At 62.9% G+C, this 112882-nt stretch carries 115 protein-coding genes and 3 tRNA genes (1 of these 118 cut by a window edge); 55 read left to right on the forward strand and 63 right to left on the reverse strand.

Annotated features, from left to right (window positions below; all coding sequences use genetic code 11):
• Positions 1–659 (forward strand): site-specific integrase (locus RQH62_RS15970; protein WP_311269725.1); only part of this gene is annotated, 659 nt, incomplete at its 5' end.
• Here RQH62_RS15970 and RQH62_RS15975 read toward each other — a convergent pair.
• Genes RQH62_RS15975 through RQH62_RS16005 form a run of 7 tightly spaced genes read right to left on the reverse strand, consistent with a single transcriptional unit; the run spans position 656 to position 3268 of the window.
• Positions 656–844 (reverse strand): AlpA family phage regulatory protein, encoded by a 189-nt coding sequence (locus RQH62_RS15975; RefSeq protein ID WP_311269726.1) that lies wholly within the window; start codon positions 842–844, stop codon positions 656–658. The genes RQH62_RS15970 and RQH62_RS15975 overlap by 4 nt on opposite strands.
• The gene (locus tag RQH62_RS15980) at positions 834–1097 is read right to left on the reverse strand and encodes a hypothetical protein (protein ID WP_311269727.1); all 264 of its coding nucleotides are present in this window, start codon (positions 1095–1097) and stop codon (positions 834–836) included. The genes RQH62_RS15975 and RQH62_RS15980 overlap by 11 nt, the downstream gene beginning before the upstream one ends.
• Positions 1090–2280: a hypothetical protein gene (locus tag RQH62_RS15985; RefSeq protein ID WP_311269728.1), complete on the reverse strand. Its 1191-nt coding sequence runs from the start codon at positions 2278–2280 to the stop codon at positions 1090–1092. Before RQH62_RS15985 ends, RQH62_RS15980 begins: the two co-directional genes overlap by 8 nt.
• Positions 2277–2528: a hypothetical protein gene (locus RQH62_RS15990; RefSeq protein WP_311269729.1), complete on the reverse strand. Its 252-nt coding sequence runs from the start codon at positions 2526–2528 to the stop codon at positions 2277–2279. The genes RQH62_RS15985 and RQH62_RS15990 overlap by 4 nt, the downstream gene beginning before the upstream one ends.
• Positions 2525–2731, reverse strand: coding sequence for a hypothetical protein (locus RQH62_RS15995; RefSeq protein ID WP_311269730.1), 207 nt, complete (start codon positions 2729–2731; stop codon positions 2525–2527). Before RQH62_RS15995 ends, RQH62_RS15990 begins: the two co-directional genes overlap by 4 nt.
• A gap of 10 nt (positions 2732–2741) precedes the next feature.
• Complete coding sequence (locus tag RQH62_RS16000) at positions 2742–3059, reverse strand: hypothetical protein (protein ID WP_311269731.1); 318 nt, start codon at positions 3057–3059, stop codon at positions 2742–2744.
• Entirely contained in the window at positions 3056–3268 is a 213-nt protein-coding gene (locus RQH62_RS16005) for a hypothetical protein (RefSeq protein ID WP_311269732.1), read from the reverse strand. The genes RQH62_RS16000 and RQH62_RS16005 overlap by 4 nt, the downstream gene beginning before the upstream one ends.
• A gap of 38 nt (positions 3269–3306) precedes the next feature.
• Between RQH62_RS16005 and RQH62_RS16010 the strand changes: the two genes are divergently transcribed.
• From RQH62_RS16010 to RQH62_RS16035, 6 genes are all read left to right on the forward strand, one after another.
• On the forward strand, positions 3307–4419 hold the full coding sequence (locus RQH62_RS16010; protein ID WP_311269733.1) for an AAA family ATPase: 1113 nt from the start codon (positions 3307–3309) through the stop codon (positions 4417–4419).
• Positions 4416–5402 carry a CHC2 zinc finger domain-containing protein gene (locus tag RQH62_RS16015; protein WP_311269734.1) on the forward strand — a complete coding sequence of 329 codons (987 nt, stop codon included), beginning with the start codon at positions 4416–4418 and terminating at the stop codon, positions 5400–5402. The genes RQH62_RS16010 and RQH62_RS16015 overlap by 4 nt, the downstream gene beginning before the upstream one ends.
• Complete coding sequence (locus tag RQH62_RS16020) at positions 5399–6991, forward strand: hypothetical protein (protein WP_311269735.1); 1593 nt, start codon at positions 5399–5401, stop codon at positions 6989–6991. Before RQH62_RS16015 ends, RQH62_RS16020 begins: the two co-directional genes overlap by 4 nt.
• A gap of 215 nt (positions 6992–7206) precedes the next feature.
• Positions 7207–7377, forward strand: a complete 171-nt coding sequence (locus RQH62_RS16025) for a hypothetical protein (RefSeq protein ID WP_311269736.1) — start codon at positions 7207–7209, stop codon at positions 7375–7377.
• A 2-nt stretch (positions 7378–7379) separates the two neighbouring features.
• Positions 7380–8348: a hypothetical protein gene (locus RQH62_RS16030; protein ID WP_311269737.1), complete on the forward strand. Its 969-nt coding sequence runs from the start codon at positions 7380–7382 to the stop codon at positions 8346–8348.
• A complete protein-coding gene (locus RQH62_RS16035; RefSeq protein WP_311269738.1) occupies positions 8348–8752 on the forward strand; it encodes a hypothetical protein in 405 nt (134 codons plus the stop codon). The genes RQH62_RS16030 and RQH62_RS16035 overlap by 1 nt, the downstream gene beginning before the upstream one ends.
• 447 nt (positions 8753–9199) lie before the next feature.
• On the opposite strand, the gene RQH62_RS16040 is transcribed toward RQH62_RS16035, so the two are convergent.
• Complete coding sequence (locus RQH62_RS16040; RefSeq protein ID WP_311269739.1) at positions 9200–9403, reverse strand: hypothetical protein; 204 nt, start codon at positions 9401–9403, stop codon at positions 9200–9202.
• 73 nt (positions 9404–9476) lie between these two features.
• Here RQH62_RS16040 and RQH62_RS16045 point away from each other — a divergent pair.
• Positions 9477–9553, forward strand: a tRNA-Met gene (locus RQH62_RS16045).
• 1 nt (position 9554) lies between these two features.
• Here RQH62_RS16045 and RQH62_RS16050 read toward each other — a convergent pair.
• A complete protein-coding gene (locus RQH62_RS16050) occupies positions 9555–9731 on the reverse strand; it encodes a hypothetical protein (protein WP_311269740.1) in 177 nt (58 codons plus the stop codon).
• Between the two features lie 17 nt (positions 9732–9748).
• On the opposite strand from RQH62_RS16050, the gene RQH62_RS16055 reads away from it, so the two are divergent.
• The 16 genes from RQH62_RS16055 to RQH62_RS16130 all read left to right on the forward strand — a co-directional run bounded on the left by RQH62_RS16055 (position 9749) and on the right by RQH62_RS16130 (position 24894).
• Positions 9749–9827 (forward strand) — tRNA-Trp (locus RQH62_RS16055).
• Positions 9828–9842: 15 nt separating this feature from the next.
• On the forward strand, positions 9843–10187 hold the full coding sequence (locus RQH62_RS16060) for an HNH endonuclease signature motif containing protein (RefSeq protein WP_311269741.1): 345 nt from the start codon (positions 9843–9845) through the stop codon (positions 10185–10187).
• Positions 10188–10319: 132 nt separating this feature from the next.
• A complete protein-coding gene (locus tag RQH62_RS16065; protein ID WP_311269742.1) occupies positions 10320–10748 on the forward strand; it encodes a P27 family phage terminase small subunit in 429 nt (142 codons plus the stop codon).
• Positions 10741–11943, forward strand: a complete 1203-nt coding sequence (locus RQH62_RS16070) for a terminase large subunit domain-containing protein (protein ID WP_311269743.1) — start codon at positions 10741–10743, stop codon at positions 11941–11943. Before RQH62_RS16065 ends, RQH62_RS16070 begins: the two co-directional genes overlap by 8 nt.
• A gap of 209 nt (positions 11944–12152) precedes the next feature.
• Complete coding sequence (locus tag RQH62_RS16075; protein WP_311269744.1) at positions 12153–14537, forward strand: phage tail tape measure C-terminal domain-containing protein; 2385 nt, start codon at positions 12153–12155, stop codon at positions 14535–14537.
• The gene (locus RQH62_RS16080) at positions 14537–15226 is read left to right on the forward strand and encodes a hypothetical protein (protein WP_311269745.1); all 690 of its coding nucleotides are present in this window, start codon (positions 14537–14539) and stop codon (positions 15224–15226) included. The genes RQH62_RS16075 and RQH62_RS16080 overlap by 1 nt, the downstream gene beginning before the upstream one ends.
• Positions 15223–15798 (forward strand): hypothetical protein, encoded by a 576-nt coding sequence (locus RQH62_RS16085; RefSeq protein ID WP_311269746.1) that lies wholly within the window; start codon positions 15223–15225, stop codon positions 15796–15798. Before RQH62_RS16080 ends, RQH62_RS16085 begins: the two co-directional genes overlap by 4 nt.
• Positions 15799–16200 (forward strand): DUF6950 family protein, encoded by a 402-nt coding sequence (locus tag RQH62_RS16090; protein WP_311269747.1) that lies wholly within the window; start codon positions 15799–15801, stop codon positions 16198–16200.
• The gene (locus RQH62_RS16095; RefSeq protein WP_311269748.1) at positions 16193–19255 is read left to right on the forward strand and encodes a phage tail protein; all 3063 of its coding nucleotides are present in this window, start codon (positions 16193–16195) and stop codon (positions 19253–19255) included. Before RQH62_RS16090 ends, RQH62_RS16095 begins: the two co-directional genes overlap by 8 nt.
• Entirely contained in the window at positions 19255–19881 is a 627-nt protein-coding gene (locus tag RQH62_RS16100) for a hypothetical protein (RefSeq protein ID WP_311269749.1), read from the forward strand. The genes RQH62_RS16095 and RQH62_RS16100 overlap by 1 nt, the downstream gene beginning before the upstream one ends.
• Before the next feature lie 31 nt (positions 19882–19912).
• Positions 19913–22333, forward strand: coding sequence for a sialidase family protein (locus RQH62_RS16105; protein WP_311269750.1), 2421 nt, complete (start codon positions 19913–19915; stop codon positions 22331–22333).
• A 1-nt stretch (position 22334) separates the two neighbouring features.
• Entirely contained in the window at positions 22335–23447 is a 1113-nt protein-coding gene (locus RQH62_RS16110) for a hypothetical protein (protein ID WP_311269751.1), read from the forward strand.
• A gap of 29 nt (positions 23448–23476) precedes the next feature.
• Complete coding sequence (locus tag RQH62_RS16115) at positions 23477–23890, forward strand: hypothetical protein (RefSeq protein WP_311269752.1); 414 nt, start codon at positions 23477–23479, stop codon at positions 23888–23890.
• Between the two features lies 1 nt (position 23891).
• Positions 23892–24476, forward strand: coding sequence for a lysozyme (locus RQH62_RS16120; RefSeq protein ID WP_311269753.1), 585 nt, complete (start codon positions 23892–23894; stop codon positions 24474–24476).
• On the forward strand, positions 24473–24739 hold the full coding sequence (locus RQH62_RS16125) for a hypothetical protein (RefSeq protein ID WP_311269754.1): 267 nt from the start codon (positions 24473–24475) through the stop codon (positions 24737–24739). Before RQH62_RS16120 ends, RQH62_RS16125 begins: the two co-directional genes overlap by 4 nt.
• Positions 24739–24894, forward strand: a complete 156-nt coding sequence (locus tag RQH62_RS16130; RefSeq protein WP_311269755.1) for a hypothetical protein — start codon at positions 24739–24741, stop codon at positions 24892–24894. The genes RQH62_RS16125 and RQH62_RS16130 overlap by 1 nt, the downstream gene beginning before the upstream one ends.
• A 35-nt stretch (positions 24895–24929) precedes the next feature.
• Here the strand turns inward: RQH62_RS16130 and RQH62_RS16135 are convergent, their stop codons facing one another.
• Complete coding sequence (locus tag RQH62_RS16135) at positions 24930–25124, reverse strand: hypothetical protein (RefSeq protein WP_311269756.1); 195 nt, start codon at positions 25122–25124, stop codon at positions 24930–24932.
• Between the two features lie 126 nt (positions 25125–25250).
• Here RQH62_RS16135 and RQH62_RS16140 point away from each other — a divergent pair, with 126 nt between their 5' ends.
• Positions 25251–25976, forward strand: a complete 726-nt coding sequence (locus tag RQH62_RS16140) for a CatB-related O-acetyltransferase (protein ID WP_311269757.1) — start codon at positions 25251–25253, stop codon at positions 25974–25976.
• Positions 25977–26161: 185 nt separating this feature from the next.
• Here the strand turns inward: RQH62_RS16140 and RQH62_RS16145 are convergent, their stop codons facing one another.
• The 3 genes from RQH62_RS16145 to RQH62_RS16155 all read right to left on the reverse strand — a co-directional run bounded on the left by RQH62_RS16145 (position 26162) and on the right by RQH62_RS16155 (position 27213).
• A complete protein-coding gene (locus tag RQH62_RS16145) occupies positions 26162–26416 on the reverse strand; it encodes a hypothetical protein (RefSeq protein ID WP_311269758.1) in 255 nt (84 codons plus the stop codon).
• 296 nt (positions 26417–26712) lie between these two features.
• Positions 26713–26955 carry a hypothetical protein gene (locus tag RQH62_RS16150; protein ID WP_311269759.1) on the reverse strand — a complete coding sequence of 81 codons (243 nt, stop codon included), beginning with the start codon at positions 26953–26955 and terminating at the stop codon, positions 26713–26715.
• A gap of 33 nt (positions 26956–26988) precedes the next feature.
• Positions 26989–27213 carry a hypothetical protein gene (locus tag RQH62_RS16155; RefSeq protein WP_311269760.1) on the reverse strand — a complete coding sequence of 75 codons (225 nt, stop codon included), beginning with the start codon at positions 27211–27213 and terminating at the stop codon, positions 26989–26991.
• A 418-nt stretch (positions 27214–27631) separates the two neighbouring features.
• Here RQH62_RS16155 and RQH62_RS16160 point away from each other — a divergent pair, with 418 nt between their 5' ends.
• Entirely contained in the window at positions 27632–27952 is a 321-nt protein-coding gene (locus tag RQH62_RS16160) for a hypothetical protein (protein WP_311269761.1), read from the forward strand.
• Here the strand turns inward: RQH62_RS16160 and RQH62_RS16165 are convergent.
• Together RQH62_RS16165 and RQH62_RS16170 are read right to left on the reverse strand one after the other, a co-directional pair.
• On the reverse strand, positions 27939–28346 hold the full coding sequence (locus RQH62_RS16165; protein ID WP_311269762.1) for a hypothetical protein: 408 nt from the start codon (positions 28344–28346) through the stop codon (positions 27939–27941). The two genes, RQH62_RS16160 and RQH62_RS16165, sit on opposite strands and share 14 nt — an antisense overlap.
• 161 nt (positions 28347–28507) lie before the next feature.
• Positions 28508–29434, reverse strand: a complete 927-nt coding sequence (locus RQH62_RS16170) for a polysaccharide pyruvyl transferase family protein (RefSeq protein ID WP_311269763.1) — start codon at positions 29432–29434, stop codon at positions 28508–28510.
• A 279-nt stretch (positions 29435–29713) separates the two neighbouring features.
• Here RQH62_RS16170 and RQH62_RS16175 point away from each other — a divergent pair, with 279 nt between their 5' ends.
• Positions 29714–29977 (forward strand): hypothetical protein, encoded by a 264-nt coding sequence (locus tag RQH62_RS16175; protein ID WP_405053561.1) that lies wholly within the window; start codon positions 29714–29716, stop codon positions 29975–29977.
• A 19-nt stretch (positions 29978–29996) separates the two neighbouring features.
• Here the strand turns inward: RQH62_RS16175 and RQH62_RS16180 are convergent, their stop codons facing one another.
• From RQH62_RS16180 to RQH62_RS16200, 5 genes are all read right to left on the reverse strand, one after another.
• A complete protein-coding gene (locus RQH62_RS16180) occupies positions 29997–30206 on the reverse strand; it encodes a DUF6961 family protein (protein ID WP_311269765.1) in 210 nt (69 codons plus the stop codon).
• 4 nt (positions 30207–30210) lie between these two features.
• Complete coding sequence (locus tag RQH62_RS16185; RefSeq protein ID WP_311269766.1) at positions 30211–30432, reverse strand: hypothetical protein; 222 nt, start codon at positions 30430–30432, stop codon at positions 30211–30213.
• A gap of 212 nt (positions 30433–30644) precedes the next feature.
• A complete protein-coding gene (locus RQH62_RS16190; protein ID WP_311269767.1) occupies positions 30645–31001 on the reverse strand; it encodes a PilZ domain-containing protein in 357 nt (118 codons plus the stop codon).
• A gap of 133 nt (positions 31002–31134) precedes the next feature.
• Positions 31135–33870 (reverse strand): preprotein translocase subunit SecA, encoded by a 2736-nt coding sequence (gene secA, locus RQH62_RS16195; RefSeq protein WP_311269768.1) that lies wholly within the window; start codon positions 33868–33870, stop codon positions 31135–31137.
• 135 nt (positions 33871–34005) lie between these two features.
• Positions 34006–35067: a hypothetical protein gene (locus RQH62_RS16200; protein ID WP_311269769.1), complete on the reverse strand. Its 1062-nt coding sequence runs from the start codon at positions 35065–35067 to the stop codon at positions 34006–34008.
• 130 nt (positions 35068–35197) lie between these two features.
• Between RQH62_RS16200 and argJ the strand changes: the two genes are divergently transcribed.
• Genes argJ through RQH62_RS16215 form a run of 3 tightly spaced genes read left to right on the forward strand, consistent with a single transcriptional unit; the run spans position 35198 to position 37848 of the window.
• Complete coding sequence (gene argJ / locus RQH62_RS16205; protein ID WP_311269770.1) at positions 35198–36421, forward strand: bifunctional glutamate N-acetyltransferase/amino-acid acetyltransferase ArgJ; 1224 nt, start codon at positions 35198–35200, stop codon at positions 36419–36421.
• Between the two features lie 13 nt (positions 36422–36434).
• Entirely contained in the window at positions 36435–37229 is a 795-nt protein-coding gene (locus RQH62_RS16210) for an inositol monophosphatase family protein (RefSeq protein WP_311269771.1), read from the forward strand.
• 10 nt (positions 37230–37239) lie between these two features.
• The gene (locus RQH62_RS16215; protein WP_311269772.1) at positions 37240–37848 is read left to right on the forward strand and encodes a glutathione S-transferase family protein; all 609 of its coding nucleotides are present in this window, start codon (positions 37240–37242) and stop codon (positions 37846–37848) included.
• A 54-nt stretch (positions 37849–37902) separates the two neighbouring features.
• On the opposite strand, the gene trxA is transcribed toward RQH62_RS16215, so the two are convergent.
• From trxA to RQH62_RS16260, 9 genes are all read right to left on the reverse strand, one after another.
• Entirely contained in the window at positions 37903–38223 is a 321-nt protein-coding gene (trxA, locus tag RQH62_RS16220) for a thioredoxin (RefSeq protein WP_311269773.1), read from the reverse strand.
• A gap of 59 nt (positions 38224–38282) precedes the next feature.
• Positions 38283–41690, reverse strand: a complete 3408-nt coding sequence (addA, locus tag RQH62_RS16225) for a double-strand break repair helicase AddA (RefSeq protein WP_311269774.1) — start codon at positions 41688–41690, stop codon at positions 38283–38285.
• Positions 41671–44640, reverse strand: coding sequence for a double-strand break repair protein AddB (addB, locus tag RQH62_RS16230; protein WP_311269775.1), 2970 nt, complete (start codon positions 44638–44640; stop codon positions 41671–41673). The genes addA and addB overlap by 20 nt, the downstream gene beginning before the upstream one ends.
• Positions 44633–45343 (reverse strand): nucleotidyltransferase family protein, encoded by a 711-nt coding sequence (locus RQH62_RS16235; protein ID WP_311269776.1) that lies wholly within the window; start codon positions 45341–45343, stop codon positions 44633–44635. The genes addB and RQH62_RS16235 overlap by 8 nt, the downstream gene beginning before the upstream one ends.
• Entirely contained in the window at positions 45340–46326 is a 987-nt protein-coding gene (locus tag RQH62_RS16240) for a phosphotransferase (RefSeq protein ID WP_311269840.1), read from the reverse strand. The genes RQH62_RS16235 and RQH62_RS16240 overlap by 4 nt, the downstream gene beginning before the upstream one ends.
• Positions 46323–46766 carry a tRNA (adenosine(37)-N6)-threonylcarbamoyltransferase complex ATPase subunit type 1 TsaE gene (gene tsaE / locus RQH62_RS16245; protein WP_405053563.1) on the reverse strand — a complete coding sequence of 148 codons (444 nt, stop codon included), beginning with the start codon at positions 46764–46766 and terminating at the stop codon, positions 46323–46325. The genes RQH62_RS16240 and tsaE overlap by 4 nt, the downstream gene beginning before the upstream one ends.
• Positions 46767–46773: 7 nt before the next feature.
• Positions 46774–49122, reverse strand: coding sequence for a PAS-domain containing protein (locus tag RQH62_RS16250; RefSeq protein ID WP_311269778.1), 2349 nt, complete (start codon positions 49120–49122; stop codon positions 46774–46776).
• A 149-nt stretch (positions 49123–49271) separates the two neighbouring features.
• Positions 49272–50690, reverse strand: coding sequence for an adenosylhomocysteinase (gene ahcY, locus RQH62_RS16255; protein ID WP_311269779.1), 1419 nt, complete (start codon positions 50688–50690; stop codon positions 49272–49274).
• A gap of 123 nt (positions 50691–50813) precedes the next feature.
• Positions 50814–51374, reverse strand: coding sequence for a YqgE/AlgH family protein (locus RQH62_RS16260; protein ID WP_311269780.1), 561 nt, complete (start codon positions 51372–51374; stop codon positions 50814–50816).
• A gap of 144 nt (positions 51375–51518) precedes the next feature.
• On the opposite strand from RQH62_RS16260, the gene RQH62_RS16265 reads away from it, so the two are divergent.
• Together RQH62_RS16265 and RQH62_RS16270 are read left to right on the forward strand one after the other, a co-directional pair.
• A complete protein-coding gene (locus RQH62_RS16265; protein WP_311269781.1) occupies positions 51519–52001 on the forward strand; it encodes a peroxiredoxin in 483 nt (160 codons plus the stop codon).
• Positions 52002–52093: 92 nt separating this feature from the next.
• Positions 52094–53548: an AMP nucleosidase gene (locus RQH62_RS16270; protein WP_311269782.1), complete on the forward strand. Its 1455-nt coding sequence runs from the start codon at positions 52094–52096 to the stop codon at positions 53546–53548.
• 98 nt (positions 53549–53646) lie between these two features.
• Here the strand turns inward: RQH62_RS16270 and RQH62_RS16275 are convergent, their stop codons facing one another.
• Genes RQH62_RS16275 through RQH62_RS16295 form a run of 5 tightly spaced genes read right to left on the reverse strand, consistent with a single transcriptional unit; the run spans position 53647 to position 59197 of the window.
• On the reverse strand, positions 53647–54795 hold the full coding sequence (locus tag RQH62_RS16275; protein WP_311269783.1) for a diguanylate cyclase: 1149 nt from the start codon (positions 54793–54795) through the stop codon (positions 53647–53649).
• A 31-nt stretch (positions 54796–54826) separates the two neighbouring features.
• Positions 54827–56659 (reverse strand): M2 family metallopeptidase, encoded by a 1833-nt coding sequence (locus RQH62_RS16280; protein WP_311269784.1) that lies wholly within the window; start codon positions 56657–56659, stop codon positions 54827–54829.
• Positions 56660–56711: 52 nt separating this feature from the next.
• Complete coding sequence (locus RQH62_RS16285; protein WP_311269785.1) at positions 56712–57485, reverse strand: alpha/beta fold hydrolase; 774 nt, start codon at positions 57483–57485, stop codon at positions 56712–56714.
• Between the two features lie 44 nt (positions 57486–57529).
• Positions 57530–58162 (reverse strand): DUF2238 domain-containing protein, encoded by a 633-nt coding sequence (locus RQH62_RS16290; RefSeq protein WP_311269786.1) that lies wholly within the window; start codon positions 58160–58162, stop codon positions 57530–57532.
• Positions 58163–58171: 9 nt separating this feature from the next.
• A complete protein-coding gene (locus tag RQH62_RS16295; protein WP_311269787.1) occupies positions 58172–59197 on the reverse strand; it encodes an aspartate-semialdehyde dehydrogenase in 1026 nt (341 codons plus the stop codon).
• Positions 59198–59370: 173 nt separating this feature from the next.
• On the opposite strand from RQH62_RS16295, the gene RQH62_RS16300 reads away from it, so the two are divergent.
• Entirely contained in the window at positions 59371–60081 is a 711-nt protein-coding gene (locus RQH62_RS16300; protein WP_311269788.1) for a methyltransferase domain-containing protein, read from the forward strand.
• 9 nt (positions 60082–60090) lie between these two features.
• On the opposite strand, the gene RQH62_RS16305 is transcribed toward RQH62_RS16300, so the two are convergent.
• Positions 60091–62313 (reverse strand): S9 family peptidase, encoded by a 2223-nt coding sequence (locus tag RQH62_RS16305; RefSeq protein WP_311269789.1) that lies wholly within the window; start codon positions 62311–62313, stop codon positions 60091–60093.
• Between the two features lie 116 nt (positions 62314–62429).
• Positions 62430–62504, reverse strand: a tRNA-Val gene (locus RQH62_RS16310).
• Positions 62505–62640: 136 nt separating this feature from the next.
• Here RQH62_RS16310 and RQH62_RS16315 point away from each other — a divergent pair.
• On the forward strand, positions 62641–62769 hold the full coding sequence (locus tag RQH62_RS16315) for an entericidin A/B family lipoprotein (RefSeq protein WP_184264898.1): 129 nt from the start codon (positions 62641–62643) through the stop codon (positions 62767–62769).
• A gap of 27 nt (positions 62770–62796) precedes the next feature.
• Here the strand turns inward: RQH62_RS16315 and RQH62_RS16320 are convergent, their stop codons facing one another.
• Complete coding sequence (locus tag RQH62_RS16320; protein WP_311269790.1) at positions 62797–62985, reverse strand: hypothetical protein; 189 nt, start codon at positions 62983–62985, stop codon at positions 62797–62799.
• A 175-nt stretch (positions 62986–63160) separates the two neighbouring features.
• Between RQH62_RS16320 and hslV the strand changes: the two genes are divergently transcribed.
• Together hslV and hslU are read left to right on the forward strand one after the other, a co-directional pair.
• Entirely contained in the window at positions 63161–63727 is a 567-nt protein-coding gene (gene hslV, locus RQH62_RS16325) for an ATP-dependent protease subunit HslV (protein ID WP_120250112.1), read from the forward strand.
• A 17-nt stretch (positions 63728–63744) separates the two neighbouring features.
• A complete protein-coding gene (gene hslU / locus RQH62_RS16330) occupies positions 63745–65046 on the forward strand; it encodes an ATP-dependent protease ATPase subunit HslU (RefSeq protein WP_311269791.1) in 1302 nt (433 codons plus the stop codon).
• 80 nt (positions 65047–65126) lie between these two features.
• Here the strand turns inward: hslU and proS are convergent, their stop codons facing one another.
• The 3 genes from proS to phaR all read right to left on the reverse strand — a co-directional run bounded on the left by proS (position 65127) and on the right by phaR (position 67682).
• On the reverse strand, positions 65127–66653 hold the full coding sequence (proS, locus tag RQH62_RS16335) for a proline--tRNA ligase (RefSeq protein WP_311269792.1): 1527 nt from the start codon (positions 66651–66653) through the stop codon (positions 65127–65129).
• Positions 66654–66751: 98 nt separating this feature from the next.
• Complete coding sequence (locus RQH62_RS16340) at positions 66752–67093, reverse strand: hypothetical protein (RefSeq protein WP_311269793.1); 342 nt, start codon at positions 67091–67093, stop codon at positions 66752–66754.
• 4 nt (positions 67094–67097) lie between these two features.
• Positions 67098–67682, reverse strand: a complete 585-nt coding sequence (gene phaR, locus RQH62_RS16345) for a polyhydroxyalkanoate synthesis repressor PhaR (RefSeq protein ID WP_311269794.1) — start codon at positions 67680–67682, stop codon at positions 67098–67100.
• On the opposite strand from phaR, the gene RQH62_RS16350 reads away from it, so the two are divergent.
• A complete protein-coding gene (locus RQH62_RS16350; protein WP_311269795.1) occupies positions 67681–68769 on the forward strand; it encodes an alpha/beta fold hydrolase in 1089 nt (362 codons plus the stop codon). The genes phaR and RQH62_RS16350 overlap by 2 nt on opposite strands.
• Positions 68770–68817: 48 nt before the next feature.
• Complete coding sequence (locus RQH62_RS16355; RefSeq protein WP_311269796.1) at positions 68818–69990, forward strand: acetyl-CoA C-acetyltransferase; 1173 nt, start codon at positions 68818–68820, stop codon at positions 69988–69990.
• Between the two features lie 60 nt (positions 69991–70050).
• Here RQH62_RS16355 and RQH62_RS16360 read toward each other — a convergent pair whose 3' ends face one another.
• The 9 genes from RQH62_RS16360 to RQH62_RS16400 form a co-directional block, all read right to left on the reverse strand.
• A complete protein-coding gene (locus tag RQH62_RS16360; protein WP_311269797.1) occupies positions 70051–71640 on the reverse strand; it encodes an MFS transporter in 1590 nt (529 codons plus the stop codon).
• A 135-nt stretch (positions 71641–71775) separates the two neighbouring features.
• Complete coding sequence (locus RQH62_RS16365) at positions 71776–72147, reverse strand: tRNA-binding protein (protein WP_311269798.1); 372 nt, start codon at positions 72145–72147, stop codon at positions 71776–71778.
• A 10-nt stretch (positions 72148–72157) separates the two neighbouring features.
• The gene (locus RQH62_RS16370) at positions 72158–73021 is read right to left on the reverse strand and encodes a class I SAM-dependent methyltransferase (protein WP_311269799.1); all 864 of its coding nucleotides are present in this window, start codon (positions 73019–73021) and stop codon (positions 72158–72160) included.
• A 98-nt stretch (positions 73022–73119) separates the two neighbouring features.
• Positions 73120–75120, reverse strand: a complete 2001-nt coding sequence (locus RQH62_RS16375) for an acetyl/propionyl/methylcrotonyl-CoA carboxylase subunit alpha (RefSeq protein WP_311269800.1) — start codon at positions 75118–75120, stop codon at positions 73120–73122.
• Complete coding sequence (locus RQH62_RS16380) at positions 75120–75341, reverse strand: hypothetical protein (protein ID WP_010338810.1); 222 nt, start codon at positions 75339–75341, stop codon at positions 75120–75122. The genes RQH62_RS16375 and RQH62_RS16380 overlap by 1 nt, the downstream gene beginning before the upstream one ends.
• Before the next feature lie 125 nt (positions 75342–75466).
• The gene (gene bioB, locus RQH62_RS16385) at positions 75467–76471 is read right to left on the reverse strand and encodes a biotin synthase BioB (protein WP_405053562.1); all 1005 of its coding nucleotides are present in this window, start codon (positions 76469–76471) and stop codon (positions 75467–75469) included.
• A gap of 63 nt (positions 76472–76534) precedes the next feature.
• A complete protein-coding gene (gene scpA, locus RQH62_RS16390) occupies positions 76535–78688 on the reverse strand; it encodes a methylmalonyl-CoA mutase (RefSeq protein WP_311269802.1) in 2154 nt (717 codons plus the stop codon).
• Positions 78689–78857: 169 nt separating this feature from the next.
• Positions 78858–79295, reverse strand: a complete 438-nt coding sequence (gene mce / locus RQH62_RS16395; RefSeq protein WP_311269803.1) for a methylmalonyl-CoA epimerase — start codon at positions 79293–79295, stop codon at positions 78858–78860.
• A gap of 109 nt (positions 79296–79404) precedes the next feature.
• Positions 79405–80937, reverse strand: a complete 1533-nt coding sequence (locus tag RQH62_RS16400; protein WP_311269804.1) for an acyl-CoA carboxylase subunit beta — start codon at positions 80935–80937, stop codon at positions 79405–79407.
• A 180-nt stretch (positions 80938–81117) separates the two neighbouring features.
• Here RQH62_RS16400 and RQH62_RS16405 point away from each other — a divergent pair, with 180 nt between their 5' ends.
• A complete protein-coding gene (locus tag RQH62_RS16405; protein WP_311269805.1) occupies positions 81118–82533 on the forward strand; it encodes a short-chain fatty acyl-CoA regulator family protein in 1416 nt (471 codons plus the stop codon).
• Between the two features lie 6 nt (positions 82534–82539).
• Here RQH62_RS16405 and RQH62_RS16410 read toward each other — a convergent pair whose 3' ends face one another.
• Together RQH62_RS16410 and RQH62_RS16415 are read right to left on the reverse strand one after the other, a co-directional pair.
• Entirely contained in the window at positions 82540–83574 is a 1035-nt protein-coding gene (locus RQH62_RS16410; protein WP_311269806.1) for a nucleoside hydrolase, read from the reverse strand.
• Between the two features lie 85 nt (positions 83575–83659).
• Positions 83660–84571, reverse strand: coding sequence for a LysR substrate-binding domain-containing protein (locus RQH62_RS16415; RefSeq protein ID WP_311269807.1), 912 nt, complete (start codon positions 84569–84571; stop codon positions 83660–83662).
• A 103-nt stretch (positions 84572–84674) separates the two neighbouring features.
• Here RQH62_RS16415 and RQH62_RS16420 point away from each other — a divergent pair, with 103 nt between their 5' ends.
• Together RQH62_RS16420 and RQH62_RS16425 are read left to right on the forward strand one after the other, a co-directional pair.
• Positions 84675–85454, forward strand: coding sequence for an SDR family oxidoreductase (locus tag RQH62_RS16420; RefSeq protein ID WP_311269808.1), 780 nt, complete (start codon positions 84675–84677; stop codon positions 85452–85454).
• A 185-nt stretch (positions 85455–85639) separates the two neighbouring features.
• Entirely contained in the window at positions 85640–86353 is a 714-nt protein-coding gene (locus RQH62_RS16425; protein WP_311269841.1) for a 2OG-Fe dioxygenase family protein, read from the forward strand.
• A gap of 70 nt (positions 86354–86423) precedes the next feature.
• Here RQH62_RS16425 and gor read toward each other — a convergent pair whose 3' ends face one another.
• Complete coding sequence (gene gor, locus RQH62_RS16430) at positions 86424–87770, reverse strand: glutathione-disulfide reductase (protein WP_311269809.1); 1347 nt, start codon at positions 87768–87770, stop codon at positions 86424–86426.
• Positions 87771–87944: 174 nt separating this feature from the next.
• Positions 87945–89462: a glucose-6-phosphate isomerase gene (gene pgi, locus RQH62_RS16435; protein ID WP_311269810.1), complete on the reverse strand. Its 1518-nt coding sequence runs from the start codon at positions 89460–89462 to the stop codon at positions 87945–87947.
• Positions 89463–89637: 175 nt separating this feature from the next.
• On the opposite strand from pgi, the gene lepB reads away from it, so the two are divergent.
• The 4 genes from lepB (at position 89638) to RQH62_RS16455 (ending at position 93030) form a co-directional block, all read left to right on the forward strand.
• Positions 89638–90462: a signal peptidase I gene (lepB, locus tag RQH62_RS16440; RefSeq protein WP_311269811.1), complete on the forward strand. Its 825-nt coding sequence runs from the start codon at positions 89638–89640 to the stop codon at positions 90460–90462.
• Positions 90463–90464: 2 nt separating this feature from the next.
• Complete coding sequence (gene rnc, locus RQH62_RS16445; RefSeq protein ID WP_311269842.1) at positions 90465–91142, forward strand: ribonuclease III; 678 nt, start codon at positions 90465–90467, stop codon at positions 91140–91142.
• A gap of 190 nt (positions 91143–91332) precedes the next feature.
• On the forward strand, positions 91333–92241 hold the full coding sequence (gene era, locus RQH62_RS16450; protein ID WP_311269812.1) for a GTPase Era: 909 nt from the start codon (positions 91333–91335) through the stop codon (positions 92239–92241).
• Between the two features lie 72 nt (positions 92242–92313).
• Entirely contained in the window at positions 92314–93030 is a 717-nt protein-coding gene (locus RQH62_RS16455) for a GGDEF domain-containing protein (protein ID WP_311269813.1), read from the forward strand.
• A 9-nt stretch (positions 93031–93039) separates the two neighbouring features.
• Here RQH62_RS16455 and topA read toward each other — a convergent pair whose 3' ends face one another.
• The 5 genes from topA to RQH62_RS16480 all read right to left on the reverse strand — a co-directional run bounded on the left by topA (position 93040) and on the right by RQH62_RS16480 (position 98691).
• Positions 93040–95628, reverse strand: coding sequence for a type I DNA topoisomerase (gene topA, locus RQH62_RS16460; RefSeq protein ID WP_311269814.1), 2589 nt, complete (start codon positions 95626–95628; stop codon positions 93040–93042).
• Positions 95629–95718: 90 nt separating this feature from the next.
• A complete protein-coding gene (locus tag RQH62_RS16465; protein WP_311269815.1) occupies positions 95719–96390 on the reverse strand; it encodes a glycerophosphoryl diester phosphodiesterase membrane domain-containing protein in 672 nt (223 codons plus the stop codon).
• Positions 96387–97469 (reverse strand): DNA-processing protein DprA, encoded by a 1083-nt coding sequence (dprA, locus tag RQH62_RS16470; protein WP_311269816.1) that lies wholly within the window; start codon positions 97467–97469, stop codon positions 96387–96389. Before dprA ends, RQH62_RS16465 begins: the two co-directional genes overlap by 4 nt.
• Positions 97466–98077 carry a glycerol-3-phosphate 1-O-acyltransferase PlsY gene (plsY, locus tag RQH62_RS16475; protein WP_311269817.1) on the reverse strand — a complete coding sequence of 204 codons (612 nt, stop codon included), beginning with the start codon at positions 98075–98077 and terminating at the stop codon, positions 97466–97468. Before plsY ends, dprA begins: the two co-directional genes overlap by 4 nt.
• Before the next feature lie 71 nt (positions 98078–98148).
• Positions 98149–98691, reverse strand: coding sequence for a sugar O-acetyltransferase (locus tag RQH62_RS16480; RefSeq protein ID WP_311269818.1), 543 nt, complete (start codon positions 98689–98691; stop codon positions 98149–98151).
• 100 nt (positions 98692–98791) lie between these two features.
• On the opposite strand from RQH62_RS16480, the gene murI reads away from it, so the two are divergent.
• Positions 98792–99595, forward strand: a complete 804-nt coding sequence (murI, locus tag RQH62_RS16485; protein ID WP_311269819.1) for a glutamate racemase — start codon at positions 98792–98794, stop codon at positions 99593–99595.
• A gap of 179 nt (positions 99596–99774) precedes the next feature.
• Positions 99775–101001: a 5-aminolevulinate synthase gene (gene hemA, locus RQH62_RS16490; protein ID WP_311269820.1), complete on the forward strand. Its 1227-nt coding sequence runs from the start codon at positions 99775–99777 to the stop codon at positions 100999–101001.
• 82 nt (positions 101002–101083) lie between these two features.
• Here hemA and RQH62_RS16495 read toward each other — a convergent pair whose 3' ends face one another.
• Positions 101084–101368 (reverse strand): GIY-YIG nuclease family protein, encoded by a 285-nt coding sequence (locus tag RQH62_RS16495; protein ID WP_311269821.1) that lies wholly within the window; start codon positions 101366–101368, stop codon positions 101084–101086.
• A gap of 102 nt (positions 101369–101470) precedes the next feature.
• Between RQH62_RS16495 and RQH62_RS16500 the strand changes: the two genes are divergently transcribed.
• Entirely contained in the window at positions 101471–101716 is a 246-nt protein-coding gene (locus RQH62_RS16500; RefSeq protein WP_311269822.1) for a hypothetical protein, read from the forward strand.
• Between the two features lie 23 nt (positions 101717–101739).
• Here RQH62_RS16500 and RQH62_RS16505 read toward each other — a convergent pair whose 3' ends face one another.
• Both RQH62_RS16505 and RQH62_RS16510 read right to left on the reverse strand, forming a co-directional pair.
• The gene (locus RQH62_RS16505) at positions 101740–102384 is read right to left on the reverse strand and encodes a class I SAM-dependent methyltransferase (protein WP_311269823.1); all 645 of its coding nucleotides are present in this window, start codon (positions 102382–102384) and stop codon (positions 101740–101742) included.
• Positions 102384–103601: a DUF3419 family protein gene (locus RQH62_RS16510; RefSeq protein WP_311269824.1), complete on the reverse strand. Its 1218-nt coding sequence runs from the start codon at positions 103599–103601 to the stop codon at positions 102384–102386. The genes RQH62_RS16505 and RQH62_RS16510 overlap by 1 nt, the downstream gene beginning before the upstream one ends.
• A 129-nt stretch (positions 103602–103730) precedes the next feature.
• Here RQH62_RS16510 and RQH62_RS16515 point away from each other — a divergent pair, with 129 nt between their 5' ends.
• From RQH62_RS16515 to RQH62_RS16530, 4 genes are all read left to right on the forward strand, one after another.
• A complete protein-coding gene (locus RQH62_RS16515) occupies positions 103731–104723 on the forward strand; it encodes a ligase-associated DNA damage response exonuclease (protein WP_311269825.1) in 993 nt (330 codons plus the stop codon).
• A 94-nt stretch (positions 104724–104817) separates the two neighbouring features.
• Complete coding sequence (locus tag RQH62_RS16520; protein WP_311269826.1) at positions 104818–106401, forward strand: cisplatin damage response ATP-dependent DNA ligase; 1584 nt, start codon at positions 104818–104820, stop codon at positions 106399–106401.
• Between the two features lie 61 nt (positions 106402–106462).
• Positions 106463–106894: a hypothetical protein gene (locus RQH62_RS16525; RefSeq protein WP_311269827.1), complete on the forward strand. Its 432-nt coding sequence runs from the start codon at positions 106463–106465 to the stop codon at positions 106892–106894.
• 20 nt (positions 106895–106914) lie between these two features.
• Positions 106915–107262 carry a GFA family protein gene (locus tag RQH62_RS16530; protein WP_311269828.1) on the forward strand — a complete coding sequence of 116 codons (348 nt, stop codon included), beginning with the start codon at positions 106915–106917 and terminating at the stop codon, positions 107260–107262.
• 150 nt (positions 107263–107412) lie between these two features.
• On the opposite strand, the gene RQH62_RS16535 is transcribed toward RQH62_RS16530, so the two are convergent.
• Positions 107413–108423 (reverse strand): hypothetical protein, encoded by a 1011-nt coding sequence (locus tag RQH62_RS16535; RefSeq protein ID WP_311269829.1) that lies wholly within the window; start codon positions 108421–108423, stop codon positions 107413–107415.
• Positions 108424–108485: 62 nt separating this feature from the next.
• Here RQH62_RS16535 and RQH62_RS16540 point away from each other — a divergent pair, with 62 nt between their 5' ends.
• The 3 genes from RQH62_RS16540 to RQH62_RS16550 all read left to right on the forward strand — a co-directional run bounded on the left by RQH62_RS16540 (position 108486) and on the right by RQH62_RS16550 (position 112422).
• Complete coding sequence (locus RQH62_RS16540) at positions 108486–109691, forward strand: saccharopine dehydrogenase family protein (protein ID WP_311269830.1); 1206 nt, start codon at positions 108486–108488, stop codon at positions 109689–109691.
• Between the two features lie 111 nt (positions 109692–109802).
• Complete coding sequence (locus tag RQH62_RS16545; RefSeq protein ID WP_311269831.1) at positions 109803–110975, forward strand: carboxynorspermidine decarboxylase; 1173 nt, start codon at positions 109803–109805, stop codon at positions 110973–110975.
• A 247-nt stretch (positions 110976–111222) separates the two neighbouring features.
• A complete protein-coding gene (locus RQH62_RS16550) occupies positions 111223–112422 on the forward strand; it encodes a type III PLP-dependent enzyme (protein ID WP_311269832.1) in 1200 nt (399 codons plus the stop codon).
• Between the two features lie 60 nt (positions 112423–112482).
• On the opposite strand, the gene RQH62_RS16555 is transcribed toward RQH62_RS16550, so the two are convergent.
• On the reverse strand, positions 112483–112882 hold the final stretch of the coding sequence (locus RQH62_RS16555) for a class I SAM-dependent RNA methyltransferase (RefSeq protein ID WP_311269833.1). 806 nt of this gene lie beyond the right edge of the window; only the last 400 of its 1206 coding nucleotides appear in the window; the start codon falls outside the window, past its right edge; its stop codon occupies positions 112483–112485.

A 112882-nucleotide genomic window follows, 5' to 3' on the forward strand; every position in this document is an offset into this window, starting at 1 on the left:
ATGCGGAGGCGGAGCGCTGCCGCGCGATTACCAAGTTCGCGCTGAGGCTTCTCGCCCTGACCGCAACGCGGCCGGGCGAGATTCGGTTTGCGGCATGGGATGAAATAAGCGGGATCGACTGGCAGAATAGGACAGCGAAGGATCCTCTGTGGCGCATCCCTGCATCGCGCATGAAGGGAGACGAGGACAGGAAGGCAGAGGTCGAAGGCGACCATCTGGTTCCACTCTCCTCTCAGGCGGTCGAGGTGCTGCTTGAATTGCGCCGACTATCGGGCGACCTGTCGCTGATGTTCCCCGGCGAGCGCCATGTGCATCGCCCCATTTCCGAAAACACGTTGCGCGCGCTCCTGATCCGCGCCGGCTATTATCAGCGGCACGTGCCCCACGGCTTCCGCGCGGCTTTTTCTACGATAATGAACGAGCGAGCCAAGCTGCTGAAGAACCCGGACGATCGCGCCGTCATCGACCTGATGCTGGCCCACGTCCCACAAGGCACGTCCGGGTCAGAAGGCAGCTATAACCGGGCCTCCTACATGCCGCGCCGCCGCGAGCTGGCGCAGGAATGGGCTGACATTCTCGTCGGAGACATGTGGCCGCCTGCGATCCATCTGGGCCAGCCGATACGGTATGCGCCGAACGGACCGGGCCGGGTTCGCTAAGCGGCCCGCTGTTGGTCGCGCCACGCGCGCACTTCCGTTTCGTCCCAGCGGCTAGCGAAGCCCCCCGGTTTGTACTGTTTGGGGAACTTTCCGCGCTGGATAAGGCGGTAGATCATCGCGCGCTTCAGCCCGACGATCTCTTCCACCTCGTTTATCCGAAGAAGGCGGTCGGGATTACTGGCCATGGAACGCCTCCGCGCTGGACGGGCCGCACACCTGCTTGCCGTCCGGGGCGAGACGCGGCGTGATCGCGCCGCGCTTCGTTTCCAGATACTGGCAGCCGGTTCCGTTGCTCCCACCCCATCTGCCGGTGCCGATCTCAGCGCGGCGATTGCATTGGCCGTGGCCCTGCGGGTCAAGCGTCGCCTTCACGATCTGGCGAGCTTGGATGAGGCTTGGGTCGAGTTCGATCCTTCCCATTTTAGCAGCCTCAGTCATAGGGTTGCTCCTCAAAAAGGTAGTCGAAAGCCGCTAAAGCGCTAGGATCTTCAATCATTTCCAGAAACGTTGCGCTGCTCTGCGAATCCAGAGGCTCATTAAGGGAATGCGAACCGAATTTGTCGAATGACTGGCGAACTTCGACATTGGCAATTCGTCGAACTATTTCTGGCGTTAATGCATATTCTTCTATCTCGCCTGTCAAAATTTTAAGGTAAATCTCACTAATGACATCATCACGTCGATGATGTTCCAACCATTTCGGGAGCAGGTTGTTGATACGCAACCATACTGGATCGGAGCGTGGACGGAACTCGATAGAGCCCTCGCGCGTCTTTGCGCCTGATCGTACGGAATTTTTCCGCGCCTTCGCTAGGTGATCAGTTGTATACTTCCGATAATATCTTGCACTATTTTTAGGGATATCAAGTTTATTGACAATCTCTTCAAATGTAACGCCCTCCTTCACCAGCTCTTTTACCGAATTCACTGTTCCCACATCGACAGGAAAGCTTGCGGCATCCTGAACGCGTCCTACGCATAATTTAGGATGAAATCTGGGCCTTCCGCATGAGCAAGGCGGCAGGCACCCCTCATCGATAAAAGGTTGAGCAATTTTCTTGACTGTCGGATGGCTTATACCGGTGATCGCCGCAATGATCCGGAGGCTACATTTAATATATAAAAATGAAATTACTTCATTTCTTTTTTGAATATTTATTGTGCTAGAATTAATCTTCACCATACCATTGCATAATCTATAATTTCTAGATTGTTCTCTTTTTTGTAATTTATCTTCACTCAATTGCAGCAGGTATGACCCTGATATCTTATTTTTGAGATTTAATTCATCAGAAATCTCACTATAACTCCAACCTCTTTCGAGCAAATCTACTATTTTTTCTCTGCGATCGGAGCTCCGTTTATGTAATTTTAGTTTCTGACCGGCACATATGCCTCGATGAAACCTCTTCTTGCCGCACGAACAGGGGGGAAGCGCGCCGTCCTCGATCATTAGCGGTATGAACATACTTGCGCGCTTTACCGTAGCTGCGCGGCCATGCCCAATCATCGCGCTGATGATATGAAGCCGGTCTATTCGCGGAAGCAAATCCTTAAGTCTCTGATCTTCCTCTAGCGTCCAGCCCCGCTTAGAATTTTGCACACCTTTGCTTTTATTCATGGTAATTTGTGTCCTTCGAACCCGCCGGCTATACTGGGCAAGGCTTCGACTTTCGCACGAAATACCTCTTGAAATACGATAATGACCTTACCCGGATTCGCGGCGGCCATAGTTTCCGCCTGCGCCACCGCTTCGTCCAGCGTCTGATAGCGCAGGCGCGGCAGCGTCGAGCCGGGGCGCATGGTGCGGCCCTTGCGCGCCACCATGAAGGTGTGCGCGTTGGGCACGGTGAGGCGGACGTCGGTCATTCACCGTCTGCCATCGGCTTGGCGTTGGTGGTCAGGAAATCCTGAAACGCCTTGTGGACGGCCATTGCAGCGTCGAAGCGCTGGCTCTCCGTGGTCAGAGGATCGGCGCAGAGCAGTTCGCGCTTCCGCGCCAGCGCGGCATATCGATCATAAGCGGATACAAGCGCGGCATCGTGGCGCGCAGCGGGTTCGGTGGCGGGCATGGCGATGCTCCTATGCGGCTACAGGCCGGGGCGGCGGGTTCGGGAAGAGGCGGCGGACCTTCTCGCGGTCCGGCTCTGGCGAGGGGTTCGGCTGGGGGTCATCGCTGCCGCCGTCGTCGCCATCCAGCGGGAACCATTGCGAGCAGCAACGGCTGGCGTGGGTGACTGGCTGGACGAAGACTGGCGCGCCGTCGATGACGAGGGTTTCCGGCAATGCCAATTCGCAGACGCCGATATCGCTGACGCTATCGTCGGGTGCGGCGGCGTCGGTCATGCCGGGCGCGCCACGGCGCCAGAAAGCGCACTCGGCACATGACTGGCCCATCATAGCGTCACCCCTTCCAGAAGGTCGGGTATCTGCTTCATCAGCTTGTCGCCGCGTAACAGCGCCGTATCCATGAGGGTCAAGCCCTCCTGAAAAATCGCTCGCTGGTCGATGCCGACAAGTTCGCCCTCGTCGGATAGGCCGGACAGGTCCAGCTTGTAGAAGCTGTCCGGCACATGTCGGGCCGGCAGCCGGAGACTCTGATCGCCCATTTGCGTGCGGCTGGCGCTCCGATCGCGGAGGCGCGGGCATGACGCCGTCGCTTCAGCAGGACACTGCGCTGCGCACTGCTGCCGCATGGCTGGCGGACCCCAATGCCGATCAGGTATTCCGGCTGTTCGGTTATGCTGGGACTGGTAAAACCACACTCGCCAAGAAGCTGGCCGCGTCGAGCTACTATGCTCTCTATGCCGCGTTCACCGGCAAGGCCGCGCTTCAGTTGCGCAAGAAGGGCTGCGCAGACGCCAGCACTATCCATAGCCTGATCTACAAGCCGGAGGTGTGCGAGCGGACCGGCGAGGCGACTTTCGTCCTGAACCCCGACTGCGATCTGGCCAACGCTGGGCTGCTGGTCGTGGACGAGGTGTCCATGGTCGATGACGCGACCGCCAAGGATCTGCTGAGCTTCAAAAAGAAGATACTCGTCCTGGGCGACCCGGCCCAGCTTCCCCCGGTCAAGGGCGAAGGCTTTTTCATCAACGCCAAACCTGATGTGATGCTGACGGACGTACACCGCCAGGCGGAAGACAATCCGATCGTGCGCATGAGCATGGACGTCCGCGAAGGTCGCGGTCTTCGCCCCGGCCAATATGGCGATAGCGTCGTGCTGGAGCGCAGGACTGTCGACCAAGATCATCTTCGCGAATTGGTGCTGGAATCGGACCAGCTTCTTTGCGGGCTGAACAAAACGCGGGCGTCATTCAACCGCCGGGTGCGCGAGCTTAAGGGCTTGTCCGGGCGCCAGCGCGACTGGCATCCGACGTCCGGCGACCGCCTGATTTGCTTGCGCAACAATCGCAAGAAAAGCCTATTTAACGGCGGCATCTGGGAGGTCGCGCAAGTCCGCAACATGGGTCGCCGGCATGAAATGTCGGTTTTCTCCGAAGATGAGGACCGTCCTGCCGTCTCGATCAATGTCTTCGAGGAATTTTTCAACGGGACTGAGCAGACGCTTGAATGGCGTAAGCGCCGGGATAGCGACGAGTTCACCTTTGGCTGGGCCATCACCTGCCATAAGTCCCAAGGATCGGAATGGGACAATGTCGTCATATTCGATGAAAGCCGCGCCTTCCGCGAGGCTCAGCGCAACTGGCTCTACACGGCAGTAACGCGGGCCGCCCAGCGCGTGACGGTGGTGGTATGAAGGCCCGCCGCAAACCGCGCGATGACATGGTGCTGCCCGACGCCAAGGCCCGGCATAATATCTCGGACCTGATCGCCCGGCATGTGAAGCTGCGCAAGCGTGGGACGCAGATGGTCGGACTGTGCCCTTTCCATCCCGACCGAACGCCCAGCTTCGAGGTCAGCGATGCCAAGGGCGTCTACCACTGTTTCGGCTGTGGCGCGCATGGGGATCATGTCAGCTTCCTCATGGAAAAGGAGGGCATGACGTTCCGCCAAGCTTATGAGGCTCTGACGGGCGACAACTTCCCCGTGGTGCCTCCCGAAGAGCAGGTAAGGCGCAGAGAGGCGGACGCGGCTGATGTTGCCCGTCGCGTAGAACTGGCCCGCGCCATCTGGAAGGGTGCCGGTCCGCTGGCAGGCTCGATCGGTGAGCGGTACGTTCGAGCGCGGGGCATCCGTGTGCCCTTACCCGGCTCAATCCGGTTCACCCGGACGCCGCGATGGTACGACCATGACACCGGGCGGGTCGGCCCCGACCACCCCGCCGTCGTCTGCGCGCTCCAGAACGGCGCGGGCGCTGTTGTTGGTGTGCAGTGCATTTTCCTCGGACCCGATGGCCGGGGGAAATACGAAAGGCCGCCGCGGAACGGGAAGAAGGTCAGGGCCAAGCTATCCTTCGGAACTGTGGTCGGTTCAGCAATCCGGCTGGGACCGATCGCGGATGACATTATCATCTGCGAGGGGCCTGAAGATGGCTGGACGCTGATGCAGGAACTGCCCGGCCGCTCCGTGTGGGTCGCTTGTGGCACCGCCATGATGCCCCGCATGGAAATGCCGCCCGGCGTCAACTCGATCACGCTGGCAGGGGACAATGGCCATGCGGGGCAGCTCGCCGTCATCAATGCCCGAACCGCCTATGCCGCCCAAGGTCTGGGCGTCTCCGAGATATTTCCAGAACCGCCGTTCAAAGACTGGAACGACCAATTGCAGAGGATTTCATGATGTCCGATGATGACACGGTCATCAGCATCCGGGACCATTTCGAGAAGGCCCGGAAACCGCAAAAGGATGAACGCGGTCGGACAATCGAAATCCGACCTGACGCCCTTCACGCCATCGCGAGCGAGGCCGAAGCCGCGCTGATCGATGCCGGCGCTCCCTTCTACGTCCGTGGAGCAGGAGGCATCGTCAGGCCGGTCATAGACGAGGTTGCCGCGGCGGATGGCAAGCGGACCAAGGTCGCCCGGCTGACGCAAGTATCGGCGATCGGGATGGTCGATTATATGTCGCGGTCGGCGCATTGGGTGAAATACAACCAGCGCAAAAAGGATCTGGTGCCCACTGATCCGACTGCGGAAATCGCCAGCATCATCTTGAACCGGGAAGGCGAGTGGCTGTTCCCTGTCATCGCAGGCGTCATCACGACACCGACATTGAAGCCGGACGGCACAATCCTCTCAACACCGGGATATGATCCTCAAACCAGGCTGCTGTTGGTCGAACCGCCAAAGCTGCCGCCGATCCCCAGCAAGCCCAGCCGCGACGACGCTCTGGCGGCGCTACGGACGCTGAATGACCTGTTGGTCGATTTCCCGTTCGTGGACCAGACAAGCCATTCCGTGGCCCTGTCAGCGCTAATTACGCCGGTGGCGCGCGGTGCCATGGCAGTCGCCCCTATGCACGTCACATCGGCCCCTACGCCGGGTTCAGGCAAGTCTTACATTATCGATCTGGCGTCCTGCATCAGCACTGGCGAGCCTGCCCCGGTGATAGCCGCGGCGCCTAAAGAGGATGAAACCGAAAAACGCCTCGTCGCGGCCTTGATCGGCGGACAAGCAATTATCTCGATCGACAACGTCAACGGCCAGCTCGGCGGCGACCTGCTTTGCCAAATGATCGAGCGCCCGGTGGTTCAGCCTCGCATCCTCGGCTCGTCCAAACTGGTGAAGATCGAAAGCCGAGCGACTTGCTTCGCTACGGGCAATAATATCCACCTCGTTGGCGACATGACGCGGCGCGCTGTTGTCTGCATGTTGGACCCTGGGGTGGAGCGCCCGGAGCTTCGTCGCTTCAAGTCAAACCCGCGTCAGACGGTGATGGCAAACCGCGGCAAGTATATCGCCGCCGCACTGACCGTCGTGCGCGCCTACGCCGCCGCAGGGCATCCCGATCCGGCTCCGGCGCTGGCGTCTTTCGAGGAGTGGAGCAAGGTCGTTCGCTCCGCCCTGATCTGGCTGGGATGCGAAGACCCTTGCGCGTCAATGGAGGCCGCTCGGGGCGATGACCCGGTGACGTCTTCACTGAGACTTGTGTTTGGAACATGGCACAGCGCGGTCGGCGACAGTTGGAAAACCTCAGCGGAAATCAAACAGGTAGCGGAATCGCGAATGTTCGACGCCTTGGCGCATCCGCATCTCAATGAGGCGTTGAAAGAGATCGCCGAAGACAAGCGGGGGGACATAGGGACACGTCAGCTCGGCAAGTTTCTGATCAAATACAAGGACCGCGTCGTCAACGGCATGAAGCTGCAATCCAAGGATGACGGGCACGCAAACGTGAAGTTGTGGTCGGTCCGGAAATTACAAGAATGAGACATTGTTCATTCGGGTTTGCGAGGTTTTGCGAGGTTGTTTCAAGCGCAATTAAAATATTGGCGGGCGAGGTTTGCGAGTTTTGAAGGTTATGTTTCAGCCTACGCGGGAGAATTAGCAGTGCTAAATTATATAGGGAGGGTGAAACAGACCCGCCAAACCATGCAAACCTCGCGGGCTGCGCCTCGTTCGTTTCAGAGGCACTGTTGCGCACCATGAAGCACCACCGCCCTGCCCCCGAAGACATCACCGCCGCGCTGATGGCGGTGAAGCTGCTGGTCAAGGGCATGAACGGCGCGATGCCGACGCTGGCGGCGGAAATGCGCCGGGAGGCCTGCGAGCGCATCGATGACGTGATTGATGATATTGGAAGGATGAAGCGGTGAGCATGATGACCAGGGCAGAACGGATCGCTAAGGCTCGCGCTGATCTGGCGGCGGCCTATGCGGCGGACCCGTCCGCCGTCGAGCGGTTCAATGCCCGTATGGCGCGGCTGGCGTCGGCCCGGAAGCGCGAGCAGCAGCGCATCGATCATCTGGTGCTGGGCCGCCCGCGCCCCGTTGAGAAGGTGACCGAAGGGAAGCGCAAGGGCCGGAAAAAGCCCCGGCTGGTCGAGCAGCCCGTTACGTTGGAGCCGGGCATCGAGGAGGCCGTGCAGGTCCGCGAGATATGGTCGCACAAGGCCTATGGCACGCCCGAGACGTGGGACCGGTCGCTTCGCACCCATGACGACGCGCTGATCCAGCTTCATCGCAACGGCACGCTCGACAAGGATCAGCTCGAATGGGCTGCCCAGATCGCCAACGTCTATCGCAGCCTGGAGGCGGACGTCGGTATCAAGGTCGCCAGCTTGGAGGCGCGCGTTGACCAGTCGCGCGGCGGCGGCCGGGCGGCGGAAGGGGTGCTGCGCGTCCGGATGCACCTCGCATATGGATATTGGCGCGACATGCTGCCGATGCCGAAGCAGTTGGTGCTGGACATGATCGTGGGCGACGCCATCGGGTTCACGGTCGCTGCCAAGCGCTACCGGGTCCACAATCGAAAAGCTCGGCGCGAACTCATCGCTGCCATCGATCGGTGGCCGCGGTGCGTAGCCGCCGCGTTCTCATTGGTCGGGCGCGAGGCGGTCGATGCAATGAACCACGGCCAGGCGGTCGAGCCGACATGGCTTAAGCCTTCGATCCAGATCGGTCGCGACGAGGCTGAGGAACGGCTGGAAAAACGAGCGGAGAACGACACAGAGGTTGCTCTGCCGCTGCCGCCAATCGATGATGCATTTTTGGACGATCGTGGCATGTTGCGGGAATGGAGCGATATTGCCGAAATCATCCGGTCCAGAATGAATGAGGCAGCCTGATGTCGCTAATCTGTTTGCGTAATGAGCCGGGCGTCGGTCCCTTGGAATGGGAAGTCGAGCAACATGGCTGGCGAGATGATCTGATCGAATCAGCTCATGACCTTGCAGATGATTTGTTCGGGATATGTGAGTTGGACATCGAACTCGTGATGGATCTGGCCGATCCCCGGTTTGAGTTTCAAAGGCTTATGCGGGACGAGGCGGACGTATATTGGGCGCAACTCGGCTGGGACGTTACCGATGGTGAGGGAAAGCAGCTTCGTGTGATGGAATATCTTTCGGGGCCGCTGCTCTGCGCTGTGAAGCGTCTTCACCCGGCCGCGAGGTTCACCAGGGCGGATGAAGCATGGGGCGCCAAGCTGGAAGCGGACGCTAAGCAGTTCAACGCTGGCCACCGCCGATAAATTTGTGCTTGCAAGTGGCCACGAAAACGGTCAAAAAAGCCGCAAGGCGCATTGCGTTTAACGAAGGCCCGGCGGCAACGCTCGGGCCTTTCCCGTTCCCGCTCTGGCTGGTTTGTCCCCGTCTCCGGACGGTTCCAGTTATCGGGCTTGGTGACGCGGTTGCGGTAAATAGGGAACGGGCCGCGTCACATCTCGTCTGGGTGTCGGTCCCTGCCGGATCTCGCTAGGTGGGTGCATTAGCCGGTCCATTGCCAGGGACGCCCGTTCGGCATAGGCGTCCGCCAGCGTTTGATAAATCTCAGCAGCCTTGGGCGAGGCCGCCCGCTTCGCCATCAACGCCTGTTGCCGGCACCGTTGCGAGCAATAATAAAATTCCGGTCCTGGCACGCGGTTTTCCTCAAGGCTCACGCCGACGTCTGCTCTACCAGTTGACAGATTGCAATCTCGTTACGCATCAGACTCGATTTTAGGACTATTTCCTCGACGCTTGAAGGCGAACCGCCCGGCTGCGTCGCGAAAATAGGTCGCACGAGCACGGTGGGCTTCGATTAAAAGGGGATCGTCATGCCGCGCTTCAGCAGCAGCGGCAGATGCCTCCTCTTCGGCGGCTAAGTGCAGTAGCCGGCTATATTCGGTTTTGCGGTCGATCATGGCGTGGCAAACTTGCAAATGCCGCTTTGGTTTCCTTGATCGCGGGCACTTACGCTGGCCCGCGACACGACACAGCCGCATAGAGCAGTCCGGTAGCTCGTCAGCCTCATAAGCTGAAGGTCTCGGGTTCAAATCCCGATGTGGCAACCAGTCATCCGTCGCCTTCGAGAAGTAGGAGCTTGGCCTGCTGGCGAAAATAGGCGGCCCGTTTGCGGTACTGAGAAATCACAAGGCCGTCATCGCGTACGCGCAGAGCGGCATCTGCGGCAGCATCTTCCTTCGCGGCTAGATCAAGCAGCCGAGCATGTTCGGCTTCGCGGTTTTGCATGGCTCAAACATCTCCCTGAGTCGGTGTAGCTCAATTCGGTAGAGCATCGGTCTCCAAAACCGAAGGCTGTAGGTTCGAGCCCTACCACCCTCGCCATTATGCGGAGGCACCATGCCCAGCCGCCCGCCATCTGACCGCGCCCGCCCTCGCGAGCGCACCGAGCGCCTGAGAGGCCGAGCCGGGCAAGAGCAGCGTGCCCGCCGCCTCGCCCGCACCGATGGCCTATGCGAACGGTGCGACGAGCGTGGCCTGACCATGTTCGCCACGGTGGTCGATCACGTCACGCCGCTGGCGTTGGGCGGGTCGGACGAGGACAGCAACACCCGCAACCTCTGTACTCCGTGCCACCTTGAGGTCACCGCCGAGCAGTTCGGTCATTCCCAGCCCGTCGGCGGCAAGGGCGTCGGACGAGATGGCCGACCGACCGCCGAGGATCACCCATGGAACAGGGCATGAACGCGCAACAATATGTCCCCCCGGGGGTCGAAAGTTTCAAAGCGCCGACCCCGGACACCGACGCCCTCCTCCGTGCGCACTGAGATCAGTTTTTGAGGGGGGAGGGTTTCGGCCGGTCGCCCGGAGATCGTGATGGTTGACCTCGTTGAACTGCCGGGCGGCGACGGCGTCCCGCCTGAGCCGAACTGGCGATCCATCTTTGGCCGGGCACCGGACCGGGCCGCTGCTTCGGAATATTGGAAGTCGATCATCAGCGATCTGCGCGGGGCCGAAAAGCTGGCCGTCGCGAACGCCCATTCGATCAAGCGGCTGGTCGTGGCTTATGTGACCTATGACATTTCGGCGCGCGAAGTGCTGAAAATGGGGCCGGTCATCAAGGCCAAGAAGACAGGCGTTCCCACCTATAACCCATGGTGGACCACGATGAGCAACGCGGCCAGTCACGCGCAAGCGCTCGAAAAGGAACTGTGCGTCTCGCCGCGCGATCGGGGCAACGGCACGAAGGTTGAGAAGAAGGCGCGGCGGCAGACTGGCGGCGGCTACCTGAGGAACCGTGGTTAACCGCTTTCTCTCCGATCCTGATCCGACCACCGCATGGGCAAAGGCGGCGGTTGAAGGGAAGATGTTCTCCTGCGGCGAGCTGGTGCGCCATGCGGCAGAGCGGCACCTTCGCGATATCCGCGACGGCGAGAAGCGCGGCATCTACTGGCGGCCGGAAGCGGCGGCGCATTTTCTGAACTTCCTTCCGTCGGTATTTCAGGTGACGGACGGCCCGGCAGCGGGTGAACCATTCTATCCGCTGGAGTATCATAGCTTCGTCGGCGGCAGCCTGTTCGGCTGGCGGACCAACACCAATCGCTGGCGCTTCCGCACCGGCTGGATCGAAACCGGAAAGGGGCAAGCAAAGTCGCCGCTGATGGGCGCGATCGGCGTCTACATCATGGGCTGGTGCGACATTCCGCGCGCGCAGTGCTATGCAATCGGCGAAGACAAGGCCACCGCGAACGTCCTCTTTCGCGATGCCGTCGCCATGTGCCGCGCTGACGAGGCCATTGAAAACCTCAAGGCCAGCCTGCGTGAGAATTATGCCGGTGCCGATGCGCAGGATGATTGGCTGGTGCTGGAAGAAGGCCTCAAGGCTAAACTGTTCGCTTCGACCGCGCGCGACAGCCAGTTGCGTGAATTGATGCAGGGCGAAGCGGAAGAGGTCGCACGGTTCAGCGGTGTGCCTCGCCCTCTTCTGATGTTCGATGAGACAAGCTGGGGCAGCGGCATCGAACAGCTCGGGCTGTTCTTCGTCACCTATTGCCTGATGATGTGGTTCGTCATCTGGGAAGAGGCCGTCTGGATGTGCTTGCTAAGCCCCGCGGAGCAAGATGTGATGTACGCGAAATTCAACGAGGGCGCGCTTTTGCGCGGCTCGCTGAAAGATCAGGCAGACTTCTTTGCCAAGGCGCTCGGATCGGGCGGCGGGTTCGGCTGGATGAAGCAGAACGAAGTGCGCGGCAATTTCGACCTGAACCCGGAAGACGGCGGCAATGACCTTCCACGGCCAAGCGAGGCAGATAAAGTCGCCCGCAAGTATGAGAATGCAAAGTCGGCCGGGGCTTCTGCTGCGGCCCTCTGTGATCGCGCAAATGATACGATCCGCGCGTATCTCGATGAGGGAAACAAGGAAAAAGTGGACATTTGGGCAGCAAAAGCCCGCGATGACTGTCTCATGTCCCGCCTGTCTCGGTACGCGCCGACGCGCTGATCGGTCGCATACCAGCGACAACAAAGATGTCTTTCACTTATCAATAGGCGGTCCGCTCTCGCAGGCCGCCCTTTCGCCGTGAGGTTTCTATGGCTGCTGCTGACGTCCAGAGCCTGTTCTTGCAGGTTGATGCCTCTGTAGAGCTTCTTCGTCGCAATTTGGCGCAGGGTGAGCAGCCGCTTGGGCGTTTTGAGCAACGCGCCGCGAAGATGTCTCAGTCTGTGGAAAAGTCGATCGGTGACATGGGCAAGCGATTCGGTGCGTTTGCTCAAATGGCGGAAAGCGCGGCTGATAAAGCGCAGCGCTCGTTCGAGAGCAGCTTCAACGATATCCAGCGGATGGCAGCGAAGGCGATTACTGCCCCCACGGTCAGCGGCGGCGGCCTGAACCTGGGTGCCGCCGACGCGCGGGCGGCTGCGGAGCAGGCGCGCCAGGAGGCGGTCGCCCTTGGCATGATCGAGCAGGCCGCGCGCAGGGCCGCTGCTGGCCAGGGTGAAATGACGCGCGAAACGCGCCTGTATCTTCAGGCTGCCCAAGCAGCGCGCATCGAAGGCGAACAGCGCGCGGCTGAGTTGCTGCGGGAGGCCGGCGCGCTGGAGCGTCTGGAAATCGAGACGCTGGGCGCAGCCTCGGCCCTCCGTGTCATGGACGCATCCAATCGTCAAAATACCGTCAGCGCCGGTCAGCTACGTGCTGGCCAGCAACAGTTGGGCTTCCAGTTTCAAGATTTGGGCGTGCAACTGGCGATGGCTGCTGGAAGCGGGAATGCGCTGAAAGGCAGCATGACCGCGATTGCGATGCAGGGGCCGCAAATCATATCGGCAATTGCACTCATGCGCGGCGAAGCCAGCTTCTTTTCTCGCGTGCTGGCAGGCCCCACCGTTTCGGCTGTGTTGGCGGTCGTCTCGGTTCTGGCGATTGTAGGATCTGAATTTCTATCATCCGGCGATAAGGCTGAGGCATCGGCCAATAAGGTCGATCGCTACACATCTGCGCTACTACGGTTGGCATCAGTCCAGGGCCAAGTGAAAGCGCAGGATCTGGCGGATGCCCGCCTCGGGGCAGAGCGTGCGCGGGGCAGGTTGGCCGCCCTCGACGCGCAGATTGCGGCTAGCACCGGTACGCGCGCGGCGATGCAGCGCCGGGGGCAGTTGCAGGCGCAGCGACCGGCGCTGGAAAAGGAATTGTGGAACTTCGAGGCGACGGCAGCCGGTGCGCAGATTGCATGGGATAATCGGCTAAAGCTGGACGCCATGGGTGAGAAGCCTGCCGGCAAGAAAGGCCCTTCCGCCGAAACCCTCGCCCGGCGAGCTGAAGCCGCGCAAAACGCGATCCTCTCCGACCAGATGGCCTATGCCCAACAGGAACGGCAGGCCCGCAAGCGGCTGCTGGACGCCATGGGCAAGACGGCAGCGACGGAGGAAGAGCGCGATCGTCTCGCCCGCGAGGAGATCGAGGCGGACTATCAGGCCGAAAAGACCCGGATCGCCGCACAGGACAAGAAAACGAAGGGTGGCTTGAGCGCGGCCGAGGCGGCCCGGCTCAACGACCTCAACGAGCAGACGCGCAAGCAGCGGCTGGAAAATGTCAAGATCGACCGCGCCCGCGAAAAGATCATTGCGGGCTATGAGGCCGAGGCGCAGTCGCTGGATGCCAAGATCGCCATGAAGCGCATCGAGGGCGACATGGCCACGACCATGGCCGAGCGCCGCAAGGTCGCGCTGGAGCTTCTGGCGCTGGAGCAGGAACAGCGCCGCCGCGCGCTGGAGCGCGCCCGCGACACGTCGAACGACCCGAACGAAGTCCAGCGGGCGAAGGACGCTCTGGGCCGTCTGCCCGCCCAGGAGGCCGCCGAGCGGGGTCAGGTGTATCAGCAGACGGCCACGCCGATGGAGGAATATCGCCAGCGCATCCTGACCGCGACGGGCGACATGCAGACGGCGCTGGAGAGTGTGCAGGTTCGCGGCCTCGAAAATCTGGAGGATGGCCTTGTCGCCATCATCAGCGGCACCGAAAGCGTTGGCCGCGCCTTCAAGCGGATGGCCGCCAGCATCATCGCGGATTTGGCGCGCATCGCGATCCAGAAGCTGATTGTCAGCGCCATCGGCGGCAGCATTGGTGGCTTTGCGGAGGGCGGCAAGGTGCAGGGCTTTGCCGGTGGCGGCCGGATCAGTGGACCGGGCACCGGCACGTCCGACAGCATCCTTGCGATGCTGGGCACGAAGCCGATCATGCTGTCCAACGGGGAATCAATCGTGACGGCCGAGGCAACCCGCAAATTTTGGCCGATCATCGACGCCATGAACAAGGGCAACATCAAGGGGCTAGCCGGCGGCGGCATGGTGACGCCGTCGCTGACGGCCCCGCGCTTGCCAGCTATCGGCGGCAGCTCGTGGCGCGGCAGCATGCAGCAGTCCTTCCACTATGACCTGCGCGGCGCGCTGGTCGACCGGGACGTCTATGCGGACATGCAGGCGATGGCCGATCGCGCCCGCGATGACGGCGCTGCCATGGGGGCGCGGCAGGGCGTCATCGCGGCGATCGACGTTAACGACCGCAATTATGGCCGTGCGTTCGGGCAGAGGGGGCGCTGATGGCCGACTTTCCTCAGCTTCCCGAGATCGGGCAGATTGAATGTGAGTTCGAGATCAAGCGGGTCCAGTATCTCTGGTCGGAAACCAGTGGGCGCATGGGCGCGGTAGAGGCAGGCGAGCCGCGCTGGACGCTGGCCATCAGCCATAATTCCATGAGCTTCGAAAAGGCCGATATCCTGCGAGCATGGGTCCGTCGGCGCCGCCTGTCGCAGCGGACCTTCTATGGTCGCGACACCTGGCGCAAATTCCCGCTGAGCTATCCGGGTGGCTTCGCAGGGATGACGCGCGCAGGCGGCGGCGCGTTCGCCGGTGCCGCGAGCAGCTGGACGCAGGCGATCGATGCGGATGGCGATTGTACCGTCACCCTGAATGGCCTGCCCGCCGGTTTCGTGCTGAAGACGGGCGACTATATCGGCTTCAAATGGGACGATGCGACGCTGGCTGCCGGCAATTACCGGCGCCGCGCCATCGTGTCAGCGGTGGCGGATGCAGTGGCCAGCGGTGCCGGCGTGCTGGCGGCGATAGTCGAGCCTGTCGTGCCGCGCGTCGTTCCGGCGGGCGCAGTGGCGCATCTCGACAATCCCTGCTGCCTGATGAAGCTGACGAGCGAGACGAAGCTGGCCGGTAATGAACCGGGCAACGCCAAATCCGGCATGATCATTTCCGCCGCGCAGCTGCTGCTCGCATGAAGGTCTATCCTGCCCCCGCTCTGGCGGCGCTCGCAAGCGGTTCGGCGATCGTGTCTGGGGCGCTGGCCATCTATGCCACCGATCCCGCTTTCATCTGGGGCGGGACCGGCACGCTGGTCATTGATGGCGAAACCTATCTTGGTATCGATGACAGGGCGATCGGCCAGATCACGGGCGGCGGGATCGGCGGGTCGCAGCAGAGCGTGGAGATCACGCTGTCTGGCGTCGATCCGGAGGCGCTGGAACTGTTGAACGAGGCTGGGCTGCAACAGGCCCCCGCCAAGCTTTATCGGATCATCGCCGATGGCAGTGGCCGCACGATCCTGGACTGCCGGATCTACAAGCGCGGGCGCCTCGACAAGGTGGAAGTGATCGAGGAAATCGGCGGCCTCGCGAAGGTGTCGATCTCGATCGAGACGGCGGCGCGCGGCGCAGGGCGGTCCGGGAAACGGATGCGCAGCGATGCCGACCAACGCATGATCGACCCGCTCGACGGCTTCTTCAAGCATACCAGCTACGCCGCTTCGAAGGTCATCTACAACGGCGGCAAGAAATCGTCAGCGACAGGGTGAATGATGCGCGATTTCGAGGCCCTTGACCGCTTCCTGGCGGAGCGCGCCCGCATGCCTTTCGCATGGGGCAGCGCCGCTAATGACTGCATCAGCTTCTACGCCGCTGCCGCGCGAGCGATGGCGGATCATGACCCGATCGAGGGACTGAAATGGAGTAGCGAAATCGGGGCAGCGCGTGTCATCCGGCGGCTGGGCGGTTTCGAGGCGGCGGTATCATCGCGGATGACGCCCGTCGCGCCGGCCTTCGCCATGCGCGGCGACGCTGCGGCGGTCGAGCATCCGGAGCATGGGCTGTCGCTGATGTTGGTCGAAGGGGAAACGCTGGTGGCACCGGGTGAGCGCGGACTGGAGCGCCATCCCCGTGCCGCCATGATCATCGCATGGACGCTGCCCCATGGGTAAATTCGTGGGCGCCGTCGTCGGCGCGGTGATGATCGGTGTCGGAATCGTGACCGGTCAGGGCTGGCTGGTGGCGATCGGCGCCAGCGTGATGATGGGCTCCGTCAACGCGCTGCTGGCGCCCAGCATGAAGGCGCGTACCAATGCCTCGCAGTCGCTCCAGCTGGGCGAAGTCGCGCGGTCGGGTATGGCCGGGCAAGGATCGACGGCGGGCAGTCTGGTTGACGGTTTCAACTATGGCGGGAAGTACGGCACAGATTGGACGGTGCTTGTCATCGCCCTGGCCGATCATCTCTGCGAAGGGCTGGTTGGCCTCTATGCCAATGACAAATATGCGGCGTTCACCGGTGACGGCTATGTCGCCGGTTTCAAGAACCAGTTGCAAGTTTATTGGCGGCCGGGTTCCTGGGATCAGACGGTTCCGGCGATCCTGACCGGCAACTGCCCGGTCGTCGGCGGCGTCCCGACATGGACCGCGAACGACCGTGGGCGCGGCGTCTGTTATGTCGTCGTCGCCTATAAGGCGGACAAAGCGGACGCGAAAAATCCGGTCTGGGCGGGTGGCACGCCACGCTTCGAATTCATCCTGAAGGGCGCACGCTGTTATTCGGCGCGCAAGGATAGCACGGTCGGCGGCTCTGGGCTCCATCGCTGGAATGATCCGACGACCCGCGAATGGTCGGATAACCCGATCGACTTCCGGCACACCTGGCAGCGCGGCTTCTATGCCGGTGACAAGGTGACGCAGCCGGAAATGCTGTTGCTTGGCCGTGGCCTGTCGGCGATCGAGGCGCCGCCCGCCAATGTCTTCGCCCCGGCCAATGTCTGTGACGAGATGGTGGCGCTGAAGGCGGGCGGATCGGAAAAACGATACCGGTTGAACGGCGCGTTCGGCGGCGACGATCGCTATATCGAGACGGAAGAGGATATCGCCGCCGCCGTGGGTGGCATCATCGTGGAGCGCGAAGGCGCGGTGGAGATCATCCCCGGCGCTGCGCAGCCCGTCGTCTGGGATATTACCGACGACGATATGCTGATCGGATCGACGGTGAAACGCACCGATTTCTTTTCCCAGACCGATGAGGAATGGGTGAACGGCGTCGCCGCCAAATATATTGAGCCGACGCAGCGCTGGAAGGATCATAGCGCGCCGATCCGCCGCAACGTGGCGGATATGACCGCCGATGGCGAGCCGCGCATCAGCCAGCCCACGCTGCCGCTGGTGACGTCGGGGACGCAAGCCCAGCGGATAGCCGAACAGGTACGCCGTATGGGCCGCATGCCGCTCAAGCGGGAACTGAAGCTGGGTCCGCGCTTCATCGGTGCGGAGCATGGCGACTGGCTGCGCTGGACGTCGAAGCGCTACCGGCGGCCCGGCGACGATCCGGCGAACCCAACCCCCATCGTGTTCCGCATCCAGAGCGATTCGCAGGATGAAAGCTGGCAGAACAGCCTGACCCTGCGCGAGATTTCCGCGTCGGTCTATCCGTGGACTACCGCTGATGAGATCACGCCCGGTGCGGTGGCCCAGGAGGCGGAGGCGCCCGATTTCAGCGAGGGGCCTGATGCTGGAGATTGGACACTTGCCGCCTTGGCCGTGGGCGCCACGGTCACCCTGCGCTTCGCGGGCGAAGCAGAGGACGGTGTCGACGGTGTCGTCTTCGAATATGCGACCGGCGCGACTGCGCCCGACCCGGATGACGATAGCCTCTGGACGCTCGGCGGCATGGGCGGATCGAACGCTACCGGCTTTGATGTGACCGGCAAGGCGCTCGACACGCAATATTGGGGCGCGGTGTCCTACATATCGGGCGCAGCGCGGAGTGACAGGCTTGTCATTGGCCCTCGATCGGTCACTACCGCCAGCCTGAAGCCGGGAAGCCCGACGCTGCTGACGAAGGTCGGCCAGACAGACGACACGGCGACGATATCGGCGCGCGCGCCGGAATATGCGCCGTTCGAATATCTGCGCTTCTACGCCGGGTCGACGGCGGTCTTTGCCGATGCGGTGGCGATATCGGGCGAGGTGGTTTGCGGTACCGGCGAGGTCGTCCAGATAACGGAAACGGCCATTCAGGCGGGGCAGCGCTATTATTGGGCTGTCGCCTATTCGAGCAGCGATGTGGCATCCGACCCAACAGGCCCGCTGGCGCTCAACATCGGCGGCGTCGATTTCTCCGGCGGCACCATGCCGGCGAATGTCAGCTTCAGCCGGTCGTCGGCAGGCAACCGCACTAACGCGGCTGGCTCGCTGGTGAGTGAGGCGGCCAACGTCCTGCGGTTCGATTATGACCCGATCACCCATGCACTGCTGGGCGTCCTGATAGAGCCTTCCAGCGCCAATGAGATCGCGAACAATCTCAACAGCGGCGCGGTGATGGGCGTGATCGGCAGCGGCGGCGCGCTGCCGACCAACTGGACCTATTCGTCAGGCGACGGGCTGACGCGCCAGATTGTGGGCATCAGCACGGTCGGCGGGATGGAATATATCGACCTTCGCGTGTTCGGCACCGTGTCGTCCAACATGTCGGTCACGCTTCGGCCTGAAGGTTCTGTCTCGGCGGCGGCTGGGTCGACATGGGCCAACAGCATCCATGCCGCGCTTATTGCCGGCAGCATGGCCAATGTCACCGGCTTCCAGTTGCGCGCCGGCAGCGACGCCGGCGGCACCAGCCTGACATCAGTGCTCGACGCAAACCTGACGCGCTACTCCAATATCCGCACGCTCACGGGCACGATCGCGTCGAACACGCTGCGCTGGATATACACGGCGGCGGGTGTCGCGGTCGACTTCACCCTTCGTCTGGCCATCCCGCAGCGCGAGAGCGGCGGGCGAATGACATCGCCGATCAAAACTGGCAGCGGATCCGTTACGCGCTCGGCCGACGTGCTGACGGTCAACTGGGCTGCCCGGCATGTCCCGGATGGCTCGATCACCGTTCGCTACACCTTTGACGACATGTCGACGCAGGACGTCGCCACCACGGTCGCAAGCGGGCTGGCGGTGGTGCCGACCAATCTGAACAGGACACGCATCCGCAAGCTGGAGCGCATCTGATGAGCGTGAAGGTCGATCCGGTCTATGGCGCGCTGCGCGCCGGTCCGGGGCGAGCTGTGCCCTTCGCCGCTGCACCGCTGGACGATCTGGCGGCTTTGAAGGCTGCGATGCCGGTGCCCTCGGCAGAGACGCCCATGCCCGAAGCTGTCGGCGGCGCGGCTGGCATCGAAGGGACTAAGGTGTCAGGCGCGGGCCATCAGCATCCGCGCCTGACCAGCACTACCGGACCGAAGAGCGCCGACCCTACCAGCCATGTCATCGCAGCTAGCGGGCTGGCGACGGTGACCTTCACGCGCACGTTCGATCTGCCGCCCGGCCTGGTCTTTTGCGAAGTGCCTCCGGCGACTGGATCGATGCCCGCGCAGCCGGCCACGTTTCGGGTGGAAAGCTGGGTCAGGGAGGTGATGACCCCGACGCCCAGCGGGAAATATATCGGTTGCGTCGTGCGCGGCTGGCGGTCGCAGGCCTTGCCGACCCTCAATGCCCTGTCGCTCACCGCCATTCTCACCGCCGTCGTTTCTGGCGTGAACGGCATCGTCTCCGCCCTGACGGGCTACAATGTGTTCGGAGCCTCGGCGTCCGGAACCGCCTTCACCTGCATCGCCGTCGCGCGCAGCGACGCCTGATTTTCCGCAACTCCAGAACAAGGCAAACGGAATGACGATCTTCCGCACCAGTGCCACACCGGCGCTGACGATTTTCAGCGACGACCCGCGCGTCATCTACTTCCCGTTCACGCTGCCGGACGGAACGACGCAGGATCTGTCGGGTCGCGCTTTCCGCTTCGCGGTGCGCCGGACCCGCTTCGCGTCGCCGCTGATCGCGGATGTGGTGATGACCCTGTCTCTCGATGCCAAATATGCGGTCGCCGCTTTGACGAAGGCGCAGTGCCGCGCGATCTATGACATCTCGCAGGAACAGGCAGTCAGCTATGATGTGCTGGACGTGACGTCCGGCGCTTCGCAGATCATCTGGACCGGACGGATAGACGCGCAGGTAAGCGCTGCGCTGCCCAATGACGCAGAGCCTATCTGGATCGACCTCCCCGTCGCTGAGGTGATCGCGAGCGCCGATGTGGTACATATCAGTGAACGCGGTGCGCAGGGCTGGGGTGCGCCCAAGCTGCTCAAAGACCTCGACTTGATCGATGATCCGACGATCGAGGCGATGGACGCCCGATACATGGCGGCCGGGGTTGCTGGCGCCAAGCCATTCGCGGATTCTGCGCGTATCGATGCGCTGGCGACCGCAGACAATAGCGCGAAGGCGCAGGCTGCCGCAGGGTCGGCTGCATCCTCGGCTGCGACCGCTATGGCGGGCGGCACGATCCATCCCAGCATCGCCGCCGGTCTGGCTGCGACGGAGGATGGCAAAACGTTCAACGTCGGTGGCACGGCCCTCGGCCTCGTAAGCGTCTATGCGGTTACCTATCGCCGCGTGGGCAATGCCGCTGTCTTTGTCGACAACATCGCCAACAAGGCCGCTTACGACGCTGTCTATCCCAGCGCGACGCGCGGCGGCGAAGCCGCCTATCGCGGGCGCGTGGCTGCCCGCACCAACTTTCTCGACAGGATGGGCGGCACGGCGCTGGAATATATCCAGCATGATCTGGCAGAGGCACTCGTCCGCGCAACGATCTATGGCGAGATCGACCGGATTGACACGCTTCTGGGGCTGGTGACGCAGGCCTATGGGCAGCGCTTTCTCTCGGCGGTCACCATGGATGCCGAAGCACGCATGCGCGGCCTGATGGAGGTCGGCGGTGTGTCGCCGCAGCAGGTGACGCTCGCTACCGCCCAGTTCCATGAAGTGCGCGAGCTGCTCAACTATCGCAGCCGTCGCGGCACGCTGCTGGAGATCGACGGCCAGAATGATTGGTTGCGTGTCGGTGATCGCGGCCCGGTGCCCCAGATCGACGGCGGTGTCTGGCGGCATGCGGATGGCACGTTGCGCGTCAATGAGATCGTGCCCTGGTACACCGGCAAGCGCCGCTACCTGTCCGAAACCGCGCCGGTGCCGCAGATGACCGCGCGGCCGATCGTGCGCTATTATGACGAGGCGCCCGAACTCCACCATCCCGTCTATACGCTCATTCCCTCGATCGCCGTCATCAAGGGGCGTATCTGGGTCGCCTATTGCGTGGACGTTGTGCATGCGGAGGAAGGCGCCGGCAATTTCCTTGTCCTGACCTTCAGCGACGATCGCGGCGCGTCATGGACCGAGCATAGCTATATCCTGCACCCCGATGCGAGCGGTCGCACGGTCTGCCCGACGCTCTTCATCGACCTGCAAGGCCGGCTGCAATTCGCCTTCGCGGTCAACTATAACGATCAGGACAATCGCAACGGGGCATGGTGCGTCCCGATCAACAATCCCAATGGTCAGAAGCCGCGCATCGGCCGCCCGTGGCGGATTTCGACCTATGGCATTCCCGGCATCCCGTTCATTGCGGACGATAGCCTGCTGATGAATCTCGATCAGCACGAAACCCCGTCGATCGGCCCAAACCCGATACCGCAGTGGCGCGGCAAATCGATTTTCGAGATCGATACGACCCGCCGTGCGGCCGAGAAGGTCGGCTTCATCCCCAACAGCGCCAGTTTCGCCAGCTTTCAGGAGTGCGCATCCGTCCAGTTGCGCGACGCATCGCTGATGACGATCTTCCGCACGCGGCAAAGCTTGTGGGTTGCGCGATCGCCCGATGGCGATCCGAACAACTACGGGCCGATCGAGCAGTTCACAGCGATACCGACGCCCAACCCGACCAGCCGCGCAGCGCTGGTCATGAGTGCCAATGGCCGTCCGCTGATCGCCTGGAATAACCACGCCTCCCAGCGCACGAACATGACGCTCGGTCTTCTCAACGATGCCGGTGACACGTTGCTGCAAACGCTGCTGATCGACCAGCTCGGGGTGTCGACTTCCTACCCGCAAATCTGGTGCGACGGCGACGATATCTTCGTCGTCTATGATCGCGGCCGAACGAGCGAGTTGCAGATCATCATGGTCCGCGTGTCCGAAGCCGCGCTGATCGCCGGCACTGCCATCCCCGAATATTTCATCGTGAAGGATAACTAATATGCAGCGCGTCGAGAATTATAGCGCGGGCACGACCAGCTTCGGGCCGCATCAATATCAAATGCAGAAGGTGATCAAAGCGCAGACTGGCGTGGTCACGCCGTCCTATGTGGATGGACCGGCACATGGCGTGAATGTCACCAACGGCGGTGCCTTTTTCGGCGGCTGCCTGATGCGCAATGGTAAAGTTCTGCTATCGCCTTCGTCCAATAACTCCATCTTCATCTTCGACCCGACGACGGATACTCTGATTCAGGGCCCGGTGCATGGCGAAACCAATCCCGCGTTCAACGGTGCCATATCGGTGAGCGAGACGCTGGTAGTCCTGCCGCCCGATTTCGGCAGCTATATCGGCCTCTACAACCCGATCACCAATGCTTACACGCGCGGCCCGGCCAAGCTGAACAGCGCCGACCGCTTTGCCGGCGGCACGGTGCTGCCCGATGGCAAGGTGCTGCTTGCTCCTACCGCCGCCCCCAATGCCCTGATCTATGATCCAATCACCAATGCGGCGGCACAAGGCCCGGCCATGACCAACCGGGGTGGCGCGCAATTGATGGCCGATGGCCGGGTGCTGTTGCCGGATTCGACGGATGTCGGCGGGCCGCTGCTGGTCTATGACCATGAGACGGGATCGGTCACGCCGACCATCAACAGCTATGTCGAAACTCGGGATCTGGTGGTGATAGCAGATGGGCGTATCGCCGCCGTCGCGACCGATCTTGCCCGCGTGTTCCTTTTCGACTTCCGTTACAGCACGGCGGACCCTATCCGCATTTCGACCGATACTTGGCCGAGCAATGTCACCAATAAGTTCCGTAGCGGTGCGCTTGCGGCGAATGGCGACGTAGTTTTCGCGCCCTTTCAACGTCAGTCGATCGGCTATTATCGTCCGCCGTCGCCAGGCTTTCCGTTGGGCCAGATTTTTGACGGCCCGGCAATGCCGTCGGACGGCATCCTTGAGCGCTTCACGGGCTGCGTTCCGATGCCCGACGGCCGGTTCCTGATGATCCCGCGCAAGCACCCGAGGGTGGGCATCTACACCCATCTGTCAGGCGGGCAGCCGTTGCCGCCGGAGGTGCTGATGTCACCCTTCCACAGCAACAGTTTCTGAAAATGCACACTCAACAGGGAGCTGCGGGGATGACGCCATGGGGCGAGGCGTTGATCGCCAAATATGGTTGGATTTGGGTTGGCCTGTCGTTCGGCTTTCTCGCGAAATATGCGCTGCTCATCAAGAAGGGGGTAAAGATCAAGCCAGCGCTGGTGCTGGCGGACATCCTCATCCTGCCGATGGTAGCGCTGATTTCCTACTGGCTCATCAGCCGCGCCGGCGTCGATGGCGAGGGCGCTGCCCTGATCACTGCCGGTGCGACCGTGGGCGCCGACCGCGTGGTCAAACTCTACACCGATCGCTTCGTCCGACAGGTGAGCGACGGCATCGTGGATGAGGTCGCCCGGCGGAAAGCGGCGATCCGCGAAGAGGTGCAGACAGAACTGAGTGCCGAACGCACGCTACAGGACATCGCGACGGGCAAGCGCCCGCTGGGAGGATGACATGACCGACAAGGGACTTTTCGACCTGATCCGCGAGCGCAAAGGCGCTGCGCTGACGCAGGCTGACGTGGATGCGATCAATGCGGTGATCGGCGCGCCGGCAGTAGCCAAATCGGACTGGCAGATCGGCGCGGCGGGCGTGGCGCTGATCCACAGTTTCGAGAGCCTGCGCCTGACCGCATACCCCGACCCCGACAGCAAAAATGGCCTGCCCGTCACCAATGGCTGGGGCACGACCGTCGATGAGGATGGCAAGCCTATCAGGCTGGGCGCTGTCTGGACGCGCGACAAGGCCGATCGCCTCTGGCTTCGCGATCAGAAGCGGTTCGTGGCAGCGGTCAACAAGCTGGTGGCGAGTTGTCCCACCACGCAGGCGCAATTCGATGCGCTGGTGTCGTTCGCCTATAATGTGGGCGAGGGTGCCGATGGGCTGGGCGGCAGCACCCTGTTGCGCAAGCACCGCGCGGGCGACTTCGCAGGCGCACAGGCTGAGTTCGCCCGCTGGAACAAGAACGACGGCAAGGTGTCCAACGGCCTGATCCGCCGTCGAGCTGCCGAAGCTGAACTGTATGCGGGGCGGGTATGAAACTGCCCTGCATCAAATTGACCGACCATAGCAGCGAGATCGCTCTGCTGGCCGCCATCGCGATCGGCGTCGTGCTGCTGCTCTGGCGCGCGATCGAGCGGAAGCTGATTGGCACCGGCTTTGATGTCGCTGCTTTCCTGCTCGTCCTTCAGCGCATCATTGAGGCGGTGCAAGGGCGCTGGACCCAGCGCAGCGTTGATCGCATGGGGCAGAGCCTGGCGAATGCGCCGGCGTCTGACCCGCCCGCACCGGAGCCGAAATAATGGGCGCCCTATCATCGATCCTGCGATCCGGCGCTATCGCCTTCCTCCTGCTCAGCGGTTGCGCGCACAACCCCGCCACCTGCGACAATGCCCGTGCCGCCGCCCAGATTGCCACACTGGCAATGGCGCGTATCTGTCCGATCGATAAGCGATAGGTAGTTATTGTCGCGCCACCGGTCTTCAGGTCGCGTCAGATTTTTACGTGAGAATCACCAAAAATGCGCGTGTAGGCGAAGTGCTGCACCAAGTCGCAATCATCCATTTCGCCAGCAGGTATCAGCGTGCGAGCATAATAAACAGAAGCGGCGGGATTTTTCAGAACCACCTGTAACGCCTTCTGCCGATCCTCAGTGGTTGCCGGCAAAAGCTTCTGGGTATTCGACATTGGCAGCATCCTCGCTAAAGGGACTTGCTCGATAACGGACGCACCAGCAGTGTGCAACCTGCTCGCACGACATGGAGATGGCTATTGGCCGCGGCATACCCAATGAAGATCAGATGGAACGCTGCCATGAATCGCTTCTGTCAACGGCACCACATCTTTCTGAAGCATCCCACGAAAATCGCACGGGTCTATCGCGAAGGCGACGTGATCGACATCAGACGGCCAACCTTGGTCGAGCCATACGCAACCATGCCCTACGGCCGGTTCCTGAATATGCAGGCTTTCTCTTACAGTATATCTGCTTTTGACGAGAACGTGACGATAGGGCGATATTGCTCAATTGCGAAGAACTGTGGGATCATGGGCATCGCTCATCCGACGGAATTTCTCAGCACACATCTGATAGGCTTCAGGCAATATTACATAGATGCGATCGCGGAATCCCGCGGCGAGCTGGACCCTGCGCTACCGTTCCCTGCAGATAAGGGGGCTGTCACGATCGGGAATGATGTTTGGATAGGTCAAAACGTCCTTCTCCAGCGCGGCGTCACACTAGGTGACGGCTGCGTTGTTGCGTCAGGAAGTGTCGTGACCAAAGATGTGCCGGCATTTACGATCGTTGGCGGCACGCCTGCTACCTTCATCCGCCACAGACTTTCCAGCAGCGTCCAAGAGCGGATCGCTCAGATCAAATGGTGGCGGTATGCGCCCGATCAATTCAAGGGGCTGGGCATGGATCGGCCGGAACAATTCATAGACGGCCTCGCGCAGAGAATTGCGGACGGCCTGCTACCATACGAACCAACGCCGATTGACGTTGGGCAAAGATTGAGCAGATTACAAGGCCGGTAGGCCATGTTGTGACCCTACCGACAAGCCGTGAGGACATGCGGTAGGGTCTGGCCCCGGCGCGACCAAATTTGGAGGGTACCCAAAACACGCCGGAGTCAGGCTGGCTCGTATCAGGTGAAAATTGACTTTGCGAGGGAATTTCTCCCCCGCTGCGGGAACTTATCGCAGCAAATAACCGACTCGCCTCACGTAAATAACGCCTCGGTTTTCGAATCAGTCGTGTCAACAAGGCCTACGATCGCTTCGTCGTGTAGGGATGCGTGCTGAATTGGAATGCTGCGATAACTACGGGCGACAACGATTTCATCTTCGAGTTGAACCCCTTTAAGCCTGGCAATCATTTCCAGCCAATCCGGTTCACGAATGACCCAATGCTTCGGTTGTCGACCAGCCGCGAGCGCCTCGCTCAATAGCTGATCCATCGCATGCAAAATCCTCATCGGCTCATTGTTACTCCAATTGCCAGACATGGAAAACCCCGCCTCTGTCGGGGGGAAAGAGACGGGGTAATCGCAAGGTCGCGCGCTTAAAGTTCGCCAACGCTAGACGAACGGGTGGTCCACTGGTTCCACACGTAGATATCAATATTTTATGCTTTTGTGAGAGGGCCGTCAGCCTCCGCTGAACGAGACAAAAAAGGCGATTTGCTGACGGTTGCCCCGCGCAATTGGATGAGGCTGAAAGCCGCGCGGGGCACGTCGATACTGTGTTACAATCGTTAATTTCCGATGACCTCCTACGATGGGCGGCGCCGCTGCTCATCTTGGGCTATGTCCGCCTGCCGCTGCAATTCATGAGCTAAGACATCGGTACAGTCGGGAAATGCATTCTCTAGCGATACAACCAAACAAGCCAGAGCTGGGCCGATCAGCCCGGCTTGGACGACAGGTTCACCGCTCAAGCTCTTAAGCGAGTTTGCAAAATCATTGGCCATATTGTCGAAGGCGGCATCCAACAGCGTTCGATGATTTTCGGTCATACTTTTCCCTCCGGGCAGTCTTGTCAGCAAATGTCATTGCGCGCTCAGCCACGCCACCTCAGCATCATCTAGCGCCTCGAAGATGTCGCCCTCCGCGCCAGCCTCCTGAAGCCGCTTTCGCAGTTCGTTCGGCGTCGTCGCTGCCCGGAACCAGGGATCGCTCTTTGCCTGCTTCGCCAGCGTGCCGATCCAGTCTTCCCGCTTCGCGTGCCTCAACAGCCAGGCACCGAACGCTTCGCCCTGTTCATTCGTCTGCACGAGAACCTCCTATGGCTCAAATATGGGCTATCCTGACATCAGTGTCGGCGTGTCGTCGACGCCCTGTTGTCGCGCCGCGACGTTCAGCAGCTTTTCGAGGTCATCGGCGGGGATGGTGACGGGCTTGCTCTGCATGAGAACGTAGTGAGAATAACCGGCAGAGTCGGTCAAGCCAGCAGTTTAGATCGAAGCACTAAGCTGTTGATCGGAAACGGGCAGAATTTTCGCCGTTTTACACCGGAGCGCCCGGAAACGTTGGGTTATGCAGAGCTTGGAAGGCTAGTGCTCTACCATTGAGCTATACCCGCCCGGCAGGAGAGCGCCCTGCCATTATCGGATAGCGCTCGTCAACCATGATTGCGCCATAAAGCGCAGATCGCCCCTTAACCCCCTGCATCATTTGCTCTACATCCCGGACATGAACAGTCCTTCCCTGCGCCAGTTGGATATATTCGCGCAGATGGTGGCAGCCGGCGGTGTGACCCGATGCGCGGCTAATATGGGCCTCGGCAAGATTGCGCGCGGCCTCGGCAAGGTCGGATTGGCTATCGAGGGGCTGGGCTACATCGTTGCTGCCGGCCGGGCGCTGGTGAGGGCGGTAAAGGGTGACCCCAGCGACACAGAGGGTCGTCAAAATCGCTGGGATCAAACGCCTGCTACCGACCTTAGAGAGGATTCGCAAGTTGGCCCCGACGCCCCAACCAGAGCAAACGAAACGCCAGGACCTATGTCGCAATAATCGATTTGCAATGGACCATCAATGTGCCAGAAAATTGATGCCAATGAACTGCATGGCGGGCGACGTGATGCGACGGTGTCAGGTCGCCCTTACGCTGCGCTAAAGTTCGAATGCGTGCCTTCAGGATCGCGCGATCACTTCGTCCATGGTTTTGAAACCAGCGGAGAATCCGATCCACGCTACGCCCAGGATCATCGCCCAAATCAAGAGGCAAAGGAACATCACACCCAATAGCGATCTTGTCATATCCAGGCACCCGCAGTTCGTTTCGACGCCAACCGTTATGCAAAAGGTGCCCCGCGCTCTTGGTTCTGGCTGAAAGCCGCGCGGGACCGCTTAAATACGCTGGCGGAACGATCTTGTTCCGGGTGACCCTGCCGCGCGCCGCGATCATGGTGTGCGGCAGGGTCTGACTTCGACGCGACCAAATTTGGAGGGCACCAAAAAACGTCGAAACCGCAGACGCTTTATCGCAAAGAGCGCCGCACCCGAAGACATTTAGTGGTTAACAAAGAGTGGAAATCGTCATCATGCCCACTCCGAACGAGAGGATGATTAACGAAAAATCGTCCCTCGCCGTCCGCTGGCTTTCCCGCTTTCGAGGTTCTTGATCCAGCTTCGCTTGCGGCTAATTGACATGAAAGGGCAGGATTTGATCAGTTTCGTCCCGCTAATAAGGCTTTCCATAGGAGCGGTTTCCGTTCCCATCTCGAGCCGATTTTCCTCGTCTATGATGGTTGGCACGACATCGTGACAGCCTATAGATTCGAAATAGTCCAGAAATTTGAAGCCGTCGCCCAATGGAAGGTCCGATGCCTTAAGCCAATAGGCAGGGATACCATAGGCATGCGCGCAAATGATGCCGTGAAGCGAGCTGGAGATGATAGTCCGGCATGTCAAAATCGCGCGAACGACTTCTTGAATATCACCATTAATATCAATGTCGATCGTGCTAGGTGGAAGCTGCGGATATGGAATGACGTTGCGCTCACGGCAATGTAGGATAATGCCGAAATCATTGACTTTTTCAATTTCAGGACTGTAAAGCAACGGGTATAGAACCGCCGGATCGCCATAAACCTCCGGGCAGGGTATTCCCAGACTAAGCAGCCGCTCTCTGGATTTCGGACCCCGCACAGCAAATATTCGTGCCGGAGCACGGCTCGGCCTTGAGCCTCCGTTGAGGAAGCCCATGCCCCAGATCATTTCGTTCACTGCCATCTTGCCCAGCCCGCTACCGATCACGCGGTAAACGGGACGGTCCTCCCATCCGCTAACATCGCTAAGGTTAGCAACCGGCAGCCCAGAAAGCTTGTTGATCAGTTCGGGGTTCAATTTGTCACCCCAATTTTGCTTCACGGCGCCGTCATTTGGCCAGCTTGCAACAATGATATTGCTGTCGTTAAACATCTCGGTCCTTCGCGTACGGTCATCGACCATAACCAGTTCCGCCGCCGTCGCAAACCAAGGAAATTGTCCCATTGCAAAGACTTGCGACCATCAAAGGGTTGTCAAAAGAACGAGCGGGACGATCTTCCGGTCCAATCCCAGCATGAACTTCATCGCTGCGGCATCCATATGAAAACCCCGCCTCTGTCGGGGGGAAAGAGGCGGGGCTATCGAAGGGGGCGAACTGAAAGGTCACCGCCGTCCATACGCGCTGGAAGGCCTGTGGTTCCTTCCGATCGAATATAGATTCGTTAGAACCCGAACGCCTGCGGCAGCGTTCAACACGCCATGATCTATATTCGGCACGCCATAATGGCTCTGATCGCCCAAGCGGCGATCGGTTTCCCGACCGGCAACTGGTGGGCCGGCGCGATGCTTGGGTCAGCCTATTTTATCGGACGTGAAGTCGCGCAGGCGGAATATCGCTGGATCGAATGGTTTGGCGGCGGCCTACGCGCCAACATGCCGCACTGGGGTCGCTTCGATCCAAGGGTCTGGCCTAAGCTTGATCAGTGGCTGGACTGGATTGCACCGACAGTGGCCACATGCGCCGTTGCGGCCTGTATGACGCAATGATCACTGCCGCGCGTCCAGCCTACTGCCGACTAAGCGGCCTTCCCGTCCGGTAATCCATTAGCTGCTCGACCCGCTCCGCGATAGCCTGCCAGGTCGCAATGCCGTCCTCGTTCGCTGCCACGACCATGCGACCGATCATCGTGGCGACATGCTCAGGGGCATCAGCGCCATGCTCCTTGATGACGCGCTGGGCACAGGCCCATAATTCCCAATCAGTCAGCGCGGCCACGGCACTACGCGCTCAGCCACGCGACCTCGGCGTCATCCAGCGCCTCGAAGCTGTCACCTTCCGCGCCTGCCTCCTGAAGCCGCTTGCGCAGTTCATCTGGCGTCGACGCTGCCCGGAACCGGGGATCGCTCTTCGCCTGCTTCGCCAGCGTGCCTATCCAGTCGTCCCGGCCGGTCTGCTTTAGCAGCCAGCCGCCGAACGGTTCGCCCTGTTCATTCGTCGTCATGATGACCCCTGATTCGGCGGAAGACAGCGGCAAGCATATGGTATCGCCCAAGCCGGTGCGATTCCCATTTTGGACCATCGAACGGGCAAATTTTTTGGCCATGGTATAATCCATGGTATGGCATCAAATGCGTGAGAATATCGCCTTTAATATCATGATATTGGCGGCATGATATGACGGGCACCGCTTCCGCCATTTCTCGAAATGCGTGCTCAGGCGTAGCTGCTGGGACCGGTGCCGTGGAGGATAACGGGCGGCAGGTCCATCTTGTGAACGCTGGCTTCCGCAATGATCGCCAGCGGATCGACCGGATGGCTGAGCAGCAGGCCGCAGCGATCCGGGCCATCCCAGATGACTGTTCCGCACACTTCCAGCCCTTGGGTGATCAACGTCACCCATTCGCCCACCGCTGGCAGCCAGTTGCCGGTCAGCAGCGCGCCGTACATGGAAATATTGCGAATGGTGACGGGCTGGCTGATGCCATCCCAGTTGAGCGTCGCCTCGACATCGGCGTCATAACGGCTCTCGCGGCGACGTTCTGCGCGCGCGCGATAGGTCATGCTGTCCATAGCCTCTCTCCCGGTTGCCCCCCGGGATTAGACCAAAGTCTATGCAGAAGGTTGCGGAAGCATGAAAGTCGTTGGTTAACGACGTGCTGAAACGAAAAAGGCCGGGCATATTGCCCGGCCTCTTATGCTGTCGTCAGGCCAGCGCGCCGTGGCAATGCTTGTATTTCTGGCCGGAACCGCAGGGGCATGGCGCATTGCGGCTGATATCCAGATTGGCGAACTCACCGGCCGGCGCATTGCCGACGGGCGTGCGCGGAATGGTGGTCGTCACGCCGCCGAAGCTGCCGGCATCGATATCCGCGCTGTTATCCTCGCCCGAGAAGGGGTCGATATGGGTGGTGATGAAGTCCGGCAGGACCGGCAGGCCATAATCTTCCAGCGGCGGCTGTTCCATGCGGAACTGCACGCGGGCGATGGAGCCGGTCACATCCTCACGGATATTCTCCAACATCCGCTCGAACAAAGCGAAGGCCTCCTGCTTATACTCGTTGATCGGCGTCTTCTGCGCATAGGCGCGCAGGTGCACGACCTGACGCAGGGCGTCGAGCGTCGAAAGATGCTCCTTCCAGTGATGATCCAGGCTCTGGAGCAGGATCGACTTTTCGATCATGTGCCAGTCGGACGCCTCGACCTCCTTGGTCTTCTCAGCGACGGCTTCGTGCGCCAGCGCCGACAGACGTTCCTCGATCATTTCCGGATCGACCGAATCCTCGGCCAGCCATGCGTCGAAATCAGGCTCAAGCCCCAATATTTCGGCGGTACGGGCCTTCAGCCGTTCCATATCCCACTGCTCAGGATAGGTGCCCGGCGGGCAGGATGCACCGACCAGATCGTTCACCGTTTCATGGCGCATGTCGACCACGACATCGTCGACAGTTTCGCTGTCCATGATGTCGCTGCGCTGTTCGTAGATGACCTTGCGCTGATCGTTCATCACATCGTCATACTCGACGACCTGCTTGCGGATGTCGTAGTTGCGGGCCTCGACCTTCTTCTGCGCGGTCTCTATGGCCTTGCTCAGCCACTTGGAAGGCGGCAACGCCTCACCATCTTCCAGGTTAGACCGGATCATCTTGGCGAACATCGTGTCCGGGCCGAAGATGCGCATCAGATCGTCGTCGAGGCTGAGGTAGAAGCGCGACAGGCCGGGGTCGCCCTGACGGCCCGAACGCCCGCGCAACTGGTTGTCGATGCGGCGGCTTTCATGCCGCTCGGTCGCCAGCACGAACAGGCCGCCGGCGGCCAGCACTTCCTGCTTCTCGACTTCGATCTCGGCTTCGATCCGGGCGATCGCGGCGTCGCGCTCCGGGCCTTCCGGCATGTCGCGCAGTTCGTCCTCGACCCGCATTTCGAGATTGCCGCCCAGCTTGATGTCGGTACCGCGACCGGCCATGTTGGTGGCGATCGTCACCGCGCCCTTGCGGCCCGCCTGCGCCACGATATGCGCTTCGCTATCATGGAAACGGGCGTTGAGGACGGCGTGGGGCACGCCTTCCTGTGTCAGGAAGTCCGACAGCATTTCAGACTTTTCGATCGACACGGTGCCGACCAGAACCGGCTGGCCCTGTTCCGCATGGACCTTGATGGTCTTGGCGATGCCGCGGAACTTGTCGTCCAGATTTTTATAGAAGCTGTCTTCTTCGTCGATGCGCTGTACCGCCCGGTTGGTCGGGATGGTAACGACGTTCATCTTGTAGATTTCGAAGAATTCGGCCGCTTCGGTCGCGGCGGTCCCGGTCATACCGCCCAGCTTGGGGTACATCCGGAAATAATTCTGGAAGGTGATGGATGCGAGCGTCTGGTTTTCCGGCTCGATCTGGACGCCTTCCTTGGCTTCCACCGCCTGATGCAGGCCGTCCGACCAGCGGCGACCGTCCATCATGCGGCCGGTAAATTCGTCGATGATGACGACCTTCCCATCCTTGACGATATAGTCGATGTCGCGGCGGAACATCACGACCGCGCGCAGCGCCTGGTTCACATGATGGACGACGGCGGTATTTTCGAAATCATAGAGGTTCGCGCCCTGCAACAGGCCGGCATCCTCCAGCAGGCGCTCGATCTTCTCTGTGCCATCCTCGGTCAGCGTGACGGTGCGCTGCTTTTCGTCCTTCTCATAATCGGCTTCGGTCACCTGCTTCACGATCGCGTCGACCGCGACGTAAAGTTCCGACTTGTCGTCGGTCGGGCCGGAGATGATGAGCGGCGTGCGCGCCTCGTCGATCAGGATCGAATCGACCTCGTCGACGATGGCGTAATTGAAGGGACGCTGGACCATCGACGCGCGGTCATATTTCATATTGTCGCGCAGATAGTCGAAGCCGAGTTCGTTGTTCGTCGCGTAGGTGATGTCGGCGGCATAGGCCTCGCGCCGCTGATCCTCGCTGATGTTCGGCACGATGACGCCGGTGGTGAGGCCCAGGAAACGATAGACCTGGCCCATCCATTCGCAATCGCGGCTGGCCAGATAGTCGTTCACGGTAACGACGTGAACGCCCTTCCCCTCCAGCGCGTTGAGATAGGTGGCCAGCGTCGCGACCAGTGTCTTGCCTTCACCCGTGCGCATTTCGGCGATTTCGCCGCGATGCAGGACGATGCCGCCCACCATCTGCACGTCGAAATGGCGCATACCCAGCACGCGGACGGCCGCTTCACGGACCGTGGCAAAGGCTTCGGGCAACAGAGCGTCCAGCGTTTCGCCATTGGCCAGCCGTTCGCGAAACCGGGCGGTCTGGCCGACCAGATCCTCATCGCTCATCGCCTGAACAGCGCCTTCGAACGACGCGATCTGGTCGACGATCTTGCCCAGCGATTTCACATAACGTTCGTTGGACGAACCGAAGATGGACTTGGCGAGTGCGCCGAACATGAGCTCTCCCTGAGCGAAAAAAACGAACGACCCATGCATGGGCGCCGGAATAATGTTGTGCGGCAAATAGGCATCGGTCGGGCGAACGTCAATTCAGCGTTCGTGCTCTGATGCAGGGAAACGCGTGGCGAAGGCTCAATCTTGAGTCCGGGACCGGTGTAATTCGTTCAAAACCTCTTCCCAGCGCTCAGCCACGCGTTGCCGGCCATAATGCCGGTCCAGATGCGCGCGGGCTTCGGAAAGCCGGTTTTGTTCACCCTCCCAGTCGAACGCATAGCGCGAAAGCCCGCCCTGCCAGTCATCCAGAACAATGAAAGGACGCAGTTCTTCATAGGACTCGATCGAATCCGCGATCACGCCCAACCCGGCCATGATCGCGGTCGCGGGCCTGTTGATCGACTTGCCGGCGGTATAATCGTTGCGGGACACCGGGATGATCGCCACGCGATGCTCTTGCAGGGCGATGGGAAAGCTGACCAGCGACCAGGGCATGAAGACGCTGGGCAGGCCCCAATGCGGCGCGGCTTCGCGATAGATGGCGGGCTTATTGCTGATGATGGTCAGGGTGACGGGATGCTGCCCGGCAAAGGTGCGCAAATGCGCCACCGCTTCGTCCAACTGTCCCACGCCGGACATGCCCGCCATATTATTGCCGAACCAGACCACATGCAGCGCGCCGGCATGGTTCGCCAGAAAGCGGCGGAGGCGCCGCAGCCGGAGCCGCTCCCGCAGCGAGAGAGAGAGGGTCGACAGGCTGGAAATATCCTCCAGCATGTCCGGCACGACCCGGATGCGATCCCTGATTTCCGGTGTGGAGGATGAAAGCAATGCGCCCATGGTCTGCGTCGGCACGGTCACCAGATCGGCCTGCGACAATAATTGCGACGTTCGGATTCCATGGCGGGGGGATCCCTTCGACCGATTATTGGCGAAGCGATTATCGCAAATGTCGAAAATCAGGCCGCATCCCGCCTTCTGGGCTGCGCTGACCGCCTTCACCGCGCCGCGACCGAATGCCTTGGAAATGATGATGGCGTCATAGCCGGCCGGCCCCTTGATCTTGGGATAGCGCCGGATGTCGATCCCCGCGTCGCGCATCGCTGCCATCGGCTCCAGCACGCGCAGGCGGATACTGGCTTTGGATCGGGCATAGCGCTTCGCATAGAAAGCGAAGCGGCCATTCGCTGATATCGTCATGACTGGGCGACCTCGATTATTGCGGGACTTATGCGCATGACGGCGAACCCAGCGCAAGTCCGCCCAAATTTCACCCAGAACAAGCGCGCGAAGGCTGGCAATCGCGTACGGCTCATCCTATGGCGGCGACATGGAAAAATCGCCCCTCGCTCCCGCCGCCTTTCCAATCCTGCCCGCGATCAAGGGTGTGACGCTGCGTACCGCCCGCGCCGGATATAAGGCGTGGACGCGCTGCGACCTTACCTATGTGGAACTGGAAGCCGGCACAGCCGTCGCTGGGGTGACGACGCAGAGCAAATGCCCCTCGCCCGAGGTGGAATGGTGCCGCGATGCCATTCCGCTGGGCTCGGCCCGCGCGCTGGTGGTCAACGCCGGCAACGCCAACGCCTTCACCGGCCATCGCGGCCGCGCGGCGGTGGAGGCGATCGCGGCCAAAGTTGCCAATCACCTGTCCTGCCAGCCGTCAGATATCTTCGTCTCCTCGACCGGAGTGATCGGCGTGCCTTTGCCGATCGACAAGGCGGAGGCGGGCCTGGAAGTCGCCTTCACCGCCGCGCCCTGCGGCTGGGAAGAGGCGGCGACCACCATCGGCACGACCGACACCTTTGCCAAGGGCGCGCATGTGTCCGCGCTGATCGGCGACAAGCGGGTCGAACTGGTCGGCATCATAAAGGGGTCTGGCATGATCGCGCCCGACATGGCGACGATGCTGGGCTATATCTTCACCGATGCGGCCATCGACCCGGCCCTGCTGCAACAGATGTTGTCGACCGCCAATCGCAAGACCTTCTCCTGCATTACCGTCGACAGCGACACCTCCACCAGCGACACGGTGCTTGCCTTCGCCACCGGCAAGGCGGGCAACGCGCCGCTCGCGTCCATGGACGATGCCGGCGCCGATGCTTTCCATGCCGCGCTCAGCGATCTCTGCCGCCAACTCGCCCATCTGGTGGTGCGCGACGGTGAAGGCGCGACCAAGTTCATCGACATCAGTGTCGAAGGGGCGGAAAGCGACGCCAGCGCCCATCGTATTGCCCTGTCGATCGCCAACTCCCCGCTGGTCAAGACCGCCATCGCCGGCGAAGATGCCAATTGGGGCCGTGTCGTCATGGCCGTGGGCAAGGCAGGCGAACCGGCCGATCGCGACAAGCTGTCGATCCGTTTCGGTGCGACGCAGGTGGCGACCGGCGGCCTTGCGGTCGAGGGCTATGACGAGGCGCCCGTCGCCGCCCATCTCAAGGGCCAGCACATCGTGATCGGCGTCGACATCGGCCTGGGCGAAGGCCGGGCGCAGGTTTGGACCTGTGACCTGACCCACGGCTATATCTCGATCAACGCCGACTATCGCAGCTGAAGGGGCTTCACCGATGCTGGAACTGCATGAACCCGTCGTCGCCCTGATGCGCGATGTGGGGCGTGATATCGTCATGCCTCGCTACCGCAATCTGTCCAGTGACCAGATCAGCGAGAAGGCGGCGAATGATTTCGTCACCATCGCCGACAAGGAAAGCGAAATTCGTCTGGCCGAAGGGCTGGCCGCGATCCTGCCCGAAGCCGGCGTCATCGGCGAGGAAGCCTGTGCCGCCGATCCGGCGATACTGGATCGGGCGGGTAACGGGCTGAACTGGATCATCGACCCGATCGACGGCACCGGTAATTTCGCATCGGGCAATCCGCCCTTCGGCATCATGGTGGCGCTGGCCGATGGCGGGACGGTGCTGGCGGGCTGGATCCTCGATCCGCTCACCGGACGGCTCTGCCATGCGATGCTCGGCGGCGGCAGTCATGTCGATGGCCAGCAGGTGCAGGCCCGCGAAACCGAAAGCGACCTGCCGGTCGCGGCCATCTCTACTATCTTCATGGACCGGCAGGAGCGCGCCGACATGGTGCGCCGTTCGCAGGCCATCTTCACGTTGGTGGACATTCCCCGCTGCGCCGCCGAACAATATCCCCGACTGGTGCTGGGGCAGAATGATGTGACGGTTTTTGCGCGCGTCCTGCCCTGGGATCATGCGGCGGGCACCCTGTTCGTCAATGAAGCGGGCGGCTGCTGCCAGCGCCTTGACGGCACGCCTTACAAGGTGGGTGACTTGCGGCGCGGGCTGATGGGCGCATCCTCGCCTCGCTTGTGGGACAAGGCAGCGGCGACGCTGTTCGATTGAAGGATAAAATATGCTGACGATCTGGGGCCGATTGAACTCGCACAATGTGAAGAAGGTCGCCTGGTTCGCCGACGAAATCGGCCTGCCCTATGTCCGCCATGACGTCGGCGGCAAATTCGGCATGAGCGCCGATTATCTGGCGAAGAACCCCAACAGGCTGATCCCCACGATCGAGGATGGCGATGTCACTCTATGGGAATCCAACGCCATCCTGCGCTATCTGGCGGCGCGCTACGCCCCTGCCCTCTGGCCGATCGACCCGGCGGAACGGGCGCAGGGTGACAAGTGGATGGACTGGCAGTTCAGCTTTGCCGATGCCCAGCGTGACGCTTTCCTGCAACTGGTGCGTATTACAGCCGAACAACGAGATGGACAGCTTCTGGCGGCATCGGCGACAGCGTCCGGCGCAGCGATGCGGATATTGGACCGTACGCTTGCGGTACAGCCATGGCTTTCAGGTGTCTCTTTCGGTGTCGCAGACGTGCCGATGGGCGTCTACGCCCACACCTTCTTCACGCTCGACATGGAACGGCCCGATGTGCCGCATGTGCGCGCCTGGTACGACCGGCTGCGCGCCCGGCCGGCCTATGCCCAGTCGGTGATGATCCCGCTGACATAGGCCCGGTCCGGCAGGGTGGCGCCGGGCGATGTAGCCCGGCGCGCGCCACAGATATTACAGGACGCTTTCGATCCAGCCCTTGAGCGCGCTCTTCGGCGCGGCGCCGATTTTCCTCGCGGCCTCTTCGCCATTCTTGAACAGGACCATCGTCGGGATACCGCGCACACCATATTGGCCCGGCGCATCCGGGTTCTCGTCGATGTTGATCTTGGCGATGATGACCGTATCCGCCAGTTCCTCGGAGATTTCCTCCAGGGCCGGGCCGATCATCTTGCACGGGCCGCACCATTCGGCCCAGAAGTCGACAAGCACGGGCTTGTCGCTGTTGATGACGTCGTCCTTGAAGCTGAGGTCGGTAACTGCCTTGGTGGCCATTGCAATAAACTCCTTTGGTTGGTCGATATCTAGGATGGGCGCGCTTGCGGCTCAACGGGTCAGAGCGGCAAATTCTCCTGCGCGGGGGCAAAGCCGGGCTTGTGCGCCGCCAGCAGGCTGGCCGGCAGGGGAATGAAGCGCGGTACGCTGGTGTAAAGCAGTCCCGCCTCGATCGCGCGGTCGGGGAAGATCACGGCCAGAGCCGCGGCATAGGCGGCCATCTGCCGGATATGCGGCGTCGGCACATCCGTCAGCGTCAGCGGCGCGACCCGCCCGGTCTTGAAATCGACCAGTTGGATGCGATCGGGACCGATGCAGAGTCGGTCGACCGTCCCGGCGATCACCGCCTCCCCCACCACGGCCGCGATCGGTGCTTCGGCCAGCGCATCGGGGCCGAACAGCGCGGCGAAGTCCGGCGCTTCGATCACCCGCAGCGCCTGCTCGATGACGTCATGCCGCTGCGCTGCATCGGTGACGCCCTGCTGCACCAGCCAGCGATCGGCTGCATCCCGGCGCCGATCCGCCGGCAGATCGGGCAGCCGCTCGAACAGGGCATGTAGCCAGCGTCCCCGCTCGGCCGCCGCGCGCATCGCCGGGGTCGGCGGCGGATAGGGCACATCATCCTCGACCGGCGCGGATGGCGCAAGCGGTCGGGGTGGCCGCGCTTCAGCCGGGGCGGGCTGGCGTAGCCATGCCGGTTCGGCAATGGTGATGGCCTCGGCCACGCTTTCCGGTTCGGCGGCCTTGGGCAGCAGGACTTCGCTGCCATGCCAGCGCCGTGCCTGACCCCAGAGCGGATCAGCCTCCCACTCCGCACCGAGCGAAACCATTGCTCCCTCGACGGCGCCGTACCAGCTTTCGCTCTTCACCTCGCCCTTGGCACGGGGACCGAGCGATCCGGCGACGATCAGCCTCTCCTCCGCGCGGGTCAACGCGACATAGAGCAGCCGCCAATGTTCTTCCTTCTCCACCTGCGCCGCTGCTTCGGCCACGGCGCCGATCGGCCCCTGCCGTTCCGGCTTGCGCGGCGCGAGGATCGGCAGGCCGTTCCACACCAGCGAATCCGCGCGATTGCCGGCATCGGGGTCGAGGCATGCGTCGGCCAGGATGACGATCGGCGCCTGTAGCCCCTTGGCGCCATGCACGGTCAGCAGGCGCAGATTGTCGCCCTGTGCCGCTGCATCGCGCACGATTTCCACCTCGCCCCGGTCGAACCAGTCGATGAAGCGCTGGAGCGAGGGATGATCGTCGCTTTCGAAGGCGAGCGCCGCGTTCAGCAACTCCTCGATCGGATCGGCCGCCTCGCTGCCCAGCCGCTCCACCAGCCGCCGCCGCCCGTCCATTGGCCCGGACAGGATCGCCTCCAGATAGCGATAGGGCGTGGTGAAGTCCGCCACCGCGAGCAGATCGCGCAAGGGCTGCAACAGCGCGTCGTCCAATGTCCGGTTGAGATGCCGCCACAGTCCGGTCTTGCGCCCGATCAGGCGCGCCATCAGTTCGTCCTGCGTCCAGCCGATCAGCGGCGATACCAGCAGCGCGGCGAGGTTCAGTTCATCCTCCGGCTGCACTGCGAAGCGCAGCGCCGCCAGCAAATCGCGCACCGCCAGTGGGCTGTTCAGTCGCAGCCGGTCGATCCCTGCGACAGCCACCTTCTCCTCATAGAGACGCGCGACGATTAGCCGTGCCAGTTCACTGCGGCGGCGCACCAAAATCATGATGTCGCCCGCGCGCACCGCCCGCCCCCGGCTTTCCAGCATCAGCCCGTCATCGATCCACTGGCGGATTTGCCGGGCGATCCGGGTCGCCAGCGTCCGCTCCTGATCCGCCGCCCAATCCTCCTCGCCCTCGGCATCCTCGGACAGGTTGGCGACGACCGGCTTCCACAACTGGACCTCACCGGGATGGCGGTTGGCGCTGACATGGCGCACTTCCCCTGCCTCCATCCCCAGCCGTTCGGCGCGGAGCGTGGCGATTGTGCGATCGACCACGTCGAGGACGGCCGGTGTCGATCGGAAGCTGCGGTCCAGCGACAGGTTGAAGAAATCATGCCCCGCATTTGCCGCGTCACGCTCGAACAGCAATTGCGCGGCGGCGAAATTCTGCGGACTAGTGCCTTGAAAACCGAAGATCGCCTGTTTGAAATCGCCCACGGTGAAGATGGTGCGCGCCTTTTGCCGCTCCTCCCATTCGACCGTGAAAAACTCCTCCGCCAGCGTCCGCACGATGCGCCACTGTGCGGCATTGGTATCCTGCGCCTCATCCACTAATATGTGGTCGATCCGCTGGTCGAGCTTGTAGCGAATCCATTCGGCAATGCCCGGCTGTTCCAGCAGCGACGCCGCGCGCGCGATCAGGTCGTCGAAATCCACCGCGCCCGCCAGCCGCTTGGCCTGCGCGTAATCGCGGGCATAGGCACGCCCGGCATGCAGCGCCTGCGCCAGCAGCGCCGCATAATCGGCGCGCAGCTTGGTTGCGATCAGCGCGCCGCACCGCTCATATAGACGCATCGCCATCTCGGCATAGCCGTCGACCGGGGGCACATAGCCCTTGCTGTCGAGGAAATCGCCGTCCGCCTTGGCCCAGGCACGGTGCAGGTCGGTCAGCGACGCCGCCCGTCCCGCCGGATCAAGCGCCCGCCACGCCGCGATCCGGTCGCATCGCTCCAGCGCGCGGGTCTTGCCCCAATCGATATTGGCCCGCACGATCCCGTCCAGCGTGCGCATGTCGAACATGGCGTCCGAACATTGTTCGGCAAGCCATTGATCGACATCGCCTTCCGGCAAATCCATCTGCGCGTTCAGTTCCGGTCCGATGGCGTCGGGCAGCGCATCCAGCGCCTCCCCCTTCGCGGCGCAGCGCAGCAGGAATTGCTCCGCCCCACCTTCGCCGAGCCGCAGGCTCAGCGCCTGCAATGCGCCGATCAGCGCCTCGTCACTCTGGTCGTGCGCGCGCACCACCATGTCGGCCAGCGTCTGCCGCGCCAGACTGGATTGCTCGCGCTGGTCGAGCGGTCGGAAACCCGGCGTCAGGTCCGCTTCCAGTGGGAAGGCGGTCAGCAATTGCTGGCAGAAGCCATGGATGGTTTGAATGCGCAGACCGCCGCCGGTCGACTCCAGCACTTCGGCGAACAGGCGCCGGGCATAGTCGCGCTGCTCCGGCCCGGATTCCTCGCCCAGCGCCTCCAGATCATTGAACAGGTCGCGCTCATCCATCTGCACCCATGCCGCCAACCGGTCATGGATACGGTCGGCCATTTCGGCGGCTCCCGCCTTGGTAAAGGTCAGGCACAGGATATTTTCCGGCTTCACCCCTTGCAACAGCAGACGAAATACGCGTGCGGTCAGCACATGCGTCTTGCCCGTGCCCGCCGATGCCGACAGCCAGACATGGGCGTCGGGCGCGGCCGCCCGCGCCTGATCGCCCAGCAATTTCTGAAGCGCGCGTGCCTTAGCCATCGTCGCGGCCATACCATTCCTCCAGCCGCATAAGCTGGTCATAATCGCCATAATTCGCGACTTCGGGGTTGATCTCCGCCCGAAACGGCACGGTGCCGAGCAGGAAGCCATTGGCCAGTGCCTCGAAATGCTCATGCGCATGGGCGGTGAACGCATCGGTGACGACCTTGTCCCGCTTGCCCAGCGGATCGACTGGCCGTTCGCGATAGCCAAACTGGTCGCCCTTCTTGGCCAGCGACCAATATTCGAAATCGCCCGCCTTGGGTTGCGTCCCCAAACCGTCGAACCCGCCCAGTTCCGCAATGATGCCCAGCAGCCCCAGTTGCAGCGAATAGCCCGCCTTCACCTGCCGCGCGCTCGGCGGCTTGCCGGTCTTGTAATCGATGATGCCGATGCGGCCATCGGCCAGCCGGTCGATCCGGTCCGCCTTGCCCATCAGCGTCACGCCGGCGATGTCGGCCCGCCCTTCCTGCTCGACGGCCAGGATGGTGCGCCCTTCAGCCTTATCCTTCACCACTTCGGCCGCGATCCAGCGGATCGCCTCGATCAGGCGCGGTTGCCACAGCGCCTTGAGCAGCGGATGCACCTCCGGCTGGTCGAACATGGCGCGGGCGCGCTGCTCCAGATCGGCCGGATCGAGCGTTCCCGCCTCGGCCCAGCGTTGCAACACATCATGCACCGCCGTCCCGCGCCAGGCTGGCCCGGCATCGGCATCGACCGGGTCCAGCCGTGCCAACCGGAGGACGCGCTTGGCATAGAAGGCGAACGGATCGGCTTTCAGGCGATCGACATCGGTCACCGGAATGACGCGCGGCCGCACCGATGCGGGGGGCGCCGGGGCTGGCCGTTCGGCCGGACGATGCACGCCCGGCGCGTCGATCGTCTGCGCCAGCGCCGCATAGCGGTCGCCCGATTTCCATTGCTGCCCGGCCATCGCCTTCAACCGCAGCCAGAAGCGTGAGGCGACCGCCGGCCCGCCGCTTCCCCGCCGGGCGCGGGTGATGAGGACATGCGGCGCGCCGAGCGCACTGGAGAAATCATGCGCGACCAGACCGATGCGCGTTTCCAGCCCCGGCAAGCCCAGTTCGCGCCGGATGCGCGGCGCCAGCCATGGGTCGGGCGATGGCAGGCCGGGCCAGGTACCTTCGTTGAGGCCGCCCAGGATCATGATATCCGCCTGCATCAGCCGCGCCTCGATCAGGCCCAATATGCTGATGCGCGGATGCCCGCCCTGCGGCGGCCGCACGGATACGCCGCCCAGCATATGATCGAGCAGCACCGGCAGCGCGCGCGGATCGGCCTGACGCGGGCCTTCAGGCGCGGCCGCTTCCATTTCCGCGAACAGGTCGGCGGCGGCATGGCCCTGATGCCCGGACCAGACGGCATCGCCCGACAGCGCGCCGGCCTGCTCGCGCAGTGCTGCCATCTGTCCGCCAAGGTCGACTGCCGCGTCGAAAGCCGTTTCCAGCGGTTCCAGCAAGCCCCGCGCCTCTGGCCACCATAAGCTTACCTGCTCGCGCAAGATCCGCTGCCGATCGTCCGGGCGGGGGTGCATCATCAGGTCGATGCCATGCAGTCCCGCCTGCGGCCGCGGCCCGCGCAGCAGCAGGTCGAGCGCGCGCACGCCCTCCAGCCAGCCCAGACGCCGTTCGCCCTTCATCACCAGCGGATGCTTGAGCAAAGTCAGCAACGGCACCGGCGCAAATCGCTCCGCAACTGCCTCCGCCATTGCGATCAGCAGCGTGCCGGGCAGCAGGCGCGACAAAGGCTGACCGGCGCTGTCGTCGGCCTCTATGCCCCAGCGGCGCAAATGCGCCGACACGCGCGTCGCCAGTTGCCGGTCTGGCGTCACCAGCGCGGCGGTCCGTTCCGGCGTATCAAGCGCCTCACGCAAGGCGATGGCGATCGCCTGCGCCTCTTCGCCCGGCGTCGCCACTTCCAGTGCTTCCACCCCAGCCAGCGACCGGTCGGCGGTCTTGAGATCGCGCCAGCGGCTCGTCAGCCTGGGCGGCAGCATCGCGTTGGAGATATTGCGGCTGCGCACCGCCCGCGCATCATGCTCGCTGCCCCAGCGCCAGTTGGCGACATCCTCGCGGGTGGCGCTCATGCCATCGAGCAGCAGCTTCAGCGCATATTGCGGGTGGCTTTCATGGCCGGGTCGCCGCTGGCTGGTCAGCGGATCGGGATCGAACGGCCCGATCGCCTTCCACGCTTCCTCATCCATATGCTGATCGAGGCCGGCAAACACCACCATGCCATTGGGCATGGCTCCGATCCGGCGCAGCAGCGCGGCGACGGCGGGCGCGGTGGTGGAAATACCGGCTGCGACCACGAAGCCCGCCGGCGGATGCACGGACCAGCGCGCCGCCAACCGGTCGAACAACCGATTGCGACGGTCGGCCAGGTCGATGCAGCCCGTGCGGGCCAGTTCATCAGGCCAGCGCGCAATCAAAATCTCGAATATCTTGAGCGACGTCTGCCAATGTTTTGACAGCTCTTCCGAAAGCGGCAGGTTGCGTAGCGCGCTTGGTGCCACGCGCTCCACCTGCATCTGGTCCAGCACCGCGCCCAGTGCCTGCCCCAGCAGCAGCGCCTGTCCGGCATCGATCTCCGGCCGCGCCTGCTGCACCATGCGTGCCAGGATCATCTGGCGGCGCATCGGCGCAATGGCGGGCGGTACCGCTTCCTCTTCGCCCAGCGGGTCGAGTGCGCCGCCCACCTGTTCGCCAAGATCCGGTTCGCCGATCGCCACCAGTCGGGGCAACAGCAGTCCGCCGCCGGACTGGCGGACGAAGGCATCGCTGACGGCGCGGATCGCGCGGTTGTTCGGCAACAGCACCATGCCCTGCGCCAGTGCCATGGCGTCGCCGCGGTGCTGGGCCAGCAGGCCCGCCACCAGCGCATCGGCAAAAGCGCGGTGCGCGGGAATGGTGAACAATGCGGGCTTGCTGCGCTCACCCATGAGCGAGCATCGACTCCACGACGGGGATGGCTTGCGGCGTGCCGACGTCGAACCACAGGCCCTGATGCGATACGCCATAGAGGCGTCCCGCTTCGATCGCGCGGTTCCAGAATATGTTGGTCGAAAAGACGTCGCTCGGCGGATCGACCAGCAATTTCGGCGTCATGATCTGCACGCCGGTGAAGACGAAGGGCGCGACATGCGCTGTCTTGCGCCGGGTCAGTCGCCCGGTCGCATCCATGTGGAAATCACCCGGCCCCTTGTGGCAATTGGCGCGCGCCAGCGGCACCAGCAGCAGCAGCGCGTCCATCTTCTCCGGGTTCCATATGCGCTGCATCATGCCCAGCGTTTCCTGCGGTCCGTCGATCCACAGATTGTCGCTATTGGCGCAGATGAACGGCTTGTCGCCCAGCAGCGGCTTTGCCTGGATCAGGCCACCGCCGGTTTCCAGCAGCTTGGCCCGCTCGTCCGACACGGCAAAGTCCAGCCCACATTTGCGCGCCTTCAGATGCGCTTCCACCGTGTCGGCGAGGTAATGGACATTGACCACCACCTTGCTGATGCCGCCCGCCTCCAGCCGGTCGAGCGCATGGTCCATCAGCGGCTTGCCCGCCACCTTCACCAGCGGCTTGGGCCGGGTCGCGGTCAGCGGACGCATGCGCTTGCCCAGCCCGGCGGCCATTAACATGGCGGTGTCGATCATGCGGGGATCTGCTCCTCAAGCGCGTCATGGCGCTTGTCGGTGGGAATATTGGCGGCGAACCAGTCGGCGACGGGGGCCAGAGCCGGATGCTTCAGGTCGCGCTCCAGCAGGTTCCACATGCGCGGCAGGAAAGAGAGATAGCGCGGCTTGCCGTCGCGCTGCCACAGGCGGGTGAAGATGCCGATGATCTTGGCGTTGCGCTGTGCCCCCAGCACCGCATAAGCGGCGTCGAAATCTGCGGGCGGGCGGGCGACGGCCTTGTAATGGGCCAGCATCGCCGCTTCGACCTCTGCTGGCACGTCCCGCCGGGCATCCTGCAACAGCGACACAAGGTCATAGGCAGGGTGGCCCGCCAACGCGTCCTGAAAATCAAGCAGGCCAAGACCGTGCGAGGCCGGCCCGTCGATCAGCATGATATTTTCGGCATGATAGTCGCGCAGCACCGTCACGGTCGGGCTGGCCGACTGTTCTACGATCGGCAGCACCGCATCCCACGCGCGGACATAGGCGTCGGCATCGACATCCAGTTCGATCGCGGGGCAATACCATTCGGTCAGCAGCCCGGCCTCGCGCTGATAGACCGCCCGGTCATAGGGCGGTACCTCGGCGGCGGGCAGCCTGTGCAAGTCGGCCAGCAACTCGATTGCGCGGGTATAGACGGCCAGTTCTGCATCCGGCTCGGCGTCGAGATGCTCCTTTACGCGCAGGTCGCCGAAATCCTCGATCAGTACCAGCCCCTGTTCCAGGTCGCGTGCCAATATCTTCGGTGCGGCGAACCCGTCGGCCAGCAGATGCTCGGCGATGGCGATGAAGGGGCGCGGGTCTTCGTGCGGCGGGGGCGCATCCATCAGCACGGCGCGGCGGCCGCCGTCGAGTACACGGAAATAGCGGCGGAAGGATGCGTCACCGGCCAGCGGGACGATCGCGGCCCCATCCCATCCCGCGTCGGCGAGGAAGGCGGGCGCGGTGGCGGGGGGGATCATATCTGTGACCATCGCTCCGTCCAAGCGTCCGGCACGGCCGCTGTCAAGCGCCGCGCGTCCTCTTCCGCAAAGTCGATGGTGAGGCGCAGCGCATGGGACCACAGCCCATCGCCCAGCCGGTCGGGCCATTCGATGATCAGCAGGCTGTCCATCAGATAGTCGCCCAGCGCCAGTTCCTCGGCCTCTTCCGGTTCGTCCAGCCGATAAAGATCGACATGGGCAACCGGCAGGGCGACATCCGGCACATCATAGGGCTGAACGATGGCAAAGCTCGGACTTGGCGCCTCACCCTCCAGCCCCAGCGCTTCCAATATGCCGCGCGCCAATGTCGTCTTGCCGGCGCCAAGGCCGCCTTCCAGCGCGATGACGTCGCCGATCCGGGCATGGACCGCGATCCGCCGGCCCAGGTCCAGCATCGCCGCCTCGCCGCTCAATTCCATGACAGCCTCAGCCACGCGGCAGTTCGATCACAGCCATTGTCCCCTGCCCGGCTTCCGACACCAGTTGCAGCGTGCCGCCATGCGCTTCGGCCAGTTGGCGTGCGAGCGGCAGGCCGATGCCGGCCCGGCCGCCATTGCGGGCCTGCCCGGCGCGCGCGGCGGGATCGAAGATGGCCGCCTGCTGCGACGCGCCGATGCCGGGGCCATTGTCCGACACGACTATCCGAGCCTTCTCGCCGGTGCCGTCGCCATGCAGCAGGATGCGCGCGCCCTTGCCGCAATAGCGGATCGCATTTTCCAGCAAATGGTCGATCGCCTGCCCGATCCGGCGGGCGTCTCCCTGCACCGCGCCCAGGCTGTCCTTCAGCGCGATTTCAATTTCGATGCCCTTGGCGGTCGCATCCATCGTCATCCGGCTGGCGCTATCCTGCACCACTTTGCTCAGGTCGACCCGCGCATGTTCGATCGGCAGCGTCCCGACCTCCCCCTGGGTCAGGTCCAGCACATTGTCGATCAGCATCGACAGGCGCGCCGTGCTTTGCAGGATGCCATCGACATAGCCCTGCGCTGGCACGCTCAATTCGCCCGCATAACCCGCGCTCATCATCTCGGCAAAACCGGAAATGGTGGTCAGCGGGGTGCGCAATTCATAGCTCATATTGGTGACGAAAGCGGTCTTGACCTTGTCCGCCTGCTCCAGCGCCTCGTTCCGGTCGCGCAGCACCTGCTCCACGCGGCGGCTGTCGGTGACGTCCAGCATGGTGAAGAGCGCATTGCCGTCCGGCAGCGGGATGGCGGCAAATTCGAAGATACGCCCGTCGGCAAAGCCGACATGGCCGATGCGCTGCTTGCGCTCGACCGTGGCGGCGCGCACCAGTTCGCGTACCAGATTGGCCTGTTCCGGCTTCGTCAGTTTGGCCTGCACCGCCCGCATCAGATCGTCGATGCGCGGATGGCCCGCCAGCAAATCCTCGCTCGCGCCCCAGATGGTGCGGAACCGGCTGTTCCACATCTGCAACTTGCCGTCCGATGAGAAGACGCCGATCGATTCGAACAGATTGTCGAACGTTGCGGTCCGCACCCGCAGCAACGTGTCGCGTGCGCTCGACAATTGCACCTGCTCGGTGCGATCCTCGAAAATCAGCAGCAGGCCGCCATCGGGCAGCGGTTGGGCATAGACGCGCAGATGCGTGCCATCCTGCAACAGCCAGTTTTCTTCCAGCGGATTGGGCGACAGGAACCATTGTCGCCTTTCGGTCCGCCATGCCGGGAAGTCGCGATGTTCGGGAATACGGCGCGCATCGCGCATCTGGTCCAGCACGCGCTCGAACAAAGGCGCGTCGGTCAGCGCGTCCTGGCGCAGGCCGAACAGGCTGATGAAAGGCTGGTTCCAGAAGCGCAGCGCCCGGTCCGGGCCAAAACGCGCTACGCCGGCCGACAGACGATCGAGCAGGTCGCGCTGCGCCGTTTCCAGCCGCCGATGCTCGGTCCGCGCCTGTTCCAGTTCATGCTGGTCGACTGCATAGCCGGCCACGCCCGCCGCACCCAGCGGCACATCGACCACGCGCATCGTCCGCCGCTCGCCATCGATGGTTGCGGGCACCATGCGCTCGACCGACTCGTCGCGGGCGATGGCATCGGCAGCGGCCGCTTCCGGCGTCAGGCCGGCAACGGTTTCCACCAGTTCGGTGCCATGGGCGATGACATCGGCCGCGCCGGACGCATCGACTGCCCGCACATAGGCGCTGTTAACGAGGCTGAGACGCAGGTCTGGCGTGCGATGCCACATCGGGAAGGGGGCTGCCTCGACCAGCCCCGCCAGTGCCTCCAGCGCGTCGCGCAACTGCTCGACATGGCCCCGCAGCGACTGGATTTCGGCCTGGCTGTCGGTCGCGTCGAAAATCCACAGAATGACACCGCCGCTTTCCGCGATGCCCGGCCCGGCAGGCGCGCCGCGCACTAGCAACAGACGGTTCGATCCATGGCCGCGCACCGGCAGGGCAAAGCTTTTCCCAGCCCGCTGGGCCGAAGCGATTTCCTGCGCGAGCACGGCAGCATCTTCCGGTTCCAGCCCGCCATCGGGGGCGGTGAGTTCGGAGACGAAGGTCGGCACGCGCGGCTTGCCGAGCCATTTGGCGAGGCGATCGGCCGCTTCCAGCCGGCCGTCGGGATGAATGATGATCGGTGCTGCGGGCGCGGACGCCAGCAGGGTCGTCAGCCGATCCAGCTTGCCCTGCGCCTGCGTGCCTTCACGGCGCATCCTTTGGCCGCTGAGCAACGCCCAGACCGCCGCGCCCAGCCATCCGGCCAGCACCACGCCGAAGATGATCGCGGCATAGGGCGACAATGTCGTCATGACATCCGTCCCTTGCGCGCCCTAGCCTGCCTGTCCCTGTTCATAAGCTGATCGGGCCTAAACCAGAACCGCGTCATGGCCAAGCCAAGCGTAAGAAAAAAGGGAGGCGTCGCCGCCTCCCCCATTTCCTTTTGCCTGACGGCGTTCGCTTAGTAGCGATAATGGTCGGGCTTGAACGGGCCTTCCACCGGCACACCGATATAGTCGGCCTGACGCTGCGACAGCGTCGTCAGCTTCACGCCCAGCTTTTCCAGATGCAGCGCGGCGACCTTTTCGTCCAGATGCTTGGGCAGGACATAGACGTCGTTGCCGTAGGTTTCGCTCTTGGTCCACAGTTCGATCTGCGCCAGCGTCTGGTTGGTGAAGCTGGCCGACATCACGAAGCTGGGGTGGCCCGTCGCGTTACCGAGGTTGACCAGACGGCCCTTCGACAGGACGATGATCTTCTTGCCGTCGGGGAATTCGACTTCGTCGACCTGCGGCTTGATTTCGGTCCACTTCATGTTGGCGAGGCCGGCAATTTCGATTTCGCTGTCGAAATGGCCGATGTTCGACACGATCGCCATATTCTTCATGGCGCGCATATGATCGACGGTCAGGACGCCCTCGTTGCCGGTCGCGGTGACGAAGATGTCGGCGCGCGGGGCGGCTTCTTCCATCGTCACGACTTCATAGCCTTCCATCGCGGCCTGAAGCGCGCAAATGGGATCGACTTCGGTGACGAGAACGCGGGCGCCGCCATTGCGCAGCGATGCGGCCGAACCCTTGCCGACGTCACCGAAACCGGCGACGCAGGCGACCTTGCCGGCCAGCATCACGTCGGTGCCGCGACGGATCGCGTCGACCAGCGATTCCTTGCAACCATAAAGATTGTCGAACTTCGACTTTGTGACGCTGTCATTCACGTTGATCGCGGGGAAAGGCAGCTTGCCCTTCTTCGACAGTTCATACAGGCGATGCACGCCGGTGGTGGTTTCTTCCGACACGCCCTTGATCGACTGGACGGTCTTGGTCAGGAAACCGGGGCGTTCGGCCAGAACGCGCTTGAGAACGGCGCAGAAGATTTCCTCTTCCTCGTTCGACGGCGTGAACAGTTCTTCGCCTGCCTCGACGCGCGCGCCCCACAGCGCGAACATGGTGGCGTCGCCGCCATCGTCCAGGATCAGGTTGCACACGCCGCTGTCGTCATTGTGCCAGTCGAAGATGCGCTCGACATAGTCCCAATATTCCTGGAGCGTTTCGCCCTTGATCGCGAAGACCGGCACGCCCGACGCAGCGATCGCGGCGGCGGCATGGTCCTGCGTGGAATAGATGTTGCAGGTCGCCCAGCGCACCTGCGCGCCCAGCGCGGTCAGGGTTTCGATCAGCACGGCGGTCTGGATCGTCATGTGCAGCGAACCGGTGATGCGCGCGCCCTTCAGCGGCTGCGACGCGCCAAATTCAGCGCGCAGGGCCATCAGGCCGGGCATTTCGGTTTCGGCAATCTCGATTTCCTTGCGGCCAAAGGCGGCAAGGCCGATATCCGCGATCACATAATCCTGCGCCTGGGTGGCGGGTGCGGTGGCCACGATCATATCTCCGTTCAGCTAAAGATGGAGCCTCGCCAGCATCATGGCCAGCAGAAGCGATGAAAAGCGCCTTACCAATGGCTGGCGCGCATGGCAACTCATATAAAGATTTCTTTATGTGGCCTATGCGGAACCAGCGCCGGAGACAAGGTGCGACGCATCCACCCCGGCGGCGGCATAGGCGGCGGCCCATTTGCGCCGGGTGGGAATGTCGAACAGCAGGTCGGGATCGCCATCCGCAAGGAACCAGCTTTCCCCGGTCATCTCCTGCTCCAGTTGGCCCGCGCCCCAACCGGCATAGCCCAGCGCCACCAGATAGCGGCTCGGTCCCCGTCCCTCCGCGATGGCTTTCAATATGTCGAGCGACCCGGACAGGCCCCATCGGCCGCCGACCTGCACCATGTCCTGCCCGCCCCAGTCGAGCGAATGCAGCACGAAGCCCCGGCGCGGTTCGACCGGTCCGCCGCGTAGCACGGGCACATCTGGCACCTGACTGCCGTCGATATCGAAACTTTCCAGCAACTCGCGGAAGGATACGCCCTCCATCTCCTCGCCCACGGCGATGCCCAGCGCGCCATTCTCGTCATGGACGCACAGCGCCACCACCGAATGATCGAAGCGGGTGTCGGCCATGCCGGGCAAGGCGAGCAGGAAATGCCCACCATAGAAGCGCGTTTCAGTCATGAATCGAATATAGAGGGCCGCATGAACTTGCCAAGGACGCGTGTCGCAGCATTGGGGCGGCGCGACATATTCACGCCGGCATGACTTGACAGGAAAGCCCCCAGCGCCGACCTCCCGCCGGTCAAAAAGGCCAGGAGACATGACATGACCATTTCCAAGGGCGATCGCCTCCCCAGCACGACTTTCGCCAGGATGACCGAAAACGGCCCCGAAGCCGTGCCGTCCGAAGACTATTTCGCCGGCAAGACGATCGCGATCTTCTCCGTGCCCGGCGCCTTCACCCCGACCTGCTCGGCCAAGCATCTGCCGGGCTTCATCGACAAGAGCGAAGCACTCAAGGCCAAGGGCGTGGACGAAATCGCCTGCACCGCCGTCAATGACGCTTTCGTCATGGGGGCCTGGGGCAAGTCGGCCGGTGCCGATGGCAAGGTCACGATGCTGGCCGACGGCAACGCCGACTTCGCGCAGGCCGTTGGCCTGACCATGGACGGCAGCAAGTTCGGCCTCGGCACGCGCGGCCAGCGCTTCTCGATGATCGTCAAGGACGGCGTCGTGGAAGAACTGAACGTCGAAGCACCGGGCGACTTCAAGGTGTCCTCGGCCGACTACCTGCTCGAACAGCTCTGATTTGAAAGCGATCGGGCGGCGGATTTTAAGTCCGGCGCCCGATCTGCACACTGCGTCTTCCTTCCGTCACGCAAAGGCGGTAACAGGGGGCGATGACACAAAGCATCGGCAGCAAGGCGGTCGCACAGCTCGACCAGATTTATCAGACATCCATCGAAACTTTGCGGGAAGCGATGCGGGCCTATGCCCGCGACGGCAGCGTCCCGCCGCCGGAGGCCAAGACCGACCGGCGCTATTGCTATCCCGAATTGCGGATCATCTATCATGGCGACAGCGATGCGCCGCCGCCCGGCCGCTCTTTCGCGCGCCTGTCCAAACCCGGCCGCTATGTCACCACCGTCACCCGCCCGTCGATGTTCGCCGACTATCTGGCCGAACAGATCGACCTGCTCGTCCGCGACTATGGCGTGGAAGTCGAAACCGGGCTTAGCGACCAGCAGATTCCCTTCCCCTATGTGCTGGATGGCCTCGACATCAACGCACTGGACGGTACCCCGCCGACCGAACTGGCGCGCCACTTTCCCGCCACCGAACTGGCGGAGATTGGCGATGAGATCGCCGACGGCCTGTTCATGCCGGATGTCGATGGCGACCGGCCGCTCGCCCTGTTCGACGGCCTGCGCACGGACTTCTCGCTCGCTCGCCTGAAACATTATACCGGCACGCCCGCCGAACATGTGCAGCGCTACATATTGTTCACCAACTATCATCGCTATGTCGATGAATTCGTCGCCTGGGCTTGTGATGAACTCCAGCGCGAAGGCAGCCGTTATACCGCCCTGTCCGGCGCCGGCGGCGTTTACGTAACCCCTGAAACCGCCGATCCCGCCCGCATGATCGCCGACAGCGCATGGCGTCGACATCAGATGCCGGCCTATCATCTGATCGCGCCCGACCGCAGCGGTATCACCTTAGTCAATATCGGCGTCGGCCCGTCCAATGCCAAGACCATCTGCGACCATCTGGCGGTCGTCCGGCCCGAAGCCTGGCTGATGATCGGCCATTGCGGCGGTCTGCGCCCCAGCCAGCGGATCGGGGACTATGTGCTGGCCCATGCCTATCTGCGCGACGATCATGTGCTGGACGAAATGCTGCCGCCCGAAATTCCGGTGCCGGCCATCGCCGAAGTACAGGTCGCCATGGCGCAGGCTGCCGAAGCGGTGCTTGGCAAGGGCGATCCGGAGGATTTCAAGCGCCGCCTGCGCACCGGCACCGTCGTCACCACCGACGATCGCAACTGGGAACTGCGCTATTCCAGTTCGGCCCTGCGCTTCAGCCTGTCGCGGGCGGTCGGCATCGACATGGAGTCCGCCACGATCGCGGCGCAGGGCTATCGCTTCCGCGTGCCCTATGGCACCCTGCTCTGCGTGTCGGACAAGCCGATCCATGGCGAATTGAAGCTGCCGGGTCAGGCCAACCGCTTCTATGAAGAAGCGATCGCCAGCCATCTGCGCGTCGGCCTGATGACCTGCGAATTGTTGCGCGAAGAAGGGGCGAAACTGCACAGCCGCAAGTTGCGCGCCTTTAACGAGCCGCCTTTCCGTTAAAGCGTTTTCTAGGCGGCCGGAATCGGCTGCCGACTCGGAAAACGCGGCGAACCAAGAACTTAAAACTGCCTGATCCGATGCAATCGGATCAGGCAGTTTTAAGCGGCCTCGCGCCAGATGGCGATGCGGTCCTTGCCGTCTCTCTTGGCGGTATACAGGGCCGCATCGGCCCGCACGACCATATCTTCCATTTGCTGGTCGATCACGACGAGTTCCGCCACGCCAAAACTGGCGCGCAAACCGGTGACGGGCACGCCCGGCAGTGCCAGATGCGCCACTTCCGCCCGGACCCGCTCCATGACTTCGGCGGCGGCGGTGGCGTCGGTGTCGAGCAGCAACAGGCCGAACTCATCGCCCCCCATGCGCCCTACTACATCCCCCCGGCGGACCGCGCTGGTCAGCAGGCGCGCGAAACCGCGCAGCGCCTGATCGCCGGCGATATGCCCATGGCCATCATTCAGCGCCTTGAACCCGTCCAGATCGCACACCACCAGCGCAAGCGGCCGCTTATGCCGCCGCGCCTGCGCGATCGCCTGCGCCGCCGCCTCGTCCAACCCCCGGCGATTGAGCACCTGCGTCAGTGGATCATGGCGCATCTGCGTGCGCAATTGCTCGGCCAGATCGCCGGCGACGACCAGCACAGCGGTGACGGCGGTGGCGACATAAGTGGTCGGCGTGAAAATACTGAAAATCAGGCGATACAGGTCTTTGCCGATTTCTGGCCCCTGGATCATCATCGCGGCACCGGCCAGCGCCAGTTGGTTGACGACGAAGATCAGCAGCGCCACGAAGAAGGCCAGTTCGGGCGGCGTGAAGCGGCGGCCCTTCGGCCAAAGCGAAACCGCGCTCACCGCCAGCAGCACACCGACATAGGCCGGGATGATGAGTCCCTGCATGATCTGGCTGCCGACTGGCCCAATGGCGAATGCCATGGCCAGTATGACGATCGTGGCCGGGACGGCAAAGCCGGCGAGACGCAACGGTTTGCCACATCGCTGGCGCACGCCGATCGCCAGCAGTGATCCGCTGATGATGAGGCCGATGCCAGTGATGATGAACCAGAAGGGGCTCTTCAGGAAGAAGCCGCCGGCATTGGCCATCCATTGCAACATGCCCACCGCATAGGATGCGGTCCAGGTCAGCACATGCTTCTGTCGCCCGAAATGGGCCCAGGCGACAGCTAACGCAACCGTCATCACGGTCGCCGTGCCAAAGAGCAGCGAAAGAAGAATGGCTGGCGCGTTCATGCGCCAGCCGCTTATCAATCTTTACGCCGACTTACCAGCCGCAAGACTTGCCTTTATTCTGTTGAACCAACCACTTCTGCAATGGTGCGAAATAATTGACCAGCGCCTTGCCCGACATTTCACGGCTGCCAGTGAAGGCTTGCAGCGCGTCGGGCCAGGGCTTTGACGCGCCCATCTTCAACATTGCATCAAGTTTCGCGCCTACCGCCTTGTTTCCATAGAAGGAACAGCGGTGGAGCGGGCCTTTCCAACCGGCCTGCTTGCACGCGGCTTCGTAGAATTGGAACTGCAACACCCGCGCCAGGAAGTAACGGGTATAAGGCGTATTGCCGGGGATATGATATTTACCACCGGCATCGAACTTCGTCTCGTCGCGGGACACGGGCGGGACGATCCCCTGATATTGACGGCGCAGGTCGGTCCAGCTCTGTTCATACTGGCTCTCCGGGATCGACCCGTCGAACACGCCCCAGCGCCACTTGTCGATCAGCAGGCCGAACGGCAGGAACGCGACCTTGTCCATCGCCTGCCGCAGTAACAGGCCCAGATCCTTGTCCGCGCCCGGCACCTTGGCGGGGTCCAGCAGGCCGATCTTCACCAGATAGTCTGGCGTGATCGATAGCGCGACGAAATCGCCGATCGCCTCATGGAAGCCGTCATTGGCGCCGTCCAGATAGAGCGGCTTCTGGATCTGATAAGCGCGCTGATAATAATTATGACCCAGCTCATGATGGATGGTGACGAAATCGTCGCCATTCACCTTGGTGCACATCTTGATGCGGATGTCGTTCTTGTTGTCCAGATCCCAGGCCGAGGCATGGCAGATGACTTCGCGATCGCGCGGCTTGGTGATTTGCGAACGATCCCAGAAGCTTTGCGGCAGGGACTCGAAGCCGAGTGAACTGTAGAATCCCTCCCCCGTCTTCACCATCTTGACCGGGTCATAGCCCTTGGTCTTCAGCAGATCGGTCGTATCGAAGCCCAGGTCGCCTGCGCCGGCCGGCGCCACGACGTCATAGATATTGCCCCATTCCTGCGCCCACATATTGCCCAGCAGGTCGGCGCGGATCGGGCCGGTCTTTGCCTGTACCGCATCGCCATATTTTTCATTCAACTTGGTGCGGGTATAGCAATGGAGATCGTCATAGAGCGGCTTGACCTCCGCCCAGATCTTGTCGGTCAGCCTGGCGAAATCATCGGCCGGCATGTCATATTTGGACCGCCACATCGCGCCGGTGTCGGCAAAGCCTAACTCCTTGGCGCCCGCATTGGCGATACTCACCAGCTTGGCATAATCCGCCCGCATCGGCGCGCCGACATTGTCATGCCAGCTGACCCACATTTCCTTCAGCTCTTCGGGGTTGCGGTTCTCCCCCATCTGCTCTTCGATGTCGCTGCCGTTGATCGGCTGGCCCTTCAGCGTTCCCTTGCCTTTGCCATAGGCGGACTGGAGCTTGGTCGCGAGGTCGTTCAGTTCCTCCGCCGCGCCCGGCGTGGTCGGCGCGGGCAGCGTCAGCGCGGTGCGCAGCAGCGTCAGCCGGCGCTTGGTTTCCTCGCTCAGCCCCGGCGCGGTCGCATATTTCGCGGCCTCCAGCGCATAGTCGACGCGCTGCTTGGTATCGATCGCGCCGAAATAGGATGCGATCGCATCGGTATCATCGGTGATATAGGTCGCGTTGATCCATGCCGCGCGCCCGCTGACGATGGACTGGTCGAACAGCGCCTTCTCCGCCTTCGCCAGGAAGGCATCGGCTTCGGCTGCTGTGGGGGCTGCTGTGGGGGCTGCGGCGGGCGCCTGCTGCGCCAGCACCGGCGAAGCAACAAGGGCGGCCGCAAGCGCGGCCATGGAAATAGCGATTTTCATGAGTGTCCCCTATAGGTTTATGAGGGGAAAGTGACTTGCCTCTGCGATACAGTCAAGCGGTGAGGAAATCGACCATCGCCTGCCCCAGTTCCTTGCGGGTGACGGCGTTCATATGATTGCCCGGTATCTCGAAATAGCGGCTATCCGGCATCAGGTCCGCCAGTTCATGCGCGCTACCATTGCTGTCGTCGTCCGCCCCGCAGATGACTGCGGTTGGTTGACGGAAACCTGCGATCGTCGACGCGTCCGTGTCGACGAAAGTCTTGAGGATGTGCAGTAACGCGACCGGATCGCCTTTCGTCGTCTTGAGGAAAGCCTCAGTCATCCATTCCGACGTGCCCCGCTGAAACGTACCGAGGTTGGTGAGCACGTTGGTGTAATAGCCGCCATTGTCCAGCGTCTGCGTCAATCCGCGCAGCCCCATGCCTGACAGGATGACCCGGCGCGGCGTCGCCCCGCGTGCCAGCATCCGCACCGTCGTCCGCGCGCCCAGCGAATAGCCGCCCAGATCATAGTCGGTCAGCCCCATCTGCTCGACCAGCGCCAGATTGTCGTCGGTCAGCGCATCGGCCGGATAGGCGGCGGCGTCATGCGGCTTGGCGCTTTCGCCATGGCCGCGCAGGTCCGGCAGGATCAGACGAAACCCTGCCTCCACCAGCTTGGCTGCATGGCCATAGCGAATCCAGTTGGTGAAGGCGTTGGAGAAATAGCCGTGGATCAGCACGAGATCACGAGTTTCGGCGGTGTTGGCGCCCACCACATGCACTGCGATCGGCAGCCCATCCCGCCCCTTGATGTCATGGCGTTCGATCGGAAGGTCGGTCATCGGGGCAAATCCTTATCGGGCAGCAATGCCCCGCCGATATGGCGTCAGCCCCCGCGGCGCAAGAGTGCGCTGAGCGCCAGCGTCGCGCCGATCTGCGCCATCGCCATATCCTTTTGCGCGTCCCACATGTCGCCCTGTTGCCCATTATAATAGTCGGCCATGTCGCCGGCTGCGATCATGGTCAGCAGCCATTCGAATATCTCGTAAAGCGCGCTGCCCAGACCGATGGCGGCAAAGGCGAAGGCCAGACTCCATCGCGACGGCATATGGCGTCGCACGACTTCCGCGATGGGCAGGGTCAGCAGCGCGCCGAAGGCAAAATGGACCAGCCGGTCATAGCCGTTGCGGGTCGCGCCGAAGAGGCTGGAAATATCATGCCCGCTGATCGCCCGCGCCCAGTCATCATAAGGCACATAGCTGTAGATCCAGCGCGCACCCAGCGTGTGCAGCAACAGGAACAGCCAGATGCAGCCGACGGCAGAATTGGAAAGCGGCCAGCGCCGCAGCAGCCATGGCGCGGCAAGGATCAGCGCGATCGTCGGTCCATGCTGGAGCGGCGCGAGATCGGGAAAGGGTTGCGCGATATTGGCCAGCCCGATGGCAGCCAGCAACAACGCGATCATCCGGCGCTGTACGACAGGAAGAGCCTTCCACATCGCCCCAGCGCCGGAGATCATGAGCGGGCCTTAGCCCTTCTTGAGGTGACGACGGCCCAGCAGTTCGGCGATCTGAACCGCGTTCAGCGCTGCGCCCTTGCGCAGATTGTCGCTGACGCACCACAGGTTGATGCCGTTCTCGATCGTCGAATCTTCACGCACGCGGCTGATGAAGGTCGCGAAATCGCCGACGCACTCGATCGGCGTGATGTAGCCGCCGTCTTCGCGCTTATCGACCAGCATGATGCCCGGCGCTTCACGCAGGATATCCTGCGCTTCCTGCGCCGAAATCTCGTTCTCGAACTCGATGTTGATCGATTCCGAATGGCCCACGAACACCGGCACGCGCACGCAGGTCGCCGTGACCTTCACCTTGGGATCGAGGATCTTCTTGGTTTCCGCGACCATCTTCCACTCTTCCTTGGTCGAACCGTCGTCCAGGAAAACGTCGATATGCGGGATTACGTTGAAGGCGATCTGCTTGGTGAACTTCTTCGGCTCGGCCGGGTCGCCGACGAAGATGTTGCGGCTCTGCTCGAACAGCTCGTCCATGCCCGCCTTGCCCGCGCCCGACACCGACTGATAAGTCGAAACGACGACGCGCTTGATCTTGGCGGCGTCATGCAGCGGCTTGAGCGCCACGACCATCTGCGCGGTCGAGCAGTTCGGGTTCGCGATGATGTTCTTCTTCGTATAGCCGTCGATCGCATCCGGGTTCACCTCGGGCACGATCAGCGGCACGTCCGGGTCCATGCGATAGAGCGACGAATTGTCGATCACGATGCAGCCGGCCGCCGCCGCCTTGGGCGCATATTCGGCCGTCGGGCCGCTACCGGCCGCGAACAGGGCGATATCCCACCCGGTGAAGTCGAAATGCTCAATATTTTTGCATTTGAGAATTTTGCCCGTCTCACCGAACTCGACGTCGGTGCCGGTGGACCGCGACGATGCAACCGCCGCGATCTCGTCAATAGGGAACTCGCGTTCGGCGAGAATGGTCAACATCTCGCGGCCCACATTACCGGTGGCACCAACGACGACGACCTTGTAACCCATGACTAAAGTCTCCACTCCAATGCAAATCTTGCGGAGTGCGCGCCATAACGATACTGCGGCATTTGTCCAGAAAGAAGGGCTTGCCCAGCAGAAAGCGCGCAATTGCCTCCGCACGGCCCTGCCGTTACGGAACGCCCACCACTCCCCGAAATCGAAACGGAATCGACGTCCTGATGCAGTCCACCATGCTGCCGCCCCTGCCCGAACACTGGTTTCACAGCTTCGTCTTTCCAGATGGCGTCCGGGCCGATGGCGTCAAGCCGCTGAAATCCCTGCTCGAAGAAGCTGATCTGATCTTTCCGAACCGGCTGGACGGGCGGCGGGTGCTGGATATCGGCGCATGGGATGGCTTCTTCTCCTTCCAGGCGGAGCAGCGCGGCGCGGCCGAAGTGCTGGCAACCGACCATTTCTGCTGGTCGGGTCAGGGCTGGGGCGACAAGCGCGGTTTCGACCATGCCCATGCTCGTTTCGGGTCGAAGGTCCGCTCGCTGGACCTCGATGTAGCGGAGCACAGGGTGGAGGATCTGGGACAGTTCGACACGGTGCTGCTGCTCGGCGTCCTCTATCATGTCACCGATCCCTATCGCACGCTGGAGGCCGCCGCCGCCATGAGCAGCGACCATCTGGTGATCGAGACGGTTACGGCGCTGCGGCACGAGCCGGTCCCGGCCATGCGCCTGTTCACAGAGATGGAACTGGATCAGGACGCGACCAATTTCTGGGCGCCCAACATATTGGCGCTGCGCGAAATGTGCCGGCGCTTCGGCTATTCCCGTTTCCAGGTGTTGCCGGAGGCGCTGGATAATCAGGGCTGGCGCAAATGGGTCATGCCTTTCCGCGACAAGAACCGCTATCGCCGGGCGATCTTCCACGCCTGGCGATAGCGTCTCGCTTCATTTTTCGGCCGGACCGCCTGCCTGTTCGGCCAGGAAATGCTCGATCGTCTTCCACAGATGGACGCTGATGCCCGGCCCGCCGACGCGGTGGGTCTGGCCCGGATAGGCCATCATCTCGAACGGCACGGCCGCACCCTGCATCTTCGCCATCAGCGCGGTGGCATTGTCGAACACGACATTGTCGTCCGACATCCCATGGATCAGCAGCAGCGGATCGGTGATCTTCACCGCCTCATCCACCGCGCCGGACGCCGGATAGGCGCTGTCCTTCGCCTGCGGCTGGCCCAGATAGCGTTCGGTATAATGGGTGTCATAGAGCTGCCATTTCGTCACCGGCGCTCCGGCGACGGCAGCGGCAAACACGCCCGGCGCCTTTTCCAGCAGCTTCAACGACATGTAGCCGCCATAGGACCAGCCATAGGTCGCGATCCGCTTGGGATCGACGAAGGGCTGGGCCTTCAGCCATTCGACGCCCTTCAACTGGTCATCGACCTCCACCGTGCCCATGGCATGATAGATATGGTCCTCGAACGCCTTGCCACGATCGGGCGTGCCGCGATTGTCGATGGCAAACACGATCCAGCCGCGATCCACCAGATACTGGTTCAGAGCACCCGACCATGTGTTCGTCACCTGCCGTCCACCGCCCGGCCCGCCATAATGGATCATGAAGACGGGGTAGCGTTTGCCCGGTTCCATGTTCGGCGTCATGATCTTGGTATAAAGCGTCGTGCCATCCGCCGCCTTCACCGTGCCGAATGTCGTCTTCACATGGCCCGCAACATAGGGCGTGTAGGGATGGTTGCCCGTCAGCGCGTTTTGCGACAGCCATTGCAACTGCTTGCCGCCATTGTCGGCCAGATAGACCTGCTTGGGCTGATCCGTGTTCTGCCGCGTCACCACGACCTTGGTGGCAGCGCCGTCCATCACGGCGTCATTCCAACAGCCCTTTTCGGTCAGTGCGCGCGCCTGTCCCGGCTTGCCGAGCGACGTCACATATAGCTGCTGCTCCAGCGGCGTCTCACGATTGCCGGTAAAATAGACCAGCCCCTTGGCCTCATCCACGCCCACAACATCGCGCACCTCCCAATCGCCGCTGGTCAGCGCCGTCCACTGCGTCCCGCTCACGCGATAGAGATGCCCATGGCCGCTCTTCTCCGACCACCAGAGGAAGCTGCCGTCGGCCAGTGCATGGAAATTGTTCGACAGGTTGATCCAGCTTTTCGCCGCCTCGGTCAGCGCCACCTTCGCCTTGCCGGTGGCCGGATCGACCGCCAGCAGGTCCAGCCGCTTCTGATCCCGGCTCTCGCGCTGCACATAGAGCGTCTTGCCATCCTTCGACCAGTCGACGCGGGCGAGGTAGATATTCTTGTCCGTGCCCAGATCCACCTGCACCTGTCCCGACCCGTCCGGCTTGATCACGAAAAGGTCGACGATGGCATTAGGCGTGCCGGCGGCAGGATAGCGCTGCTGATAGACCTTGGTCCCCTCGCCGCCGATCGCCGTGCGAGTAACGATGCCGACCGGGCTTTCGTCCACTCGCGCAACCGCGATGCGGGCGTCATCGGGTGACCACCAATAGCCAGTACGTCGGTCCATTTCTTCCTGCGCGACAAACTCGGCCGTGCCCCAGCTCAGCGTGTCGCTGGCGCCCTGCGTCAATTGCCGTTCCTTGCCGCCGATCGGCTGGGTGAACAGATTGCCGCCACGCACGAAGGAAACATAGCCGCCCTTGGGACTGACCACGCCGTTCAACTCCCCATCCGGCGTGTCGGTCAGGCGCGTGACCTTGCCGTCCAGCCCGGCCAGATACAGGTCGCCATCGACCGGCACCAGGATGCTCTTGCCGTCGGGCGACCAGTCATAGCTGGTGATGCCGGTGCTGCCTGCGACGCTGCGATCGCGTTCCCGCTGCATCTTTTCGGCTTCGCTCAGATCCGCGCCGCTGCCGGTCTTCTTCGAATCGACCAGCATCCGTTCCGCGCCGGTCTTGCTGTCGATCGCCCACAGGTCGAGCCGCTCCTTCTCGTCCGCGCGCGGTTTGAGCAAAGTCACCAGCGATCCGTCGGGCGACAATTTCAACGCGCGCGGCTGCGGCCCGGCCAGATCGGGGCTGGCAAAGACGCGCTCCAGCGTCAGCCTGTCCTGCGCAACAGCGGGAATGGCGGAGGTCAGCAACAACGCGCCGAGGGCTGCGCCGGCTTTCAGATAGGGGGGCATGAATATCCTTTCCGGTCGGCGCGAAAACGCACCGCTTGATGCCGCCGACTTAGCGCGTCGGATCAGAAAAGATCAATGCCGGGAAATTATCTGTCCTGCCATCATCGCCGGGATGATGGTGGGCGCGACAGGGATTGAACCTGTGACCCCACCCGTGTGAAGGGTGTGCTCTACCGCTGAGCTACGCGCCCCCTGTAAGGAGGAGGCGGCCTTTGGCACCCACGGCGCACCCTGTCAACATGCTCTTATCGATTTGATGCAAAATGCTTTCCCGTTTCCCCGATCGGCGCCTATAAACGCCCTTCAATCTTCGAAAGTGGAATCTCTATGCGTCAAACCCTCGCCCTGCTGATCGGTAGCCTGCTGCTTACGGCCCTTGCTGCCTGCAACACGGTTCAGGGGGTCGGTCGGGATATCGAATCGGTCGGTCGCGCCGGCAAGGACGCGATGCACTAAAGGGGCGATCCGCCCCTCACCTTCATCTTACTGAAGCGCGCGTCCGATTGCCGTCATGTTCTTGTTCAGCCGAACGCCATCGCAATCCGGTTCCCCGCATTCGCAGGCTTCGATAGTATAGCGTACGCCGCACATGACCAGCACATCCCGATCGAACGAGTAATTGGAAATACCCGCCCGTTCGACCTTTTCCTGTGCCCTGGCCTTGAGAGACATATGCGTCCTCGCTTTCGAATAAGGTTGCCGATCATTGGTTGTGCACTGCACAATGTCAATTGATCGACTTTTGTTCCTGAACGATTTGTAAGAATATTGTCGCCGAAATGACACGTTTCGGCGCAGTGCGTGCCGCGACTTGCACCGGGCGGCACAGCGTCCCATATGCCGCCCCATGAACGACCAACGCAGCGCCTCCATGCCGGTCTGGCATGGCACAACCATCATGTCCGTCCGCAAGAATGGGAAGGTCGTCGTCGCCGGCGATGGCCAGGTTTCCATGGGCCAGACGGTGATGAAGCCCAATGCCCGCAAGGTCCGCCGGCTGCATGATGGCAGCGTCATCGGCGGCTTCGCCGGCGCCACAGCCGACGCCTTCACCCTGTTCGAGCGGCTGGAGGCCAAGCTGGAGCGCCACAACGGCCAGCTGATGCGCGCCGCCGTGGAACTGGCCAAGGACTGGCGCACCGACAAATATCTGCGCAATCTGGAAGCGATGATGATCGTCGCGGACAAGGATGTCACGCTGATCCTGACCGGCAATGGCGATGTGCTGGAGCCTCTGGGTGGCGTGGCGGCGATCGGTTCGGGCGGCAATTTCGCCCTCGCCGCCGCCCGCGCGCTGGTGGAATATGAGGAAGATGCCGAAACCCTTGCCCGCAAGGCGATGGGCGTCGCCGCCGACATCTGCGTCTACACCAATGACCAGCTGACCATCGAAACGCTCGACAGCGCCAACTGAGATTTCAAGAAAAGATCATGAACGACAATCTGACCCCCAAAGCCATCGTCGCCGCGCTGGACGCGCATATCATCGGCCAGCATGACGCCAAGCGCGCCGTCGCCGTCGCGCTGCGCAACCGTTGGCGCCGCCAGCATCTGCCCGCCGATCTGCGCGACGAGGTGACGCCCAAAAATATCCTGATGATCGGGCCGACGGGCTGCGGCAAGACGGAGATCAGCCGTCGCCTTGCCAAACTGGCCGACGCCCCCTTCGTCAAGGTAGAAGCCACCAAGTTCACCGAAGTCGGCTATGTCGGCCGCGACGTCGAACAGATCGTCCGCGATCTGGTCGAGGAAGCCGTGCGCCTCGAAAAGGATCGCCGCCGCGAAGCCGTGCGCGAAGCCGCGTCCGAAGCCGCCATGGCCCGCCTGCTCGACGCGCTGACCGGCAAGGAAGCGAGCGAGGCCACCCGCCTCTCCTTCCGCCAGAAGATCGAGAACGACCAGATGAACGACGTGGAGGTCGAGGTGGAAGTCGCCGACACCCCGTCGATGCCGATGGAGATCCCCGGCATGGGCGGTCAGGTCGGCATGATCAACATCAGCGACATGATGTCCAAGGCGTTTGGTCAGCAGCAGAAGAAGCGCCGCAAGATGCGTGTCGCCGAAGCGTGGGACAAGCTGGTCGAAGAAGAGCAGGACAAGCGCCTCGATCAGGATGACGTCGCCCGTGTCGCCATTACCAGCGCCGAGCAGAATGGCATCGTCTTCCTAGACGAGATCGACAAGATCGCCGTCAGCGACGTGCGCGGTGGTTCGGTGAGCCGCGAAGGCGTGCAGCGCGACCTGTTGCCGCTGATCGAGGGGACGACCGTGTCGACCAAATATGGCCCGCTCAAGACGGACCATATCCTGTTCATCGCGTCCGGTGCCTTCCATGTGGCCAAGCCCAGCGACCTACTGCCGGAACTACAGGGCCGTCTGCCGATCCGCGTGGAATTGAAGGCGCTGACCGAGGAGGATTTCGTCGCGATCCTTTCGGATACGAAGGCCAGCCTCGTCGCACAATATCGCGCGCTGCTGGCGACCGAGGAGGTGACGATCGATCTGACGCCCGAAGGCATCCGCGCCGTCGCCAAGATCGCGGCGGACGTGAACAGCGAGATCGAGAATATCGGCGCCCGCCGCCTCCAGACGGTGATGGAAAAGCTGCTGGAGGATGTCAGCTTTGAGGCAGAGGACCGTCGCGGCGAAACACTGGTGATCGACCAGGCCTATGTCGACAAGCAATTGTCGGCCGTCGCGCACGACACCGACCTCAGCAAATATGTGCTTTAACTGACTGTTCCCCGGCGCAGGCCGGGGTCCAGTTGAAGCGTTGGAACTGGACCCCGGCCTGCGCCGGGGAACAGTCTGGTTTAATAAGAGCGCCCCACCAGTACCCGCTCCACCGCCTTGTCGCCGGTGAAGATGCAGCTGCCATCCGCCGCCTGCGCATCCAGTGGCACATTGCGCAGCGTGAGCTTCTCGCCCTTCAGCCACTGTACGACCTTTTCCAGCCCCTCGCCGGTCGGCTTGGCCCACTGGACCAGCGCCCAGCCGGGGGTCTTGCTGGCCTTGAAATAGGCCTTGAGCGCCTCAAGATCGCTGATCGACTTGTCGATGCTGCCGTCCAGCCGCGCCCTGGCATCGGCGAACAGCGACGCTTGAATATCCTCCAGCGTCGCAGCCGCGCCGCTCACGAAATCGCTCTTAGCCACGATCGCGCTGTTGAGCTTGCCATCCTCGCGATAGAGGCGGTCGCGGCGGATCACCGACACATTGCCGCCGGCCACATCGCGCCCGCCGACCTCTATCACGATCGGCGCGCCCTTCTTGACCCAGCCCCAGCGCTTGGTCGCGGCCTTGGCCGGGCGCTTGTCGAGCAGTGCCCGCACCGGCTCGCGAAACACGTCCAGCCCGTTCAGCTGGTTCACCAGATCGGTACAATAATCGACGATCGCGGCATCTTCGTCATTGTCGCGCAGCATCGGCACGACGACGATCTGATAGGGCGCCACGCGCGGCGGCACGCGCAGGCCGTCATCATCGCTATGCACCATGATCAGGCCGCCGATCATGCGGGTCGACACGCCCCAGCTGGTCGTCTGCGCCAGTTCCTGTTGCCCCTCGGCATTCTGGAACTTGATATTCTGCGCCGAAGAGAAGGTCGTGCCCAGGAAGTGCGAGGTGCCCGCCTGCAACGCCTTGCCATCCTGCATCATCGCCTCGATCGAATAGGTCGCGACGGCGCCGGGGAAGCGCTCATTCTCCGGCTTCTCGCCCGCGACGACCGGCAGGCCCACGCAATCCTCGGCAAAGGCGCGATAGACTTCCAGCATCTTGAGCGTTTCTTCCATCGCCTCTTCGACGGTGGCGTGCGCGGTATGGCCTTCCTGCCACAGGAATTCGGCGGTGCGCAGGAACATGCGGGTGCGCATTTCCCAGCGCACGACATTGGCCCACTGGTTGATCAGCACCGGCAGGTCGCGCCAGCTTTGCACCCAGCGGCTGAACGCTGCGCCGATCACCGTTTCCGACGTCGGCCGCACGACCAGCGGCTCTTCCAGCTTCGCTTCGGGGTCGGGCACCATCTTGCCGTCCTTCTGGATCAGGCGATGATGGGTGACGACCGCCATTTCCTTGGCGAAGCCGTCGACATGCTCGGCTTCCTTCTCGAAATAGGAGAGCGGGATGAACAGCGGGAAATAGCAATTTTCATGGCCCGTCGCCTTGATTTGCTCATCCAGCAATTTCTGGATGCGTTCCCAGATGCCATAGCCCCAAGGGCGGATGACCATGCAGCCGCGCACGCCGCTTTCCTCGGCCATGTCGGCTTCGGTGATGACGGCCTGATACCAGGCGGCGAAATCCTGTTCGCGGGTGACGTTGAGGGCGTGCTTCACGGGATGCGGACCTTGGCTAGAACGAAAAGAAGAATGGCGCGCCATAAGCCAGACGCGCCATATATGTCGACCCCCGCAAGGGTCCGATGATGATGCTTTCAGGCGTCCGCGCCCAGCCGATCCAGCCAGACCTTGGCCTGCTTGGGCTCACCGACCGCGTCGGGCGCTGCCGGGCCACGCGCAGCCATGAACTGCGCATGCAGGGCAAAGGGCTCCAGTCCCAGCGTATCACGCATGCCCTCGATCTCGTCCGCCAGTTCCTCCAGAGCCGCGATCACCGGCGCGGTGCGGGCACGGGTGGCCTTGTCCTTCTGATGATCGAACAGGCCCCACCGCCCCGCCGCAGTGATGCGGAGCGCCGCGATCAGCGCGTCGCGATACTCCGCTTCCACTTCGATACGGCGGACGTCGAGCCGCTCCAGCCGATCCGCCTTGGCCATGGCTTCAGGTCAGCTTGTCGATCTTGGCATTGAGCGCGGCCAGTTGCGCCTTGAGGTCGCTGATTTCCTCATCCTTGCTGCCTTCGGCCGCGGCCGGTGTCGGCGGCGCAGGGGGCGTCACGCCGGGCATGCCCGGTACGCCGTTGCCAAATGCGCTGGCAGCGGCTTCGAACATTTGCAGGTTGCGTTTGGCGATATCGGCCAGCGGACCGCCGCCGAACGCGCCCTTCATCGCTTCCTGGAATTGCTGCTGGTTCTTGCGGAAGGCATCCATCGACGCTTCCAGATATTGCGGCACCATCGACTGCATCGAATCGCCGTACATGGCGATCAACTGGCGCAGGAAATTGACAGGCAGCATGTTCTTGCCACGCTGTTCCTCTTCCATGATGATCTGAGTCAGGACATTATGGGTGATGTCCTCGCCGGTCTTGGCGTCCACGACCACGAATTCGCGCCCCTCGCGCGTCATCTGCGACAGAAGGTCCAGCGTGATATAGCTCGAAGTTTCGGTATTATAGAGCCGCCTGTTGGCGTACTTCTTGATAACGACCGGTTCTGATTCATTAGCGGTCTTGGACTTGGCCATGGATTCCTCTCCCACACCTGACCATCTCGCATTAGCACAGGGCGATGCCGCACCGCAACATGGGCCGCGGCCTTTACCCCTTTTTCTCAATATTTTATGGCGCGAAACGGAGGATGACGCCGAGCTTCGGCGTCGCGCTTTCCTGGGTTTGCGCAAATATCAGCATGCGGTGCGCCCGCCCGCGCCGCCACCGGCCCGCTGCGTCGCCACGGTCGGCGCCGCCCGCCTGCTGCAACATGGCGCGGCAAATGACCGAAATCCGGTGGTTTTCGTTCCCTCACTCATCAATCCGCCGCAGGTGCTGGACCTGTCCGAAAGCCGATCCATGTTGCGCCACATGGCCGCAGCAGGCCATGATGCCTATCTGGTCGACTGGGGCATGCCCAGCCCGCAGGATGCACAGCTTGGCCTCGACGGCCATGTTACCGAACGATTGCTGCCGCTGCTCTCCGCACTGCCCCGCCCGCCGATCCTAGTCGGCTATTGCCTGGGCGGTAGCCTGACCCTCGCGGCCGCCGCTTTGCACCCGGTTCCCGCTATGGCCACGATTGCGGCCCCCTGGCGTTTCGACGCCTTTCCTACCCCGGATCTCGACCTGATCGGCGGGCTGTGGCGTGGCGCGAAGTCTATGTGCGAGCGGATCGGTTATGTGCCGATGGAGGTGCTGCAATCGGGTTTCTGGGCGATGGATCCGGCGCGCACCATCCGCAAATATGCCGCCTTTGCCGATGCCGATCCGGGATCGGATGCGGAGCGCGCCTTCCTCGCGGTCGAGGATTGGGCCAATGGCGGCGCGCCGCTTACCTTCGCCGCCGGTCGCGACCTGTTCGATGGCCTCTATGCCGGCAATCTCAGCGGCACCGGACGCTGGCAGGTCGGCGACCAGATCGTTGATCCTGCCGCTCTGGCCTGCCCCACCCTCTCGATCGTCTCCACCACCGACCGCATCGTCCCCGCCGCGGCCGGCCCTCGCTTGCGCGAAGAGCGCCGCGTCTCGCTCGGCCATGTCGGCATGGTCGTCGGCGGCCGTGCCCGTGAAATGCTATGGAATCCCCTCTCCCTTTGGCTTTCCACCCATGGCGCTTGATGATATGTGCACCTGCGAAAACAACCACTGGAACTGAGGATCAGGCCTTTGTCAGACATCGTGATTACCGCCGCGAAGCGTACCGCCGTTGGCAGCTTCATGGGCGCTTTCGGTTCGACCCCCGCGCATGAACTGGGCCGTCAGGCGATCATCGCCGCGCTCGCGCAGGCCGGCGTCGCGCCGGAGGAAGTGGACGAAGTGATCCTGGGTCAGGTGCTGGCCGCCGGACAGGGACAGAACCCCGCGCGTCAGGCAGCGGTCAATGCCGGCATTCCGGTGGAGCGGACGGCGATCGGCCTCAACCAGCTTTGCGGTTCGGGCCTGCGCGCCGTGGCGCTCGCGGCGCAGGCGATCCGCGCCGGCGACGCCAGCATCATGGTGGCCGGCGGACAGGAAAGCATGTCGCTCGCCCCGCACGCGCAATATCTCCGCGCCGGCGCCAAGATGGGGCCGGTCACGCTGATCGACACGATGATCCATGACGGCCTGACCGATGCCTTCAACAATTATCACATGGGCATCACCGCCGAAAATCTGGCCGAAAAATATCAGATCAGCCGCGAAGCGCAGGATGAATTCGCGGTCGCCAGCCAGAACAAGGCCGAAGCCGCTCGCGCCGCCGGCCGTTTCGCCGACGAAATCGTGCCGGTCACGATCAAGGGGCGCAAGGGCGACACGATCGTCGATCAGGACGAATATATCCGTGCCGGCGCCACGATCGAGGCGATGCAGGGCCTGCGCCCCGCCTTCAAGAAGGATGGCAGCGTGACCGCCGGCAATGCCAGCGGCATCAATGATGGCGCCGCCGCGCTCGTGCTGATGACCGTCGATGCCGCTGCCAAGCGCGGCGCCACCATCCTTGGCCGCATCGCCGGCTTTGCGACCTGCGGCGTCGACCCGGCGATCATGGGCATCGGCCCGGCCCCGGCCAGCCGCAAGGCGCTGGAAAAGGCCGGCTGGTCGGTCGCGGACCTCGACCTGATCGAAGCCAATGAAGCCTTTGCCGCGCAGGCGCTGGCCGTAGGCAAGGAACTGGGCTTCGATCCCGAAAAGCTGAACGTCAATGGCGGTGCGATCGCCATCGGCCATCCGATCGGTGCATCGGGCGCCCGCGTGCTGACCACCCTGCTCTATGAAATGGGCAAGCGCGACGCGAAGAAGGGCCTCGCCACGCTCTGCATCGGCGGTGGCATGGGCGTTGCGATGTGCATCGAACGCTGATCGCCCACTGAGACTTGGAAAAAGCCGCCGGTCGAAAGATCGGCGGCTTTTTCATGCCGGTCAGGCGTCCAGCGAGCGATCCTTCGTTTCGGGCAGCGCGATCAGGCATGTCACCAGCGCCAGTGCCACGATCGCCAGCGTATACCATAGCCCCGCATAGGGATCGCCCGTCCGCGCCACGATATATTGGCTGACCAGCGGCAGGAACCCGCCGAAATAGCCGGTGCCGACATGATAGGGCATGGACAGCGAACTATAGCGGATGCGCGCCGGAAAATATTCCGACAGCAACGCCGCCACCGGTCCATAGGTTGCGCCCGACAGCGTCCACAGCAGCAGCAATGCGGCGAACACCATCATCGCGCGTGGCCAGTCCGGCGTCACCGCGCCGAAATCATAGCCCTGGGCCTTGAGCGCCGCGTCCAGTCCTTCCCCGCTCAGATCCGCCACCGCGACCCCGCCGATCGCCACCGCCGGCGCTGCCCCGTCCTTCTTGTCATAGGGAATGCCGCGCTTGGAAAAATGGTCGAGCAACTTGCCGCAAGCGGTCGGCTGTATCTTGGCGAAGGGATCGAAACGACAATCGGGGCCACTCACCACCACCGGCGCGCGTTCCGCCGCCGCCACCAGCCCCGGATTGGCGGTCGCCCCCATGAACTGATAGAGCGGCAATGCCAGCAACAGCACCAGCGCATAGCCGATCACGATCGGCTTCTTGCGCCCGATCCGGTCCGACAGCCAGCCGAAGAAGATGAAGGCGCCCATGCCGACAAAGGCGCTGCCGCCGACCAGCAATTGCGCCACGCCCGCCGCGACATGCAGGCCGTTTTGCAGGAAATAGAGCGCCTGAAACATCACCGTATAGGCGATGACGGTAAAGCCCGCCGCGATGCCGATCATCGCCACGAACATCCGCTTCTTGTTGCCCGGCGCGGTAAAGGCTTCCTTGATCGGGTTCTTCGCCTGCGCACCGGCCTTCTTCATCGCCAGGAACACCGGGCTTTCGCGCAGCATCAGCCGCATCCATAGCGAGATAGCCAGCAGCGCCAGCGAAAAGACGAAGGGGATGCGCCATCCCCATGCGTCCCACACCGCCTTGCCAACGATCGCCTGCGTGCCCACCACCACAATCAGCGACAGGATGAAGCCGCCGATCACGCCCGCCTGAATGAAACTGGTGTAAAAGCCGCGCTTGCCCGCCGGTGCATGTTCTGCAACATAGATGGCCGCACCGCCATATTCCCCGCCCAGCGCCAGCCCCTGTGCGATGCGCAGCGCAATCAGGATGATCGGCGCCGCCACACCGATGCTGGCGGCGGATGGTGTCAGCCCTACGCCCGCCGTCGCCAGTCCCATCAGGATGATGGTCGCCAAGAACGTATATTTGCGCCCCAACCGGTCGCCCAGATAACCGAATAGCACCGCGCCGATCGGACGGAAGGCAAAGCCGATGGCAAAGCCCGCCAGCGTATAAAGCAGTTCGACGGTCGGATTGTCGGTCGGGAAAAAGGTCCGCCCGATGATCGGCGCCAGCACGCCATAGATGTAGAAATCATACCATTCGAACACGGTGCCGAGCGCCGAAGCGGTGATGACCAGCCGGTCCCGCTTCGCATCCATCACATAGCCATCCTCCACCGCCGCCGTCATCCTGCCCCCTTAACTTCGCACATTTCCCGCAAATCCTGACATTTTGATGCGGAAGTAGGAAATCCCATTTCCGTCATCGTCGTCATCTGGCCCGCCATTATCGCAGGAAGAAAAGCGATAGGACAGAGCTTCCCGTCAGAACAATCGCGCGCCGTTCGGCACGATCTTGTCCGGTGCAAACAGCGTGACGGCGCCGGCTTCGTCGGCAAAGCCCAATGTCAGCACCTGCGACATGAACTTGCCGATCTGGCGCGGCGGGAAGTTGACCACGGCAGCGACCTGTCGCCCCGGCAGGTCCGCCAGCTTGTGGTTCACAGTAATCTGCGCGCTCGATCGTTTCTGGCCGATCGCCGGGCCGAAATCGATCAGCAGCTTATAGGCCGGCTTGCGCGCTTCGGGATAAGGTTCGGCCGAAATGATCGTGCCGACCCTGATGTCGACCTTCAGGAAATCGTCGAAGCTGATCTCCGGCGCGGGGGGAGCGTTGGGGTCGTCGGTCATGTGCATGGCGCCGCTCTCAATCCGGGTTGCGGGCCGACCATATCCAGGCAGCCGCAGGAAATTCCACGACATCGCCGACCAGACGCGCGCGGCAGACGGCCTCGGTCGCGGCGAATATCGCACCGCGCTGCGCGGGCGGCGCCAGCTTGAGCGCGCGCGCCGCCGGGCCGATCCGGCTGAAAAAGGCCACCGCATCGGCGACCGGATCGCTCCCCTCGCCTGCGCGATAGGCGAAATCGACCGGCCGGGCGGCGACATCCGTCCAGCCGGCCTCCGCCAGCAACACCCGCACGAAATCCGCATCGGCAAAGGCGAAGGGGCCGGGTTCATAGCCAGCCGGCTTTGCTCCCCCGCCCGGCAAGACCGCCATCAACTCCCGCGCCCATGCGTTGAGCGACGGCGCACGGAAGCAGGAGAAGATCAGCCCCGCGCCGGGCCGCGCCGCCGCCCGCAACCGGGTGAAGGCGTCCACCGGATCATCGAAGAACATGACGCCATGGCGCGACACGATCAGGTCGAACGGCCCTGCCTCACCGATCCGCTGCTCCGCCGGCCCGGCGACGAAGCGGCAATTGGGCAGGCCCGCCGCCCGTTCCTGCGCCACCGCGACCAGCGCCGGGGAAATGTCGAAGCCTGTGACCTGCGCCGAGTCATGGGTGCCTGCCGCCGCGATCGACGTGCCGCCCGCGCCGCTGCCGATATCCGCCACGGCGATGGCGCGTCCGCCCATCGACTCGCTGATGGCCCGGTCCAGTTCTGCCGTCAGCGGCGCGAAGCTGCGGTCGGTGCGTTGCCATTCCGCCGCCCAGACATCGCCATTGGCGCCGGTCCATTGCGCCGCATCGGTGCGAGCGGCGGGGGCGGTCTGGGGCTGTGTCATGTCATCACCTTGCTATCCTCTTGCCCCTTGTGTCCGGGGTTATGGCAAGAAAAGCAAGGCTATAGAGCCTCCCCCGACGTATCGGGGGAGGCCATGCGTCATGCCATTTCCAGGATGATGGCATCGACCGGCAGGCTCTCGCCCTGCGCCGCCGACACGCTCTTCACCACGCCCGCCTTCTGTGCGCGCAGGATATTTTCCATCTTCATCGCCTCGATCACGGCGAGCGGCTGGCCGATTTCGACCTTGTCGCCCTCCTGCACATGCAGCGCGACCAGCAGGCCCGGCATCGGGCAGATCAGATAACGCGACAGGTCCGGCGGAATCTTCTCGATCATATGCTGCGCATGCTGCGCGGCGTGCGCGGGCAGAATGCGCAGCTTGTGGCTGGCGCCATGCGCCGTCAGCACGAAGCCCGACCGCACCGGCGCGATCCGCACCGCCAGCGCTTCCTCGCCAAACTCCGCTTCGATCAGGCGATCGCCCGGCGTATATTCCAGCGCCATGTCGATGCTCTCGCCGTCAACGGTGACCTCGTCGCCGTCGATCACGACATCATGGATCGCGTCCCCGATCTTCACCTGCCAGCCGGTGGGCGGCGACAGGCGGCGGCCAAGCTGCCCGTCGATACGGCGGGCGCGATCGGCCTGCGCCATGGCGGCAAAGGCACCGATCGCCGACAGGCGCTGAAGCAGTTCCGTCGATGCGGGCGCACCGGTGAAGCCTTCGGGATATTCCTCCGCGATGAAACCGGTGGTGATATTGCCCGACCGGAACCGCTCATGCTGCATCAGCGCGGACACGAAATCGATATTATGGCCCGGCCCTTCGATCTCGAATTTGTCGAGCGCCTCGATCTGCTTGTCGATGGCTTCGAGGCGGGTCGGTGCCCAGGTGATGAGCTTGGCGATCATCGGGTCGTAGAAGATCGACACTTCGCCGCCCTCGACCACGCCGTCATCCACCCGGATCAGCGCGCCACTTTCATCCGTGCCGGTTTCGGGCGGATTATAGCGGATCAGACGGCCGGTGGAGGGCAGGAAGCCGCGATAGGGGTCTTCGGCATAGACGCGGTTCTCGATCGACCAGCCGTTGATCTTCACATCCGCCTGACCGAAAGACAGCGCCTCGCCATTGGCGACGCGGATCATCTGTTCTACCAGATCGACGCCGGTGATTTCCTCGGTGACGGGATGCTCGACCTGAAGCCGCGTGTTCATTTCGAGGAAGTAGAAGCCGTCGCCGGTCTTGTCCTCGCCGCTGACGATCAGTTCGACGGTGCCCGCACTGAAATAGCCGACCGCGCGGGCCAGAGCGACGCACTGCTCGCCCATCTTCCTGCGCATTTCGGGGCTGACGAACGGCGACGGCGCTTCCTCGACCACCTTCTGATGGCGGCGCTGGATCGAACATTCGCGCTCGTTCAAATAGACGATATTGCCATGCTGGTCGCCCAGCACCTGAATTTCGATGTGGCGCGGGCTTTCGATGAATTTCTCGATGAACACGCGGTCGTCGCCGAAGCTGTTGAGGCCTTCGCGCTTTGTCGCTTCGAAACCTTCGCGGACATCCTGTTCGCTATAGGCCAGCCGCATGCCCTTGCCGCCGCCGCCGGCGGACGCCTTCATCATCACCGGATAGCCGATTTCGTTGGAGATCTTCACCGCATGTTCGGTGTCGTCGATCACGCCGACATAGCCGGGGACGACATTGACGCCCGCTTCCATCGCCAGCTTCTTGGACTCGATCTTGTCGCCCATCGCGGCGATGGCGTTGGCGGGCGGGCCGACGAAGATGATGCCCTCGGCGTCGAGCGCCTTGCGGAAGCTCTCGCGCTCGGACAGGAAGCCGTAGCCGGGGTGGACGGCATCGGCGCCGGTGGCCTTGCACGCTTCGATGATCTTGTCGGCCAGCAGATAGGACTGGGCGGCGGGCGACGGGCCGATATGGACGGCCTCGTCGGCCATCAGCACATGCGGCGCGCGGGCATCGGCATCGGAATAGACCGCGACGGTCTTGATGCCCATCTTCTTGGCCGTGCGTATGACGCGACACGCAATTTCGCCACGGTTCGCGATCAGGATCTTGGTGATTGCCATTATTTTTGCCTGCTCCGACTGATACGTTCTGTAATTATGTGAGTAGCTAACAGTCCGCCAATTATGACCGGCAAACCTGGAAATAGCAGAAGAACACCATGTGCATTTTCAGGCAGGAACTTGCCGACGATCCCCATCGCTAAAAAGAAAAGGGGGCACATGATGAGGAACACGCCAAAACTGACGAGCATTTTCACAAAGACGTAGCGGCCGAAACTCATTCAGCTTGCTCCCCAATCCTTCGTCATGCCGGACTTGATCCGGCATCCCTCTTTCTTCCCGCGCGACGGCACAGAAGAAGCGGGCCCCCGGCTCAAGGCCGGGGTGACGAGGTCGGGTGCGAATTTCACTCCACCGCCTCCAGTTCGACCTTCACTTCCGCCTGCATCGGCACGACGCCGAGCTTGGCGAACAGCGCCGCATCCGCATTGTCGCCCGCGTTCGCTGTGGTCAGCAGCTTGTCGCCGGTGAAGATGCTGTTCGCGCCCGCCATGAAGCAAAGCGCCTGGCAGCTATCCGACATGCTCTCACGCCCCGCGCTCAGACGCACCATGCTCTCCGGCATCACGATCCGCGCGACAGCCACCGTGCGCACGAACTCGATCTCGTCGATCTTGGCGAGCGGCGTGTCGGCCAGCATATTGCCCAGCACGGTGCCCTTGACCGGGACCAGCGCGTTGATCGGCACGCTCTGCGGATGGACCGGCAGCACGGCCAGCGCATGGAGGAAACCGACGCGATCCTCGCGCGTCTCGCCCATGCCGACGATCCCGCCGCTGCACACATTGATGCCCGAATTGCGGACATTTTCCAGCGTCACCAGCCGATCGTCGAACGTCCGGGTGGTGATGACCTTCTCATAATGTTCGGGCGAGGTATCGATATTATGGTTGTAATAATCGAGGCCCGCGTCGGCCAAAGTCTTGGCCTGCTTTTCGTCCAACATCCCCAGCGTCATGCAGGTTTCCATGCCCATCTGGCGCACGCCCTTCACCATCTCGACGATGGCGGGCATGTCGCGATCCTTGGGGTTGCGCCAGGCCGCGCCCATGCAAAAGCGCGAGCTCCCCGCGTCCTTCGCCTGCGCCGCCGCCTGCATCACCGCCTGCACGCTCATCAGCTTTTCGGCCTTCAGGCCGCTTTCCGCCGATGCCGACTGGTTGCAGTAACCGCAATCCTCCGGGCAACCGCCCGTCTTGATCGACAGCAGGGTCGACAGTTGCACCTGATTGCGTGGGAAATTGTTGCGGTGGATCGACTGCGCTTCGAACATCAGGTCGTTGAAGGGCAGGTCGAACAGCGCCGCGATTTCCTCACGGGTCCAGTCGTTGCGAGCGTCAAACATGGGCATCCTCCGATTGTCTGACGAAATCTATAAACGATCCATCGACATCGCAAAAGGCAGAATTACGGGTCAAGCAGCTTCCTCCAGCCCGGCAGGGGGCATGTTGTGGCCGAGCAGGCGCAGCACATCGGCCGCGCACTCCACGACATTGGAACCCGGCCCATAAATCCCCTGAACCCCGGCGTCACGAAGATAGTCATAATCCTGCGGCGGGATGACGCCGCCGGCGATCACCTTGATGTCGGTGCGCCCCTTTTCCCGCAGCCGGTTGATCAGTTCGGGGATCAATGTCTTGTGCCCAGCGGCAAGGCTCGACGCGCCCACCACATCGACCGCGCTCTCCAGCGCCAGCACCACCGTCTCTTCCGGCGTCTGGAATAGCGGGCCGGACACGACGTCGAAGCCCAGATCGCCGAACGCCGATGCGATGATGTTGGCGCCCCGGTCGTGTCCATCCTGCCCCATCTTCGCGACCAGAAGCTTGGGCTTGCGACCGAGGCGCCGCTCGACGGCCTGCACGCCGTCGAGAACCTGTTGCCAGCGCTTGTCCCCTTCATAGGGCGCGGCATAGACGCCCTTCACCGGCGTGGGCTGCGTGCCATAACGCTGGAAACTATCCTCCATGGCGGAGGAGATTTCGCCCAGCGTCGCGCGCGCACGGGCGGCCTCGACCGCATGAGCCAGCAAATTCGTCTCGATCGACTGCGGTGCCGCTGCCGCATCGCGCAGTGCCTGCAACGCCGCCTGACAGGCATCCTCGTCGCGCTCGGCTTTCACCCGATTGATGCGCGCGATCTGCGCCTCGCGCACCTTCGCATTGTCGACCTCCAGCGTTTCGAGCAGATCCTCGTTCGCCAGCCGGTACTTGTTCACGCCCACGATCACGTCTTCGGCGCGATCGACCCGCGCCTGCCGCGCCGCCGCCGCCGTCTCGATCATCGCCTTGGGCCATCCCGCCGCCACAGCCTTCGCCATGCCGCCTTCGCTTTCCACCCGGTCGATAATCTCCTGCGCGGCATCGACCAGTTGCTGGGTCAGCGCCTCGATATAATAGCTGCCCCCCAGCGGATCGACGACATTGCACATGCCCGTCTCTTCCTGAATGACGATCTGGGTATTGCGGGCGATGCGGGCGGAAAAGTCCGTCGGCAGCGCGATTGCCTCGTCCAGCGCATTGGTATGCAGCGACTGCGTGCCGCCCAGCATCGCCGCCATCGCCTCGATCGTAGTGCGCATGACGTTGTTATAGGGGTCCTGCTCGGTCAGCGATACGCCGCTGGTCTGGCAATGGGTGCGCAGCATCTTGGACCGCTCGTCCTGCGCGCCGAGCTTTGTCATGACGCGGTGCCACAGCACGCGCGCGGCGCGCAGCTTCGCGATCTCCATGAAGAAGTTCATGCCGATCGCGAAGAAGAAGCTGAGGCGCCCGGCGAACTTGTCGATGTCGAGGCCGCTGGCCACGCCATAGCGCACATATTCCGCGCCGTCGGCGATGGTGAAGGCCAGTTCCTGCACCTGCGTCGCGCCGGCTTCCTGCATATGATAGCCGGAAATGGAGATGCTGTTGAACTTGGGCATCTCGCGGCTGGTATAGCCGAAAATGTCCGAGATGATCCGCATCGAGGGTTCGGGCGGGTAGATATAGGTGTTGCGGACCATGAACTCCTTGAGGATGTCGTTCTGGATGGTCCCGTCGAGCAGCTTGCGCTCGACACCCTGCTCTTCGCCCGCCACGATGAAGAAGGCCAGGATCGGGATCACCGCGCCGTTCATCGTCATGGACACGGACATCTTGTCGAGCGGAATGCCGTCGAACAGGATCTTCATATCCTCGATCGTGTCGATCGCCACGCCCGCCTTGCCGACGTCGCCGGTGACGCGCGGATGGTCGCTGTCATAACCGCGATGGGTGGCCAGGTCGAATGCGACGGAGAGGCCCTTCTGCCCGGCGGCGAGGTTGCGGCGATAGAAAGCGTTGGATTCTTCTGCGGTCGAGAAGCCCGCATATTGCCGCACGGTCCATGGCCGGCCCGCATACATGGAGGCACGCACGCCGCGCGTGAACGGCGCGAAACCGGGTAGGCCCGGATCGACCGTCACATCCTCGGCGGTGTAAAGCGGCTTCACCCGGATACCTTCGGGGGTATCCCAGTTCAGATCCTTGCCCTTCACTTCCTTGGCGGCAGCGGCGGCCCACTGGTCCAATGTCGGCTTCTCGGTCATGCGTTCCTACCCTTCACTCCTCTCCCGCTTGCGGGAGAGGATACGTAGGCTTGCCAACTTGTTGGCTAGCCGAAGTTGGAGTGGGCTGTCCGGTGCCCACCCCGCTGCGACTAGGGCCTGCTACGCAGCCCCAAGTCTCGCTGCCCCTCCCGCTTGCGGGAGGGGGATATCAATGCGCCTCTTTCGGCGTCTCCATGATCTCGGTCAGCACCCCGTTCATATCCTTGGGGTGCACGAAGAAGATCGGCGTGCCATGCGCACCGATGCGCGGCTCGCCCAGCACCTTCTTGCCCAGCCCCTCGAACCATTTTTTGGCTTCGTGGATGTCGGGCACTTCATAGCACATATGATGCTGCCCCCCGGCCGGGTTCTTGGCGATGAAACCATGGATGGGCGAGTTCTCGCCCAGCGGCTCGATCAGTTCGATCTGCGTGCCCGCCGTGCCATTTTCGCCCGGCGTATCCACGAAGCAGACCTTCACCCCCTGCGCAGGCAGGTCGAACGGCTCGTGCGTGATGGTCGCGCCCATGACGTCGCGATAATAAGCGATGCTCGCCTCCATCGAAGGCGTCGCGATGCCGATATGGTTGAGACGGCCGAGTTTCATTTCAATCCTCATATCGTCACCCCAGCAAAGGTTGGGGTCTTAGGCCTTCAAGGTCCAGCTTCGCGGCACGAGATCCCAGCCTACGCTGGGATGACGACCCTGCGGGCCGTCACAGCGGAATATTGTCGTGCTTCTTCCACGGATTCTCCAGCGCCTTGTTGCGCAGCTTGCGCAGGCCAAGTGCTATCCGCTTCCGCGTCGAGTGCGGCTGGATCACCTCGTCGATGAAACCCTTGCTTGCCGCCACGAACGGGTTAGCGAAGCGCGCTTCATATTCCGCCGTCCGTTCCGCAATCTCTTCCGGCGTCTTGCCGCGGAAGATGATCTCCACCGCGCCCTTCGCACCCATCACCGCGATTTCCGCGGTCGGCCAGGCATAGTTCAGATCGCCGCGCAGATGCTTGGACGACATGACGTCATACGCCCCGCCATAGGCCTTGCGCGTGATGACGGTGATCTTCGGCACGGTCGCTTCGGCATAAGCAAACAACAGCTTAGCGCCATGCTTGATGATCCCGCTATGCTCCTGCGCGGTGCCCGGCAGGAAGCCCGGCACATCGACGAAGGTCACGATCGGTATCTCGAACGCGTCGCAGAAGCGCACGAACCGCCCCGCCTTCTTGGACGAGTTGATGTCCAGCACGCCGGCCAGCACCATCGGCTGGTTGGCGATGATGCCCACCGTCTTGCCCTCGATCCGGCCGAAACCGCAGAGGATATTGCCCGCATGGGCCGGCTGCACTTCGAAAAAGTCGCCCTCGTCCACCACCTTGCGGATCAGTTCGTGCATGTCATAGGGCTGGTTGGCATTGGCCGGGATCAGCGTGTCGAGGCTCTCCTCGATCCGATCCCACGCATCCGCGCTCGGCCGCTCCGGCACCGGCTCCTTGTTCGACGCGGGCAGGAAATCGACGAAATCGCGCACCGCCAGCAGCGCCTCGATATCATTGTCGAACGCCACGTCGGCTACACCCGACTTGGTCGTGTGCGTCACCGCGCCGCCCAGTTCCTCCTGCGTCACCACCTCGTTCGTCACCGTCTTGACCACATCCGGCCCGGTCACGAACATGAAGCTGCTGTCCTTCACCATGAAGATGAAGTCGGTCATCGCGGGCGAATAGACCGCGCCGCCCGCGCACGGCCCCATGATGACGCTGATTTGCGGCACCACGCCGCTCGCAAGCACATTGCGCTGGAAAATCTCCGCATAGCCGCCCAGCGACGCGACGCCTTCCTGAATACGCGCGCCGCCGCTGTCATTGAGGCCGATCACCGGCGCGCCGACCTTCAGCGCCATGTCCATGATCTTGCAGATCTTCATCGCGTGCCGTTCCGACACCGCACCGCCATAGACGGTGAAATCCTGCGAAAAGACGAACACCAGCCGGCCGTTGATCGTGCCCGATCCGGTGACGACGCCGTCGCCGGGAATATGCTGTTCGTCCATGCCGAAATCGATGCAATTATGCTCGACATACATGTCCAGCTCTTCAAAGCTGTCCTCGTCCAGCAGCACGTCCAGCCGCTCGCGCGCGGTCAGCTTACCCTTGGCATGCTGGGCGTCGATCCGGCGCTGGCCGCCGCCCATCCGCGCGGCTTCGCGCTTGGCTTCCAGCTGTTCGATGATGGCGAGCTTCGACATGTAAGGCTTCTCTCCGGTTCAGGCGAACGGTTGTTATGCCCTTCCCCTACCCAGCCTCATGCAAAGTTCGCAAATGTAAATTTGCTAATTTGCAAATCGCGACTTCGCAATTAAGGTCCATTTTTGCGTCACCATCACATGCTTAGCAAAGCGGCGACGGGCGCAAGGGAAGGCAGAAACATGGCACGCGGCAACCGCATCTTCGCAGGTCCTCGCCTGCGCCAGCTCCGTCTGGACCATCGGATGGACCAGGCGACGATGGCGCAGGCACTGGGCATATCCGTATCCTATCTCTCGCAGATGGAAAATGACGATCGCCCCCTGACCGCCAAGGTCAAGGCCGCGCTCGCCAGCGCCTTCCCCACCGACTGGGCCAGCTTCGACAGCCGCGAGGAGGAGCAGCTTCTGGGCGCCTTCACCTATGCGCTCGCCCATCCCGAACTGCCTGGCACCCATATGGAGCCCGAGCGGATCGAGAAGCTGCACCTGCAATTTCCCGAATTCGCGGCGCGCTATGTGGACCTCTACAACGCCCATATGCGCGCCAATGAGCGGATCAACATGATCGAGGAGGCGATCGCCAACGATCATGAGGTGCAGGCCCGCCTGCCTTGGGAGGCCGCACGCGACTGGTTTCATGAAGCCGGCAACTATGTCCATCCGCTCGACTGCCTGGCCGAGGAAATGGCGGAGAGCTTTACGCAAGGGCAGGTGCTGGACGAAGGCATGCTGGTGGAGGCGCTGGCCCGTCGCCACGGTATCGAGACGCTGATCGCCGAAACCCCCGACAGCGCGCTGCGCACCTATCATGCCATCGACCGGCAACTCTTCATCAACGCCGCCCTGCCGACTGAAAGCCGCAAATTCATGCTCGCCCACCAGCTGATGATGCTGGAGGGGCAGGCGGTCATTGCCGATGTGGTCAGGAAGGCTGCCTTGCCCGTCCTCGGATCGGACCGGCTGCTCGCGATCGGCCTCGGCAATTATGCCGCCGGCGCGTTGCTGCTTCCTTATGCCGCCTTCCGCGAAGCCGCCCGCACGATGCGCCACGATATCGACCGGATCGCCCGCACCTTCGGCGTCAGCTTCGAACAGGCCTGCCACCGCCTCTCCACGCTCCAGCGCCCCGGCCTGCGCGGCATCCCCTTCTTCTTCTGCCGCGTCGACATGGCCGGCAATATAACGAAACGCCACAGCGCCACCCGCCTGCAATTCGCCCGCTTCGGCGGCGCCTGCCCGCTCTGGAACGTGCATGAAGCCGTCGCCGTGCCCGACCGCATCAACGTTCAGCTTGGCGAGACACCCGATGGCGTGCGCTATGTCTCCATGGCCAAGGGGCTGGTGAAGCCCTCGGGCAGCTACAAGCGCACCCCGCGTCGTTACGCCGTGGTGCTGGGCTGCGAAACCGCCCATGCGGCGAACTTCGTCTATGCCGACGGCCTGCATTTGCAGGAGGAGGGCGCGGCCACCCCGATCGGCATAACCTGCCGGCTCTGCCCCCGGCAAAGCTGCGACCAGCGCGCCTTCCCGCCCGCCGACCGCCCGATCCATGTCGATCCCGACACCCGCCAGATCGTGCCTTACTGGATCGGGTGAGGCCGGCTATACGCCGGCCTGCGCCAGCCGCGCAAAGCGGCTCACCATGTCGCGGAAGGTCAGGTCGCTGTCGATCGCGCTATAAACCCGCATCGGTCGCGCGCCGGGACGCTCGCGATAGCTGCCGTCGATATTCAGCCAGGGCGTGGGTTTGCGCAGATAGCGGCTGGAGGCCGGATCGGGCTGGATCGGCGTCATCAACGCCGTCAGCGTCACCAGCGGACTGTCGCCCAGCACATAAACCTCGGCATCGGGCATCGGCGGGAAGCCGGGAATGGTCGCCAGTATCGCCGCCATCCCATCCAGTTCCGCCTTGAGATAGCGGCCCAAAGGTCCGGCGGCAGCGATGTCCTCGATCTCGGCCATCGAAAACAGCATCTGGCGATAGGCGTCTCTCGGTACTTGCCAGATTTCGATGTCGGATTCGTTGAAGATGATCTGCGCCGCGACCGGGTCGATGGACAGGTTGAACTCCACCTCCGCCGGTCCGGGTGGCGGGTAGGCGAGGCCGCCATGCTCGTTGCCGCCGATCCAGACCAGCTTGATGCGCGACCCGATCTTCGGTTCGGCCAGCCATGCCAGCGCCAGTTCTGTCAGCCCCGCGCCGGCGGCGTAGAAAAGCGGTTCTTTCCGGTCCGCGCGCATCGCCTCGCGCACGATCGCCGCCGTCACCGGGCTGGGCGTCCACCGATCGCGCGACATGATGGGCAATTCGGCACCAGCTATCGGCGTGTAACGCCCCTCCAGTCGCATCACCTTCAGCAACTCACGCGCCTTCGCGGCACCGGCCGTGGCGGATGCAGGGCCGCCGAACTTCAGCGGCAGATGCGATCCGACAATCAACGGGATGTCGATCGACCCGCACAACAGATGATGGGCCAGTTGGAACAGTCCATCCGGATCGCCCGAAAAATCATTGTCCACGATGACACGCGCCTGCGGATGCCGTTCTCCTGTGGCACCATGTGCCGCCATTGAAAGGCTTGCCATGAAACCCGCGACGGACATCAGGACATGGCGACGGCCAAGCTCTACAGGCATATATCCTCTCCCTCCATTTCCCTCGTCATGGAAGCCCGGCGCCATGTGGTAAAATATCAATTTCTCATGCCATCATAGGCTCAGCCTATAGCCACTCGCTCCTCCCCCCGATGACCATCGCCGCGTCCAGAAAGTCCAGAAACGCCCGCACCCGCGCCGCTGCCCGGTCCTCCGCCGCGTAGAGGGCATGAATATCCTCGCCATCGCCGGCATTATATTCCGCCAGCACCTCCACCAGCCGCCCTTCGCGCAGGTCGCGCGCAACATGGAACCGCCCGTGCCGCGCAATCCCGGCCCCGGCCACCGCCATCTGCCGCACCACTTCGCCCGAATTGCCGAAGAAGCGACCCTGCACCGGCCGCTGCACCAGCTTCCCCTTCACCCGGAACGGCCAGCTATCCACCGACCGGCGGAAGCTGAAACGCAGACAGTCATGCGCGTCCAGATCGTCCGGTGTCGCGGGCGTCCCGCGTCGCGCCAGATAATCGGGGCTGGCCACCAGCAGCATCCGGCTATGCCCCAGCTTCTTGGCACGCAGGCTGGTATCGCGCAGCGGCCCGATGCGGATGGCGATGTCCGCCCGCTCCTCGACCAGATCGACAATATCGTCGGTCAGCGTCAGGTCGACAGTCACCGCCGGATGAAGCGCGCCGAACTGCGGCAGGATCGGGATCAGATATTCCATGCCGAAGGAGGGGGAAGCGTTGATCCGCAGCAGCCCGCGCGGCCCCTGTCCTTCGGTCCGCAGGCTGTTCTCCGCCTCATACATGTCGCCCAATATCGCGATCATCCGATCTTGATAGGCTTGCCCCTCGCGCGTCAACGCCAGCGACCTTGTGGTCCGCCGCACCAGCGCCACGCCCAGCCTCTGCTCTAGCCGCGCGATCGACCGGCTCACCGCCGACGGGGTCAGGCGCAGCGCCTTGGCGGCGGCGGCAAAACTCCCCGCGCCAGCTACCATCAGGAAATTCTCGACGTCGCCGAACCGGTTATCCATGATTTCAATTCACTTCTGAAGTGATGCCATTCCCTCTAATCATCAATAAGCTTATATCTATCTACCTGTCCAACTCGCTGTCTCATTCGAAAGGGAAAAGCCCATGGACCTGCAACTCACCGGCAAGAGCGCCATCGTCACCGGATCGACCGCCGGCATCGGCCTCGCCATCGCAAAACGCCTCGCACAAGAGGGCGTTGCCGTCACCATCACCGGCCGTAGCCAGGCGAAGCTGGACGCCGCAGCCATCGAAATCGGCCTGCCCGTCAACGCCGTGCTTGCCGATCCCGCCACGGCGGAGGGCGCCGCCGCGCTGATCGCCGCCGTCCCCGCGACCGACATCCTCGTCAACAATCTGGGCATTTACGAAGCCAAGGACTTCGCCGACATCAGCGATGAAGACTGGCACCATCTGTTCGAAGTCAACGTCGTCAGCGGCGCTCGCCTGTCCCGCCACTATTTCCCGAAGATGCTGAAAAACAACTGGGGCCGGGTGATCTTCATCGCCAGCGAAAGCGGCCTGCTCCCGCCCGCCGAAATGATCCACTACGGCATGACCAAGTCGGCCCAGCTTTCCATCTCGCGCGGCCTTGCCGAACATACGCGCGGGACCGGCGTCACCGTGAACAGCGTGCTCCCCGGCCCGACCCGTTCGGAAGGGATTGTCGATTTCATCCGCTCCGTGGTCGACAACAAGGACGCACCCGAAGCCGAACGCGAAGCCGAGTTCTTCACCAAACTGCGCCCGCTCTCGCTCATCAAGCGCCTGATCGAAGCGGACGAGGTCGGCGCCATGGTCGCCTATCTCGCCAGCCCCCTCGCCGCCGCCACCAACGGCGCGGCCCTGCGGGTCGAAGGCGGCATGGTGCCGACGATCGCGTAATTCACGCTACCGCCGTTCGTCCTGAGTAGCCATTGAGCTCGTCGAAATGGCGTATCGAAGGGATATGCTTCGATACGGGTCTTCGACTTCGCTCAGACCCTACTCAGCACGAACCGGATAGTGACAATCCGCCTTGCGGAAACTGGCCCTGTCGCTCGTCTTCAGCCTCCACTAGAAGGATGATGATGAGCGACACGGACAGCCTTTCCAGAATCGAAGACGCCTTGAGCCGGGACGGCTATGCCCGCCTGTCCGGCGCGACCATGTTCGACCGGCTGGACATTGCCGAACCCGATTGGGCCGCCTTCGCCCAAAGCTGGAACGATCTCGGCCCCGATCTCTACATGGCCGATGGCGGCCGCTACCGCCGCCGCCGCCACGCCGCTTTCGCGCTGGAACAGGGCCATTTCACCCGCAAGCCGCACCAGCCCCATTATCAGAGCCGCGACTATAACCCGCTCAACGGCGATGTGCAGCGCTGGTTCGACCCGGTGGAGGACGCCACGGTCGCCAATCCGGTCCTCCAGTCGATCTTCGCCTTCTGCGCCGACAGCTTCGATCCCGTCGGCAAAGGCCAATGGCACGTCGAGATGCACCAGTTCCGGATCGAGGCGAAGCCCGACGAAAATGGCCGCCCCACGCCCGAAGGCATGCACCGCGACGGCGTGGATCATGTGCTGGTGATGCTGGTCGAGCGCCGCAACGTCCGCGAAGGCGTTACCCGCATCGGTGCGCCGGACGGCACGGCGCTGGGCGAATTCACCCTGACCGGCCCGGCCGACACGATGCTGATCGACGATCACCGCATCCTGCACGGCGTCACGGAAATCCACTCCGTCGATCCCGCCGCCCCCGCCTGGCGCGACGCGCTGGTGGTGACGTTCGTGGCCACCGCCTAACCCCCCACATCCGTTCGCCCTGAGCCTGTCGAAGGGCGGGGCTGAGCGAACGGAATATTGGAAATAGCCCCTATTTAAGAAGAACCAGCTCCTCCGCCATGCTGGGGTGCAGCGCGACGGTGTCGTCGAAATCCTGCTTGGTCAGGCCCGCCTTCACTGCGATCGCGGCGGCCTGCAATATCTCCGGCGCATCCGGCCCGATCATGTGCAGCCCGACCACCCTGTCGGTCGTCGCGTCCACCACCATCTTGTAGAGCGCCCGCTCCTCGCGCCCCGCCAGCACATTCTTCATCGGCCGGAAATCGGACGTATAGACCTTCACCGTGCCATATTGGTTCTTGGCGTCCGCCTCGGTCAGGCCAACCCCGGCCAGCGGCGGATGACTGAACACGGCGGACGGCACGCAGCTATAATCCACCTTGCGCTTGTTGCCCCCGAACACCGTGTCGGCAAAGGCATGGCCTTCGCGGATCGCCACCGGAGTCAGTTGCAGCCGGTCGGTGACGTCACCCACCGCATAGATGCTATCGCAACTGGTCTGGCTATAATCATCAACCTTGATTGCGCCTTTCTCGGTCAGGTCGACCCCGGCTGTCTCCAGCCCCAGCCCATCGACATGCGGCTTGCGCCCGGTGGCGAACAGCACCACGTCCGCCGCGACCGGATCGCCATCCTTGAAATGGACACACAGCGTGCCATCGTCATTCTTCTCGATCCGCTCCATCTTCGCATTGAAGCGGAAATTGATCCCCTTGGTCATGCTGATCTGAAGCAGCCGGTCGCGGATCTGCGCGTCATAACCGCGCAGCAGGTCGCTGCCGCGATTGACCATGGTTACATGGCTGCCGAACTGGTGGAAGATGCCGGCAAATTCATTGGCGATATAGCCGCCGCCGACGATCACGATCCGCTTGGGGCATTCGTCCAGATGGAAGACTTCGTTGCTGGTGATGCCATGTTCGGCGCCCTCCACTTCCGGCACCACCGGCCAGGCGCCGGTCGCGACCAGGATGACCTTGGCCGTCACCTCCTGCCCGCTCGCCAGCCTGATGCCATGCGGCCCGGTGATGGTCGCCCGCTCGCGGATCACCTCGACCTTGTGGCTGCTCAGCGTATTGCCATACAGCCCTTCCAGCCGGTCGACATCGGCCAGCACATTGTCGCGCAGCGTGGTCCATTCAAAGCCGCACTCCGGCACGTCCCAGCCGAAGCGGCGGGCGTCCTTCAGGTCCTCGGCGAAATGCGCTCCATAGATGAGCAACTTCTTGGGCACGCAGCCGCGAATGACGCAGGTGCCGCCGACCCGAAATTCCTCGGCCACGGCAACCTTCGCGCCATGCGCCGCCGCGACACGAGACGCGCGCACGCCGCCCGATCCTGCACCGATGACGAAAAGGTCGAAATCAAACTCGCTCATGCCTGGCCTCCGATTATTGAGGCGGGATATGGCGGCTAGGGCGCGGAGTTACAAATGGGAATCTTCTTCCCATTGCTTTCACTACCCCCGTTCGGTTCGAGCTTGTCGAAAACTGTTCTCGATACGCCTTCTCGACTGCGCTCGAAGCCTACTCGAACCGAACGGGTTAAAATATTATTCCCCGCCCAGCGCGAGGTCGATCAGCGCCATGGTCGACGGGTCGAAGCCCGTAGGACCATTGGCCTCGATCGACTTGGCGATCTCCTTACCCAGTTCGACGCCGAACTGGTCGAACGGGTTGATCCCCATCAGCACCGCATTGGCGAAGGTGCGATGCTCGTAGAAGGCGATCAGCGCGCCCAGCGCCTCTGGCGTCACGTCGTCCAGCAGGATCGTCGTGGACGGCCGGTTGCCGGGATAGGCCCGCGCCGGATCGTTCGCATTCTCCTTGCCGCGCAGCAGCGCCGCGCCCTGCGCGAAGCAGTTGACCAGCAGGGCGCGATGATGGGCAGGGTCCAGCACATGGCCCGGCTCGATCGAGGCGATGAACTCTACCGGCGACACCACGGTGCCCTGATGCAGCAACTGGAACACCGCATGCTGCGCATCGGTGCCCACCCCGCCCCAGGTGATCGGCGCGCTCGGCCCCACGACCGGCTGATTGTCGCGCGTCACGCTCTTGCCGTTGCTCTCCATCTCCAACTGCTGAAGATAGGAAGGCAGCAGCGCCAGCCGCTCGTCATAGGCGAACAGGGCGCGGGTCTGATAGCCCAGCACGCGCGCATAATATTGGTCGACAAAGGCCGCGATCAGCGGCGCATTTGCGGCCGGGGCGGACAGGCGGAAATGGCGGTCCATCGCCGCCGCGCCTTCCAGCAGGCTCTCGAACGCATCCCAGCCCAGCGCCATCGCGGCCGGAAAGCCGATCGAGGACCAGAGCGAATAACGCCCGCCCACGCTCTCGGCAAAGGGCAGGATGCGGGTTTCGTCCACGCCCCATTCCATCGCCTTGTCCGGCGCGGCGGTCAGCGCGATCACCTTGCCATAGGGATCGTCCACCCCCGCCTCGACCATCCAGTTGATCGCGCTCGCCGCGTTCAGCATCGTCTCGCTGGTGGTGAAGGTCTTGGACGCGATGGCGATCAGGGTCGTGTGCGGATCGAACCCTTCCAGCGCCCGCTCCAGCGCGGTGCCGTCCACATTGGATACGATCGCCACATCATAACGCACGCCGTCGCCATCCAGCGCATCGACGATCAGCTTGGGGCCAAGCGCCGACCCGCCAATGCCGATATGCAGGATATGACGGACTTCGCCCAGCGCGCCCGCCTCGATCGCGTCGATCAGGCCGCGCATCCGGTTGTGCAGCATCTTGGCGTGAGCGACGCTGTCGGCGTTGCCCTCGCCCCGTTCGGCCGGATGCTCGGCGGCACGACCTTCGCTGTTGTTGACCGCCTGGCCCGAAAACAGCGCGTCGCGCCAGCCGGCGAAATCCTGTTCCTGCGCCAGCGCCAGGAAGCCTGCCAGCACATCGTCGGTCAGATGGGTCTTGGACCAGTCGAACCGGATCGGTCCCTGGCTCAGCACCAGCTTGGACAGGCGGTCGGGATCGGTCGTGAAAATCGACTTGAGGTCTGCTTGCGGAAGCGCGGCGATGGACGCCAAGGAGCCGGGCTGTGCAGGGCTGGTCATGCAATATCCTCTATGACGTTGGTCGATATCGACGCTGCACCGGTCGATTCCCCCTATGCTTAGCCCAAAGCGGTGCGCTTTGCATCGGCAAGGACTGCTTGACGCGCACCTTCACAGGCTCCAAAAGCCGGCACGGCCGCTTTATCGGCTCTCTCAAGGGATCAGACGACACTCCATGACTGCCAAATCGGAAACGCGGGACTTCCTCTGGTTTCTCGCCAAGCTCGGGCTGTTCGTCTTCATCCTGCGCAGCTTCATCATATCGCCGTTCAACATTCCGTCGGAATCCATGCAGCCGCGTCTGCTGATCGGCGACTATCTGCTGGTGGCCAAATGGCCCTATGGCTATTCGCGCTATTCGCTGCCGTTCAGCATCCCGCTAATCCCCGGCCGCATTCTGGCGTCCACGCCCGAACGGGGCGACGTGGTGGTGTTCAAGGCGCCGCCGAACCAGAAGAACGACTATATCAAGCGCGTCATCGGCCTGCCCGGTGACCAGATCGCGGTGCGCGGCGGGACCGTCTATCTGAACGGCCAGGCGATCCCGAAGCAGAAGGTGGCCGACCTCGTCATTCCGGTGACGCCCAACATGGTCGATGCCGCCGCCAGGGAAGGCGCCGCTTCCCCTTGCTATCGCCCCGATTTCGAGGAAACCGCGCCCGACGGCGGCAAGCAGTGCCGCTACCCGCAGTTCCGTGAAACGCTGCCCGGCGGCAAGAGCTACAACGTCCTCGACCTGCTGCCCGATGGTGCGGCCGATGATCGCGACGCGGTGCTGGTGCCCGAAGGCAAGCTGTTCATGATGGGCGACAATCGCGATCGCAGCGCCGACAGCCGCTTCCCGGCGGTCGAAGGCGGCGGCATCGGTCTCGTCCCCGAAGAAAATCTGGTGGGCAAAGCGGTGATCTCCGTCTTCTCGACCGACGGTAGCGCCAACTGGCTGCTGCCCTGGACCTGGTTCACAGCCGCGCGCTGGAGCCGGATCGGGGAAGGCTTTTGAAGCTGACCGTTTCTGCCTCTGACACGCCCGCCTGGCTCAGGGATCTGATCGGCCGCGCGCCGCAAAATCCCGCGACCTTCGAACAGGCGCTGACCCATGGCAGCGCCAAGGCGGTAAATTACGAGCGACTGGAGTTTCTCGGCGACCGTATCCTCGGCCTGCTGATCGGCGAATGGCTGTTCGAACGCTTTACCGACGAACCGGAAGGCAAGCTCTCCCGCCGCTTCAACGCGCTGGTATCGGGTGAAACCTGCGCCGAAGTCGCACGCGACGCCGGCGTCCCCAAGCATCTGGTGCTGGGCAAGCAGGCCCGCGACGATGGCGCCGCCAACAGCGACAATGTGCTGGGAGACGTCATGGAAGCGCTGATCGGCGCGCTCTATCTGGAAGGCGGACTGGAAGAGGCGCGCGCGCTCGTCCGCCGCCTCTGGGCCGACCGGGTAGACACCCAGACCAGCGCCCCGCGTCACCCCAAATCCTATCTTCAGGAATGGGCCGCCGCCAACAAGCGCAAGCCGCCCGAATATGCGCTGACCGACCGGTCTGGTCCCCAGCACGCCCTGCGCTTCACGGTCACCGTGTCGATCAAGGGTGCCGGCGAGGCAAGTGCGACCGGCGGATCCAAGCAGGAAGCCGAAACAGCCGCAGCCAAGGCCCTGCTGGAGAAACTGGCGGGTTGACCAGGGGCGGCCCTCTCACCCCGTTTCTTCTTGGGGCTGGCTGCGCTACAAACAGACCATTCCGTCATCCCAGCGCACGCTGGGATCTCACTTCCTTCTGAGCGGATGGAAGAAAAGAGAGATGCCAGCCTTCGCTGGCATGACGATTTTTTTACTGGGCGAGCAAGGCCCAGCGCGAACGGAGCTATAGTTGACGGAAAATCTTGAAAGCCAGCGCTGCGGCGTCATCGCCATCGTCGGCGCGCCCAATGCGGGCAAGTCGACGCTGGTCAACGCGCTGGTGGGGCAGAAGGTGGCGATCACCAGCCCCAAGGCGCAGACCACGCGCACCCGCGTGATGGGCGTCGCGATCGAGGGCGATGCGCAGCTGGTGCTGGTCGACACGCCCGGCGTCTTCGCACCCAAGCGGCGGCTGGATCGCGCCATGGTGCAGGCCGCCTGGGGCGGCGCGCAGGGGGCTGACCTCATCGCGATGGTCATCGACGGCAAGGCGGGCCTTGGTCCCAAGCTGGAACCGATCGTCGAAGCGCTCAAGCATCGCAGCGAGCGCAAATGGCTGATCATCAACAAGGTGGACATTGCCACCAAGGAACGGTTGCTGGTTCACACCCAAAAGCTGAACGACGAACTGGGTTTCGACGAAATCTATTTCGTGTCGGCCGCGACCGGCGATGGCCTGCCCGAACTCAAGACCGCCTTCGCCAACGCCATGCCGGAAGGGCCGTGGCACTTCCCCGAAGATCAGGTGTCCGACGCCACCGACCGGATGCTGGCGGCGGAAATCACCCGCGAGCAGCTCTATCACCAGCTTCACGCCGAACTTCCCTATGCCGCCGCGGTGGACACCGAGCAGTATAAGGAACGCGACGACGGCTCAGTTGAAATCCACCAGCAGATACTCGTCGGCCGCCCGACGCAGCGCGCCATCGTGCTCGGCAAGGGCGGCCAGCGCCTCAAGGAAATCGGGTCGAAGGCCCGCGCCGAACTGGCGACCCTGCTGGGCGTCAAGGTCCACCTCTACCTCCACGTCAAGGTGAAGGAAGGCTGGGAGGATGATCGCAATATCTATCGCGACATCGGCCTAGACTGGGTAGAATGATGATCGGATAGTCGATGGCGAGGCAGGCAAGGTAAATTCATTCTTTACCTTGTTTCGTTACGGCCCCGTGTCATGGGACCGAAACAGAAAATCGCGTTCGCCGTCGGCGTCTCCGTTTTCGGTACAATCATCATCATGGCCATCGTGTCGGTCATTCCCGGCATGTTCATTCCGCTTCGCTATTTCGGCGTGGGCATCTTCTGTTCGGGCAGCATCTCGACGCCCGTCTGCGTCCTGCTCGTCCGTCAGGGGGAGGAGAACCGCCGCCTCCGCCATGAACTGGAATTGCGGGTGGCCGAACTGGCGCGGCTGGCGCAGATTGACGGGCTGACTGGCCTGCTCAGCCGCAATGCCTTTTTCGACGCGGCGGATCAGGTCCATGGCCAGCCGGACAACTGGTACCTGCTGATCGACATCGACCATTTCAAGCGCTTCAACGACGATCATGGCCACCAGACCGGCGATGTCGTCCTGCACGCCGTGGCGACCGCGATCAGCGAAGCCTTGCGCTCCACGGACCTGTGCGGCCGGCTAGGTGGAGAAGAATTTGCCGCCTGCCTGATCGATTGTGACGAGGATCAGGCCGAACGACGGGCTGAACTGGTCCGAATTTCCATACAGTCGCTGCGAGTTCGCGCACCGACCGGTGGCACCGTCCGTGTCACCGCCAGCATCGGCCTCAGCGCGTCCGACCCGACCCGCCCGATTGAGGCCAGCCTGCATCTGGCCGACCTCGCCATGTATGCGGCCAAGACGGGCGGTCGCAACCAGGTGCGCCGCGCCGCCTGAACGTTCGGCTTATTCGGCGGCGGCTGCTTTCTTCTTGGGTGCAGTCTTCTTCGCCGGTGCCTTCTTGGCCGCAGGCTTCTTCTCGCCTGAATCCGTCTTGGGCGCAGCCTTCTTCTTCGCAGGCGCCTTTTTGCCCTTCTTTGCCGGCGCCGCAGCGGCGCGCGCGTCGATCAGTTGCGCCGCTTCCTCCAGCGTCAGCTGATCCTTGTCCACCGTCTTGGGCAGCGTCGCATTGGTCGTGCCGTCGGTGACATAGGCGCCGTAACGGCCCTCCATCAGCTTGATCTCGGCCTCGGTCCGCGGATGCGCCCCCAAGACCTTGAGCGGCTCGCGTCCACCGCTCGACCGGCCGCCCCGGTTCGCGGCCTCGGCCAGCTTGACGACAGCGCTGTTCATGCCGACTTCGAAAATCTCGGCCGTGTTCGCCAGCCGCCCATATTTGCCGTCATGCAGCAGATAGGGACCAAAGCGCCCGATATTCGCCACGATCGGCTTGCCGGTTTCCGGGTGCAGCCCCACCTCGCGCGGCAGGCTCAGCAGCTTGATCGCCCAGTCCAGCGTCATCTCGCCATCCGGCAAATCCTTGGGGATCGACCCGCGCTTGGCTTCCTTGCCCTCACCCATCTCGATGTAGGGGCCAAAACGGCCGGATTTCTTCACGATATCCTGCCCGGTTTCGGGATGCTGGCCCAGCACCTCCGGCCCCGTGTCGGCGCCTTCGCTGCCGCCCGGCTGACCGAACTTGCGGGTATATTTGCACTCGGGATAGTTGGAGCAGGCGATGAACGCCCCGAACCGGCCACCCCGAAGGGAAAGCTGCCCATCCGCACAGAGCGGGCAGGCACGCGGGTTGCTGCCATCCGCCTTGGGCGGGAACAGCATCGGTTCCAGAAACTTGTCCAGCTCCGCCGTGATGTCGGACGGCTTCTGCTCCATGATCTCAGCCGTCTTGGGTTTGAAATCGCGCCAGAAGGCTTCCAGCACCGCCTGCCACTGGGCGCGGCCGCCGGAAATATCGTCCAGTTCGTCTTCCAGACCTGCCGTGAAGTCGTAGGAGACGTAGCGCTCGAAGAAGCGCTCCAGGAACGCCGTCACCAGCCGCCCGCTCTCTTCGGCGAAGAAGCGGTTCTTCTCCACCCGCACATAGTCGCGGTCCTTGAGCACCTGCAATGTCGAGGCATAGGTGGACGGTCGCCCGATCCCCAATTCTTCCAGACGCTTGACCAGCGATGCTTCCGAATAGCGCGGCGGCGGCTGGGTGAAATGCTGGTCCGCCGTAACCTTCTTCTTCGCGGGCGCATCCCCTTCGCTCATGCGCGGCAGCAGCTTGCTGTCGTCGTCGTCGCTGTCGTCCCGGCCCTCTTCATACAGCGCAAGGAAGCCGGGGAAGATGACCACCTGCCCGGTGGCGCGCAGCGCATGGCTGCCGGTCTGGTCGACCAGATCGATCACCGTCCGCTCCAGCCGGGCCGACGCCATCTGGCTCGCCAGCGCGCGCTTGAAGATCAGGTCATAGAGGCGCGCATGGTCGCCACTGCCCACCTTGTCGCGATGGAATTCGGTCGGACGAATGGCTTCATGCGCTTCCTGCGCATTCTTGGCCTTGGTCTGATACTGGCGTGGCTTTTCGGGCAGGTAACCGCCGTCATAGCGTTCCGCGATCGCCTTGCGCGCGGCGGAAATGGCGCTGCCATCCATCTGCACGCCGTCGGTTCGCATATAGGTGATCGCGCCGTCTTCGTAGAGCTGCTGCGCGATCCGCATCGTATGGCTGGCCGAAAAGCCCAGCTTGCGCGCGGCCTCCTGTTGCAGCGTCGACGTCGTGAACGGCGCGGGAGGATTGCGGCTGACCGGCTTCGTCTCGACCTTGTCGACGGTGAAGCGCCCTGCCTCCACATCGGCCTTGGCCGCCATGGCGTCGCCTTCCTTGCCGATGGTCAGGCGCTCGATCTTTTCGCCCTTCCAGCGGACGAGGCGCGCGGTAAAGCCCTGCCCGCCCTGCTCCATCTCGGCCGCGACTGACCAATATTCCTGCGGCGTGAAGCTTTCGATCTCGCGCTCGCGCTCGACCACCAGCCGCAGCGCGACCGACTGCACGCGGCCCGCCGACTTGGCGCCGGGCAGCTTGCGCCACAGCACCGGCGACAGGGTGAAGCCCACCAGATAGTCGAGCGCGCGGCGCGCCCGGTATGCGTCGATCAGATCCTCGTCCAGCGCGCGGGGCTTGGCCATCGCGTCCAGCACCGCCGCCTTGGTGATGGCGTTGAACGTCACCCGCTCCACGACCGACGGCAGCGCCTTCTTGGCGCGCAGCACTTCCTGCACATGCCAGCTGATCGCTTCCCCTTCGCGATCAGGGTCAGTCGCCAGGATCAATCGCGTCGCCTGCTTGGAGGCATCGGCAATGGCCTTGAGTTGCTTGCCCTTGTCGCCATAATTTTCCCACGACATGGCAAAGCCGTCGTCGGGATCGACCGATCCGTCCTTGGCCGGCAGGTCGCGGATATGGCCATAGCTGGCGAGGACATGGAAATCGCCGCCCAGATATTTCTCGATGGTCTTCGCCTTGGCCGGCGATTCTACGATAACAAGCTGCATTTATGCCCCGGATTTGGATGGCCTCACGTACACGCGCGAGTCTGGCGGTGCTGCCGCTATCGCGTCAAGCGCTATGCAGCGCCAGCCACTTCACGCAAAAATTTCGGTTAAATTGCTGTTTTCCTGCTCTCCGGACAGGGATAGATAGGTTTCCGTCCAGCACACCGAGCTGAAAATGGATGCACCACAAGCCACCAGATTGACGAATATGTTGAATGGCAAGGTATCGAGGCTCTCCTCTCCGGCGAACGCCGCCATCAGTCCGCCGATCAGCGCCATGATGAGGAAGAAAGGGATCCAGATCAGCAATGCCATCCCCAATATGCGCCAGCGATTGCCGTCCGTCAGGGCACTACTGCGCCCCATGGCCTCGGACACGCTGAGATTCTCGCGAAGCAGGGCAGGCAGGCCCAACGCCCACCGTGTAAACAGCATGACCCCCGGCACGATCAGGCACAGGAAGCCTAGAACCATCGCCAGTCCGGATAGAAGGCTGAAGCCAAATGCTGCCCCGAACCGCGGGGAAATCTCCACATCCGTCAGTCGTGCTTGCAGGGTATGATAGACGGCCAGCACCGAAATGAAGAAAAGGGCGATGTTACCCGCAAAATTGCCAGCTCTTGGTGCGTAAGTATCGGCCAGACCGCACAACAGCCCGAGCCCCACGATAAATCCGCCATAGCGCTTGATATCATGTCCGATGTCATGTGATGCAGCGGACAAAATGCGCCCGATGTCGATCGGCCGTGCAAATTCGCTCATGTCAAAGAAACCCTTCCCCCTGAATGCCGGTCAGTCCGGCCCGCCAGTTCCAGTTCCAGCAGCACCGTCTGCACTACCGCCGGCGACAGGCCGGACAAGCGGATCACCTCGTCCACCGCGACCGCCACAGGCCCCAGCAGCGCGATCACCGTCGCCCGCTCCTCTTCCGCGACATCGCTGGACACCGGCGCGCCGATGAAATCGAAGCTGCCCTGCCGCACCATCCGGGGATCGAAGCCGCCGATCGCCTCCATGATATCTGCGCCATTCTGCACCAGAATAGCGCCCTCGCGGATCAGGCTGTTACACCCCTGCGCCCGCGGATCGAGCGGCGATCCGGGCACCGCCATCACCTCGCGCCCCGCCTCGCCGGCCAGCCGCGCGGTGATCAGTGACCCAGATTTGGGCGCCGCCTCCACCACCACCGTGCCGAGCGCCAGCCCGGCGATGATCCGGTTGCGCGCCGGGAAATGGCGCGCGAGCGGCTGGACACCCGGCGGATGCTCGGTCACGAGCAGGCCGCGCTCCGCGACCTGCGCCTGCAAATCCTTATTTTCCGGTGGAAACACCACATCGATCCCGCTCGCGATCACGCCGATCGTGCCGGTGTCGATCGACCCGCGATGCGCCTCCGTATCGATGCCGCGCGCCAGCCCCGACACGACTACCGCGCCGCGCTGCCCCAGATCCTGCGCCAGACTGCGCGCGAAGCGGCATGCCGCCGCCGACGCATTGCGGGCGCCGACCATCGCGATACAGGGCCTTGCCGCCAACGCCCCGTCGCCGCGCACGATCAGCGCCGGCGGCGCGCCTTCCATCTGGTCGAGCAGCGCAGGATAATCGGCATCCCCCATCAGCAGGTAGCGCGCACCCAGCGCCCGTGACGCCACAATCTCCCGCTCCACCGCGCCGGTATCGGCAACGCTGGCCTTGCCACCGCCACGGGCAGCAAGATCGGGAATGGCGCGCAAAGCCTCGCCCGCCGTCCCGAACCGCGCAAGCAATTGCCGATAGCTGACCGGACCGATCCGGGGGGAGCGAATAAGCCGCAGCCGGTCGAACCGCTCCCGCTCGCTCATTCCGTCGGCGCGCCCTTGGCCTTGCCGATCTTGGGCTCCTCGCCCTTCATCAGCCGCGCGATATTGGCGCGATGCCGCCACAGCAGGATCAGCGCCATGGCGAGCGACACCGGCACCAGATCGAGGCGCCCGAACAGCCACATCGCCACCGGCGCGCTGATCGCCGCCGACATGCCGCCGACCGACGACCATTTGGTGCCGAACAACATGCCCAGCCACACCAGTGCGAACACGATCCCGGCCGGCCAGTAGAGCGCCGTCACCACGCCCATCATCGTCGCCACGCCCTTGCCCCCGGCAAAGCGCAGCCACACCGGGTAGCAATGGCCGATAAAGGCCATCGCCCCCGCCATCGGTCCGCCACCATCCATCAGCGCCGCAGCGATCAGCACCGCCGCCACGCCTTTGAGCAAATCCAGCAGCAAAGTCGCCGCTGCCAGCCCCTTGCGCCCGGTGCGCAGCACATTGGTCGCGCCGATATTGCCGGAGCCAATCTGTCGCAGGTCGCCCGCACCGGTGACGCGGGTCAGGATCAGGCCAAAGGGGATGGAGCCGAGCAGATAGCCCAGAGCCAGGACGAAAGCGGGAAGAAGCCAGGGAGAGGTCATGAAAGTCGCCAGTATTATTTGCGCGCGACCATAGCGTGACAGGCGCGCGCGGCAATGGGGTTATGCGGCGCTTAACGCACCCGCGCCGGATTGCCGACGACGGTCGCGCCTGCTGGCACATCGCGCGTTACCACGCTGCCAGCGCCGATCAGGGCATCGTTACCGATCGTCACGCCCGGCAGGATGATCGCCCCGCCGCCAATCCACACATTGCGGCCGATGTGGATCGGCCTGCCCCATTCGATCCCGGTCGCGCGCTCGGCTGCATCGCGTGGATGGTCGGCGGTCAATATCTGAACGCCCGTGCCGATCTGCGTGCCATCGCCGATCGTCACCTCCACGACGTCCAGAATGACGCAGTTGAAGTTCAGGAATACGCCTTCGCCCAGAAAGATGTTGAAGCCATAATCGCAATGGAAGGGCGGCCGGATGGTCGATCCCGCACCCAAAGCGCCCAGCCGCTCGCGCAGCAAGCCCTCACGCTCCAGCGGCAGGGTGGCGTTGAACCGCCGCATCCATTCCGCCGCCGCCAGTTGATCGGCAATGATCTCCGGATCATTGGCATGATAGGGTTCGCCCGCGATCATTGTCTGCTTCATGCTGCGCTCGGCCATCGTCACCTCCCTGAAATCCGACCGCGAAGTGGCGCGGCGCAAACCCATTTGCAAGCGCGGGGCGTTGACAGGCCGACCCCATGACGCGACATGAACCGCCATGACGGTCGCACCAGACGCTCCCATCCTCTTCTTCGATTCCGGCGTCGGGGGCCTGTCCATCCTCGGCCCCGCCCGCGCAGCATTGCCGACCGCCCGGATCGTCTACGCCGCCGACAGCGCCGGCTTCCCCTATGGCACCAAGAGCGAGGCGGAAATCGCCGCGCGCGTGCCCGCGCTGCTCGGCCGGCTGGTGGAACGCTATCGCCCCCGCCTTGCCGTCATCGCCTGCAACACGGCGTCCACCATCGCGCTCCAGCATGTCCGCGCTGCCCTCGATATCCCGGTGGTCGGCACCGTCCCGGCGATCAAGCCCGCCGCCCTGCTCTCCAAAAATCGCGTCTTCGGCGTGCTTGGTACCGACGCCACCGTGCGCCAGCCCTATGTCGATCGCCTCGCGGCCGAACATGGCGCCGACTGCACCGTGCTGCGTCACGGCTCCGCCGCGCTGGTGCAACTGGCCGAAGCCAAGCTGCGCGGCGACCCGCTCGACCCGCAGGTCGCCCGCGAGGCGCTGGCTGGCCTGATCGACCAGCCGGGCGGCGACCGGATGGACATGGTCGTCCTCGCCTGCACCCATTTTCCGCTGGTGGAACAGGAACTGGCCGCCGCCGCGCCGCATCCCATCGGCTTCGTCCATGGCGGGGAAGGCATCGCCCGGCGCATCCAATATCTGACGCAGGATCAGCTCTGGCCGGACACGCCAGCCCCCGGCATAGCGGTCTTCACCCGTGTCGATGAAAGGCAGGAAGCCCTGCGCGCAGCCCTTGCCGGTTACGGCCTCGATCGCATCGAAGCGCTGTGATGGGGCATGGGCCATTTGTCCAATGGCCAGACGGCTCGATCAGTCTGATAGGTATTTCTCCCTAAGGTTGCGAGCGGTTATCGCTGGTAATGACGGGTCTGCGCGGTTAAATGCGGCATCGGGCAAGAGGATGGCGCAGCGAAAAACAACAGCGCGCGAATGAAACGGGAAGAAGCGTAGTGAACTACAAGCACATCTTTTCGCAGGCGATCGACCGGCTCCATGAAGAAGGTCGCTATCGCGTGTTCATCGATATCCTGCGCAATCGCGGGGCCTATCCCAACGCTCGCTGCTTCCACGGCCATAATGGTCCCAAGCCGATCACCGTCTGGTGTTCCAACGACTATCTCGCCATGGGCCAGCATCCCAAGGTCGTCGCCGCGATGGAGGAAGCGCTCCATGATGTCGGCGCCGGTTCCGGCGGCACCCGCAATATCGGCGGCAACACCCATTATCACATCGATCTGGAAGGCGAACTGGCCGACCTGCATGGCAAGGAAGGCGCGCTGCTCTTCACGTCGGGCTATGTCTCGAACGAAGCGACGCTCTCCACCCTGGCCAAGCTGCTGCCCGGCTGCATCATCTTTTCCGACGAACTGAACCACGCCTCGATGATTGCGGGCATCCGCAATTCGGGCTGCGAAAAGCGCGTCTTCCGTCATAATGACGTCGACCATCTGCGCGAATTGCTCGCCGCCGAAGACCCCGAAGCGCCCAAGCTGATCGCCTTCGAAAGCGTCTATTCCATGGACGGCGACGTCGCGCCGATCGCGGCGATCTGCGACCTCGCCGACGAATATAATGCGCTCACCTATCTGGACGAAGTCCATGCCGTGGGCATGTATGGCACGCGCGGTGGCGGCATTTCGGAACGGGACGATGTCGCCGACCGCCTGACCATCATCGAAGGCACGCTGGGCAAGGCGTTCGGCGTCATGGGCGGCTATATCGCGGCCGACCAGATGATCATCGACGTGATCCGCAGCTACGCGCCCGGCTTCATCTTCACCACCTCGCTCTCGCCCGTGCTGGTCGCGGGCGTGCTAGCCAGCGTGCGCCACCTCAAGGCATCGAGCGAAGAGCGCGAAGGCCAGCAGGCGTCCGCCGCCAAGCTCAAGCAATATATGCGCGACGCCGGCCTGCCGGTGATGGATTCGGTCACGCATATCGTGCCGCTGATGGTCGGCGACCCGGTCAAGGCCAAGCGGATCAGCGACATATTGCTCGCCGAATATGGCGCTTATGTGCAGCCGATCAACTACCCCACCGTCCCCCGCGGCACGGAGCGCCTGCGCTTCACCCCCGGCCCCGCACACACCGAAGACATGATGCGCGATCTGGTGGAGGCGCTGGCCGAAATCTGGGACCGTCTGGAACTGGAAAAGACAGCGCGTCAGGCGGCTTGAGGCAGCAGGGAGAGCTGGACTTTCCCTGCCCAACTTCCGTTTGTCCTGAGCCTGTCGAAGGACGCGCTCTAACCTAGCCTCATTACCCCTGCCGATTGCGCGCGAGCAATTTCAACCGCTCCCAATCACCATCGATCAAGGCCTGCTTCTTGGCCCGGCTCCATCCCTTGATCCTGCGCTCAGCAGTCAGCGCCTCATCCCGCGTCCCGAAATTTTCCGTCCAGACCAGCGTGACAGGCCTGCGAATGGCAGTGTATCCGCCGATTAAGCCTTGGTCATGCTGGGCAATGCGGCCTTCCAAATCTTCTGTGTGACCCGCGTAGAAGGAGCCATCGTTGCATCGGAGGATATATGCGTGAAAGGCCATGCAGTAACTTACCGTCAGCGCGCGTCCTTCGACAAGCTCAGGACGAACGGATGTAGTGGAAAAGCATTTGAGGAACGCCCCGTTTGCCCATAAATTGGCCTCATGTTCGGACTTCGTATATGGCTTCACAACCGCGCTATCAGACATATTCTTGTTCAGGCGCTCGATTTTGAAAAAGATCGATTGGGCCTCGATCAGGCAGAAGCTGTTGCCGAATATATAAGCTATGACGAGTTCGGTTTAGCCCATGATCATATCGTTGACGTGCTCGAAGATCAGGATTTGGTTCCAATGCTCCAAACAAGCAAACTGCTTTTGGACGCCGAAAAAATGATGAGCCACGTTTAAATACCGCAATCCCAACTCCAGCATCAAACCCGGATCAACCCGCCCCGCACGGCATAACCGCGATACAGCGTCCGGCTGTGCGGAAACCCACCCATATCCTGCGCCAGCCGCTCGATCGCGACCGCCAGTTCCCGGCGCGGCGAGACATGGAACTTGCCCAACCATCCGAACAGCGCCTGCTTCCACAAGGCCGGCAACGCCTCCTGCTGGCCAAAATCGACAATCTCCAGCCTGCCGCCCGGCGCCACGCAGCGTGCCGCCTGCGCCAACGCCATTTCCCATTCCGGGATCATCGACAGCGCATAGCTGATGAACACCCGCTCGAACGTCGCCCGGCCGAACAGCGCCTGAGCGTCAAAACCGCACGCATCTCCCTGCGCCAGCATCACCCGATCGCCCATGTCCGCCTTGGCTACCGACGCCCCAGCCGTCTCCAGCATCGCCTCGCTGATATCCACGCCATAGAGCCGCGCCTGCGGCCAGACCTTCCCCACCGCGATCAGGTTGCGCCCGGTGCCGCAGCCAATTTCCAGCACCGCGCCACCCGCCGGCGGATCGAGATCGGCGATCAGCCCGTCCCGTCCCAGCAGATAATATTTGCGCGTCAGGTCATATATATGCCGCTGGTAGCGATAGACCCCGTCCATCAACTGGCCATGACCGCTCATCACGCGCTCTTCAGTACATAAAGATGCACGCCGCCATAAATCGCCGACCGGTCGCGCGCCGTATAATCTAGCGACGCCTCCGCGCGATACTCCCAGCGGTTCAGCACGGCATCGACCACCCGACCCGGCAATATGCTGGGTTCGCCAGCGGTGCGGAACAGCACGCGCGCGCCGGGCTTGGCCGTCCGTGTGATCTGCGCCCAGAGCGCGTTCAACTGATCGTCGTCCATCCAGTCCTGCGCATCGAGCAGGATATAGCGATCGCAGGACGCATCCGGCTGGCTGGCGAGAAAGTCGGTGAAATTGATGTGCCGCACGTCGACCCGCCCGGCCCGCGCACGCACGGCCTCATGGTTCGTCGCCTGCAAATAGGGCGGCAGCGGCCCCTCGCCCCCGGCATAACCGCGCCCGAACGCCTGCACCGCAAAATAATTGTCCTTCATGTCGAAATCGCAGGCCAGCTTCTTCAGCCGCGCCTTGAGCACAGTGTCCATCCGATCATCGCCGGCCAGCGCCTCGAACTGGGCAGGGGGGATACCCAGGCCAAAGAGCGAGGCCGGCTGGCTGGTCAACCAGCGGACAAAGCCCTTGTCGAAGATCGGCGCCAGTTCGCGTTCGAAAATCTCGACCTGCTCTTCGCGGCTTTGTGCATCCAGCATCCGCTTGGGATTGATGCCATGCACCCGCGCCAGCAGATGCGCCGCGCCGATGAAGCGGCCGAGCAGCCCATGCTTGTAGATACCGCGTGCAAATCCTCCGATCCGGCGCCGACCGATCAGGTCGCGCCCTTCCCAATAGCGCCGCGTCGCTTCATCCAGATGCGGCGCAACCACGCTCTTATAGACGGCGACATTCGCCTTGTTGTCGGCTTGCGCAAAGAAACGGTGGAAGGCGGCATGGTCGGGCAGCCTGCGCGCCGCCGCCAGCTTCAGCTTGTTGAGCGCGATATGCGCGGTGTTGAGATCGACCGCCGTGATCTTCGCCGGATCGGCCGTCAGGTAGGACAGAACGTTGCAGCCGCCCGACGCGATCGTCACCACATGGCTGTCGGGCGTGATCGCCAGCGCTTCCATGTCTACCGCCGGATCTTCCCAGATCTGGGCATAGACCAGGCCCCGGAAGGCGAAGGTGAAGGCGCGCTCCAGCAGGCCCTGCTTCGACAGATGGCGGTGGCGGTGCACCGCGTTGGTGATCTTGGTATGGGCGGTCACAGCCATGGCGCACTCCTCGATGCCGGGTCGTTCCCGCGCCGTTAGGGCAATGGCGTGTCGCCTGCATGACCGCGCGATGACGCGATGATGACGCCCCTTGCGGAACCGGGACGCCCCGTCCCATCTTCTGTACCTATGGCCCATTGGATCGAACCGCACCCGACCGGCATCTATGTCCGCCTCGCCGATGCTTGGATCGACCCGTCTTTGCCGCAGGAGCGCGCTTTGGTAACGCATGGCCATGCCGATCATGCGCGGGGTGGCCACGGTCATGTCTGGGCGACGCGCGAAACGCTGGCGATCATGGGCCTGCGCTACGGAACGGCCAGCGGTACGGCGGTCGGCTATGGGGAGGAGATCAGGCTGGGCGGCGTGACGATCCGCTACGTTCCCGCCGGCCATGTGCTGGGATCGGCGCAGATCGTGCTGGAGCATGCCGGCGAGCGCGTCGTCGTCACCGGCGATTACAAGCGCCGCCCGGACCCCACCTGCAAAGCCTTCGAGCCGGTCCCCTGCGACATCTTCGTGACGGAGGCGACGTTTGGGCTTCCCGTCTTCCGCCACCCCGATACGGGCAGCGAAATGGACCGGCTGCTTGCCGCGCTCCACGCCCATCCCGACCGCTGCGTGCTGGTTGGCGCCTATGCGCTGGGCAAGGCGCAGCGGGTCATCTGCGAACTGCGCGCGCGTGGCCATCAAGACCCCATCTATATTCACGGCGCGATGGAGCGCATGTGCGCTCTCTATCAGGATTTCGGCATCGACATGGGCGAACTGCGCCCCGCCACCGGGGTGGCCGCAAAGGACATGCGCGGCCATATCGTCGTATCGCCGCCCTCCGCCCTCAACGACCGCTGGAGCCGCCGCCTGCCCGATCCCATCACCGCCATGGCGTCGGGCTGGATGCGGGTACGGCAACGCGCGCGGCAGAAGAATGTCGAACTGCCGCTGGTCATTTCCGACCATGCCGACTGGGACGAACTGACCGACACCATCCGGGAGGTCGCGCCGACAGAAACCTGGATCACTCACGGCCGGGAGGAGGCGCTGCTCCACTGGTGCATGACCCACCAGATCCGCGCCCGCGCGCTCGCACTGGTCGGCCGCGAAGAGGAGGATGAGGGGTGATGACTAGCCTGTCACCACATCCGTTCGGTTCGAGCCTGTCGAGAACCGTTGCGCGCCAGTTCGCGACAGGCTCGAACCGAACGGATGTGGCGGAATGAAGCAATTCTCACAACTGCTCGACGGCCTCGTCTACACCCGATCACGCAATGGCAAGCTGGCCCTCATCGCCGCCTATATGCGCGAAGCGCCCGATCCCGACCGGGGCTGGGCGCTCGCCGCCCTCACCGGCAATCTTGACCTCAAGGCCGTCAAATCCTCCGCCATCGGCGAGATGATCCGCGCCCGCACCGATCCCATCCTCTATGAAATGAGCCGTGACTATGTCGGCGACCTCGCCGAAACCGTCGCGCTCCTTTGGCCGAAACGCGAAGAGCAGCCCCCCGAACTGGACGACGGCTCGCTCAGCCTGTCCGCCGTCATCGACCGCCTCCATGGCATCAGCCGCGCCGCCGCCCCTGATGCGTTGGCGCAGATGATGGATCATCTCGATTCCTCCGGCCGCTTCGCCCTGCTCAAACTTGCTACGGGCGGCCTGCGCGTCGGCATCTCTGCCCGCCTCGCCAAAACCGGCTTTGCACAGGCTTTCGGCCTCGACGTCGACGATGTCGAACAGGTCTGGCATGCTTTGTCGCCACCCTACGCCGCCCTGTTCGACTGGGCCGAAGGCCGCACCGCCCGCCCCGATCCCGAAGGCACGCCTTATTTCCGCCCCTTCATGCTCGCCCACCCGCTGGAGGCCGACAGCGTCGACCTCACCGACTATGCCGCCGAATGGAAATGGGACGGCATCCGTATCCAGATCGTAGGCACAGGCAGCGAAACCCGCCTCTACAGCCGCGCAGGCGACGATATCTCCGGCAGCTTTCCCGAAATCGCGCAGGCCTTCACCGGCCATGCCGTGCTGGACGGCGAACTGCTGGTGCGCGGCGACATTCAGGGCGGGGAAGCGGCCAGCTTCAACGCCCTGCAACAAAGGCTGGGCCGCAAGTCCGTCACCGCAAAGATGATGGCCGACTATCCCGCCTTCGTCCGCCTCTACGACCTGCTGATCGAGGGCGACGACGACCTGCGCACCCTCCCCTGGGACCAGCGCCGCGCCCGGCTGGAAGCCTATATGCCGCAACTTCCCGCCGACCGTTTCGACCTCTCCGCCCTGATCGACGCCCCCGATTTCGAGGCGCTGGCCGACATCCGCGCCGGCGCCCGCGACGCCGCGATCGAAGGGGTGATGCTCAAGCGCCGCGACAGCCCTTATGTCGCCGGGCGCAAGGCCGCGCTCTGGTATAAATGGAAACGCGATCCGCTGACCGCCGACTGCGTGATGATGTACGCCCAGCGCGGTCATGGCAAACGCTCCTCCTTCTATTCCGACTATACGTTCGGCTGCTGGACAGAAGACGGCGAATTGCTGCCGGTGGGGAAGGCCTATAGCGGCTTCACCGACGAGGAACTGAAATGGCTGGATCGTTTCGTTCGCCAGAACACGGTCGCCCGCTTCGGCCCTGTCCGCGAGGTAGAAAAGACGCTGGTGCTGGAAGTCGCGTTCGACTCCATCCACGACAGCAAACGCCACAAATCCGGCCTCGCCATGCGCTTCCCCCGCATCGCCCGCATCCGCAAGGACAAGCCGGCCACCGAAGCGGATACGGTGGAGGGGTTGCGCAAGCTGATCAGTTGACGGCTATCGCGAACCCAAAGCCGCGCTATAATCGGCATCGGTGCGACGGCGGGAGAGCCCCATGAGCTATGACCTGATGGTATTCGAACCCAGCCATGCGCCGAAGACGCGCGCGGAGTTCATGGCCTGGTATGACGAGCAGGTCCGATGGGCGGAACCGCATGGCTATGACGATCCGGCCCTCACGACCGATGGATTGCGGGCCTGGTATGCGGATATGACCCAGACCTTCCCGAACATCCATGACCCGGCCGTCACCGACGATGATGTCGAAAATCCACGGATGACAGATTATTCCATCGGCAATTCGGTCATCTATGCGGCGTTCCGATGGTCGCAGGCCGATGAAGCCTATCACGCGGTTCGGCAACTGGCGCTGAAACATGAAATCGGCTTCTTTGATGCCAGCGGCGATGAGGGAGAGATACTCGACCTGACCAACGTCACGCCGCCGGCCAGTAAATCCTGGTGGCAGAAATTTTTCGGCCGCTGAACAATGAAGGGAAGCATGCCATGCCCTATACCGGAAGCTGCCATTGCGGCGCGGTGACGTTCAGCGTCGCCGCCGATACCCCAATCGAAGCCATGACCTGCAACTGCTCCCATTGCAGCCGCAAGGGTTTCGTCCTGACCTTCGTCCCCGCCGACCAGTTCACCCTTGAAAGCGGCGCGGATCAGCTCACCGACTATCTCTTCTACAAGCACGCCATCACGCATCAATTCTGCCAGACCTGCGGTGCGCAACCGTTCGCGCTCGGTACATCACCGCAGGGCGACATGCGCGCCATCAACCTGCGCTGCGTGCCGTCGATCGATATCGACGCGCTCACGATCCAGAAGGTGGATGGGGCCAGTTTCTAGGGAATGTTCTGGTGGGGAATGAATGATATGCTTTCCCCTAACCGTCATACCAGCGCAGGCTGGCATCTCTTTTTCCCTTCCAACGCTATGCCAGAAGAAGTGAGATCCCAGCCTACGCTGGGATGACGATACTTCCCAACCCTCCCTATTTCACTCCAGCCGCTTCACCCGCGCGCCGTTGCCGCCCTTCTGTCCGCCGGCTTCGATCGACCTTATATAGCTCCCCTCGGTCACCATGCCGGTGGCCGGGTCGATATCCGCCTCCAACACGTCATTGATCCGGATGTCGCCCAGCGCCTTGCGCATCTCCGCGATCTTGCCCTCCGGCGCCTTGTCGCCACTCGAGCGGATCATCGTTTCCAGATAGGCGGTGATCGCTTCCCCGGCGACCTTGGGATTCATCTCCGTATGCTGTTCCCAATGATAGGTCGCCGCCGGCCGGGTCAGCCGCATCCGGCTGGTCGCAGGCAGCGGCATGGGAAAGACGCCCGTATCCAGTTCGATCTCCGCCTCATACCATTCGCCCAGTTCCTTGGGGTTGCGCCCCAACCCCAGGAAAGTCGCCCAGGGTTTCAGGAACAATTGCGCTGCCTGTTCCGGCGTCAGTTGCTGGAAACCCGCCGCCATCTTCTCGATCATTGCAGCGGCCGGCGCGCGCTTTGCCTCATCCGGTTCGATCAGCGCGACCATATCCTTCATCCCCGCGCCGATCTTGCCCTTCAGCGCGTCCCAGTCCCGTATCCGCAGTACCTCGCCATCAGCGCCCACATCATATTCCATCGGCTCCATGAAGGGGCGCAGCGACGGCGGCATCTTCGGATCGCCGACCTTCAGGCTGAACTCGGTCAGCCCCGGCAATGTCCCCTTCACCAGTTCGATGCGCAGCACATAGCCTGCGCCATCCCGGCGAAAGCGCATCACCTGCTCGACGATCCCCTGTTGCTCCTGCTCCGCCCGACTGCGCAGCGTCGACACCTCATAGCGCAACGGCTGGTCCAGCGGCGGCGCGAAGGCGACCTTCACTGCATCCTTCTGCACCTGAGCCTGCACCGCCTCAGCTGCGGCGACGTTGCCCGGCACCGCGCCCAGCAGCGCCCCCATGGCCAGCCCCGCCAGCAGCCGCTTTTTGAAACCAAACCAACTCTGACTTTGCGCTGTCATTCGAGCCTCCTATATGGGCGCTTTCGCGCGACCGGCGCGACCATAGCCATGGAGCAATATTAGTGAGCAAGGTTCTTGTCATCGGCGCAGGCGGCGTCGGTTCCGTCGCGGTCCACAAGATGGCCATGAACGCTGATATTTTCAGCCATATTACGCTCGCCAGCCGTCGCATCATCAGCTGCGAAAAAGTCGCCGAATCGGTGAAGGCCCGCACCGGCGTGACCATCGACGTCGCGCAGGTCGATGCCGACAATGTCGAAGAGACGATCGCGCTGATCGAAAAGGTCCAGCCCAAGCTGGTCGTGAACCTGGCGCTTCCCTATCAGGATCTGGCGATCATGGACGCCTGCCTCGCGACCAAGACCGACTATCTCGACACGGCGAACTACGAACCGCGCGACACCGCCAAGTTCGAATATAGCTGGCAGTGGGCCTATCAGGATCGCTTCAAGGAAGCGGGCATCATGGCCCTTCTGGGTTCAGGCTTCGACCCCGGCGTCACCAGCGTCTTCGCCTCCTATATCAAGAAGCATCTGCTCGACACGATCGACACGCTCGACATTCTCGACTGCAACGGCGGCGATCATGGCCAGCATTTCGCGACCAACTTCAACCCGGAAATCAACATCCGCGAAGTGACCGCCCCGTCGCGGCACTGGGCGAACGGCGCATGGGTCGAAGGGCCTGCGCTCAGCCACAAGCAGGAGTTCGACTTCGATCAGGTCGGGCCGAAGAACATGTACCTCATGTACCATGAGGAACTGGAAAGCCTCGCCACCCACTATCCCGAAATCCAGCGCATCCGCTTCTGGATGACCTTCGGCGACGCGTACCTCAAGCATTTGGAAGTCCTCCAGAATGTCGGCATGACCCGCATCGATCCGGTCATCTACAATGGTCAGGAAATCATCCCGCTCCAGTTCCTGAAGGCCGTCCTCCCCGAACCGTCCAGCCTTGGCTCCACCACGAAGGGCAAGACCAATATCGGCGACATCGCCACGGGCCAGAAGGACGGTCAGGAAAAGACCGTCTACATCTATCAGGTCTGCGACCATGAAGATGCCTATGCCGAGACCGGCAATCAGGCGGTCAGCTACACCACCGGCGTCCCCGCGATGATCGGTGCAGCCATGATGCTGACCGGCGCATGGAAGGGTGAAGGCGTGTTCAACATCGAACAGTTTAATCCCGATCCCTTCATGGACATGCTCAACAAGCACGGCCTGCCCTGGCAGGTAAAGGAACTGGACGCGCCGCTCGACTTCTAAACATGATCGTCATCCCAGCGCAGGCTGGGATCTCCCTTTTCTTCCGTTACGCCACAAGAAAGTGAGACCCCAGCCTTCGCTGGGGTGACGGTGTGGCGAAGGACATGCCCCATGGAAACCCGCGCCGGCGATCCCGCCGCTTTCGCCCATTTCGACCTGTACCGCGTCCCCTCGCCCGCCTTCGTGGTGGATGAGGCCGCGGTGCGCCGCAACCTCGCCGTCCTGCGCGACATAGGCGACCGCGCCGGCATCAAGGTGCTGGGTGCGCTCAAGGCCTTTTCCATGTGGTCGCTGGGCGGCGTCGTCGGCGAATATCTCGACGGCGTCTGCGCCTCGGGCATCTATGAAGCGCGCCTCGGCCGCGAGGAATATCGGGGCGAAGTCGCCACCTATTGCGCCGCCTACAAACCCGCCGACCTGGCCGAAATCCTCAAGATTTCCGACCATGTCATCTTCAACAGCCCCGGCCAGATCGCCCGCATGAAGCCGGTGATCGACGCTGCCCGCGCCGATGGCCGCGTCTTCGACATCGGCCTGCGTCTCAACCCCCTCAATCCGGAGGGGGAAGTGCCCAAATATGACCCGTCGCAACCGCATAGCCGCCTCGGCTTCCCGGTCGACCAACTCCGCGCGGAGCATCTGGAAGGTGTCGACGGCCTCCATATCCATAATCTTTGCGAACAGGATCTCGGCCCGCTGGAGCGCACATGGGCGGCGATCGAACCCCATGTCATGCCCCATGTCGTCGGCCTGAAATGGCTCAATTTCGGCGGCGGCCACCATGTCACCCGCGCCGATTATCAGGTCGATGACCTTATCGCCTTCCTCCAGCGGATCAAGGCGCAGACCGGTCTCGAACTCTATATCGAACCCGGTGAAGCCATGGCGCTGGACGCTGGCATCCTGATCGGCGAAATCCTCGACGTCATCGACAATGGCATGCCCGTCGCCATCACCGACATCAGCGCCACCTGTCACATGCCGGACGTGATCGAGGCGCCCTATCGCCCCGCCATGCTGCATGAACCGGAGGAAGGCCTTGTCACGCGCCTTGGCGGCCCCTCCTGCCTCGCGGGCGATATTATCGGCGACTATCGCGTCCCCGGCGGCGCGGAACCGGGCGCCCGCATCGCGTTCCTCGATCAGGCCCATTATTCGATGGTGAAGACCAACACCTTCAACGGCGTGCCTCTGCCCGCGATCTGGCTTTGGAATAGCGAATCCGATCAACTCACGGAAATCCGATCCTTTTCCTATGACGATTTTAAGACTCGCCTGTCCTGATTTCGGGCGGCCAAACGCCTGATGGCATGCGTTAATCGGGCGGAAAGCATCTTCCGTCCGATAGAAATTTCCTTTCTTTTCAACATCTCACCTAAGCTCCAGCACGGTTCATAGCAGGGCGCGCAACAAATTTGAGATGCGCGCTTTACAGGGGGGACCCCTCCGCATATATCGACCGTCCGCTGCCCCATGGGACTTCCACCGCAAGGCAGCTTTTCGCCCTGAACTACACTGGAGGTCCCTTGAATTGCACAAGCATCCTAGCGCGCTGGGGGTAGCAACCGCCCTCAAACCGGCAGCACCGGTAACGCTGATTCGCCCCGAAGCCGCCGCTCGGGCCGCCCGCTTCTTTACGGAGAAGTTTCCGGGTCGCTCGCTCTATGCGGTCAAGGCGAATCCGTCTCCCGATCTGATCCGCACGCTGTTCGCATCGGGCATCACGCATTTCGACGTGGCCTCGATCGCCGAAGTGCGCCTGGTCGCCGAGACGCTGGCTGGGGAAGAGGGCGTCAAGCTCTGCTTCATGCACCCGGTGAAGGCCGAAGAAGCGATCGCGCTGGCTTATCATGACTATGGCGTGCGCACCTTCTCGCTCGACACGATCGACGAGCTGGAAAAGATCATGCGCGCCACGAATGATGCGACCGATCTGGAATTGTGCGTTCGCCTGCGCGTCTCGTCCGAACATTCGGAACTCAGCCTCGCCTCGAAGTTCGGCGCGGAACTGGGCGAAACCCGCGAACTGCTGATGGCCACCCGTCAGGCCGCCGATGCGCTGGGCATCTGCTTCCATGTCGGTAGCCAGGCGATGAGCCCGCAGGCCTATAGCGATGCGATCGAGCGCGTGCGCACCGCCATCGTGGACGCGGCGGTCACGGTCGACATCATCGATGTCGGCGGCGGCTTCCCGTCCATCTATCCGGGCATGGAACCGGTCGCGCTCGAAAATTATTTCGAAGCGATCCACCGTGGCTTTGAAAGCCTGCCGGTCAGCTATTCGTCGGAACTGTGGTGCGAACCCGGCCGTGCGCTGTCGGCCGAGTACAGCTCGGTCGTCGTCCGCGTCGAACGCCGCCGTGGCAACGAACTCTACATCACCGACGGTGCCTATGGCGCGCTGTTTGACGCCGCGCATATCGGCTGGCGTTTCCCCGTAGCTCTTCTGCGTGAGGAAGAGAGCGAGGAGGAACTGACTGGTTTCTCCTTCTACGGCCCGACCTGCGACGACATGGACCATATGGTCGGCCCCTTCATGCTCCCTGCTGACGTGAAGGTCGGCGACTATATCGAAATCGGCATGCTCGGCGCCTATGGCGCGGCGATGCGCACCGGTTTCAACGGCTTCACGTCGGAAGCGACGATCGAGGTGGAGGATGAGCCGATGGCCAGCCTCTATACCGAAGTGCTGCCGGCCCGCCGTCGCGCAAACGTCATCAAGCTGGGCTAACCGCCTCGCAAGAGAGGATTAAGTCCCTCGCCGCTTCCCCTTTGCGGCGAGGGATTTTTCTTATCTGCGAAAGATGCCCACCAGTTCGACATGGGTGGTCCAGCGGAACTGCCCCACAGGCTTCACGCTATCCAGCCGATATCCCGCCGCCGTCAGATGCACGGCGTCGCGCGCAAAGCTGGCGGGATTGCAGGAGACATAAGCGATCACCGGCACGCTCGAGGCCGCCAGTTGCAGCACCTGCTCCTTCGCCCCCGCGCGCGGCGGATCGAGCACCACGACGGCAAAGCGGTTCAGTTCCTCGGGCATCAGCGGCCGGCGGAACAGGTCGCGATGATCCACCACCATTCGCCGCTGCGCCCGCGCGCCAGCCTGCTTGAGCGCCAGGATCGCATCGCGCGCGCCTTCCCCGGCATAGACCGGCCGCTTGTCGCCCAGCGCCAGCGCAAAAGTGCCAAGC

Origin of the sequence: Sphingobium sp. WCS2017Hpa-17 (assembly GCF_031843765.1) — a bacterium.
In the GTDB taxonomy this organism is placed as follows: Bacteria; Pseudomonadota; Alphaproteobacteria; order Sphingomonadales; family Sphingomonadaceae; genus Sphingobium.

Coding starts and splice junctions, on each gene's coding strand:
- RQH62_RS16545 (WP_311269831.1), top strand. CDS start 109,803: ATGGAAACCCGCGCCGGCGATCCCGCCGCTTTCGCCCATTTCGACCTG.
- RQH62_RS16360 (WP_311269797.1), bottom strand. CDS start 71,640: ATGACGGCGGCGGTGGAGGATGGCTATGTGATGGATGCGAAGCGGGAC.
- RQH62_RS16380 (WP_010338810.1), bottom strand. CDS start 75,341: ATGAGTTTCGGCCGCTACGTCTTTGTGAAAATGCTCGTCAGTTTTGGC.
- RQH62_RS15995 (WP_311269730.1), bottom strand. CDS start 2,731: ATGCCCGCCACCGAACCCGCTGCGCGCCACGATGCCGCGCTTGTATCC.
- RQH62_RS16455 (WP_311269813.1), top strand. CDS start 92,314: ATGGGACCGAAACAGAAAATCGCGTTCGCCGTCGGCGTCTCCGTTTTC.
- RQH62_RS15975 (WP_311269726.1), bottom strand. CDS start 844: ATGGCCAGTAATCCCGACCGCCTTCTTCGGATAAACGAGGTGGAAGAG.
- RQH62_RS16375 (WP_311269800.1), bottom strand. CDS start 75,120: ATGGCAATCACCAAGATCCTGATCGCGAACCGTGGCGAAATTGCGTGT.
- RQH62_RS16175 (WP_405053561.1), top strand. CDS start 29,714: ATGGCTCTGATCGCCCAAGCGGCGATCGGTTTCCCGACCGGCAACTGG.
- RQH62_RS16080 (WP_311269745.1), top strand. CDS start 14,537: ATGGCCGACTTTCCTCAGCTTCCCGAGATCGGGCAGATTGAATGTGAG.
- RQH62_RS15980 (WP_311269727.1), bottom strand. CDS start 1,097: ATGACTGAGGCTGCTAAAATGGGAAGGATCGAACTCGACCCAAGCCTC.
- RQH62_RS16075 (WP_311269744.1), top strand. CDS start 12,153: ATGTCTCAGTCTGTGGAAAAGTCGATCGGTGACATGGGCAAGCGATTC.
- RQH62_RS16530 (WP_311269828.1), top strand. CDS start 106,915: ATGCCCTATACCGGAAGCTGCCATTGCGGCGCGGTGACGTTCAGCGTC.
- RQH62_RS16030 (WP_311269737.1), top strand. CDS start 7,380: ATGATGACCAGGGCAGAACGGATCGCTAAGGCTCGCGCTGATCTGGCG.
- RQH62_RS15990 (WP_311269729.1), bottom strand. CDS start 2,528: ATGACCGACGTCCGCCTCACCGTGCCCAACGCGCACACCTTCATGGTG.
- RQH62_RS16535 (WP_311269829.1), bottom strand. CDS start 108,423: ATGACAGCGCAAAGTCAGAGTTGGTTTGGTTTCAAAAAGCGGCTGCTG.
- RQH62_RS16275 (WP_311269783.1), bottom strand. CDS start 54,795: ATGAACGCGCCAGCCATTCTTCTTTCGCTGCTCTTTGGCACGGCGACC.
- RQH62_RS16420 (WP_311269808.1), top strand. CDS start 84,675: ATGGACCTGCAACTCACCGGCAAGAGCGCCATCGTCACCGGATCGACC.
- RQH62_RS16110 (WP_311269751.1), top strand. CDS start 22,335: ATGCAGCGCGTCGAGAATTATAGCGCGGGCACGACCAGCTTCGGGCCG.
- RQH62_RS16065 (WP_311269742.1), top strand. CDS start 10,320: ATGGTTGACCTCGTTGAACTGCCGGGCGGCGACGGCGTCCCGCCTGAG.
- RQH62_RS16160 (WP_311269761.1), top strand. CDS start 27,632: ATGAACAGTCCTTCCCTGCGCCAGTTGGATATATTCGCGCAGATGGTG.
- murI (WP_311269819.1), top strand. CDS start 98,792: ATGACGGTCGCACCAGACGCTCCCATCCTCTTCTTCGATTCCGGCGTC.
- RQH62_RS16150 (WP_311269759.1), bottom strand. CDS start 26,955: ATGACCGAAAATCATCGAACGCTGTTGGATGCCGCCTTCGACAATATG.
- RQH62_RS16095 (WP_311269748.1), top strand. CDS start 16,193: ATGGGTAAATTCGTGGGCGCCGTCGTCGGCGCGGTGATGATCGGTGTC.
- RQH62_RS16105 (WP_311269750.1), top strand. CDS start 19,913: ATGACGATCTTCCGCACCAGTGCCACACCGGCGCTGACGATTTTCAGC.
- RQH62_RS16090 (WP_311269747.1), top strand. CDS start 15,799: ATGATGCGCGATTTCGAGGCCCTTGACCGCTTCCTGGCGGAGCGCGCC.
- RQH62_RS16060 (WP_311269741.1), top strand. CDS start 9,843: ATGCCCAGCCGCCCGCCATCTGACCGCGCCCGCCCTCGCGAGCGCACC.
- RQH62_RS16135 (WP_311269756.1), bottom strand. CDS start 25,124: ATGTCGAATACCCAGAAGCTTTTGCCGGCAACCACTGAGGATCGGCAG.
- RQH62_RS16130 (WP_311269755.1), top strand. CDS start 24,739: ATGGGCGCCCTATCATCGATCCTGCGATCCGGCGCTATCGCCTTCCTC.
- RQH62_RS16510 (WP_311269824.1), bottom strand. CDS start 103,601: ATGGCTGTGACCGCCCATACCAAGATCACCAACGCGGTGCACCGCCAC.
- RQH62_RS16300 (WP_311269788.1), top strand. CDS start 59,371: ATGCAGTCCACCATGCTGCCGCCCCTGCCCGAACACTGGTTTCACAGC.
- hslV (WP_120250112.1), top strand. CDS start 63,161: ATGAACGACCAACGCAGCGCCTCCATGCCGGTCTGGCATGGCACAACC.
- RQH62_RS16235 (WP_311269776.1), bottom strand. CDS start 45,343: ATGATCGACACCGCCATGTTAATGGCCGCCGGGCTGGGCAAGCGCATG.
- RQH62_RS16185 (WP_311269766.1), bottom strand. CDS start 30,432: ATGACGACGAATGAACAGGGCGAACCGTTCGGCGGCTGGCTGCTAAAG.
- RQH62_RS16000 (WP_311269731.1), bottom strand. CDS start 3,059: ATGATGGGCCAGTCATGTGCCGAGTGCGCTTTCTGGCGCCGTGGCGCG.
- argJ (WP_311269770.1), top strand. CDS start 35,198: ATGGAAAAATCGCCCCTCGCTCCCGCCGCCTTTCCAATCCTGCCCGCG.
- RQH62_RS16370 (WP_311269799.1), bottom strand. CDS start 73,021: ATGACACAGCCCCAGACCGCCCCCGCCGCTCGCACCGATGCGGCGCAA.
- RQH62_RS16295 (WP_311269787.1), bottom strand. CDS start 59,197: ATGGGTTACAAGGTCGTCGTCGTTGGTGCCACCGGTAATGTGGGCCGC.
- RQH62_RS16285 (WP_311269785.1), bottom strand. CDS start 57,485: ATGACCGACCTTCCGATCGAACGCCATGACATCAAGGGGCGGGATGGG.
- RQH62_RS16290 (WP_311269786.1), bottom strand. CDS start 58,162: ATGATCTCCGGCGCTGGGGCGATGTGGAAGGCTCTTCCTGTCGTACAG.
- RQH62_RS16025 (WP_311269736.1), top strand. CDS start 7,207: ATGAAGCACCACCGCCCTGCCCCCGAAGACATCACCGCCGCGCTGATG.
- tsaE (WP_405053563.1), bottom strand. CDS start 46,766: ATGGAATTGAGCGGCGAGGCGGCGATGCTGGACCTGGGCCGGCGGATC.
- RQH62_RS16260 (WP_311269780.1), bottom strand. CDS start 51,374: ATGACTGAAACGCGCTTCTATGGTGGGCATTTCCTGCTCGCCTTGCCC.
- RQH62_RS16315 (WP_184264898.1), top strand. CDS start 62,641: ATGCGTCAAACCCTCGCCCTGCTGATCGGTAGCCTGCTGCTTACGGCC.
- RQH62_RS16415 (WP_311269807.1), bottom strand. CDS start 84,571: ATGGATAACCGGTTCGGCGACGTCGAGAATTTCCTGATGGTAGCTGGC.
- RQH62_RS16365 (WP_311269798.1), bottom strand. CDS start 72,147: ATGCACATGACCGACGACCCCAACGCTCCCCCCGCGCCGGAGATCAGC.
- RQH62_RS16495 (WP_311269821.1), bottom strand. CDS start 101,368: ATGGCCTTTCACGCATATATCCTCCGATGCAACGATGGCTCCTTCTAC.
- RQH62_RS16480 (WP_311269818.1), bottom strand. CDS start 98,691: ATGGCCGAGCGCAGCATGAAGCAGACAATGATCGCGGGCGAACCCTAT.
- mce (WP_311269803.1), bottom strand. CDS start 79,295: ATGAAACTCGGCCGTCTCAACCATATCGGCATCGCGACGCCTTCGATG.
- RQH62_RS16400 (WP_311269804.1), bottom strand. CDS start 80,937: ATGTCGAAGCTCGCCATCATCGAACAGCTGGAAGCCAAGCGCGAAGCC.
- addA (WP_311269774.1), bottom strand. CDS start 41,690: ATGGCCGCGACGATGGCTAAGGCACGCGCGCTTCAGAAATTGCTGGGC.
- RQH62_RS16200 (WP_311269769.1), bottom strand. CDS start 35,067: ATGACGATATCAGCGAATGGCCGCTTCGCTTTCTATGCGAAGCGCTAT.
- RQH62_RS16240 (WP_311269840.1), bottom strand. CDS start 46,326: ATGATCCCCCCCGCCACCGCGCCCGCCTTCCTCGCCGACGCGGGATGG.
- RQH62_RS16170 (WP_311269763.1), bottom strand. CDS start 29,434: ATGGGACAATTTCCTTGGTTTGCGACGGCGGCGGAACTGGTTATGGTC.
- RQH62_RS16010 (WP_311269733.1), top strand. CDS start 3,307: ATGACGCCGTCGCTTCAGCAGGACACTGCGCTGCGCACTGCTGCCGCA.
- RQH62_RS16280 (WP_311269784.1), bottom strand. CDS start 56,659: ATGAAAATCGCTATTTCCATGGCCGCGCTTGCGGCCGCCCTTGTTGCT.
- secA (WP_311269768.1), bottom strand. CDS start 33,870: ATGTTCGGCGCACTCGCCAAGTCCATCTTCGGTTCGTCCAACGAACGT.
- RQH62_RS16210 (WP_311269771.1), top strand. CDS start 36,435: ATGCTGGAACTGCATGAACCCGTCGTCGCCCTGATGCGCGATGTGGGG.
- RQH62_RS16020 (WP_311269735.1), top strand. CDS start 5,399: ATGATGTCCGATGATGACACGGTCATCAGCATCCGGGACCATTTCGAG.
- lepB (WP_311269811.1), top strand. CDS start 89,638: ATGACTGCCAAATCGGAAACGCGGGACTTCCTCTGGTTTCTCGCCAAG.
- RQH62_RS16145 (WP_311269758.1), bottom strand. CDS start 26,416: ATGAGGATTTTGCATGCGATGGATCAGCTATTGAGCGAGGCGCTCGCG.
- bioB (WP_405053562.1), bottom strand. CDS start 76,471: ATGCCCATGTTTGACGCTCGCAACGACTGGACCCGTGAGGAAATCGCG.
- RQH62_RS16190 (WP_311269767.1), bottom strand. CDS start 31,001: ATGGACAGCATGACCTATCGCGCGCGCGCAGAACGTCGCCGCGAGAGC.
- RQH62_RS16405 (WP_311269805.1), top strand. CDS start 81,118: ATGGCACGCGGCAACCGCATCTTCGCAGGTCCTCGCCTGCGCCAGCTC.
- RQH62_RS16215 (WP_311269772.1), top strand. CDS start 37,240: ATGCTGACGATCTGGGGCCGATTGAACTCGCACAATGTGAAGAAGGTC.
- pgi (WP_311269810.1), bottom strand. CDS start 89,462: ATGACCAGCCCTGCACAGCCCGGCTCCTTGGCGTCCATCGCCGCGCTT.
- RQH62_RS16505 (WP_311269823.1), bottom strand. CDS start 102,384: ATGAGCGGTCATGGCCAGTTGATGGACGGGGTCTATCGCTACCAGCGG.
- RQH62_RS15985 (WP_311269728.1), bottom strand. CDS start 2,280: ATGAATAAAAGCAAAGGTGTGCAAAATTCTAAGCGGGGCTGGACGCTA.
- RQH62_RS16140 (WP_311269757.1), top strand. CDS start 25,251: ATGAATCGCTTCTGTCAACGGCACCACATCTTTCTGAAGCATCCCACG.
- RQH62_RS16265 (WP_311269781.1), top strand. CDS start 51,519: ATGACCATTTCCAAGGGCGATCGCCTCCCCAGCACGACTTTCGCCAGG.
- gor (WP_311269809.1), bottom strand. CDS start 87,770: ATGAGCGAGTTTGATTTCGACCTTTTCGTCATCGGTGCAGGATCGGGC.
- trxA (WP_311269773.1), bottom strand. CDS start 38,223: ATGGCCACCAAGGCAGTTACCGACCTCAGCTTCAAGGACGACGTCATC.
- RQH62_RS16165 (WP_311269762.1), bottom strand. CDS start 28,346: ATGATCGCGGCGCGCGGCAGGGTCACCCGGAACAAGATCGTTCCGCCA.
- plsY (WP_311269817.1), bottom strand. CDS start 98,077: ATGACCTCTCCCTGGCTTCTTCCCGCTTTCGTCCTGGCTCTGGGCTAT.
- addB (WP_311269775.1), bottom strand. CDS start 44,640: ATGGGTGAGCGCAGCAAGCCCGCATTGTTCACCATTCCCGCGCACCGC.
- RQH62_RS16350 (WP_311269795.1), top strand. CDS start 67,681: ATGGATTCCTCTCCCACACCTGACCATCTCGCATTAGCACAGGGCGAT.
- RQH62_RS16525 (WP_311269827.1), top strand. CDS start 106,463: ATGAGCTATGACCTGATGGTATTCGAACCCAGCCATGCGCCGAAGACG.
- RQH62_RS16015 (WP_311269734.1), top strand. CDS start 4,416: ATGAAGGCCCGCCGCAAACCGCGCGATGACATGGTGCTGCCCGACGCC.
- scpA (WP_311269802.1), bottom strand. CDS start 78,688: ATGACCGAGAAGCCGACATTGGACCAGTGGGCCGCCGCTGCCGCCAAG.
- RQH62_RS16410 (WP_311269806.1), bottom strand. CDS start 83,574: ATGCCTGTAGAGCTTGGCCGTCGCCATGTCCTGATGTCCGTCGCGGGT.
- RQH62_RS16115 (WP_311269752.1), top strand. CDS start 23,477: ATGACGCCATGGGGCGAGGCGTTGATCGCCAAATATGGTTGGATTTGG.
- RQH62_RS16120 (WP_311269753.1), top strand. CDS start 23,892: ATGACCGACAAGGGACTTTTCGACCTGATCCGCGAGCGCAAAGGCGCT.
- RQH62_RS16270 (WP_311269782.1), top strand. CDS start 52,094: ATGACACAAAGCATCGGCAGCAAGGCGGTCGCACAGCTCGACCAGATT.
- hslU (WP_311269791.1), top strand. CDS start 63,745: ATGAACGACAATCTGACCCCCAAAGCCATCGTCGCCGCGCTGGACGCG.
- phaR (WP_311269794.1), bottom strand. CDS start 67,682: ATGGCCAAGTCCAAGACCGCTAATGAATCAGAACCGGTCGTTATCAAG.
- RQH62_RS16050 (WP_311269740.1), bottom strand. CDS start 9,731: ATGCAAAACCGCGAAGCCGAACATGCTCGGCTGCTTGATCTAGCCGCG.
- RQH62_RS16340 (WP_311269793.1), bottom strand. CDS start 67,093: ATGGCCAAGGCGGATCGGCTGGAGCGGCTCGACGTCCGCCGTATCGAA.
- RQH62_RS16035 (WP_311269738.1), top strand. CDS start 8,348: ATGTCGCTAATCTGTTTGCGTAATGAGCCGGGCGTCGGTCCCTTGGAA.
- RQH62_RS16465 (WP_311269815.1), bottom strand. CDS start 96,390: ATGAGCGAATTTGCACGGCCGATCGACATCGGGCGCATTTTGTCCGCT.
- RQH62_RS16520 (WP_311269826.1), top strand. CDS start 104,818: ATGAAGCAATTCTCACAACTGCTCGACGGCCTCGTCTACACCCGATCA.
- dprA (WP_311269816.1), bottom strand. CDS start 97,469: ATGAGCGAGCGGGAGCGGTTCGACCGGCTGCGGCTTATTCGCTCCCCC.
- RQH62_RS16425 (WP_311269841.1), top strand. CDS start 85,640: ATGAGCGACACGGACAGCCTTTCCAGAATCGAAGACGCCTTGAGCCGG.
- RQH62_RS16085 (WP_311269746.1), top strand. CDS start 15,223: ATGAAGGTCTATCCTGCCCCCGCTCTGGCGGCGCTCGCAAGCGGTTCG.
- RQH62_RS16320 (WP_311269790.1), bottom strand. CDS start 62,985: ATGTCTCTCAAGGCCAGGGCACAGGAAAAGGTCGAACGGGCGGGTATT.
- RQH62_RS16500 (WP_311269822.1), top strand. CDS start 101,471: ATGTTCGGACTTCGTATATGGCTTCACAACCGCGCTATCAGACATATT.
- RQH62_RS16100 (WP_311269749.1), top strand. CDS start 19,255: ATGAGCGTGAAGGTCGATCCGGTCTATGGCGCGCTGCGCGCCGGTCCG.
- RQH62_RS16515 (WP_311269825.1), top strand. CDS start 103,731: ATGGCCCATTGGATCGAACCGCACCCGACCGGCATCTATGTCCGCCTC.
- RQH62_RS16250 (WP_311269778.1), bottom strand. CDS start 49,122: ATGACGACATTGTCGCCCTATGCCGCGATCATCTTCGGCGTGGTGCTG.
- RQH62_RS16005 (WP_311269732.1), bottom strand. CDS start 3,268: ATGGGCGATCAGAGTCTCCGGCTGCCGGCCCGACATGTGCCGGACAGC.
- topA (WP_311269814.1), bottom strand. CDS start 95,628: ATGCAGCTTGTTATCGTAGAATCGCCGGCCAAGGCGAAGACCATCGAG.
- RQH62_RS16125 (WP_311269754.1), top strand. CDS start 24,473: ATGAAACTGCCCTGCATCAAATTGACCGACCATAGCAGCGAGATCGCT.
- RQH62_RS16305 (WP_311269789.1), bottom strand. CDS start 62,313: ATGCCCCCCTATCTGAAAGCCGGCGCAGCCCTCGGCGCGTTGTTGCTG.
- RQH62_RS16040 (WP_311269739.1), bottom strand. CDS start 9,403: ATGATCGACCGCAAAACCGAATATAGCCGGCTACTGCACTTAGCCGCC.